General features: G+C 42.1%; 81 protein-coding genes, 2 tRNA genes and 1 pseudogene (1 of these 84 only partly in view). 60 read left to right on the forward strand and 24 right to left on the reverse strand.

Translation table 11 applies throughout. The features are described 5' to 3' along the window. Positions 1–806: 806 nt before the first annotated feature. Genes ACUNWA_RS00160 through ACUNWA_RS00170 form a run of 3 tightly spaced genes read right to left on the reverse strand, consistent with a single transcriptional unit; the run spans position 807 to position 4,226 of the window. Complete coding sequence (locus ACUNWA_RS00160; RefSeq protein WP_445589846.1) at positions 807–1,562, reverse strand: succinate dehydrogenase/fumarate reductase iron-sulfur subunit; 756 nt, start codon at positions 1,560–1,562, stop codon at positions 807–809. Between the two features lie 24 nt (positions 1,563–1,586). After that, a complete protein-coding gene (locus ACUNWA_RS00165) occupies positions 1,587–3,524 on the reverse strand; it encodes a fumarate reductase/succinate dehydrogenase flavoprotein subunit (RefSeq protein WP_445589847.1) in 1,938 nt (645 codons plus the stop codon). A gap of 18 nt (positions 3,525–3,542) precedes the next feature. Continuing rightward, positions 3,543–4,226 carry a succinate dehydrogenase cytochrome b subunit gene (locus ACUNWA_RS00170; RefSeq protein ID WP_445589848.1) on the reverse strand — a complete coding sequence of 228 codons (684 nt, stop codon included), beginning with the start codon at positions 4,224–4,226 and terminating at the stop codon, positions 3,543–3,545. A 371-nt stretch (positions 4,227–4,597) separates the two neighbouring features. Between ACUNWA_RS00170 and ACUNWA_RS00175 the strand changes: the two genes are divergently transcribed. The 4 genes from ACUNWA_RS00175 (at position 4,598) to ACUNWA_RS00190 (ending at position 9,310) form a co-directional block, all read left to right on the forward strand. Continuing rightward, positions 4,598–4,669: transfer RNA gene (locus ACUNWA_RS00175), tRNA-Arg, on the forward strand. 871 nt (positions 4,670–5,540) lie between these two features. After that, the gene (locus ACUNWA_RS00180) at positions 5,541–5,936 is read left to right on the forward strand and encodes a BT0820 family HAD-type phosphatase (RefSeq protein ID WP_445589849.1); all 396 of its coding nucleotides are present in this window, start codon (positions 5,541–5,543) and stop codon (positions 5,934–5,936) included. An 86-nt stretch (positions 5,937–6,022) separates the two neighbouring features. Next, entirely contained in the window at positions 6,023–6,814 is a 792-nt protein-coding gene (locus ACUNWA_RS00185) for a polysaccharide biosynthesis/export family protein (RefSeq protein WP_445589850.1), read from the forward strand. A 144-nt stretch (positions 6,815–6,958) separates the two neighbouring features. Continuing rightward, positions 6,959–9,310 (forward strand): polysaccharide biosynthesis tyrosine autokinase, encoded by a 2,352-nt coding sequence (locus tag ACUNWA_RS00190; protein ID WP_445589851.1) that lies wholly within the window; start codon positions 6,959–6,961, stop codon positions 9,308–9,310. 103 nt (positions 9,311–9,413) lie between these two features. Here ACUNWA_RS00190 and ACUNWA_RS00195 read toward each other — a convergent pair whose 3' ends face one another. Beyond that, complete coding sequence (locus ACUNWA_RS00195; RefSeq protein ID WP_445589852.1) at positions 9,414–11,051, reverse strand: ArnT family glycosyltransferase; 1,638 nt, start codon at positions 11,049–11,051, stop codon at positions 9,414–9,416. Positions 11,052–12,002: 951 nt separating this feature from the next. On the opposite strand from ACUNWA_RS00195, the gene ACUNWA_RS00200 reads away from it, so the two are divergent. The 10 genes from ACUNWA_RS00200 (at position 12,003) to ACUNWA_RS00245 (ending at position 24,324) form a co-directional block, all read left to right on the forward strand. After that, on the forward strand, positions 12,003–13,541 hold the full coding sequence (locus tag ACUNWA_RS00200; RefSeq protein ID WP_445589853.1) for an MATE family efflux transporter: 1,539 nt from the start codon (positions 12,003–12,005) through the stop codon (positions 13,539–13,541). A 78-nt stretch (positions 13,542–13,619) separates the two neighbouring features. Next, positions 13,620–14,792: a polysaccharide pyruvyl transferase family protein gene (locus ACUNWA_RS00205; RefSeq protein ID WP_445589854.1), complete on the forward strand. Its 1,173-nt coding sequence runs from the start codon at positions 13,620–13,622 to the stop codon at positions 14,790–14,792. 10 nt (positions 14,793–14,802) lie between these two features. Next, positions 14,803–15,744 carry a glycosyltransferase family 2 protein gene (locus tag ACUNWA_RS00210; RefSeq protein ID WP_445589855.1) on the forward strand — a complete coding sequence of 314 codons (942 nt, stop codon included), beginning with the start codon at positions 14,803–14,805 and terminating at the stop codon, positions 15,742–15,744. Positions 15,745–15,819: 75 nt separating this feature from the next. Beyond that, the gene (locus ACUNWA_RS00215; protein WP_445589856.1) at positions 15,820–17,181 is read left to right on the forward strand and encodes a lipopolysaccharide biosynthesis protein; all 1,362 of its coding nucleotides are present in this window, start codon (positions 15,820–15,822) and stop codon (positions 17,179–17,181) included. Between the two features lie 177 nt (positions 17,182–17,358). Continuing rightward, positions 17,359–18,615 (forward strand): glycosyltransferase family 4 protein, encoded by a 1,257-nt coding sequence (locus tag ACUNWA_RS00220; RefSeq protein WP_445589857.1) that lies wholly within the window; start codon positions 17,359–17,361, stop codon positions 18,613–18,615. 134 nt (positions 18,616–18,749) lie between these two features. Continuing rightward, positions 18,750–20,069, forward strand: a complete 1,320-nt coding sequence (locus ACUNWA_RS00225) for a hypothetical protein (protein WP_445589858.1) — start codon at positions 18,750–18,752, stop codon at positions 20,067–20,069. 4 nt (positions 20,070–20,073) lie between these two features. Further along, positions 20,074–20,931, forward strand: a complete 858-nt coding sequence (locus ACUNWA_RS00230) for a glycosyltransferase family 2 protein (protein ID WP_445589859.1) — start codon at positions 20,074–20,076, stop codon at positions 20,929–20,931. After that, entirely contained in the window at positions 20,928–22,031 is a 1,104-nt protein-coding gene (locus tag ACUNWA_RS00235) for a glycosyltransferase (protein WP_445589860.1), read from the forward strand. Before ACUNWA_RS00230 ends, ACUNWA_RS00235 begins: the two co-directional genes overlap by 4 nt. A 124-nt stretch (positions 22,032–22,155) precedes the next feature. After that, positions 22,156–23,388, forward strand: a complete 1,233-nt coding sequence (locus tag ACUNWA_RS00240; protein ID WP_445589861.1) for a glycosyltransferase family 4 protein — start codon at positions 22,156–22,158, stop codon at positions 23,386–23,388. Positions 23,389–23,544: 156 nt separating this feature from the next. Then, positions 23,545–24,324 carry a WecB/TagA/CpsF family glycosyltransferase gene (locus ACUNWA_RS00245; protein WP_445589862.1) on the forward strand — a complete coding sequence of 260 codons (780 nt, stop codon included), beginning with the start codon at positions 23,545–23,547 and terminating at the stop codon, positions 24,322–24,324. A gap of 350 nt (positions 24,325–24,674) precedes the next feature. Here the strand turns inward: ACUNWA_RS00245 and ACUNWA_RS00250 are convergent, their stop codons facing one another. Beyond that, positions 24,675–29,972: a cadherin domain-containing protein gene (locus tag ACUNWA_RS00250; RefSeq protein WP_445589863.1), complete on the reverse strand. Its 5,298-nt coding sequence runs from the start codon at positions 29,970–29,972 to the stop codon at positions 24,675–24,677. 1,278 nt (positions 29,973–31,250) lie between these two features. Between ACUNWA_RS00250 and ACUNWA_RS00255 the strand changes: the two genes are divergently transcribed. The 14 genes from ACUNWA_RS00255 (at position 31,251) to ACUNWA_RS00320 (ending at position 48,449) form a co-directional block, all read left to right on the forward strand. Next, a complete protein-coding gene (locus ACUNWA_RS00255; RefSeq protein ID WP_445589864.1) occupies positions 31,251–31,778 on the forward strand; it encodes a UpxY family transcription antiterminator in 528 nt (175 codons plus the stop codon). 289 nt (positions 31,779–32,067) lie between these two features. Beyond that, positions 32,068–33,144 (forward strand): NAD-dependent epimerase/dehydratase family protein, encoded by a 1,077-nt coding sequence (locus ACUNWA_RS00260; RefSeq protein ID WP_445589865.1) that lies wholly within the window; start codon positions 32,068–32,070, stop codon positions 33,142–33,144. A gap of 179 nt (positions 33,145–33,323) precedes the next feature. Then, positions 33,324–34,166, forward strand: coding sequence for a sugar phosphate nucleotidyltransferase (locus ACUNWA_RS00265; protein WP_445589866.1), 843 nt, complete (start codon positions 33,324–33,326; stop codon positions 34,164–34,166). Next, entirely contained in the window at positions 34,153–34,794 is a 642-nt protein-coding gene (locus ACUNWA_RS00270; protein ID WP_445589867.1) for a PIG-L deacetylase family protein, read from the forward strand. Before ACUNWA_RS00265 ends, ACUNWA_RS00270 begins: the two co-directional genes overlap by 14 nt. A gap of 101 nt (positions 34,795–34,895) precedes the next feature. After that, on the forward strand, positions 34,896–36,068 hold the full coding sequence (locus tag ACUNWA_RS00275; RefSeq protein WP_445589868.1) for a class I SAM-dependent methyltransferase: 1,173 nt from the start codon (positions 34,896–34,898) through the stop codon (positions 36,066–36,068). Between the two features lie 140 nt (positions 36,069–36,208). Continuing rightward, positions 36,209–37,366, forward strand: coding sequence for a GDP-mannose 4,6-dehydratase (gmd, locus tag ACUNWA_RS00280; protein ID WP_445589869.1), 1,158 nt, complete (start codon positions 36,209–36,211; stop codon positions 37,364–37,366). 167 nt (positions 37,367–37,533) lie between these two features. Further along, on the forward strand, positions 37,534–38,679 hold the full coding sequence (locus tag ACUNWA_RS00285; protein WP_445589870.1) for a GDP-L-fucose synthase family protein: 1,146 nt from the start codon (positions 37,534–37,536) through the stop codon (positions 38,677–38,679). A gap of 15 nt (positions 38,680–38,694) precedes the next feature. Next, the gene (locus ACUNWA_RS00290) at positions 38,695–39,756 is read left to right on the forward strand and encodes a mannose-1-phosphate guanylyltransferase (RefSeq protein WP_445589871.1); all 1,062 of its coding nucleotides are present in this window, start codon (positions 38,695–38,697) and stop codon (positions 39,754–39,756) included. Between the two features lie 204 nt (positions 39,757–39,960). Beyond that, positions 39,961–41,376, forward strand: a complete 1,416-nt coding sequence (locus ACUNWA_RS00295) for a sugar transferase (RefSeq protein WP_445589872.1) — start codon at positions 39,961–39,963, stop codon at positions 41,374–41,376. 75 nt (positions 41,377–41,451) lie between these two features. After that, positions 41,452–42,246 (forward strand): polysaccharide biosynthesis/export family protein, encoded by a 795-nt coding sequence (locus ACUNWA_RS00300; RefSeq protein ID WP_445589873.1) that lies wholly within the window; start codon positions 41,452–41,454, stop codon positions 42,244–42,246. A 55-nt stretch (positions 42,247–42,301) separates the two neighbouring features. Then, the gene (locus ACUNWA_RS00305; protein ID WP_445589874.1) at positions 42,302–44,683 is read left to right on the forward strand and encodes a GumC family protein; all 2,382 of its coding nucleotides are present in this window, start codon (positions 42,302–42,304) and stop codon (positions 44,681–44,683) included. Positions 44,684–44,803: 120 nt separating this feature from the next. Next, positions 44,804–45,151 (forward strand): BT0820 family HAD-type phosphatase, encoded by a 348-nt coding sequence (locus ACUNWA_RS00310; RefSeq protein WP_445589875.1) that lies wholly within the window; start codon positions 44,804–44,806, stop codon positions 45,149–45,151. A 284-nt stretch (positions 45,152–45,435) separates the two neighbouring features. Then, positions 45,436–46,209 (forward strand): 3-keto-disaccharide hydrolase, encoded by a 774-nt coding sequence (locus ACUNWA_RS00315; RefSeq protein ID WP_445589876.1) that lies wholly within the window; start codon positions 45,436–45,438, stop codon positions 46,207–46,209. Positions 46,210–46,469: 260 nt separating this feature from the next. Then, positions 46,470–48,449, forward strand: a complete 1,980-nt coding sequence (locus ACUNWA_RS00320) for a DUF2075 domain-containing protein (RefSeq protein ID WP_445589877.1) — start codon at positions 46,470–46,472, stop codon at positions 48,447–48,449. Positions 48,450–48,886: 437 nt separating this feature from the next. Here the strand turns inward: ACUNWA_RS00320 and ACUNWA_RS00325 are convergent, their stop codons facing one another. Both ACUNWA_RS00325 and ACUNWA_RS00330 read right to left on the reverse strand, forming a co-directional pair. Further along, positions 48,887–49,513, reverse strand: a complete 627-nt coding sequence (locus tag ACUNWA_RS00325) for a transposase (RefSeq protein ID WP_445589878.1) — start codon at positions 49,511–49,513, stop codon at positions 48,887–48,889. Positions 49,514–49,797: 284 nt separating this feature from the next. Next, positions 49,798–50,541: a hypothetical protein gene (locus ACUNWA_RS00330; protein ID WP_445589879.1), complete on the reverse strand. Its 744-nt coding sequence runs from the start codon at positions 50,539–50,541 to the stop codon at positions 49,798–49,800. A 922-nt stretch (positions 50,542–51,463) separates the two neighbouring features. On the opposite strand from ACUNWA_RS00330, the gene ACUNWA_RS00335 reads away from it, so the two are divergent. Together ACUNWA_RS00335 and ACUNWA_RS00340 are read left to right on the forward strand one after the other, a co-directional pair. After that, entirely contained in the window at positions 51,464–51,829 is a 366-nt protein-coding gene (locus ACUNWA_RS00335) for an endonuclease domain-containing protein (protein WP_445589880.1), read from the forward strand. A gap of 197 nt (positions 51,830–52,026) precedes the next feature. Beyond that, positions 52,027–52,392, forward strand: a complete 366-nt coding sequence (locus ACUNWA_RS00340; protein ID WP_445589881.1) for an endonuclease domain-containing protein — start codon at positions 52,027–52,029, stop codon at positions 52,390–52,392. 440 nt (positions 52,393–52,832) lie between these two features. Here the strand turns inward: ACUNWA_RS00340 and ACUNWA_RS00345 are convergent, their stop codons facing one another. Both ACUNWA_RS00345 and ACUNWA_RS00350 read right to left on the reverse strand, forming a co-directional pair. Further along, positions 52,833–53,072, reverse strand: coding sequence for a hypothetical protein (locus tag ACUNWA_RS00345; RefSeq protein WP_445589882.1), 240 nt, complete (start codon positions 53,070–53,072; stop codon positions 52,833–52,835). 120 nt (positions 53,073–53,192) lie between these two features. Beyond that, positions 53,193–53,870, reverse strand: a complete 678-nt coding sequence (locus tag ACUNWA_RS00350) for a hypothetical protein (protein ID WP_445589883.1) — start codon at positions 53,868–53,870, stop codon at positions 53,193–53,195. 38 nt (positions 53,871–53,908) lie between these two features. Between ACUNWA_RS00350 and ACUNWA_RS00355 the strand changes: the two genes are divergently transcribed. After that, a complete protein-coding gene (locus ACUNWA_RS00355; RefSeq protein ID WP_445590256.1) occupies positions 53,909–54,139 on the forward strand; it encodes a hypothetical protein in 231 nt (76 codons plus the stop codon). After that, entirely contained in the window at positions 54,102–54,233 is a 132-nt protein-coding gene (locus ACUNWA_RS00360) for a cytochrome c3 family protein (RefSeq protein WP_445590254.1), read from the forward strand. The genes ACUNWA_RS00355 and ACUNWA_RS00360 overlap by 38 nt, the downstream gene beginning before the upstream one ends. A 53-nt stretch (positions 54,234–54,286) precedes the next feature. Here the strand turns inward: ACUNWA_RS00360 and ACUNWA_RS00365 are convergent, their stop codons facing one another. After that, positions 54,287–55,465, reverse strand: a complete 1,179-nt coding sequence (locus tag ACUNWA_RS00365) for an aldo/keto reductase (protein WP_445589884.1) — start codon at positions 55,463–55,465, stop codon at positions 54,287–54,289. A 296-nt stretch (positions 55,466–55,761) separates the two neighbouring features. Between ACUNWA_RS00365 and ACUNWA_RS00370 the strand changes: the two genes are divergently transcribed. After that, positions 55,762–56,760: a bile acid:sodium symporter family protein gene (locus ACUNWA_RS00370; RefSeq protein WP_445589885.1), complete on the forward strand. Its 999-nt coding sequence runs from the start codon at positions 55,762–55,764 to the stop codon at positions 56,758–56,760. Between the two features lie 86 nt (positions 56,761–56,846). On the opposite strand, the gene ACUNWA_RS00375 is transcribed toward ACUNWA_RS00370, so the two are convergent. The 3 genes from ACUNWA_RS00375 to ACUNWA_RS00385 form a co-directional block, all read right to left on the reverse strand. Continuing rightward, on the reverse strand, positions 56,847–57,683 hold the full coding sequence (locus ACUNWA_RS00375; RefSeq protein ID WP_445589886.1) for a hypothetical protein: 837 nt from the start codon (positions 57,681–57,683) through the stop codon (positions 56,847–56,849). Beyond that, positions 57,670–58,422, reverse strand: a complete 753-nt coding sequence (locus tag ACUNWA_RS00380; protein ID WP_445589887.1) for a hypothetical protein — start codon at positions 58,420–58,422, stop codon at positions 57,670–57,672. The genes ACUNWA_RS00375 and ACUNWA_RS00380 overlap by 14 nt, the downstream gene beginning before the upstream one ends. Positions 58,423–58,508: 86 nt before the next feature. After that, positions 58,509–58,937, reverse strand: a complete 429-nt coding sequence (locus tag ACUNWA_RS00385; protein ID WP_445589888.1) for a hypothetical protein — start codon at positions 58,935–58,937, stop codon at positions 58,509–58,511. Between the two features lie 400 nt (positions 58,938–59,337). Between ACUNWA_RS00385 and ACUNWA_RS00390 the strand changes: the two genes are divergently transcribed. The 14 genes from ACUNWA_RS00390 to ACUNWA_RS00455 all read left to right on the forward strand — a co-directional run bounded on the left by ACUNWA_RS00390 (position 59,338) and on the right by ACUNWA_RS00455 (position 73,285). After that, positions 59,338–60,864, forward strand: a complete 1,527-nt coding sequence (locus ACUNWA_RS00390; RefSeq protein ID WP_445589889.1) for a sensor histidine kinase — start codon at positions 59,338–59,340, stop codon at positions 60,862–60,864. Positions 60,865–60,868: 4 nt separating this feature from the next. Continuing rightward, a complete protein-coding gene (locus tag ACUNWA_RS00395) occupies positions 60,869–61,549 on the forward strand; it encodes a response regulator transcription factor (protein WP_445589890.1) in 681 nt (226 codons plus the stop codon). Between the two features lie 313 nt (positions 61,550–61,862). Continuing rightward, complete coding sequence (locus tag ACUNWA_RS00400) at positions 61,863–62,240, forward strand: hypothetical protein (RefSeq protein WP_445589891.1); 378 nt, start codon at positions 61,863–61,865, stop codon at positions 62,238–62,240. 67 nt (positions 62,241–62,307) lie between these two features. Beyond that, a complete protein-coding gene (locus ACUNWA_RS00405; protein WP_445589892.1) occupies positions 62,308–63,372 on the forward strand; it encodes a sugar-binding domain-containing protein in 1,065 nt (354 codons plus the stop codon). An 11-nt stretch (positions 63,373–63,383) separates the two neighbouring features. Continuing rightward, a complete protein-coding gene (locus ACUNWA_RS00410) occupies positions 63,384–64,367 on the forward strand; it encodes a beta galactosidase jelly roll domain-containing protein (RefSeq protein ID WP_445589893.1) in 984 nt (327 codons plus the stop codon). A 254-nt stretch (positions 64,368–64,621) separates the two neighbouring features. After that, positions 64,622–65,533, forward strand: coding sequence for a sugar phosphate isomerase/epimerase family protein (locus tag ACUNWA_RS00415; protein WP_445589894.1), 912 nt, complete (start codon positions 64,622–64,624; stop codon positions 65,531–65,533). Between the two features lie 232 nt (positions 65,534–65,765). After that, complete coding sequence (locus tag ACUNWA_RS00420) at positions 65,766–68,081, forward strand: glycoside hydrolase family 95 protein (protein WP_445589895.1); 2,316 nt, start codon at positions 65,766–65,768, stop codon at positions 68,079–68,081. A gap of 317 nt (positions 68,082–68,398) precedes the next feature. Beyond that, positions 68,399–69,553 carry a tyrosine-type recombinase/integrase gene (locus tag ACUNWA_RS00425; RefSeq protein WP_445589896.1) on the forward strand — a complete coding sequence of 385 codons (1,155 nt, stop codon included), beginning with the start codon at positions 68,399–68,401 and terminating at the stop codon, positions 69,551–69,553. A gap of 23 nt (positions 69,554–69,576) precedes the next feature. After that, on the forward strand, positions 69,577–70,461 hold the full coding sequence (locus tag ACUNWA_RS00430) for a hypothetical protein (RefSeq protein WP_445589897.1): 885 nt from the start codon (positions 69,577–69,579) through the stop codon (positions 70,459–70,461). A 189-nt stretch (positions 70,462–70,650) separates the two neighbouring features. Next, positions 70,651–70,974 carry a helix-turn-helix domain-containing protein gene (locus ACUNWA_RS00435; RefSeq protein WP_445589898.1) on the forward strand — a complete coding sequence of 108 codons (324 nt, stop codon included), beginning with the start codon at positions 70,651–70,653 and terminating at the stop codon, positions 70,972–70,974. Continuing rightward, positions 70,971–71,183 carry a hypothetical protein gene (locus tag ACUNWA_RS00440; RefSeq protein WP_445589899.1) on the forward strand — a complete coding sequence of 71 codons (213 nt, stop codon included), beginning with the start codon at positions 70,971–70,973 and terminating at the stop codon, positions 71,181–71,183. The genes ACUNWA_RS00435 and ACUNWA_RS00440 overlap by 4 nt, the downstream gene beginning before the upstream one ends. After that, positions 71,180–71,659 (forward strand): hypothetical protein, encoded by a 480-nt coding sequence (locus ACUNWA_RS00445; protein ID WP_445589900.1) that lies wholly within the window; start codon positions 71,180–71,182, stop codon positions 71,657–71,659. The genes ACUNWA_RS00440 and ACUNWA_RS00445 overlap by 4 nt, the downstream gene beginning before the upstream one ends. A 96-nt stretch (positions 71,660–71,755) precedes the next feature. After that, positions 71,756–72,664 (forward strand): phage/plasmid replication domain-containing protein, encoded by a 909-nt coding sequence (locus ACUNWA_RS00450; protein ID WP_445590255.1) that lies wholly within the window; start codon positions 71,756–71,758, stop codon positions 72,662–72,664. Between the two features lie 351 nt (positions 72,665–73,015). After that, positions 73,016–73,285: a hypothetical protein gene (locus tag ACUNWA_RS00455; RefSeq protein ID WP_445589901.1), complete on the forward strand. Its 270-nt coding sequence runs from the start codon at positions 73,016–73,018 to the stop codon at positions 73,283–73,285. Positions 73,286–73,471: 186 nt separating this feature from the next. On the opposite strand, the pseudogene ACUNWA_RS00460 reads toward ACUNWA_RS00455, so the two are convergent. The 10 genes and pseudogenes from ACUNWA_RS00460 to ACUNWA_RS00505 form a co-directional block, all read right to left on the reverse strand. Continuing rightward, positions 73,472–74,639, reverse strand: a pseudogene (locus ACUNWA_RS00460) (IS256 family transposase); the annotation flags it as partial. A 161-nt stretch (positions 74,640–74,800) separates the two neighbouring features. Continuing rightward, entirely contained in the window at positions 74,801–77,053 is a 2,253-nt protein-coding gene (locus tag ACUNWA_RS00465) for a GH92 family glycosyl hydrolase (RefSeq protein WP_445589902.1), read from the reverse strand. Continuing rightward, positions 77,050–78,663 carry a CotH kinase family protein gene (locus tag ACUNWA_RS00470; RefSeq protein ID WP_445589903.1) on the reverse strand — a complete coding sequence of 538 codons (1,614 nt, stop codon included), beginning with the start codon at positions 78,661–78,663 and terminating at the stop codon, positions 77,050–77,052. Before ACUNWA_RS00470 ends, ACUNWA_RS00465 begins: the two co-directional genes overlap by 4 nt. Before the next feature lie 20 nt (positions 78,664–78,683). Further along, positions 78,684–80,804: a GH92 family glycosyl hydrolase gene (locus tag ACUNWA_RS00475; protein WP_445589904.1), complete on the reverse strand. Its 2,121-nt coding sequence runs from the start codon at positions 80,802–80,804 to the stop codon at positions 78,684–78,686. 2 nt (positions 80,805–80,806) lie between these two features. Further along, on the reverse strand, positions 80,807–82,510 hold the full coding sequence (locus ACUNWA_RS00480) for a hypothetical protein (protein ID WP_445589905.1): 1,704 nt from the start codon (positions 82,508–82,510) through the stop codon (positions 80,807–80,809). A gap of 83 nt (positions 82,511–82,593) precedes the next feature. Continuing rightward, positions 82,594–84,879 (reverse strand): GH92 family glycosyl hydrolase, encoded by a 2,286-nt coding sequence (locus ACUNWA_RS00485; RefSeq protein ID WP_445589906.1) that lies wholly within the window; start codon positions 84,877–84,879, stop codon positions 82,594–82,596. Positions 84,880–85,101: 222 nt separating this feature from the next. Beyond that, positions 85,102–86,724 (reverse strand): DUF4998 domain-containing protein, encoded by a 1,623-nt coding sequence (locus ACUNWA_RS00490; RefSeq protein WP_445589907.1) that lies wholly within the window; start codon positions 86,722–86,724, stop codon positions 85,102–85,104. Between the two features lie 18 nt (positions 86,725–86,742). Further along, the gene (locus ACUNWA_RS00495; RefSeq protein WP_445589908.1) at positions 86,743–87,951 is read right to left on the reverse strand and encodes a DUF5000 domain-containing lipoprotein; all 1,209 of its coding nucleotides are present in this window, start codon (positions 87,949–87,951) and stop codon (positions 86,743–86,745) included. Positions 87,952–87,999: 48 nt separating this feature from the next. Next, the gene (locus ACUNWA_RS00500) at positions 88,000–89,928 is read right to left on the reverse strand and encodes a RagB/SusD family nutrient uptake outer membrane protein (RefSeq protein ID WP_445589909.1); all 1,929 of its coding nucleotides are present in this window, start codon (positions 89,926–89,928) and stop codon (positions 88,000–88,002) included. Between the two features lie 9 nt (positions 89,929–89,937). Then, on the reverse strand, positions 89,938–93,159 hold the full coding sequence (locus ACUNWA_RS00505; protein WP_445589910.1) for a SusC/RagA family TonB-linked outer membrane protein: 3,222 nt from the start codon (positions 93,157–93,159) through the stop codon (positions 89,938–89,940). Positions 93,160–94,263: 1,104 nt separating this feature from the next. On the opposite strand from ACUNWA_RS00505, the gene ACUNWA_RS00510 reads away from it, so the two are divergent. The 12 genes from ACUNWA_RS00510 to ACUNWA_RS00565 all read left to right on the forward strand — a co-directional run bounded on the left by ACUNWA_RS00510 (position 94,264) and on the right by ACUNWA_RS00565 (position 113,356). Further along, positions 94,264–96,018: a Kelch repeat-containing protein gene (locus tag ACUNWA_RS00510; protein ID WP_445589911.1), complete on the forward strand. Its 1,755-nt coding sequence runs from the start codon at positions 94,264–94,266 to the stop codon at positions 96,016–96,018. 325 nt (positions 96,019–96,343) lie between these two features. Then, a complete protein-coding gene (locus tag ACUNWA_RS00515; protein WP_445589912.1) occupies positions 96,344–96,940 on the forward strand; it encodes an RNA polymerase sigma-70 factor in 597 nt (198 codons plus the stop codon). A 114-nt stretch (positions 96,941–97,054) separates the two neighbouring features. Beyond that, positions 97,055–98,047 carry a FecR family protein gene (locus ACUNWA_RS00520; protein ID WP_445589913.1) on the forward strand — a complete coding sequence of 331 codons (993 nt, stop codon included), beginning with the start codon at positions 97,055–97,057 and terminating at the stop codon, positions 98,045–98,047. 80 nt (positions 98,048–98,127) lie between these two features. Next, entirely contained in the window at positions 98,128–101,562 is a 3,435-nt protein-coding gene (locus tag ACUNWA_RS00525) for a TonB-dependent receptor (RefSeq protein WP_445589914.1), read from the forward strand. Between the two features lie 13 nt (positions 101,563–101,575). Next, entirely contained in the window at positions 101,576–103,624 is a 2,049-nt protein-coding gene (locus ACUNWA_RS00530) for a RagB/SusD family nutrient uptake outer membrane protein (RefSeq protein ID WP_445589915.1), read from the forward strand. A gap of 22 nt (positions 103,625–103,646) precedes the next feature. Next, positions 103,647–104,453, forward strand: coding sequence for a hypothetical protein (locus tag ACUNWA_RS00535; RefSeq protein WP_445589916.1), 807 nt, complete (start codon positions 103,647–103,649; stop codon positions 104,451–104,453). A gap of 79 nt (positions 104,454–104,532) precedes the next feature. Then, a complete protein-coding gene (locus ACUNWA_RS00540) occupies positions 104,533–106,740 on the forward strand; it encodes a hypothetical protein (RefSeq protein ID WP_445589917.1) in 2,208 nt (735 codons plus the stop codon). 322 nt (positions 106,741–107,062) lie between these two features. Further along, on the forward strand, positions 107,063–108,127 hold the full coding sequence (locus ACUNWA_RS00545) for a 3-keto-disaccharide hydrolase (RefSeq protein WP_445589918.1): 1,065 nt from the start codon (positions 107,063–107,065) through the stop codon (positions 108,125–108,127). 26 nt (positions 108,128–108,153) lie between these two features. Next, positions 108,154–109,512 carry a Gfo/Idh/MocA family protein gene (locus ACUNWA_RS00550; RefSeq protein ID WP_445589919.1) on the forward strand — a complete coding sequence of 453 codons (1,359 nt, stop codon included), beginning with the start codon at positions 108,154–108,156 and terminating at the stop codon, positions 109,510–109,512. 147 nt (positions 109,513–109,659) lie between these two features. Next, entirely contained in the window at positions 109,660–111,285 is a 1,626-nt protein-coding gene (locus tag ACUNWA_RS00555) for a GH92 family glycosyl hydrolase (RefSeq protein WP_445589920.1), read from the forward strand. Continuing rightward, positions 111,261–111,872 (forward strand): GH92 family glycosyl hydrolase, encoded by a 612-nt coding sequence (locus ACUNWA_RS00560; RefSeq protein WP_445589921.1) that lies wholly within the window; start codon positions 111,261–111,263, stop codon positions 111,870–111,872. The genes ACUNWA_RS00555 and ACUNWA_RS00560 overlap by 25 nt, the downstream gene beginning before the upstream one ends. A 137-nt stretch (positions 111,873–112,009) precedes the next feature. After that, on the forward strand, positions 112,010–113,356 hold the full coding sequence (locus ACUNWA_RS00565) for a hypothetical protein (RefSeq protein ID WP_445589922.1): 1,347 nt from the start codon (positions 112,010–112,012) through the stop codon (positions 113,354–113,356). Positions 113,357–114,112: 756 nt separating this feature from the next. Here ACUNWA_RS00565 and ACUNWA_RS00570 read toward each other — a convergent pair. Further along, positions 114,113–114,187, reverse strand: a tRNA-Val gene (locus ACUNWA_RS00570). 164 nt (positions 114,188–114,351) lie between these two features. Here ACUNWA_RS00570 and ACUNWA_RS00575 point away from each other — a divergent pair. Continuing rightward, positions 114,352–115,343 carry the 5' end (the start) of a LamG-like jellyroll fold domain-containing protein gene (locus ACUNWA_RS00575; RefSeq protein WP_445589923.1) on the forward strand. It continues 1,570 nt past the right edge of the window, so only the first 992 of its 2,562 coding nucleotides appear in the window; the start codon lies at positions 114,352–114,354; the stop codon falls past the right edge of the window.

Consider the following 115,343-nt stretch of genomic DNA (forward strand, 5'->3'; position numbering starts at 1 on the left):
GGCAACTCTCAACTGAAATAGCCTGAAAGGCTTAAATAATAATAGCCCGGGGCAGAGCGAAAGAAACAAGGTTAAAGGAGAAAGGAAGAAGGTTAAAGGAGAACGTACGAAGGCACGACGGCATGAACTTGAAAAATCCGACAATCCGACAATCCGTCAATCCGTCAATCCGAATATCTGAACATCTGAAAACAGATTGCTTCGCTGTGCTCGCAATGACGGAAGACAAGAATCAAGAAGACATTAGACAGGGAGAAGGCATAGAGCACTGGGCACTGAGCGCGTGAGAGAAGGGCTTTGTTCGAAGGCACGGCGGCATAAACTGATAACTGGCAACTCTCAACTGAAATAGCCTGAAAGGCTTAAATAATAATAGCCCGGGGCAGAGCGAAAGAAACAAGGTTAAAGGATAAAGGAAGAAGGTTAAAGGAGAACGTACGACGGCACGAAGGCACGACGGCACGAACTTGAAAAATCCGACAATCCGTCAATCCGAAAATCTGAACATCCGAAAATCCGAGCATCCGAGCATCTGAAAACAGATTGCTTCGCTGTGCTCGCAATGATGGAAGACAAGAATCAAGAAGACAATAGACAGGGAGAAGGCAAAGAGCATGGAGCACTGGGCACTGAGCGCGTGAGAGAAGGGTTTTGTCCGAAGGCACGGCGGCATGAACTGATAACTGGCAACTCTCAACTGAAATAGCCTGAAAGGCTTAAAAAAAAGAGGCTGTCCAATTTGGGCAGCCTCTTTAAGTTTATCTCAATTGATCAGATGGCTTGAGGTCATCCGATCAATAATTCGTTTATTCTGAAAAGCGCGCTTTCAGGTATTCGCGGTTCAAGCGAGAGATGTGCGCGATAGAAATGCTTTTAGGGCACTCTACTTCGCAGGCTCCTGTGTTGGTACAACCACCAAAGCCCAGTTCGTCCATCTTGCTGATCATCGCGTTGGCGCGACGTTTAGCTTCAATTTTCCCTTGTGGAAGTAAAGCTAGCTGGCTCACTTTGGCCGACACAAAAAGCATTGCCGATGAGTTTTTACAAGCAGCAACACAAGCTCCGCAACCGATACAAGCGGCTGCATCCATAGCTTCTTCAGCAGCAGGACGGGCAATAGGAATCGCGTTGGCATCAGGAATTCCACCCGTATTGACCGATACGTAACCACCGGCACCAATGATCTTGTCAAAAGCAGTACGATCTACAATCAAGTCTTTGATGATTGGGAACGCAGCAGCACGCCAAGGCTCGATGGTGATGGTTTCGCCATCTTTGAACTTACGCATGTGCAACTGGCAAGTGGTGATCTCTTCATCAGGTCCGTGTGGGCGACCGTTGATGTAAAGTGAACACATACCACAGATACCTTCGCGACAGTCGTGGTCAAAGGCAATGGGTTCCTGGTTTTCATTCACCAACTGCTCGTTCAAAATGTCCATCATTTCGAGGAATGAGCTGTCAGTTGAGATGTTTGATACCTGATAGGTTTCGAAACGGCCTTTCTCTTTGGGACCGTTCTGACGCCAAACCTTAAGCGTGAGATTTATTGTTTTTTCCATGATTGATCTCCTTTTTAAAAGCCGTTATTTGTAATTACGTTGAAGCATTTCTACGAACTCATAAACCAGTTCTTCTTTGAGAAGTTCAGGTTCTGCATCTTCGCCTTTGTATTCCCAGCAGGAAACGTAAGCAAATTTATCATCCTGACGTAGTGCCTCTCCTTCCGGTGTCTGGAATTCTTCGCGGAAGTGACCTCCGCAAGATTCTTCACGATCCAACGCATCACGTGCCATCAGTGCGCCTATTTCAATGAAGTCGGCTAAACGGCTGGCTTTTTCCAATTCAATATTCATTCCTTCTTTTGATCCAGGAATGCGGACGTTTGTCCAGAATTCTTTTTTAATCTCAGCAATGCGCTTCACGGCTTTTTTCAGTCCTTCAGCATTACGACCCATGCCAACAAAATCCCACATAACTAATCCCAGTTCTTTGTGGATGCTGTCAACCGAACGTTTTCCTTTGATGTTAAGCAGTTTTTCGAAGCGATCTTTCACCTCTTTTTCTGCTTCCACAAATTCTTTTTCTTCGGTCGTCATTCGTGGTGTACGGATATCGTCAGCCAGGTAGTTCTGAATGGTATATGGCAATACGAAATAGCCATCAGCCAATCCCTGCATCAGCGCCGAAGCTCCCAGGCGGTTTGCTCCGTGATCGGAGAAGTTGGCCTCACCAGCTGCGAACAAGCCAGGAATATTGGTTTGCAATTCATAATCAACCCAAATACCACCCATGGTGTAGTGGATAGCAGGGTAAATCATCATCGGTGTTTCGTATGGATTGTCGTCTACAATTTTCTCATACATCTGGAACAGGTTACCGTAGCGGGCTTCAATCACATCTTTACCTAAGCGGTCGATTGCTGATTTGAAATCCAGGTAAACAGCCAGTCCGGTACCAACACCAAATCCGGCATCGCAACGTTCTTTTGCAGCACGCGAAGCTACGTCACGAGGAACCAGGTTTCCGAAAGCAGGGTAACGACGCTCCAAATAGTAGTCACGATTTTCTTCTGCAATATCGGTTGGTTTCAATTTTCCGGCGCGAATGGCTTCCGCATCTTCTTTCTTGGCAGGTACCCAAATACGGCCATCATTCCGAAGCGATTCGGACATTAAGGTCAGCTTACTTTGGGATTCACCGTGAACAGGAATACAAGTCGGGTGAATCTGGGCCATACATGGATTAGCAAACATAGCCCCTTTGTGGAAGGCTTTTAGTGCTGCCGATCCGTTAGATCCCATGGCGTTGGTTGACAGGAAGAAGGTATTTCCATAACCTCCGGTTGCCAAAACAACGGCATGTCCGAAGTGACGTTCCAGCTTTCCGGTTACCAGGTCGCGGGTAATAATTCCGCGTGCCTTACCGTCAACAATAACAATCTCCACCAATTCGTTGCGGGTGTACATTTGTACCGATCCCTTGTTTACCTGACGCATCAAGGCTTGGTAAGCTCCCAACAGCAACTGCTGTCCGGTTTGCCCACGGGCGTAGAATGTCCGGCTAACCTGAGCACCACCAAACGAACGGTTGTCTAACAAACCGCCGTATTCGCGGGCAAAAGGAACACCTTGAGCCACACACTGGTCGATGATGCTGTTACTCACTTCAGCCAAACGGTAAACGTTGGCTTCGCGGGCACGGTAGTCACCACCTTTAATCGTATCGTAAAACAAACGGTAAACCGAGTCACCGTCGTTGGGGTAGTTTTTGGCTGCGTTGATTCCTCCTTGTGCAGCAATAGAGTGCGCACGACGTGGCGAATCCTGAATGGTAAAGTTTTTGACATTGAAGCCCATTTCGCCAAGCGAAGCGGCTGCCGATGCTCCGGCTAGTCCGGTACCAACAATGATCACATCCAGCTTACGTTTATTCGAGGGGTTCACCAGCTTTTGGTGATTTTTATAATTTGTCCACTTCTGAGCCAATGGCCCTTCGGGTGTTTTTGAATTTAGTACGCTCATAACTTCTTTTCTTTTCGATTAAAACTTGATCTGGAAATACAAAGGGATAACGGAAAATCCGATGGCAATAACGATCGCAAAGATTGTTCCCACAAATTGTAATCTTTTGAGCCAGATTGTATTGGCAAAACCAATAGTTTGGAAGGCTGACCAAAAGCCGTGAGCCAGGTGCAGTCCAAGCAGCACGCCTCCAACAACATAAATCAGGCTGTAAATCAGACTTTCTTTAAACAAGCCAGCAACCAGGGCATAGGTGTTTTCCATCTCTTCGCCGCCTACGCTGATATGCGCCAATAAGGGGTCGCCTGTGATTTTAATCTTCCAGAAAAACTGAATAATGTGCATCACCAGGAATACAAAAATTAAAGAGCCCAGGATGAACATGTTACGCGATGCCCAAGTACTCGACTTTGAATTGTTCAATTGTTTGTATCCGACTGGTCGAGCTTTCATGTTCTGAATGGTGACAACAAGTGACCAAATGATGTGTACTAAAAAACCCAAGGCAAGAACCGGTTCCATGATTTTAATCGCCGGGTTGGTAGCCATAAAGTGAGCCCCTTGGTTGAAAAGGTCGCCACTGTCATCAAAAATTAAAAGCATGTTGATGCCGAGGTGGACCATAATAAACATCATCAGGAAAAGCCCTGTGATACTCATTAAGAACTTTCTTCCAATCGAGGTAGTCAGAAAATTGCTCATAGGATAATAGTTTTATTAAAATTAATGATTCTCATAATGTGCAACAAAAGTAGACTTAACAGGGATGAACGACAATAAAGCACTCTCAAAAATAGGTAATTTAAAACGTTTCTAAGAAGAAAAGGCCTGGAATTGAGGTAAGATTCGTTAGATTAGTGCTTTGCGGAATTGCGACTTGTAAAATTAGTGTTAATAAATAGGGCTTGTAGATGATGCGATCGATTAAACGCCTGAACTTTTCCGCTTTGAATCCTAAGGCTTTTTCCTATTTTTGCAGAACTTTTAAGCTCGACCCTTTAAAAGTTAAGTAATAATTAGGTGAAAATGGCCCCGTAACTACCTCCGGTAGTCAGGGTTCAACAGATATTAATGGTCCCGTAGTTCAACGGATAGAATAGCAGTTTCCTAAACTGTAGATATGGGTTCGATTCCCGTCGGGACTACTTTAGTAAAGTCTAAGTAGATGTAGGTCAAGAGCACAAGGTCTTGGCCTTTTTTTTGGCAACATTTAGGAAATAGATCAGAAAAGTTTCTACCTATTGATCTGGCGATTGAAAGGAATCCGAGTGCCTGGCTTTAGCCGAATCGTAATTCGGACAGCTTCAGACTCTAATTCGATCGCACAACGTATACTCTTTTTTTATTCGTCCCCCAATCGATAAGCTCGATTTCCAGGTATGAATTATTTGCAATTTTTATGGGAAGAACTCCGACTTTAGGTAGAAAGTGGCTTTTCAGAGTATCTTTTTTCTGTTTTTTCAGGCTTTTTTAGTTGAAAGTTGACCGCCAAAAAGTGTCCTTCATGAGTTGAAACAGCCTATTTGGACGCTGAAATGGGCCGTTCGTGAAGTCGATTCGATTTTACTACCTCTTGCATTTCATTTTTTCTTTTTTTGCAGTCGCTGGCCGGCATTAATTTGACTGGCTTTTTATACTTGCCAAACTATGCCGACACTTAGACAAAATGGGACTGAGGAGGCGGAGCTGTGGAAAGCGGGCAGCAAAATAGTAAGTCTGAGCCCCATGTATAAGTTAATAGCCAAAAAAAACATAGGAATCGCACCAAATTCAAGATACACCTTCCAACACCCAGCTCGTTTCCTACGAGTCTTGATCGGGTATTTAAAAATCCTTTTAGCAATCGATGTTTTGAATTAACGGAGCTAATCATTCAGGACTTGAAAAAACGACATATGGAGGAGCATGATGAAGTTTTCTCTATTGATCTTTGAATGGAGTGCTCCGTACAGCGTCAAGTGACAACCACGTCAAATACGAAGAAAGAATACTAAAACATAGAAATGAAAGAATACAATGACTAGGCCCTTAACCATTGCCGTTGATTTTGATGGCACCATTGTCGAGCATAAATTTCCGGCTATCGGAAACGAGCTTCCCTTTGCCACACACACCTTAAAGACCTTGCAGGGCAAGGGTCATCGGCTGATTTTGTGGACCTACCGCAGTGGTCAGCAGCTCGATGAGGCCGTTAGCTTTTGCAAGGAGCGCGGACTGGAGTTTTATGCCATCAATAAGAACTACCCCGAAGAAAAGATGACCAATGACATCAGTCGTAAGATTCTGGCCGATGTGTATATCGACGACCGCAATATTGGAGGCATGCCCAGTTGGACGGAGATTTACCATCTGATTCACCCTGAAGAAGCCCCGATGCCTGAGAGAAAGAAGTCTAAAAGGTGGTGGGAGTAGCGACTTCTGCGTCTCATAAGAATTAAATCCTTACATCTTGTATTTGCCAAACAGGGCATCTCACCACATTAAAAATAGAGAACCAAATGAACTACCGCCAATTCGTACTCGGAATCAGTTTTCTGCTGAGTAGTATTTTATTTTCCTGCCGTAACAGTCAGGAGCTCGTCTATATGCAGGATACTTCCAATCTGGAGATTCTGGAGGCTCTATCAGATTCAGTTACCGAATACCAGGTAAAGCCCGGCGACATCCTTTATGTTAGCATCAAGTCGATGAATGCCGAGGTCAATGCCCTGTTCAACCCCGAAGCAGGCATGAGCACGCAGAGTTACAATTCCTTTCAAAAGTTCACCACACCCCAAGGAGCTTACCTCTACGGTTTTGAGGTGGATAAAAACGGTGACCTGCGTCTTCCCATCCTGGGATTGATTCCGGTAGCCGGAAACCCGCAGGCCGAAATTGAGTCGATTGTACAAGCTCAGGCCGACAAGTATATGAAAGATGCCATTGTGAAGGTGAAGTTGCTCAATTATATGGTGACTGTGCTGGGCGAAGTGAAGAGTCCCGGCGTGTATTACAATTACAACAATAATTTCACCTTGCTCAGTGCCTTGGGCATGGCTAACGGCAACACCGATTTTGCCGATATTAATAAAATCACCATCATCCGCCCCATGGAAAGTGGCAAGAAAGTGATCAAACTTGACCTGTCGAACAAAAGCTCCTGGATGTCGGAAGCCTTTTACCTGTATCCCAACGATTACGTCTTTGTGGAGCCCGATAAGCACAAGAACTTTCAGTTGAACAGTCAGGCGTATTCGCTGATGTTTTCATCGTTCAGCATTCTGTTGGCCGTTTTTGGATTTCTATTATAATAATACATCTGTTATCAATAACATCAAAGGTAGTTGCTTGATATTTGTCTCTTAGAAAGATAGGATAAGAAGACTTTGCTCGCAGCTATTTGATGACCATTTTAAAAATGTACCTAACTATACTCTCTACTAATTTTACAAAACATGACCAATGATTTTAACGACCGTTCGCGGTCGGTGGATGCTGAAGATGAAATTAATCTTAAACGCGTGATATTTATATTGTTACAGAAGTGGTGCTGGTTGCTTATTATCACATTCCTCGGTGCCGGTGGCGCATACCTGTATGGTAAGTTTACTCCTAAGACCTATAAGATCGATTCCAGTATTATTGTTCCGGAAGATAGAAATGCGCTGAACCTCGGTAGTTTGTTTGAGAATGAGATGCCAGGGGGCGGCAAAATAACTATTAATAATGAGGTCGAATTATTGAAATCCTATACCCTGAATCATCGGGTGGTGGATAACCTGAACTGGCGCACTGCCTGGTACGAAAAAGATTTTTTAATTTGGAAAGGTCTATATACCCGCGAGCCGTTTCAGGTGCAAGAGAACAGTAATGGTCTGAATGCTGAAGGAATTTTTCTATACATTACCTTGCTTGATGATAAGCAATACCAGGTTGAGGCCGATGGGACCGGGATGATCAACAACCGGGAAGTGGACATTAGCTTTTTGGGAAAAGCCACCTTGGGACAACCCTTTAAACATGACTATTTCAACTTTACGCTGCATGCCAAAGACGAGCTGGACGTTTTGCCTGATAAGGAGTTTCGTTTTGTTTTCCAAAATACCAACAAGCAAACCTTTAACTACCTGAAGCAGATTCAGGTGACTCAAGCCGATAAGCAGGGCGAAGTGATTCGTCTGATACTAGAGGGGAGCGAGCCACTGCGTAACATTCATTACCTGAATGAGCTCATCCGGGTGTACCTCGATCTGAAGCTGGGACAACAAACCCAAACCCAAAAGCGATCGCTGGCGTTTATCGATAAACAGCTGTCGGGCATTTCCGACTCGCTGCAAGTGGCCGGAACCACCTTTACCGAGTTTCGCTCGCAGAACCAGATCATCGACCTCAGTGCGCAGGGAACGATGGTTATGGAGCAGTTGGGAGAGATTGAACGGCAGAAATCGCAGCAGCAAATACAGCTCGAATATTTCCGCAACCTGCTCACCTACCTCGAGAAAGATGAAAACATCAACCAGATGTCAACCCCTTCGGTGGTGGGCATCGAAGATCCATCGCTGAATGCTCTGGTGCTGAAACTGGGCGACCTCTACAGTCGGCGCGAGATCCTGTCGTTCAGTGCCTACGAGAGTAACCCGACCCTGGTGCTGCTCAACAAGGAAATCAGGCAGGTGAACGAGCAGCTTCGCGAAAATTTGCTCAACCTCATTGACAATGCCCAAATCAGTATCACCAGTCTGGAAACCCGGCAAAACCGCATCAACAACGAGTTGAACAACCTGCCCGGACAGGAGCAGCAGATGATCAACATCCAGCGGAAATACCAGCTGACCAGTGAGATTTATACCTTCCTGCTACAAAAAAGAGCCGAGATTGAAATCGCCCTGGCCTCCGCTGTTGTCGATATTCAGATCATCGATCCGGCACGTATGGAACGCATCATTCCTACGGGAAGGTCAATCCTGATCCTGCTACTCTTTGGCGCCTTCCTGGGCTTCATTTTGCCGGTAGTGGTCATTCTGCTGTCGGACCAGCTGAATAGTAAAATACACCTGCAGGAAGATGTGGAGAAACTCACGCCACTCACCATCATCGGGAATGTGCTGCACAGCCGCGAGAAATCGGAGCTGGTGGTGATAGAACATCCTACCGCGCCCATCTCCGAGTCGTACCGGACCATCCGCACCAACCTGCAATACAAATTCAAGGAACCCGGCGAAAAGGTTATTGGTATTCACTCCATCAGTCCGGGCGAAGGAAAAACCTTTACTTCTACCAACCTGGCCTCTATTCTGGCCATGAATGAGAAAAAAACGCTATTGATTGGGGCTGATATGCGGAAACCGCGTCTACATCAGATCTTTAGTTTGGATAATCAGCACGGTTTAAGCAACTACTTGGTAGGGCAGGGCACCATTAAAGACATCGTGAAAGAAAGCCTGATCGACAACCTGTTTATTGTTCCTTCGGGACCCATACCGCCTAACCCGGCCGAGCTGTTGGAAAGAGGTCGACTAAAGGAGCTGATCGACTGGGCCAAAGGCGAATTCGACTACATCATTTTCGATAACGCGCCGGTGTCGATGGTGACCGACGGATTGATCACCAGCCAGCAGAGCGACTTGAACCTGTTCGTCCTGCGCTATGGGGTGAGCGATAAAGATCAGCTGAAGTTTATCAACGAAATGACCCAAAAAGGAACCATGCCCAATGCGGCCCTGGTGATTAACGACATCAAACTGAGTGGCTATGGCTACAGCTATTCCTATAAATATGCCTATGGAAAAGGGTATTATGCGGAGTAGGGGAGAGCGTTCGAAGACATGAACGTACGCTACCCCCTGAAGGGGATCATGCAGATCTACTTTCGGCGACTGCCATATTAAAACATCAACAAGGTCACGCCATTTATTTTTCCTTTAGCTGAACCAGGTAACGGGGCTTTAGTTTAGAAGCTCTGGTTTTCGGATTTAAAAACTTGAGGGGGAGGCTTGTCATACTTTTGTGCAGAAATACGCTAACGGTATCTACTGGAATATTCATTTTAGCTAACTGCTCCAGACCTTTAGGTCCGGTATACAACCAGTCGTTTTCGGGCGGGTTTATTTGCTTGAAATCTTCAGGAGTAACCATGTAGCGTCCATAATTCTTCGAGTACAAGAAGATCTCCCAATAACGGCTTTCCTCGGTGTATATATGTAGTTTTTCGTTGGGACCAGCTTGTTGGTTGAAGGCTTCGCAAGCTTTGAATGACGACTGGTAGTGACTCAGATTAGGCAGAATATGGGCGTTAAGTGTAAATAGTAAGGCCGAAATGGCCAGTAAAAGATACGTTAGTTGTTTGTTTAAACCAGCTTTCCAGCTGAGCACGTAACAAAATGCTGCGGTTATTAATCCAGTCACAAACCAGATCCATAATTTGTGGTTGGGAAATATATAGAATAAAAGCGCGGCGGCTAAAATAAACAGAACAATGGCAATGGTTAGGTGGATGGTGCCAAGAGCTCGTTTCAGCTTGATGAACTGAGGTTTTTCAAAGATCAGATAGGCCCAGCGGGCTGCTATTATGGATAGGAGTGGCAGAATCGCTAATTCGTAATGTGGGTTTTTGGCTTTAGCTGATGAGAGAATAATTAGGTAAATCAGGATGCCTCCCAGGGTGTAAAACTCATCGGTTGGTGTCGCTTTTAATTTCAGCGTTATTTTCTCACGGATTTGCAGGAAAATCCCCACAAAGCTGAAAGCAATCCATGGAGCAATCATGTATAAAGTTGTGTGGATGTAAAAGAAGGGGTCGGTGTTACTTCCGGCATAACTTCCACTGATACGTCCGGCGTTGTTCGTCCAGAAATAGAATTTGATGCCCTCTATCCCGAATTGCTGGTAAAGTCCCCACAAGGCAGGCAGGGTCGATAGCATCAAAATAACAATGGCAATGAAGGAACGGATATTCAGCAACATCTTAAAATTACGGGTGAGCAACAAGTGCAGTCCAACGGCCGATCCAACAATGACAATGGCTACCGGACCCTTACTAAGAAGAGCCAGTCCGAGAAAAAGCGTTCCCAGGTAAAAGGGAGCGTTTTTCTGGTGTTTAATCCAGGCTGCGTATTTCCATATGGCTAGAATTACCGGGACAACCAATAATGTATCGGTGTGGATATCGTTGTGGAAATGAACGTAGCCCAGGCAGCTTGCCCAAAAGAAAGCGGACAGAATTCCAGTTCTTTTATCGTATAGTAATTCGCCTAGTTTGAAGGTGCCATAAACTCCGATTAGTGAAATTAGTAAGATGCTTAACTTGTAAGCGAACACTGAGATTCCGGTTACTTGAAATACCGCAGCGGCAATCCAAAATAGTAAGGGAGGTTTCTGGTCATAGGCATCACCCCCGATGGTCAGGTCAGTCCAGTTATGGTTATCAAGAATCTCACGTCCTACTTGTGCATACTTGGCTGCATTGATAACGATAGGGATAAATAATCCGGTAATATTAATCAGTAAATACAGAATGATGCCCAATAAAAGCCATTTCTCTTTCTTCATTTTCGGTCTCAGGTTACTTTAATTTGTATCTGTTGCAGGCATTATCATGAACGATTAGCTGCTCAAAACGGTCAAAAGTACAAAATTGAACTATAGGATGAGAGTCGCAGATCGATCACTATGTAGTAGTCATTGATTAAAACAGAACAAATGATCAGAATAGCTTGTTGGTTATATCCAGTGACCATTGTAAGGTGTTGACTTTTTAGTTGAAAGTCTGTCTTCTACGAGTAACTAAAACTAATTGTCAGGATCAGATTCTGGATATGTTAACACAATAGCTGGTTGACTATTTCTTATTTCACGCGGGGACAATTAATTTGAATGGGATGTTGATCGGTTGACCTATTGTCCAGGTTCAGAACTGATGATATTCCTCTATTTTTTTGTTAAGGTGTTGTTTTGGAGACGATTCTCTATTTTTCTGAGCAATGTCCTTTTCGAGTTCGTGTAAATCAAGCCTATTGTAGAGCCAGAGCCTCTTTTACGTGAAATTACCTATTGTTTAAGAGCAGATCTCAATCGATATTTGAAGGTGTAAGAAAAATGCTAAAACGATCTCCTCATAAAATCAACTTGGGAGTCAATGGGCGAAGCTGTATGTTATTCTAAAAGATGACCACCTGGTTGATGAATGGTAAAATGCAGCTTGTGTATGAGCTTTTTATTTTGATGAGCAGAAACACAAATACATAGGCACCTGTGGTCAGCGTTTAGATATTCGATCGAAATAGACAGTTGATGTTATCCTCACACCGGATTAGCTATTATCAGCGGGTTTTCAAGCCATTATTGGGAGGCAGAAGGCGAAGCTGTAAGCATTCCTGAGTGAAGACAAGGTTTTTTAACCCTTAGAAACGTATTCAAAAATCGTTAGCTTCAAGACAGGTCTTTTTTGTTCAAATGCATTGGAGGCGATAAGAAGCAATACATTTCCATACCTAATGATATATGCAGGCAGCGAAGCGTGTAGCACTTAATACAGGCATTCTTTATGCCCGAATGGCAATAACGGTCTTTATCTCGCTCTATGCCACACGACTTATCTTGGCAGCCTTGGGAGCCGAAGATTACGGAATATTCAATGTCGTGGGTGGTGCCATTGCCATGTTGACGTTTTTAAATGGTGCCATGGCTTCAGCTACCCAGCGTTTTATGTCGTATGCGCAGGGGGAGGGGGATGAAAACAAACAGAAGCAGATCTTTAATGTCAGTATCATACTGCATCTGGTTATTGGATTCATTCTCGTAGGGGTACTTGAGATTGTCGGCTATTTTCTGTTTAGCAGCGTTTTGGTCATTGAGGCCGATAGGATGGATGTGGCCAAACTGATTTATCACTTTCTGGTCGTTAGTACTTTTGTTACCGTTATTTCAGTTCCTTATGATGCCGTTATTAATGCACACGAGAATATGCTCGTTGTGGCTATTGTTGGAATTGTTGAGGCTGTTCTTAAATTAAGTATTGCAATCTATGTAACCTATACGGGGCATGATAAATTAGCTAGCTATGGCTTGTTGATGGCTTTGTTGTCAATATTCGTATTGTTAGTCCTTCGAATATACTGTCATAAAAAGTATCCGGAAGTCATCATTAACATCCAGAAATACTTTCATAAAGGACTATTCAGGGAGATGACTGGCTTTGCTAGTTGGAGTTTACTTATCAGTGCGTCAGGCATTATCACCATGCAGGGGATGTCTATTATTTTAAATTCCTTCTTTGGGGTAATTGTCAATGCGGCACAAGGTGTTGCAAATCAAATATCGGGGCAACTCATGGCTTTTTCAAACACCATGCTCAAAGCGCTGAATCCCGTGATTGTTAAAAGCGAGGGGGAGAATAATCGGGAGCAGATGTTGATGGGGACAATAACAGGAAGTAAGATCTCGTTCTTTTTACTTTCATTTTTTGCGGTTCCAGTCGTCATTGAAATGCCATTTATTTTAGACTTGTGGCTAAAGGATGTTCCGGAGTTTGCCATTATTTTTTGCCGGTTGAACCTTATCCGATTGGTTATAAATCAATTTACTGTAACCTTTCCAACAGCAATAGGAGCAATGGGTGATTTGAAGCAATTCAGTATATGGATTGCCCTGGCTTATGCAACGCTATTGCCGGCAAGTTATCTCGCTTTTAAATTAGGAGCATCGCCTGAGATAATCTACATCAATCTTATCGTAGTAACTGTTGGCTTATCGATTATTAAGGTGTATTTCACGCACCGCCTATGTGGCTTAAGTTTGAAAGGTTTCTATCGGGATGTTTTGCTTCGCAGTCTCGCCACCTTGCTGGTGACATTTCTTTTGGCGTGTGTGCCTATGCTCTTTTTAAACTCCGGTTTCATTCGTTTGATAGCTGTTTTGTCGGCAAGCAGCGTCGCATTCTTACTGATGCTATTTTGGGTTGGTCTGAATAAACGAGAAGAGCAATTAATAATTGCTATTTCAAAAGTTATTTTTAACAAAATGGGGGGATTGATAAAATGAATCAGACATCCGTATTGGTGAATTTCTAAGTGAGTAATAATCTGGGGTCTAGCATTGTGGGGCTTTTAAGAAGAAGATATGAAGATAAAAACGATAACGTGTCATAACGTTTACAATTTCGGAGCTTCTCTACAGGCTTACGCCCTGATGAAGTATCTGGAAACTCTTGGTCATGATGTTGAAATTATTGACTACAGACCCGACTACTTAAGTCAGCGATATAACCTGTGGGGAATTAGTTCCAAGTGGGGAAATAGAGGATTCCTATTCAAGCTGCTGTATTACGGGTACAAGGTGCCGGAACGATTATTGACAAGAAAAGGGAAATACAATTTCGACTCATTTAGTCGTAAGTACCTGAGAGTAAGTGATAGGACCTATAGGAGTTATTCCGAATTGGAAAATTATCCTCCAGAGGCCGATGTTTATATTGCTGGCAGTGATCAAATATGGAATACGCATTCCCGAAATGGTAGAGATCCGGCTTTCTTTTTAGATTTTGTTCCACCGGGAAAAAGGAAGGTCTCTTATGCCGCCAGTTTTGCCACCCTGGAAGTCTTGCCTGAATACAGGAGCTTTGTTCAATCTAGGGTTGAAACCTTTGATTATGTTTCTGTGAGGGAACGAGAGGGGCTTGATATTTTAGAAAGACTTGGGGTTGAACATGGCAAACATGTGTTAGATCCGGTATTCCTTATTGGTAGGGATGAATGGGAACGACTAGCCAATGACCAAAATGATAGCCGTTATCTTTTGGTTTATGATTTTGATAATAATCCGGCTATCAAAAAATTTGTTCAGCATATTGCACGAGAAGAGGGTCTGCAAATAGTTGCGGTCAATAATTATACGAAGACACCCTATGCCGATCACGATTATTTTCATGCCGGGCCAGAAACATTTATTTCCTTGATAAAGAATGCGGAATATATTATAACAAATTCTTTTCATGCAACGGTCTTCTCTTTAATCTTTGAAAAGGAGTTTTTTGTCTATGATCGTATGGATGATAATGCCAACTCCCGGATGACAGGTTTGCTTGAACTTTGTGGTCTGGAAAAGCGCTTAATTCATTCCCAGAATGAAATTAAATCAGAGCAATCTCGGATTGACTATGATCAGGTCCGACTAAAGTTAGATTCCCATTTACGGAGCTCAAAAAAGTTTTTAGATCAATCACTGAATCGATTTAAAGACTCATCTAATACAGAGAAGAGAATAACCCAAACATTCGATAGATCAATCATTTAAAACTAGTCTTATGAATTATACAGATTTACTTACCATCTCGATGCCTGTTTATGAAAGGAAGGATTTTTTCCTGGAAGCGTTGGAGAGTGCCTTAAACCAGACGGTTAAGTGTAAGGTTATTGTGGTCGATAATTGTTCTTCGCATGATTATTTCGAAAAGATATGTAAAGAGAAGAACGTTCCTTATTATCGGAATGACCGTAATATTGGGATGGCAGGGAATTTCTACCGGGGCTTTGAGCTTTCCGATACCAAGTTTGTGATGAACCTTCAGGATGATGATCAGATATCGCCAATCTATGTGGAATCGTTTGTTGATGCCTATACCAAACATCCTGACATTGATATCTATTTCCCTGATTTCATTCGACTGACGTCCAATGGGAAATTGCCACACAAACATATTTTGCCATTTGGCTACATGAAAGATGGGCAAAAGATTATTGAATATGGCATTAAGTATAAATTGGGATTTCCTTATATGGCGAGTGCTATCAAGCGAACGATTGTTAATGGCTTTGAGGGCAATCTGGATGGAAGTGGCTGTTATGACTGGGTTTGGATTTATTCAGAAGCCGATAAGTTTTCATTTTTTGGAGACCCCCGGCAGTTATACATATTTCGGGATCATGACAATCAAGATACCAAGCGGAATCTGTTAAGGTATGCCATGACGCTACCCTATATTTATGATGAAATTTTGAGAGATAAGGTCTCCGATAAAGAGTTAAAAAGAACCGCAGATCAAGCTGCTTTCTGGGAATTGGTTCGTTTGAAATCACTGGCCGATAAAGGGATGATCAATGACTTTATGGAAAAGGATACCATTTTCAGTAATTATTTAAGAAAGAAGCTTAAAGGAAATGGAAAATTAAGATTGATTTTCCGTATGCCACAAGAAATGGTTCGATTAAATTACCGGGCGATACGCCGACTAAAGCTGGATGCGTAGGCTCTGTATTTACCCCATTCAATTGTTCTCCTGATCAAAGATGTTTAACCATTCACTAAACCATTCATATCGATAATGATTTTAAAGGAATTACTTTCCAAATTTACACTTAAAGGAGATAGTCGTGGGTCAAAAGCGAAGAGACAAATACTCTACTCTTTTCTACTTCAGGGATTGAGTGTATTAATAGGCTTGTTGTATATTCCATTGTTGCTCGACTATTTAACTCAGGAAAAATATGGTATTTGGTTGACGTTGACTTCGATCCTCGGATGGTTTAGTTTTTTTGATATTGGTTTAGGCAATGGCTTGCGAAATAAATTGGCTGAAGCCATTGCCCTTGACGATGTGGAATTAGGGCAAAAATATGTGAGTACAACTTATGCTTTGTTGATTGGTATTTTTGGTGCCGTGCTGGTTTTGTTTCACGGGTGTAATTTCTTTTTGAACTGGAATTCCATTTTAAATACAAAAGGGATCGCAAATGAGGAGTTGTATGTGCTGACATCGATCGTTTTTACCTTCTTTATTCTCCGCTTTATTGTGCAGTTAATCTCGGTTATTTATTTGGCAGACCAGCTTCCCTCGATTACAAAATTGATGACGACTTCAGGAAATCTGTTGTCTTTCATTCTTGTTATTATTTTAACAAAGTTTGCTGCAAAAGGAAACCTGATTCTTTTGGGGACGATTATCAGTGTTATTCCTGTCATCTTATTTGTTATTGTGTCTTTGTTCTCCTTTGGTGGCCGGTATAAGGCTTTTAGACCTACGATTAGTAAGATCGACTTTAAGCTAAGCAGTGAACTGATGAATCTTGGGGCTAAATTCTTCTTTTTACAAATTACGGCGATCATCATCTTTTCAACATCAAATATCTTTATCACACAATTTTATGGTCCCGAAGAAGTGGTTGTATACAATATTGCGTACAAGTATTTTCAGGTGCCTATTATGGTGTTCTCGATCGTAATGACTCCCATTTGGTCAGCGGTGACTGATGCCTATACGAAATCTGATTTTACCTGGTTGAAAAATACACTGAGACAACTGAATCTACTTGCCCTTGTTTTTGCATTGGGTGTTGTCGCTATGATCTTTATTAGTGACTGGGTGTATGAATTATGGGTTGGCGACCAGGTTAAAGTCCCATTTAGTCTTTCTGTTGTATTAGCAATTTATACCATCATGTATCTCGTGATGGCTCCTTATTCTCATTACATTAATGGAACCGGGAAAATTAAATTGACCATGACTTTGGCGTTTGCAGGGATACCCATCTATTTAATTTTGGTGTTTGTCTTTGGTGATCTCTTTTCGAACAGCACCGGCATTGTCCTGGCAATTACCTTGTCGAGTCTAATCGGTCTAGTCATTCAACCCATGCAGACTTATAAGATATTAAATAAAAAGGCAACAGGTATTTGGGACAAATAGTTTGTTCAGATAAGCAGGATGCGAGCATATTATTTCCTGTATTTCATTGAAGAGGGTAAATAGAATTTAGGATTTTGCTGGAACGGAACTGCCTGTTGGGATATAATGTTTTGTTATGCAGTAGGTTCGCATTTCTTGTGTTAGTCGTTTGATAAGAGCTAAATAAAAAAATATCGCGTGAAATTACTTTGGATAACAAACTCACTTTTCCCGGAAGTTTATGAAAAATTGAATAGGAAGGTGCCGGTCACGGTAGGATGGGTTCATTCTGCGGCTCAGGCTTTGTTGAGCCAGAATGAGGACATAAACTTAGCAGTTGCTTCTTTCTATGAAGGGGACGGTATTCGTGAGTTGCAGATAGGAAGGATCAAGCACTTCCTGGTGCCGGATGTTTTTAGAACCAAGCCACATGACGATAGCAAGGATTTTTTATGGCAGCAAGTGAAAGAGAAGTTTAAACCGGATGTTGTTCACATCCATGGCTCGGAATACCCGCACTCCTATTCTTATGTAAGAGCTTGTGGAGCCGCTCATGTTGTCTTGTCAATCCAGGGGCTGGTAAGTGTTATTGAGCGCTATTATTTCGGAAATATAAGAGAGCGAGAGATCTTAAAAGCGACCACGCTGCGCGACTTGGTTCGCTTTGATACGCTTTTTGAGCAGCGAGCCAATATGAGAAAAAGAGGCGAATATGAGCGACTGCTGATTCGTGAGGTCCATCATTTTATTGGACGGACCTCTTGGGATCGCGATCATATCTGGGCCATTAATCCAGACTCCAGCTATCACTATTGTAACGAAACCTTACGCCCGTCATTTTATAAAAATCAGTGGGACTTAGACGGCTGTGAGCCATACGGTATTTTTATCAGTCAGGCTCATTATCCAATCAAAGGTTTTCACCAGGTGTTGAAAGCTTTGCCAATTGTTTTGCGAAACTTTCCAAATACTAAAGTGTATGTTGCAGGGACTAATTTTTTTACGAATAGAGGAATGCGGATAAATGGCTTTGGTAATTACATCAACCGTTTAATTCGGAAGTACCGTCTGGCTGATAGAATCATATTTACCGGTTTATTGTCTGAAAGCGAAATGTGTCAGCATTTTCTTCGTTCGCATGTATTTGTTAGTGCTTCTGCCATTGAGAATAGTCCTAACGCAGTTGGAGAAGCCCAACTTCTGGGTGTGCCTTGTGTGGCTTCCTATGTTGGAGGTACTCCGGATTTGGTTGAACATGGAAAAACAGGTCTTCTTTATCGTTTTGAAGAAGTTGAAATGTTGGCCTCTAATATTTGTCGCTTATTTGCTGACCACGAGTTGGCTCAGGAGCTTTCAGAAAACGGACAGGTTGTTGCCAGAGAAAGGCATCATGAAGTTAGAAATGCCAAGGCGCTCAATGCAATTTATGCAAGGATCGCCTCACCTGAATACTAGTTGACCGTTCTATGAGGCTGAGTCTTAGTATGAAAGTCCAGGTTCGAATTGTTTCAGATTTTTGTCGGAATAACGCATTGATGGAATGTTTTTCATCGTTGAAATTGAAGAGAACGTTTTAAAGAACAAAACAAATGCTTGAGAAAAAGTTATCGAAGTTAATACCCTTGGCAGTTCTAATTATAGCCTTTTATTCGGTACAACGTTTTTCGTCTTTCCCAATTGGGAATACGTTTATTTGGTGGTCAATCAATATTCTTATCTTAATCATCTTCTTTTTGGTAGTACGATATAGTGAATTTAGCCGCGAAGATTTAAATGCCCTTCGGTTTGTGAAATGGTATTTGCTATGGAATGTTTTTAGTATCGTCCGGGGCGTCTTTGTTGCCGAGATTTATTGGGATTACAAAGGCTTGTTGAATATGGGGATGGCTTTGTTAATGCCTGTTGTTGCCTATCTGGCTTTTGATAAAAATAGGGTTCAGGATATCTTGTCGTTTTTTATACGATATGCTTTGCCATTTGCTGTTCTTGTTTTTCCTTTTCTGTCAGTAGGAGCATGGGGTTGGTACTTGTTTCCTATTAGCCTGTTGATGGTTTTTTTTCCGGCCTTATCTATTCGTGCGAAGATAATCGTGTTGTTCCTTACATTGATCGCAGGTTTTGGGGATCTTGGAACAAGAAGTCATGTGCTAAAATATAGTATGCCTATAGTGCTTATCTTATTTTTTTATACAATTCGTGGTTTTTCCTTATCAGTAAAAGTGATGAAGGCTGCGCAACGGATCATGATTATAATTCCTCTGCTTTTCTTTGTTTTGGCGTTTACCGGTACGTTTGAGGTTTTTAAAATGAACGAATACATAAGTGGAGAGTATGTCGAAAAAAGGAAAAATAGCGATGGCGAAGAGGTTCAGGAAGATTTGAAAGCCGATACACGCACTTTCCTGTATGTTGAGGTGCTGCAATCAGCTGAAAAATATAATTACTGGTTGATTGGAAGAACGCCTGCCCGCGGAAATGAGACTTTCCATTTTGCTAAATTTGAGGAAGAAATAACAGGCCGTCCAGAGCGCCTGCGCAATGAGGTCGGGATTTTAAATGCCTTTACCTGGACAGGGATTGTTGGTGTTGTTTTCTTTTTCCTGGTCTTTTATCAAGCTTCCTTTTTGGCCGTCTATCGGTCAAATAACATCTACATTAAGCTCGTAGGGCTCCTTATTGCTTTTCGATGGGTGAATGCCTGGATTGAGGATGCTCAGGCATTTGATATGAACAATTTTGTGATCTGGCTCATGGTGGGTATGTGTCTTTCTCCTTCATTTCGAGCAATGAAAAATGCTGAAGTAAAACTGTGGCTTTGGGGAATTTTCCAACGAAAATACTATCAAAAATATAAATATTATACCCAGAGGGAGCTTCACAGCTCTTCTCCGGAACTTGAATTAAACTAGATCAATGGAACATCATTTAAAGATTGCTGTTTTATTAACTTGCCATAACCGGCGCGAAAAAACATTGAGCTGCCTCAGGTCGTTGTATGGTGCTAACTCCGACTTAAAGTATGCCCTTGAGGTTTATTTGGTCGATGATGGATCAACGGATGGAACAAGAGAATCGGTAAAAAGACAGTTTCCTGAGGTGAATGTGATACCGGGTGATGGCAGTCTTTTCTGGAATCAAGGGATGCGCCTGGCCTGGGATACTGCGAGTGAGAAATGCGTGTATGATTTTTATTTGTGGTTAAATGATGATGTCATTCTCTCTGACTTTGCGCTTGAAGAGTTATTTGAAACTGATCAGGACGCATTTTGCATGAAGGAAGAGAAGGTAATTGTTGTTGGCGCTTTTCATTCAAGGATGGAGGATCAACAGTTTTCTTATGGAGGGAGAAATGAAAGCGGAGAACCTGTATTGCCAAATGGACAAATACAACAGTGTACAATCATCAATGGAAATGCCGTTCTGATTCCACAAGCTGTTTTTGAACGCTTAGGAAATTTATCGGCTGATTATACTCATGCTTTAGGTGATTTCGATTATTCGTTGCGGGCTCATAAAGTCGGCATTGCCTGCTATACAACGAAAAGGTACATTGGTGTTTGTCCCCGGAACAGTCAGACTCCTGCGTGGTGTGATCCAAAAATAGCATTAGCTAAACGAATTCGTTTACTTCATTCGCCCAGAGGACTTAATATTTCAGAATATTACAAATTTGTCCTTTATCATAAAGGACGGTTCAAGGCCTTTGTTTCAAAGCTTAAAGTTTACTTTAGGGTCTTCTTTCCTCAATTGTATATAAAATTGAAAAAATGAAGCAAGATAAAGCGCTCTTATTCTTACCCTATTTGGCTCCATACCGGATCAATGCTTTAAACGAGATCGGGAAATATTATGATCTGACAGTTGTTTTTCTTTTAGAAAACACAGTTGATATTAGGTACGATCAAAAAGAACTAAGAAGCAGGTTAGATGTTGATTTTGTCGTTTTAACCTCAGGGTTTAACTTTAAGAAAAGACAAATTCGGTATGGAATATTTAAGCTTATAAGAAAGTACAAGCCTAAAGTGATTTTTAGTAATGAGTATGGGCTAACCAGTCTCTTAATCTCATTTTATAAATACATGAAAATATTTCAGTTCAAACACATCTCAACAACTTCAGATAATTTGTCAATGGCACTTTCTACTTATTTGGTTAGAAGATTGGCAAGGTCTTTTGTGGTGAGCTCTTGTGAGGGAATGATCGTTTATAATAAGGAGACAAAAGATTGGTATCAAGAACATTATAGGAAGCTGAAGGTGGGGATATGTCCTAATATACAAGACCCCGACGACTTGTTGCCATATAATGATATATATAGAAAGTTATCTGAAAACTATATTCATCAGTATGCACTTGTAGGTAAGAAAGTTTATCTTTTTGTAGGTCGTTTTCAACCAATGAAAGGGTTGAGTCAATTGATTACAAATTTTAATAAAGTTCGAGAAAAAAATGAAGTTTTAATCTTAGTAGGCGATGGACCATTAAGACCAGATATTGAGAGACAAATAAAAGATTTAGGATTAGAAAGAGAAGTATTGCTTCCTGGGAAATTTGAAGGAGAGAGTTTATTTGCATGGTATAAACTTGCAAAGTTATTCATCTTGGCAAGTAATCACGAGCCTTTTGGTGCTGTTATCAATGAATCTCTAATTTTAGGAACTCCCGTTCTTTGCAGTTCTGTGGCTGGAGCCACGTATTTTGTGAAAGAGGGAATTAATGGATTGATATTTAATCCTTGGGACTCAAATGATTTTGTCGAAAAATTCAAACTTGCTAGAACGATGTTTGTGAATTTTAATTCTGAAGATAATAACCTAATGCGGATTGATTTTTATGATTCGTTAAGGGTTTACAAAACAATTTGTTCGTAAGGGGATGCCAATCGATACTGGCTTTGTGAAATTTGTTTGTAATTCTTTTTATAAAGGAATAGGTGAATTGGATTAAAACTAGTTAAAAGAAAGAGTGTGCTATTCTATTTTCAATGTGTAAATCATGCTAAATATATTAATCAATGCATACGCTTGTGCACCGCACAAGGGCTCGGAGCCCGGAATGGCATGGAATTGGATTATCAATCTAGCTAATCATTGTCAGCTTTATGTGATTACTGAAGGCGAATTTAAGGCTCAGATCGAAGAAGCAATGGCAGCATTGCCACAAGCCGCAAATATAAAGTTCTATTATAACCCGGTTAGCCCTAGGGTTAGGGGAATGTGCTGGAATCAGGGAGACTGGCGATTTTACTACTATTACCGATCGTGGCAAAAGAAAACCTTCTCAATTGCCAGTGAGATAGTTGCGAATCATTCAGTTGATGTTATTCATCAATTAAATATGGTTGGCTATCGCGAACCTGGTATGTTGTGGAAAGTTAATGGTATTCCTACCGTTTGGGGACCTATTGGTGGCTTTGGAGGAATTCCTTTTTCTTTTTTATCGCTGTATAAGTATGGTAAGGTGTTTCGGCAAGTGGTGAAAGATCTTATAAATCGACTTCAGGTTTTTAGTCCCTATATTGTTGATGCAATAAAAAATATGGATGTTTTGATTGCTTGTAATAGCATTGCTCAGCGGTCATTGCAGCGTTTTCGTGATGATGAAATATACCTAATACCAGAGGTTGGAACATCTTCACAATTGATTCATGCTGATGCGATCCAAAAGGACCCTAATAGGCTGCAGGTCTTGTGGATTGGTCGAAATTATCCAACGAAAGCATTAGGGCTGGCACTTGAAGTTTTTAACGGGTTATCTGACTATGATATTGTGCTGGAAGTGATTGGGGTTGATTTAGGTTCCATGGGTGATAACGAATGGCAAAAACAGAAAAACGTTATTTTTCATTCATGGTTGCCGCTTGCGCAAGTTTATAAAAAACTCTGCAATAGTCATTTGTTGCTTTTTACAAGTTTATTTGAAGCAACCGGAACCGTTGTGTTAGAGTCTCTCACAAATGGAGTGCCGGTTTTATGTCATGATATCTGCGGACAGGGGGATATTATCGATGATACATGTGGTATAAAAGTTCCGATGGTTAATCCTAAGCAGAGTGTATTTTCTTTTAGAAAAGCAATTCTAAAGCTTTATCATGATCGCGACTTATTAGATAAACTATCGCTGGGAGCGATCGAAAAGGCTCAAGAGCTGACTTGGGAAAAACAAGCACAACAAATGGTACAGTTGTATCATGAGGCCATCGCGAAAAGGGGAATAAACAATAACTAGTCTATAGAGAGCTCTTATTTTCTAGATTTTTCCTCCTGACTTCTGATAATATAGCACCTCTGGCTCTGAATTATCAGCGTGCATATACTTCTCTGACTCTACAACTTGTCGGCGTTATCAAATTCATTATTTGGTTCTAATTTTTACTTCTTTATCATGAAAACAGCTAGTTTCCAACTGTTGGGCTATCCGGTTTATTGTCAGGATTTATCGGCAATTCCACAAAACCGAAAATTGATTATCAATACCTTGAATGGGCATTCCTATACTGTTGCTAAAAAGGACAAAGTATTTAGTCATGCTTTGCGCACTTCTGATATTCTGCTACCGGATGGAATTAGCGTTGTTATGGGAGCTAAGATTCTTGTGGGTAGGCGTATCCAGAAGATTGCTGGCTATGATCTGTTCTTGCATTTGATGAATTCACTCGAGCGTGAAAATGGATCTTGTTTTTTTCTGGGGGCTATGCCCGATACCTTGGAGAAGATCAAGCATAAGTTGAGCGTAGAATTTCCGCATGTCCGGGTTGGGAGCTTTTCACCACCTTACAAATTGGCTTTCTCGGAAGACGATAGCCGGCTGATGTGCGATCAGGTCAACCAATTTTGTCCCGATGTCTTATTTGTGGGCATGACGGCACCGAAGCAAGAAAAGTGGGTGCATGAAAATAAGGAAAAGTTGGAGGCCCGGATTACCTGTGCCATAGGAGCTGTCTTTGACTTCTATGCCGGCACATCGGAACGCCCTCCACAGTGGATGATTGATTTGCGGTTGGAGTGGCTGGGGCGATTGCTTAAGGAGCCTAAACGGATGTGGAGACGCTACCTCTTGTCTACTCCCGTATTTTTCATCGATGTGTTTCGGTATAAGTATGGGCTTAAAAAGAGAGAAGAATTGAACTCGCTTAAGGATTATACCACGAAGAGACCCAATTAATCAATCCGACCTTACATGTGTCGCTGAGCTTGGGCGCATGCCCAAAATCGGTCCAATTCAAGAATTTGCCAAAACCGTTGTCCTGACATTGCTGGTTCAACTCCGGATCTTCCGGGTAGCTTCTGCGTTACTTCTGGATCTTTTCGGTGTTATCGAACTTAGAAGATACGGTAAAATACAGGGAAAGTACGTCTGAAGTCCAGGGTTGATTGGGAGCCATTTATTGTCTGTCGCGATACGAGGAGATTAGCCGTTCGCTTGAAGGCTATAAAAAGAACAAGTCCCGTTCCAATGTATGCTGGAGCGGGACTTGTATTGAAATTTCAAATCGAATTGCGGATCACTCAAATCTACATGATAACGATTTTATCTTGGAATGTTTGTCTTTTCGATACTAGTTTGATGATGTAGGTTCCCTTTTTTAGATGAGAAAGATTAAGCCTTTCCTGCAGGTTTCCAAAAGAGGAAGAAAGCAATTTCTTAATGACCAGGTTGCCGGTCATGCTAAAGAGAAAAACTTCACAATCATCACCTGACAAATTCTCGGCCTTGATATTGATTTGTCCGTCGGATGGGTTCGGATAGACCGATGCTTTTAACGCGTTAGCAGTCGGGTCAAGGTCACCGCCAATTCCGGAGTCCATCTGAAGGTTATTTTCAACAAGGTAATTGTCGAATGATTCCAGCTCGTTACCCGAGATGTCCAGAATTGGAGTTGAACTCTTGCTATAGCTTACGAAAATCTCATCACCGTATTGATAGTCCGAGTCAAGATCCAGGTAAATTTCATTGCCTTTGACGGTAATCTTTTGAATGCTTTTTTCATCACTCAATATGAAATCGGAATGGATTTGCTCGCTTTTTAGATTGTCAGATTTAAGCGTCTCGCTGTATGAAAGAATGACCCGATTGGGCTTGTTGGGGTTTACTTCTCCTCTTACAATCTTTCCGTTAATGACAATTTGAATGGTAATATTAGCGGTGGAAGTTAGCGGTGTGGCTGCATTATCTTTCACCGCAACAAGCAGATTGATCGTTTCGGAAGTGGATGCTTCAAAAGCACTTGAGATAAAGATCTCGCCTGTTTGAGGATTGATAGAGAATATACCTTCTTCGTTACCGGATAAGATAGCGTATGTTAGCTGTTGTCCTTGATCCGGATCGCTGGCAATCACCTGTCCGATCAAGTCTCCTACTTTGTCATTTTTGCGTACCTCAAAACTTTGGTCATGAATAACCGGGCTATTATTCAGCTGAACTCCGGTAATATGAATGTTTACTTGAGCCGTGGCTGAAAGTGGAGTCGAACCATTGTCCTTTACTTCAACTTGCAACTGGATGGTCTGATCTGTTGTTGTCAGAAGATCTGCCGCTGCAAGGAGCTTTCCGGTTGTTGGGTTAATCGAGAATAAACCATTCGCATTTCCCTGAGTGATGGTGTACGTGAGTTGTTGACCCGCATCAGGATCTGACGCAACAACCTGCCCGATGAAATCATTCAGTTGGATGTTGCCTTCAAGCTGCACGTTAAGGTCTTGTACTACCGGACTTTGATTGATGGCAGCAATTTTCAGACTGATAATGGTAATGGTAGCCTGTGCTGATAGCGAATTGCTTGCATCGTCGGTAACCTGAACGATAAGCGAAAAGGTCTGATCGCGGTCTTTATAAATTGTCGTATTCGCAAAGATTTCACCGCTTTTCGGGTCAATTTTGAATAGCCCGGCTTCATTGCCTTGGATAATGGAGTACGTAAGTTGGTCGCCAGCATCGGGATCTGTTGCAATGACTGGTAAAACCAAATCATTGTTCAGGATGTTGGAAGGTATTTCTACCATCTGATCTTCAATAACCGGGCTGTGATTCAGCTTAAGACCAAGAATGTTAATTGTTGCTGTAACGTTGGCTGAAAGAGGTTCAGTAGCATTGTCTTTTACTTCAATAGCCAATACAAATTTCTGGTCATTTGTTGTCAGGTAATCAGCAGCAGCAAAGATTTCACCAGTTTCCGGATTGATTGAGAATAAACCAACATCATTACCCTGTGTGATTCGATAGCTCAGTTGCTGACCGGCATTCGGGTCAGAGGCAACGATTTGTCCAAGCAAATCATTCACCGTAAGATTTCCTTCCAGATAGACGGTGAGGTTTTGTGCTACCGGTCTTTGATTGACTTGTGTTGCGTGAATCGTGATGGTAATAGTTGCTGTTGCTGAAAGCGGTTCCGCATGGTTGTCGGTTACTTTAACTTCCAGAATGTATGTTTGGTCCTCGTTTGCAGGAATCATGGTATTGGCAAAGATTTCGCCGGTTTCGGGCTGAACGGCAAACAAACCGTCAGCGTTTCCTGCTGTAATGGCATAGCTAATTGTTTGTTCCGTATTCGGATCGCTTGCTATGAGCTGTCCAATCAAATCGTTGGTGTTTTTAGGCTCTGTGATCTCCAATGACTGAGATTGGATCACCGGCTTCTGATTCAGTGTTGTATTATTTCGATTGTACAAGTCATTGACTTCATCACTTGTTAATGCTGAATTATAGATTCGAACTTCATCCATAAGTCCTTCATACAGCAGCGTCGGATTTTCTTCATCTCTTCCGGCTCCCACCAATAAATTGTATCCTTCGCCTGATTCAATGGTTCCTGTAGCATCTACTGAAAGCAAAATAGTGTCATCCAGATAAATAACCTTTTTCGTTCCATCATAGGTGGCTGTTATCAGGTGCCAGTTTCCATCCCACAACTCAGCAACATTATCGATGTTTGTCCATGCGTTTGTTGTTTCGGATGTTTTAAAGGAGATGCTCTGTAAACCGGGATGGATATACAGTGCATAAGAGTCGGTGTTTGGTCCCCCATGCATGATAACTCCCTGATACGTATTGGAGCTTGACTGAGGCAAGATCCAGGCACTTATGGTTAATTCGTCCTGAACGTTTGCACCAAAGCTGTTACCCATGCTGATGTAGCCTTTACCCGTGAGTTGTAATCCTCCTCCATTAACTCCATCCACCCGGAGTTCTTCATTTACAATAGTTCCATCATTGGAATCATGAGAGTCAATGGCTGTTTTTCCCGAAGTTTCTTCGAATAAGTACTCGGAGTAAGTGGGCGAAAGGTCAGGTAACTGAATGTTTACGGCTTGACTTTTTGACGATGAGACATTGCCGGCAGCATCCTTGGCCCAAGCGTAGAGTCTATGTGTTCCAACCGCTGAAAGGGTATATGCTTTTGGAGCAGAAGTCAGCCATCCGCCTGCGGTGGATGAGGGGGCTGTTGCTACTTCTGTAATCAGGTACCCAGCTACCGAGTTATTGTCAGTGGCGGTGAACTCGGAAACAGGAACTGTCAACGAACTATGGCTTGATGGGATAACAAATGAGGCAACTGTTGGCGCTGCAGTATCGGGTCCGGGGGCTATTTCCTGCGCATTGATTTGTATGGTAAGCTGTGCGCTGGCCGATAGAGGCGCTGAAGCATTATCCATTACCTGAACCGTAAGGATTATTGTTTGATCTGCGGTGGCTTCAATTGGGCTGCTGCTTGTTAGTTGCCCGGTCGACGGATCAAGTACAAACAAGTTGGCTGCATTTCCATCGACAATCGAATAAGTCAACTCCTGACCGGCATCAGGATCGGAAGCGATAAGTTGTCCTATGGTTTCATTCGCCCCTTTGGGACCGTTTATTTCAAACGACTGATCCTGAATTACAGGGCTTTGATTGTCTTTTCCAATTGCAGTTCCCTTCGTGCGAATAAGAATCTGTGACGTAAATGGCGCCAGGCTTATTGATCCGGAAACCTCTTTGCCATCCAGATCCCGGTAAAGAGAGGATCCTAAGCTAATCGCTTTGGTTTGTTTGGTGTCATTGTAAAACAGCTCTTCAATTTCGCCATCAGCAAGCGTTGAAAAGTCACCGGTTGAGTTGGTATCTACTCCTCTTAACTTTTTCCAGTCGGCAAGAGTCTTGTCCCCTTGATATCTGAATACATTTTGTCCATAATGCCCTACGTATCGGTTGTTGTCGAATAGTCCTGTTGCATTTTCTTCGAAAATGGTTCGTTGAAAAGTGTTTGAAAACCACACAAAAGAGCCTTGTCTGGCTGTTGTGTAGAATGTATTGTTGGTTATTGTGCTGTTTTCAACTTCATCTTGGTTTAACAAGAGCAGCGTTGCATCGATAATGGTATTGCCATCGACTGTTATTTTACCATTCTGGTGCAAGTATATTGCACAGTTCGTGTTGCTTACGGTGTTGTCTTCAATGAGAATATCATGGGTATTGTTGTCCATATAGATACCGTAGGCTGTATTGCTTTCTCCAATAACATTCAATACAATGTTACTTCTGACTTTTGTCCCGGAAGCACCTGGCTGACTGTAGTCGTAGCCGTTGTAGGTGTAAATTGCACCTCCGTCATCCAGAATCTGACAGGCTCCATTGATATAGTTGTATTCAACTAAATTGTTTTCACCACCAAACTCTATTCCGACATAGCCCATATCGATTAAGCGATTGTATCTAATAATATTGTTTGCTCCTTTTGATGCGATTCCTCTTCCGGGACCTCCATTTTCATTGCCTGTTTCCGCACCAAAGTCATTTTCTGATAGCACCTCAAAAAGCTGATTGTCTGTGATTATTGAGTTCGATGAAGCAATATGCATTCCTTCGTAGTAGGAGTTTCTTACAACATTGTTGGTGTAATTTCCATCGGAGCCATTCATGACATATATTCCGCGATTATGAGCATAAGAGACATCACAGCTGTTGATTGTCAAGCCTATGCCTCCAGTGGCGAGTATCCCGTTGCTTTTTTGTTGAAGAATATTGAGGTCTTGTATGGTGATATAGTTCTTGTTATCAATGTAGATACCATTATCCAGGTTTGAAACTTTTACCTGATGATTGGCAGGAGAGTCTCCGTTCGGGGTCCACAGATAAACCGTTTTTGTTGAAGCGTCATAATGCCATTCACCTGGTTGTGTCAACAAACTCAGACTGTTTACTAAAACGAATTCGTTCCCCACCCTTGTATTATAGGTTGGGGCAGCATTTAATGTCAAGCTCTGTCCGGAAGAGGCTATAACTTCTTTTCCATCGACGAACCAGGGCACCGTCTTTATTATGAGGTGTGATCCAGTGTAGTTTAAGCTGGAGCTTAAATTACTTGAAGTAAGTTGAGTGGCACTACCAGTACTGCTGACGGTGGCCCATCCATGCTTTGGGAACCGTGAGAATGGAACCTTTACACCATCCAGAAACAACTGATTAACCGGAGCACTAACTTTGGCTTTATAAACATTTCCCGAATGAACAGTCCATCCGGTTATTTCCTGAGAACCATATATTTTGGGCTTGTTGCCTGTTCCGTATGCACCATACGTAATTGGGCTGCCGGCACTTCCTGAAGTTGAAGGTGTTAACGTACCAACCCATTCATCCCCTCTTTTGAATAATATTTTGTCTCCTGCTGTTGGCCTAAAGCTGTTTACTTTGGCCAATGTTTTCCATGGCTGTCCTGTACTTGTACCAGCATTGGAATCGTTTCCTTCACTACTGCTTACGTAATAGCTGTTTTGTGCTATCAGGGAAGCTGGTAATAATAGGAATAGGATTAATATTAATTCTTTCATCTCTCTCATCGTATCTCTGCGGTTTAATATAATCTTATTCTGATTAATTTTGTTAATATTTTTGTACTAATTTGTGTAAGAGTTAATCACAGGTGCCCGATGGGCATCGCTAATGGGAAGTTCTTTTTTCCCTTGCTTCCCTGATTGGCATTAACTCTATTGATCTGGATTCGTACTTCATCGATTGTGAATACAACCAGTTCCAATTTCTGGACTAGCAGCTTCTCTCATTTGTTTTTAATTAATAGTATTGATGGGGCTCTTCAATTTGCCTGAAAGGCTTGTTCGCACAAAGTGCGTAAATTGAAGCATATGTCTCCCATGGGAAATAGGGGGCAAATTTCTATTTCGCTTTTCAATTAAAGGTGAAAGCCTTAATCGCAATAGTAAAACCCATTCGACATTAGCGATTAAACGCGATTCTGACTTTTCTGGATATTCAAACGGAAGTAGAGCTTGCGACCACAAACTCGTAATTAAGGGTAATTCTACATCAAGTGTTTTCAAGAGTCAATTTGATTACTGTTAATATTAATACCTATCTACACACTAATCCCACTTCACGATAATATAAACACGCTCAAATTTCGACTGCAATATTGGGAAAAAAAAAGTAAAAGGAAATAATCGACTTAACCATATCGCACAATTTATATCGAGTCTAAATAAGGATTTCAGTCCTGATAGCCTTGATTTTACAGGGGGTGTATTGCTTTTTGCAGCACTCGAAATTCCTTAAAGAATGGCAGGCGCTTTTTTTGATGAATTAAATTGCTTAAGGACGTAATTTTTAGGAATGACCATTATATGCTGGAGGCTATTTTAATCCAGGACTGCCTGTTCGTGCTGTTTGGCGTGCTTCTCTATTCGTTAATCGAACTGCTTGGGTCATAAGGGTCAGCTACTGAGGGGGCTGCTGTTTGTGGTGGACGAGCTTATTTCTGCTTTTTTGAATGATCAGGAGGTGCTGCATCAATGAGTTCATGCAGTTTTACGTGAAATTACCCATTGTTTTATAAGGGCTGTCGTTGGATATTTGAGAAAACAAACCAATCAGCTATTTATCAGTTGATGACAAGTATAAAAGTTGGTTTGTTCGAAGGTTTAGGAAAAACAAAAACGCGTGTTCGTTTTTGCCATTGTTCGATAATTCAAGATTTTCTAAAAAGATGTACCCAGAAGATAATGGGAGGCAAAGAGCGAAGCTGTACCAGCTTGGGAATGTTGGAGGATGAAATAGTAGAAAGTCAATTGGAATTCAGGATTAAGGAAATAAAATTTTAAAGTATGGTTCACATTAATTCTACCTATAACTGGTATGCTCTATATACTCGGTCAAGATATGAAAAGAAGTTGCACAATGATCTGTTGATGAGCGGTGTTGATGCTTATCTTCCATTGAAAACGGAGAAGCGCAAATGGAGTGATCGGGTGAAAGTTATTGAAGAACCGCTGTTAAGAGGGTATGTTTTTGTGAAAGTAAGCAACCGTGAATATTTCGATGTTGTTAATAACCCGGGAGCTGTTTGCTATGTGTCATTTAATGGCAAGCCTGCTGCCATTCCCGAGAAACAGATTCAGGATTTGAGGTTATTCGTTGATGCTTATAATGATAATCTGAATGTCACAAAAGAACGAATTGCTAAAGGCGATTTGGTAACTGTAAAAAGTGGATTGCTCAAAGGAGTTCAGGGCGAGGTGATTGAGATTCGTGGAGCTAAACGAATTGTTCTTCGATTTAGAAGTTTAGGATATTGTATCCATACGGATATTTCAATGGATGAAATTGAATTTGCGAAACCAGATAACGCATAAATAGAAAAGCTAAATAGTTGTTTTTTTCGTTTGAAAAAGGGACTTTTCTTTCGATATCAACTCTTCAGGATACGATTTCTTTACCAGCTTACCACATTTTATTCAAAAAAAAAAAAAACGGCTTTCGGGATGAGGCTAAAAATCTGCATACCCCTACTTGGAGTACTAAGAATGATTTTGGCCAGCTAAAACTGGAATTTGGAATCTCATACCCAAACCTCAGAATTATTCTATTGCTTGAGTGCCAGTGTATCAGATAAATAAATTCAAAAATTAAAACAAAATAGGTATGAAAATCTTAATTGTTGGTAACATGGGCTATGTTGGCCCTGGTGTTGTCAGTTTGCTACGAAGAAAGTATCCTGAGGCAGAATTGATTGGGTTTGATATTGGATATTTTGCCAGCTCGCTGACAAATGTGGCTTTTCAACCCGAAATAAGGCTTAATCAGCAGGTCTTTGGAGATGTGAGAGCGTTTCCTTTTGAACTATTGAATGGGGTTGATGCGGTGGTTTACCTGGCAGCGATCTCTAATGATCCGATGAGTGCCATTTATGAGGAAATGACTATGGATATTAACTACCGCTCATGTATCCGGATTGCTGAAAAAGCAAGGGAGTTGGGCGTTAAGTCTTTTGTGTATGCGTCAAGTTGTAGTATGTATGGAGAAGCCGATGACTATCCGAAAACGGAAAAGGATACCCTGAAGCCCTTGACTGCTTATGCACGCTCGAAAGTTGCTGCGGAGGCTGAATTAGAACCTTTGGCCAATAATGGTTTTACAATTACTTGCTTGCGGTTTGCAACAGCTTGCGGAAACAGTGACCGCTTACGCCTTGATTTGGTTTTAAACGATTTTGTTGCGGGAGCGATCATTTCAAAAGAAATCAACATTTTAAGTGATGGAACACCTTGGCGACCTTTGATTAATGTGAAGGATATGGCCTTAGCTCTTACATGGGGGGTTCAGCGTGCAGCTTCGAATGGCGGTGAATTTTTGGCGGTGAATACCGGAACCAGTAGTTGGAACTACCAAGTGAAGGACTTGGCTTATGCGGTGAGCAAAATTGTGCCGGGCTGTACGGTCACGGTTAACCCGGATGCCGCTCCTGATAAGCGTTCGTATAAAGTTAATTTCGATTTATATAAGAAACTGGCTCCTCACCATCAGCCAAGGCACGATTTATACGCCACCATTCAAGGGCTGTATGACTCCATATCGGCCATGCGCCTCACTGATCCAAATTTCCGGGATTCAAAGTTTATTCGTCTTCAGGTTCTGGCCGGGCTTCGTAAAGATGGCTTCCTGAGTGAAAACCTACAATGGATTCCGGAACAACAGTTCGAGATGGAACCTGTGCATTAGTTTTTTGCGCAGGTGTATAGTTTTCGAAGCTAAAGAGCTTGGTCGGGTTTCGGTGAAAGTGGATTGGCTCTGAAGAAGAAGGATTAATTTCCTTGACGAAACCATACTCTTGAATTTTATATTCAAATTATTAATTGATAAGCTGTTCGGTATATGAAATCATTTTACAAATAGACGTTATGAAAGTTGTGTTATTCTGCGGAGGGATGGGCATTCGTTTGCGTGAATACTCTGATCAAATCCCAAAACCAATGGTTCCAATCGGATATCGTCCGGTTCTTTGGAATATTATGAAGTACTATGCAAGCTTTGGACACAAAGATTTTATTTTATGCCTGGGGTATAAAGCGGATGTGATCAAGAATTATTTTATCAACTACGACGAAACGATCTCTAACGATTTTGTGTTTACCAAGGGAGGACGAAACATTGAGTTACTGAATTCGGATATTAGTGATTGGAAAATTACATTTGTTGATACCGGATTGAATGCCAATATTGGGATGCGTCTGATGCAGGTTAAAGAACATTTGAAAGGTGAAAAAATGTTTTTGGCGAACTACAGCGATGGCTTAACCGATATGCACCTTCCTACGATGGTGGATTGGTTCTCTAATTCCCCCAATCAAACAGCAGCTTTTATGGCCTACCAGCCAACCCAAAGCTTTCATATCGTTCAGCGACAGGATGACGGGATCGTAACCAAGATCAGTCATATCGGGTCTTCCGGGCTGCATATTAATGCGGGCTTCTTTCTTCTTCGGAATGAAATTTTTGACTACATGGAATATGGCGATGAATTGGTTGACCAGCCATTTGATCGGTTAATTGAAAAGAATAAACTAACATCGTGGGAGCACAACGGTTTTTGGGCAAGCATGGATACGTTTAAAGACAAGCAAGTGCTGGATGATATTTATGCACAAGGCAATGCCCCTTGGGAAGTTTGGACTAGAATGGATAATCAGCCGAAGAAGAGAACGCGGATGGAAAAAATATTTTTCAGCTATGCTGCCATTTAATCTTCAGAAGAAAGGTCCACTCAAGCTTCTTTTGTTAGGTGCTCATTGCGATGATATTGAAATTGGTGCTGGCGGAACCTTGTTGAGGCTTTTACAGGAGTATGACATCGAAAAAGTGAAGTGGGTAGTTTTTACTTCAGATGCCATCCGAAAGCAGGAAGCTCTTCAAAGTGCCGAACAATTTATGTCAGGCTTGAAGGATAAGGAAATTAAGGTGCTTGCCAATCGCGATGGTTTCCTTCCTACCCAGACTGTTCAGGTTAAAGAATATTTTGAGGAAATTAAAACGGATTTTGTGCCGGACGTTATTTTTACGCACTACCGAAACGACCGGCATCAGGATCACCGCTTGATCAGCGATCTGACCTGGAACACCTGGCGCAATCATTTGATTCTGGAATACGAAATCCCCAAATATGATGGGGACTTGGGTATTCCCAATTTTTATGTCTCGTTGGACGAATCCATCTTGAAAAAACGAAATCGAATTTTGATGGAGACCTTTGTTTCTCAGCAATCGAAACATTGGTTTGACGAAAATACCTTCAATGCCTTACCTCGCCTGCGGGGATTGGAATCTGCAAGTTTTTTTGCCGAAGCATTTTATGCCCGGAAGATCATCTTCTAAAGCGAACTACAAACAACATATCTGACCATCGATTACAGCGGGATTTTCTGAACCCAGAGGTCCAGTCAGCTTCGGTGGTGGTTTTAATACAATTACTTTTTATGAAACATTTGAAATGCCCCAGTTGCCTGAGCGATGATCTGAACAATTTTTTTGTGGTAAAAAATGCGCCGGTACAAAGCCTGGTTACCATTAAGAGCTATCAGGAAGCCATGTCGATACCACGGAATGACATCACATTGACTTTTTGCAATCATTGTGGATTTATCTTTAACAGCACTTTTGATACATCCATCGATTATTATACCGGAGGTTATGAAGATCAGCAGGGGTTTTCGCCCACTTTTAAGGTTTTTATTACTGAATTGACCAATCGGTTTATTGAGAAGTACGATGTGCGTCAAAAAGATGTGATCGAAATTGGTTGTGGGAAAGGAGATTTTATCAACCTGATGTGCGAACTGGGTAATAACAGAGGGGTTGGAATTGATCCGGCTTATGTGCCTGGCAGGTCTCAACCTGGTCCCAAGGTGTCATTTATAAAAGAGTTTTACTCGCAGGAGCATGGCAATCTTCCCAATGATGTGATTACTTGTCGTCATACCTTGGAGCACATTCATGCGACAAACGAGTTCTTTCGTACAATCAGAGAATCTATTAAGGACGGAGATGAAGTAACTCTTCTTTTTGAAGTTCCCAGTATCGTCCGGATATTGAACATACAGGCTTTTTGGGATATTTTTAATGAGCATTGCTCGTACTTCAGTCCCGGTTCTCTAGGCCGGCTTTTTCGGAACAACAAGTTTGAGGTGCTGGATGAATATCTTGAATACGATGACCAATACCTGTTTGTTGAGGCCCGGCCAGTAGCTGAAGTTTCTGAAAAGGCGCACCCCTTGGAGGAAAGCGTAGCCGATTTGAAAAAAATGGTTGATGAGTTTGTCGTTCAAATCAATGCACAGTTAACGGATTGGCGCAAGCGTTTGATGGAAATGAAGGAACAGGGGAAAAGGGTGGTCGTTTGGGGAGGCGGTTCAAAATCGGTTGGTTTTTTGACACAGTTTGATGATTTGAAACTCATAAACCACGTTGTGGATATTAACCCTCATATGCAAGGCAACTTCATTCCGGGGATTGGAATTCAATACCAGACCCCCGATGATTTAAAAGCGATTCAGCCTGATGTTGTTATTATTATGAACGGGGTGTATAGAAATGAGATTGCTGCGATGTTGAACGAACGAGGTCTTCAGCCGGAACTCATTTGTTTGTAGGCGCCATTAAGATTCCGGTTCCAAAAGGCATTACCACTAAAAATATCTTTTCAGAATAGCTCAACCATAGAGCATGAAGGATGTGCTTGAGGTAAGAAGTCTCAAAATCATGAAGTAGTCATTTGTAAAAAAGAGAGAATATGTCAAAAGTTGCATTAATAACCGGGGTTACCGGGCAGGATGGGGCGTACCTGTCGGAGTTCTTATTGAAGAAAGGATACATCGTTCACGGTGTAAAGCGACGCTCATCTATGTTTAATACTGATCGGATTGATCACCTGTATCAAGATCCACATATGACCAACCGTAATTTTATTTTGCATTACGGTGATTTAACGGACAGCATGAACCTGACCCGAATTATACAGGAGGTTCAGCCGGATGAAATTTACAACCTGGCGGCAATGAGTCACGTGAAGGTGAGTTTTGATACGCCTGAATATACCGCGAATGCCGATGGTATTGGTACGTTGAGAATATTGGAAGCTGTGCGTTTATTGGGCTTGACGAAGGCTCGAATCTATCAGGCCTCCACTTCCGAGTTGTACGGTTTAGTTCAGGAGATTCCGCAAACCGAAAGAACTCCTTTCTATCCCAGAAGTCCCTATGCCGTTGCTAAAATGTATGCTTACTGGATTACCGTTAATTATCGGGAAGCTTATGGCATGCATGCCAGTAATGGGATTTTATTTAATCATGAATCGCCTATTCGCGGGGAGACTTTTGTTACGCGTAAAGTAACACGGGCTATTTCTAAGATAGCGCTGGGAATGCTCGATAAAGTTTATCTGGGCAATTTAAGCTCGAAGCGCGACTGGGGACATGCCAAAGACTATGTGCGTGCCATGTATCTCATTCTGCAACAGGATAAGCCCGATGACTATGTGATTGCCACTGGAATCACAACATCGATTCGCGACTTTATCATCATGGCTTGTGAAGAGGTCGGCTTGGAAGTCGTCTTTAAAGGAAAAGGGGCTGAAGAGGTTGGTTACCTGGTTGGTGTCAATGAGTCCCGGTTTAAAGAGCTGGTTGGCGACGAGTTTCTGGAAGATATCCGGATGCGAATCTTGTCGGATGATAACGTGATTGTAAAAGTAGATCCGATGTATTTCCGCCCCACAGAAGTTGACTTGTTGATTGGTGATCCTGCTAAGTCGCAGGACGTTTTGGGCTGGATACCAAAGTATGACTTGAAAGGGTTGATTGCAGATATGATGGCTTCCGATGTCAAGCTTTTTCAGAAAGAATCTTACCTCCGGAACGGGGGATACCGAATCCTGAATTTCTTCGAATAAAGATAGTCCACGCTGAGTAAAAAAGCTGAAAGAATGAGCTGCATCTGCAGAGGCTGATGCAGGCTTTTCTTTCAGCTACTCAACGAAACCTGAATGATCAAGAACAACTAGCAGATAGGGTGGAAGCTAAAATGAACCTGCACTCCTGGATAAAATTAACGTAATTGATGAACCGAGATAGTAAACTATATATTGCCGGACACCGAGGGCTGGTAGGATCAGCGCTTCTGGAAAAATTGAAGGAAAAAGGATATCACAATTTTATTTTACGTTCACATGCTGAATTGGACTTGACAAACCAACAGGCAGTAGCCTCTTTTTTTAAAGCTGAGAAGCCGGACTATGTTTTTCTGGCTGCAGCCAAGGTAGGAGGCATTATGGCTAACAACACCTATCGCGGAGAGTTTATTTATGAGAACCTGATGATTCAGAATAATGTCATTCATCAGTCTTTTCTTCACGGAGTTAAAAAGCTCTTGTTTTTAGGGAGCACCTGCATCTATCCGCGCGAAGCTCCACAGCCCATGAAGGAGAACTGTCTCTTGAGCTCTGCGCTTGAATATACCAATGAGCCCTACGCTATTGCTAAAATTGCCGGAATAAAACTTTGTGAAAACTACAACATCCAGTATGGTACCAACTTCATCTCGGTGATGCCAACAAACCTGTATGGGCCCAGTGATAATTTTGACCTTGAGAAGTCGCATGTGCTGCCGGCCTTAGTGCGAAAGCTGTTGTTGGGAAAATACCTGGACGAAAATAATTGGGAGGCTATTCGAACCGACCTTGAAAGGCGACCTGTTAAGGCGACTACCGAATTTGACTCCAGTGATGACCTGGAACGGTTGCTGGAATCGGTTGGAATTAAGAAAGACCGAAGTGATGGAAAGGTATCGGTCGAGATCTGGGGAAGTGGAAAGCCCATGCGGGAATTTCTTTGGAGTGAGGACATGGCCGATGCTTGTGTGTTTATCATGGAAAGAAAAGATTTTACTGAAATTATAGAAATAGACCCTGCTTTTGCCGATTCCTCAGAGATTCGCAATACCCATATCAACATTGGAACCGGAGAAGAAATTAGTATTGGGCATCTGGCCCAGTTGATTAGAGCCGAAGTTCAGTTTCGGGGCGAGCTGACTTTTAATGCCAATAAGCCTGACGGAGCTATGCGGAAATTAACCGATCCTTCTAAACTTCATCAATTAGGCTGGAAACACCAGATTTCGATTGATGAAGGTATCTCGAAAGTTTGCCAATGGTACATCAGAGAAAACCAACTCAGTCACATGAGTAATAGAAAAATTAAAGAATAACATAAGAAGAGAGAAATGAAAAGCGACACCTTTGTAATCATTATGGCGGGAGGTATAGGAAGTCGGTTTTGGCCTGTTAGTACAGAACGAAAGCCAAAGCAATTTCTGGATATGCTGGGAACCGGTAAAACACTCTTTCAACATACGATTGACCGGGTTCGTGATATCTGTTCCGTTAGGAATATTTTCGTAGTTACTTCAGCACAGTATATTCATATTGCGCTGGAGCAGGGGCCTGAAATTCCGGAATCGAATGTTTTGGCCGAGCCTGTCATGCGAAATACGGCGCCTTGCATTGCCTATGCAAGTTATAAGATTCGAAAGTTGAACCCGAATGCCAATATTATTGTCACACCTTCCGATCATTTGATCGAGCAAAAACAACTGTTTCAGCGTACCTTGCAAAAAGGGCTAACCTTTGTGAAAGATCGTGATGCAATACTGACAATTGGAGTTCATCCACACCGGCCTGAAACGGGCTATGGCTATATTCAGTTGGAGCGACCTGAAAAGGAAATAGCCAAGGTTAAAGCGTTTAAGGAAAAGCCAGATCTGGAAACAGCTAAGGCTTACCTCGAAAACGGAGGATACCTTTGGAACTCCGGGATTTTTCTTTGGTCTGTAAAAACAATCATTCAAGCTTTTGAAACCTACATGCCTGCCATGGCAAGGGTTTTTGAGAATGGGAGTGACGTTTTTTTTACCGAAAAAGAGCAAAACTTTATCGACTTGGTCTATCCAACGTTTGAAAATATCTCGATTGATTACAGCATGCTCGAAAAATCGGATAAGCTCTACGTTCAAAAGGCTCACTTTGATTGGTCTGATCTTGGAACCTGGACCGCTTTGTGGGAGAAATCGACGCGAAGCTATAGGGGAGATACCGTTTCTTCGGAAAATGCGTACTTATATGAAACATCGAACAATATTATTCACGTTCCGGAAGATAAGGTGGTTGTCGTGCAGGGCTTGAGTGAGTATATCGTTGTTGAATCAAACAATGTTTTGCTGATATGCAGCAAGGGTGAGGAGCAACGGATAAAGGCCTTTCGGCATAAAGCATCCAATTCGAAATAAACGATCTGTTCTGTTTTACCACCCGTAAAGTTCAATAGCCACTAAAAGGTAATCTGTCGTGGCGAATATGCCTTCTGGTTATCGTGATCACAATAAAATTAAGTGAGCATCTGTCTGCGCTTCACTTAATCATTATGGAGGCCTTTCCTTCGATTAATTAGGAAGGTTTTTATCCCTTATTCATACCCTAAATATTTCACTATTATGCTTAAAGAACGTGAATATACACTGGAAAAAATCAGTATTATCTTCCAGGTAATCATCACTCTGGTTTGTTTTACTGCTGTTTGGTGGTTCGGGAAGCTCTCGGAAGAGCTCCGGATTGAATCGATTAATGAACTCAAGAATGTCTTGATTTTTATTGCCCTCCTATGGTTTTTGTTATTGGAACAGTTCGGCTTAGGTAAGATGAACCGTACGGCTAGTTATCTGCAGTTGTTCATTAGCTATTTCAAACTGATTTCCATTGGTATTGCCATTTTGTTCGTTATTAACATCATTTCGGGTTACGAGGTTCTTAGCATAAAGAATTTGTTTTTGTTTAGTTCGCTGAACTTGGGGATACTGACTGCCTATAAGAATTTCTTTTTCCTTATTATGCGTTTTTTTCGCCGACGTGGCTATAGCACCCGGCAGATTCTGGTTATTGCTGATAAAGGCTCTGAAGATTATATCGAAAAAATTATTCATACCAAAGATTGGGGCTATAATATCCGGGGAATTATGACCGGATGTGAAGGGATTATTTCAAACTACCATGATCGGTTCAAGATTATTCCTGTGCGGAAAAATCTGAAGGAAGTATTGGATCGGGAAACGATTGATGAAGTAATCTATTGTAAGACTGATTATAATCATGATGAAATCAGTCGGTTTATTTTGGAGTGTGCTGAGGTGGGCATCAGTTTTCATCATTATACGGGCATGATCTCCAAAGTGCATGGAAAACGCATTAGGCGCTCTAGCTTTTCCTTGATAAATCAGCTGCCCTTTGTAACGTATATGACTACTCCTGATAACTATGCAGGCTTAAAGCTCAAAAGTATTTTTGATTTCTTCTTTAGTCTGTTGGCTCTTATCCTTGTTTCACCGGTTCTTATTTTGGTTGCCATTGCCATTAAAATTGAGGATGGAGGTCCCGTATTTTTTAAGCAGGAACGGGTTGGGCTCAATGGGCGTCGGTTTGGTTGTTATAAGTTCCGAACCATGGTTGCCAATGCCGAAGCCTTGAAGGCATCGCTGATGGGGCAGAATGAACAGGATGGACCGGTATTTAAAATCACGATGGATCCTCGGGTCACCCGGGTTGGACGCTTGCTCAGAAAAACGTCACTGGATGAATTGCCTCAGTTTTACAATGTCTTACGCGGAGAAATGTCTGTTGTTGGTCCACGGCCCCCAATTCCTTCTGAAGTCGAAAAATACAAACGCTGGCAAATCCGACGTCTAAGTATGAAGCCTGGAATCACTTGCATATGGCAAGTTTCGGGGCGTAATGATATTCCTTTTGAAGAGTGGATGCGCTTGGATATGCAATACATTGACACCTGGTCGCTTGGGCGGGATATGATATTGATTTTAAAAACGGTTAAAGTCATTTTGCTCGGAACAGGCAAATAGTATCCGGCAATCTTGTTGATAATCAATCAATAACTCTAAATAAGTCTTAAAGAAATCAAAATTAACATCACAAATATGATATTTCAAGCTAAAAACAAGCGAAGTCTTTTAATGATTTTAGCCTTAACGGTTATCCTATCTTCGTGTGTCTCTAAACGGAATTCCTATTTCATGCGCGATTTCAAGAAGGAAATTGCAACAGCAAAAGTTCAGCAAGCGGATAAGGATTATACGATAAAAACCAATGACAACCTTTATGTCAGTGTTAAAACCATCAATCCGGAGGTGAATGCCATGTTTTCGCAAGATGATGGCGGTGGTCTTGGGGCTGGCAATATGTACAATTCGCAATCTGGTCAACATATTTACGGGTACCAGGTCGATAACCGGGGCGAAATATCCCTGCCGGTTATTGGGGGGGTGAATGTGGCCGGACGTACTTTGAAAGAGGCCAAGGAGCAGATTCAGTTGCGTGCTGATGAGTACTTGAAAGATGCGGACATCCAGGTGCGGTTGCTGAACTTTAAGGTAAGTGTGTTGGGCGAAGTCAGATCTCCGGGAGTATATTATAACTACAACAATACCATGACGGTGCTTGAGGCCATTGGTATGGCACAGGGGACGACCGATTACGCTAAAATAAAAGATGTTCTGGTAGTGCGTCGTGGTGAAACAGCCGTACAGCCTTTTATGCTTAACCTTACGAAGAGGGACATCATGGCGTCAGAGGCTTTCTATTTACAACCCAATGATGTAATCTTTGTACGACCTCAGAAATTGAAGAATGTCAGACTCAATGCATCGTATTATACCATTGGATTATCCTCGCTAACAACAATTATGCTGATTGTTAATTTCTTCTGGGGCTAGGGCAGTAGAATTAATAAGGCATGAATTATTTATTTTTTAAGTAAAGATTTGATCTATGAAAACGATGGAAGAATTCTCCAATTCATTGGAGCGGGAGGACATGCTTGCAGTAAAGAAGTTCTTTCATAAACTGAAACGCAATTGGTATTGGTTTATGTTTGTAGGCTTTATTGGGGCAGGACTGGGGTATTTGTTTACCCAGGTAACATCTCCTTCATATCAGCTGCAAAGCTTATTCTTGATTAAGAATAAAGACAATACTCAGCTAAAAATGGATCTGCCATTTGCAGGTTCTATGGGAGGAAATATCAATCTTCAAAACCACATTGGTATTTTGACTTCTTATTCAATTAACCGGCGGGTAATCGAGAATCTCGATTGGTCTACATCCTGGTATCAGGAGTTGACGTTTCGTGATGCTGAATTGTACGGCTACGAGCCTTTTGATGTGTTGTATGATCGGAATGCAACTAATTTGGAAGGGGTTCCATTGCATGTACACATGCTCGATTCGACCACTTATCAGGTGAAGGTAGACGCCAAGACAATGCTTTATGGACGGGAAATAGAAGTTGAATTCGAACAAAAAGGAAACTACGGGGAGCTCTTTTCCAACGATTATTTCAATTTTACCCTCTATCCAAAAACGGCTAGTCGGGATGAACAATACTTCTTTACGTTCAACAACATCGATGGCTTGGTGCGAGATTATATGGGCCGGATGGAGATTGAAGAACTGGTTGAAAAGGCCGATCTCATTAGTCTGACTCTTGAAGATAATGTTCCGGAGAAGGGGGCTGACTACCTTAACGAGTTGAGTGCAGTGTACCTGGCTTATGAGTTGAGGGAAAAAAACCACACCTCGGAGACAACCGTTAACTTTATTGATTCGCAACTTAAAGATGTGATTGATACGCTTAAAGTGGCGGGGAATAATTTTACCTCTTTCCGGTCGCGGAATCAGATTGTTGACATGAGCCAGGAAGGTGGAATTATTGTGCAGAAGTTAGTAGACCTGGACACCGAACGCTCGATGGTCCAATCACACTTGGATTATTACCGGAACCTTCAAAAGTATCTGAATGATACTGAGAAAATGAAAGAGGTGGTAGCGCCTTCGGTAGTCGGAATTGTGGATGAGTCGCTCAACAGTTTGGTGGTTCAGCTTAGTGATTTGTATCGTTCGCTTGAAGTGATTTCTTATACAGCTCAGGAAAAAAATCCGAAGTTGATTTTAATAAGAAACCAGATTGAAATGGTGAAACGAAATCTTCAGGAAAACCTGAAGAACTTAATTAACAATGCCATCATTCAGGTTCAGGGCATCGATCGGCGAATTGATAAAGTGAACCAGCAGTTGACCGCTTACCCGAAAACGGAGCAGCAAATGATGAACATGCAGCGCATGTACGATTTGAACAACGAGCTTTATACCTTCTTGCTTAAGAAACGGGCTGAGGCGGCAATCACCCATGCTTCTAACGTGTCGGATACCGAAGTGCTGGATCGGGCACGGCCGGAACTGGCGGTACGGCTTGGACCGAATCTAGTCATTAATGTGGCTGGAGGAATGTTCGGCGGACTATTTGTGCCCTTTGTTGTTTTGATGCTGGCTACTTATTTCTACGACCGGATCAAATCAGCTGAGGATGTAGTCGAATACAGCGATATTCCGGTTATTGGAAATATTGTTAACTCCAATGTGAGCAGTGAATATCTGCCAGCGATTGATAATCCGCGATCTGCTATTGCTGAGTCTTTCCGGGAGTTGCGAACCAACCTGCAATTTATTGCCCCTAAGCGAAAAGACCGGTCGACGATTATCGGGGTGAATTCTGTGATTTCCGGCGAAGGAAAATCATTCACGGCAGCCAACCTGGCATCAATGATTGCCCTGAACAACAAAAGGGTACTGCTGGTCGATTGTGACTTGCGTAAACCAAGTCTGCATAACCGACTTAAGTACAAAAATAAAGAAGGACTTAGTACCTATTTAACCGACTTCAGTTCGTTTGACGATATTTTCCGGCAAACCCGGGTGGAAAACCTGCAGTTTATCTCCGCAGGACCTATCCCGCCAAACCCGTCAGAGCTTCTGGAAAACGGGAAGTTTGAGGAGTTGATCAGTCGGTGTCGTGAACTGTTTGACTACATCGTTTTTGATAATCCACCTTTGTCCATTGTTTCTGATGGAATCATTATCGGACAAAAAGTAGACATCAATCTGTTTGTAACACGACAGGACTACAGTAAGAAAAATGAAATCAAATTTATTGATCATGTGCATAAGAAGAAATCCATGAAGAATGCCGGAATCATTCTGAATGATATTCATCTTTCAAAACATGCGCATGTTGGAGCTTATGGAGCTGATTACAGCTATAAAAGAAAAAGTAGTTATTACTACTTTGATTCCAGCCCTAGTTACACTGGATGATTTCTTTACTTAAAAAGACAAGGTAGCCTTCGGGCTGCCTTGTCTTGGCGATGAGCAAGATGAATTACGAATGAACTAAGAAGCCATCCATAGGATGCTTTTTACAGAAAAAAACAATTTATGGTTATTGCGGTTGACTTTGACGGCACCATTGTAGAGCATCGGTTTCCAAAAATTGGGAGGGAATTACCGTTTGCGACCCTGACACTTAAGAAACTTCACGAAAGAGGACACCGGCTGATTCTGTGGACTTACCGACATGGAAGGCCATTGGAAGAGGCCATTAAGTTTTGCGAATCGAAAGGCGTACAGTTCTATGCCGTCAATAAAAATTACCCGGAGGAAGAGTATGATGAAAACTTTTCGCGTAAAATAAATGCAGATATCTACATCGATGACCGAAACCTGGGTGGATTGCCCGAATGGGGCATCATCTTTCAGATAATTAATAAAATAGCTGATGAATAACTTCTATTAGGTGCGCGTTAGTCTTGGACCAGACTAGCCAAATTGCGCCAAAAAGCCTGCACCCTTCGTGCAGGCTTTTTTTATGCCCGTGCGGCATGTGTTCGTGTCCAGTATCGGGTGTTCGATGCCCTTCTTTTTAGCGATGCAGCCTTACGAGGCTGACTCCTTCGGCATTATTCCGGAAGGCTTTGTGGATTTACGAATGCGTTTGCTTTTATGTCGAGGTCGATAATCGTTTAAAGTTTGCTAACTTGGGAAGCGCTAACCCAATTAAAACGAATAGGATGAAACGAACGATTCAACCTTTACTTTTTGCAGTGTGTCTTGTCGCAGTAGCGGTCTCATGTGCCCAACAGCCCATCGGAGTGGGAGCGAAGGCTCCTGCTGGTGCCGAAGTTCTTTTTGATGGCTCCCGTCAGATGCTTGATGAGCAGTGGACCTATTGGGAGGGACCCCGTTTTTCGGCTGAATTGCCAATCAAATGGGAGGTTGTGGATGACCCCGCAGGCACAGGTACGGCTGTCAACAGCAACGACCCCACCGCAGCAGGCGGACAATACGGAACCGCGGATATTGTGACCAAAAAGAAGTTTCGTGATTTTCGTTTGCATGTGGAATTTCTCATTCAGCAGGAAAAAGGAAACAGCGGCGTGTACCTGCAAAACCGTTATGAAATTCAGGTGCTTGATGGCGATTCAACCCGACATGGGATGGGGACGGTGATTAATGAAACCGAATCGCCTTATTTTGCCTACAAAGGCCTTGGACAATGGAATGCATACGATATTCAATTTCGTGCGGCCCGCTTTGAAAATGGAGAACTCACCGAAAAACCCCTGGTAACGGTTTACTTCAACGGGCAAAAAGTGCACTCCAATGTTGCGATCAATAAAGTTTGGGGTGGTCCCTATTCCGGTCTTGACGGAGGTAACGACGATGGCTATGGCATTACCGACCGCCCGGGAGGAATCAAGCTGCAAGCCGAAGGACATCCGGTGCTTTACCGAAACATATGGATTAAGGAGCTGGACCTGGCTGAAGCCAATACTGATTTTTAGAGCCCCATAAGTCAGCTTGAAGTAGTTGAGGGCATGGGGGGAGGGCGCGACAGTACGTAACGCTCAACAGAGATCTCTGTTCCGATGCGGCGCATGCCCGTTTTTACTCCTTGCCACTCCAGTACCTCCAGAAGGCATGAACCCCAAAAACGTTTGCTAATTTTAGTCCCATGGATGTACATGAGCCGAAAAAGAACTGAGTTTGGCTATTAAATATTGTTTACTACATTTAGTCAAACAAAACAACTAAGCTTTCTGCTATGAACCGGGCTTACTATTCGAACTCAATTTCTAGCTTTCTTGAGGATTCTTCGACTGAAATTATTGGTGTATTAACAAATAGTAATGAGTTTTCACTTGAGCAAACTCAAAGAGAAGCATGGAATGTCCAAATAACAATATTAAAGAGTTATTTGAAAGAGTATTCGGGTTCGATTTATTTCGAATATGGGATACCAAGAATGGGAAAGCGAATAGATGTTTTAATCATTATTCGGTCTATTATTTTTGTTTTGGAATTTAAAGTAGGAGAAAAGGAATTTCATGGTTATAATATCGATCAAGTTTGGGATTATGCGCTTGATTTGAAGAATTTTCACGAAACTAGTCACAGCAGGCTAATTGCACCAATACTCATTGCAACCAACGCAAAATCTTCTGATCTTTCAATCTCTCTTTCACCTAAAAATGATAAAGTTTTAACACCAATTCGGAGTAATGTTGAATCTCTTGAAAGTATAATCAAAACAACTATTGACTTCTTTAGTGATGAAGAAGTCATTGATGTTGATAAATGGGAGAGCGGTCGCTATTATCCTACCCCTACAATTATTGAGGCTGCCACCGCATTATACAACAATCATTCAGTAACTGATATTTCCCGAAGTGACGCGAGTGCCATTAACTTAAGTCAAACATCCAATGCGGTTTCTGAGATTATAGGCCTATCTAAAGAAAGATCTGAGAAAGCGATTTGTTTTGTAACAGGAGTGCCGGGAGCAGGAAAAACTCTAGTTGGGTTGAATGTTGCAACCAATCATTTTGATAAGAAGAGTGAATTGTATAGTGTTTTTTTATCGGGGAATGGACCTTTAGTAAAAATACTGCAGGAGGCTCTAGCGAGGGACAGAGTTCAAAGAGCAAATGGAAAAGGGGAGAAGTTGAAAAAAGGAGAGGCGAGAAGTGAAGTTAAAGCCTTTATTCAAAACGTTCACCATTTTAGAGACGAGAGTTTACAGGATATGGGAAAACCTCCAATTGAGCACGTAGCACTTTTTGATGAGGCACAGCGAGCATGGACACTGGAGCAAACATCGTCTTTTATGCGCCAAAAGAAGGGAAGGCCAAATTTTGATATGTCGGAACCAGAGTTTCTCATATCTTGTTTAGATCGGCATCCAGACTGGGCTGTTGTTGTTTGTTTAGTTGGGGGAGGACAAGAAATTAATACAGGAGAGGCCGGAATAACAGAATGGATAGAGGCTCTTGAACGTTCCTTCCCACAGTGGAAAATTTTCATCTCCAATCGACTTACTGATAGCGAATATAATGCTGATGAGATTTTGGAACGAATAAAAAATCGACCTCATGTTGAATATTCAGAATCTTTGCACTTGGCTGTTTCAATGCGTTCTTTCCGAGCAGAGAATGTTTCATTGTTGATCAAACAAATTCTAGATGTCAAGATGGACGAGGCTAAGCTCACACGCCAACAATTAAATTCAAAATATCCAATTGCTATAACACGTGATCTTTTGAAAGCTAAGAAATGGCTGAAAGAAAAAGCTAGAGGGAGCGAGCGATATGGTATTGTTGTTTCATCGCAAGCTCAGCGCTTAAAGCCGTATGCAATTGATGTAAAATCACCCATTGATCCGGTCCATTGGTTTTTGGATGGAAAAGAGGATGTTCGATCTTCTTATTACCTGGAAGATGTTGCCACTGAATTTCATGTCCAAGGGTTGGAATTGGATTGGGCTTGTGTCGTATGGGATGGTGACTTTAGGTATAGTCCGGATGGTTGGATTTATAAGTCGTTTAAAGGAAGTAAATGGCAAAATATCAATAAATCAGCCCGACGATTATATTTGAAAAACGCCTACAGAGTTTTATTAACTCGTGCTCGTCAAGGGATGGTTATTGTCATTCCTACTGGTGACCCGGATGATCCGACCAGATTACCGGAATTCTACGATGACACTTTTGAATATCTAAAGACAATAGGATTTAAAGTGATATAATCTATCAAAATATTCTCTATCCATTAAGTTGATGAATCTTTAGAGTTCTTTATTCTGAAAGGTGATATAGAATCGGATAATAGTCAACACTGCTGGTGCAGATCTGTGACCCGCTCTTTATTTTGCAAAAACAAGAAGATTTAATTTTCCCTGGAGCCTCAAAATATTGGATATGCGCTATCGGTTGGAGTACGTGTTTAACTCACTCCAGAGTCATGCTCAATCCTGTCGGATTGCTCGGACTCTTTCCCTCTCTTCTGGCAGAGCGGGGCAAAGCGAGAGCAACGAGCTTGGGGAGAGTAGAAATACCGATAAGTGAAAGGGCATATCCCAAATTTTCAGGCAACCTTCATATTCCAGTCTAATTAGGCTCCGCCATCTCAAATCTACTATCTGTCCCCTTCCGAAATCTGATAGCGTTGTTGAAAAACTGCAGGCTATCCTTTTCCGGTATTTTGGGTGAATGGGTTGAATTGATCGTCTTTCCAGTTGGCAGGGTTGTTACGAATATAATTTGAAATTCGTTGGAGCGATTGATCGTTGCGAATGATGTGGTCATGAAACCGGGATTGCCAGGCAAAATCCGAATTGATTTTACGGGCGTTGATGGTGACGGCCCGTTTGTATTGATTGATGATTACCCCCAGTGTGTCTGGTTTCCATTTTTCCGATGCGGCGGCGGTTTGGCCGGTGGTAGAGACGCCCAAATTGGGCGTCTCTACCAGGCCGCCATCAATATCATTGGGGGCATTCATCCCAGAATTTTTATGATCGGGTGTTTGACCGTTTTCCGGTTTATTGAAAATCAATATGCCGTGTACATGGTTGGGCATGATAACAAAGGCGCCCAATTCAATAAATGCAAAATGGTTGGGTATAGCCAACCAATAGTGCCGCGCAATGTCGCCTGTTTCCGACAAGACCATTTTCTGATCAGCGGTATGTCCGAAATAGCATGCCCTATTGTGTGTGCAAATGCTTACAAAATAGGAGGCATTCGAACCATAATCCCAATTTTGCAAGCGAGCTGATGGTATGCGATATTTATGCTGAAATTTATCCATTCCTATGGGGTATTGTTAAATTTAGAAATAAAATGAATTCCCCTGTTTCAATCTTACCCTTTCCTGTAAGCTCTTTTATCGTCCTGTTGGGTTTTTGGGTGGTCTAGTAGGTTTTTTCGGTTTCCTGTTAAGTTTTTTGCTGCCCTGTTGGTTTTTTTCTGGCCCTGGTACTAAATTTTTGAACCCTGTTTAACAGGGAGGGGTAAAAGTGTAACAGGAAGGCTTAAAAAGGAACAGGGCGCCCTATCATGCAACAGGACGCCCTGAAAGGTAACAGGGAGTTGTTAGTCAGTTACTTCGCTGTAGTCATCTTGTTTCTTCCGGTTTTGCTTCCGCCAGTATTGACTGGAATAGCCTTTTAAGCGGTGTTTGTCATTGCGGAAGGCATACTTTCCGGCTTCGCGGATTTCATCCACCAGCTCTTTCAGGTGTGTATAAGCCTTGTCGCGAATGATTTTTGATTCGTTCGGGTCGGCTTTATCTCCATTGGCTTCGGCTAACAGATCGGCCATTTCATCGGCACGGGTGGCAGACAGGGTAAGCTTTTCAAGGTCGAACCCGATGGCTGTAAGTGGATCTGGATTTTCGCGGCCCAGTACAGCAATGTCGTTCAAGTCCTGAATCATATCAGCATGGCCCGAGCCATCGGTAATGGCGCTTACCCGGCTAAGCAGTGCATCATCTTTGCGATAGGCAAAGCGCATGGTTTGGAGCAGATCAGTGTGCATGGCATAGGCCAGCGGAGCTTGTTCGGCCCATTCTTTTTGGGCTTCCTGTTGCGAACGATAATCTTTATTCCAGATGGATTGAGCTTCGCGAGCAGCCCCGGCACGTACGGGGAGGTCATCAATCATGGCTTGGGTAATGCCGACTACCTGTAAGGCTTCGGCATCATCTAAACTCCAGTGATAGAGGTTTTCAGCTTCCTGCAAGGCGACATCTACAGGAATTGCGGGTTCTTTTACTTCTTCGTTTGGGATTGCCTGAATGTCGGCTAATTTGGCATTGTAGTCCTCAGTGTTTGCCATTTTTCTTAAGTTTACCTTGTTAATACATCTTGTAATTGACATTTGGGCCGCCTGAAGCTTTGCACGGCAAGGGGGGCCCTTTTTTATGCATCGGTTTTAATAAACCGGAGGACACACTTCCGCAGAAGTGTGTGGGCAGATCAATCTTTTTTATCGCGCGGAATAATCCATTTGTATTGACATAAGAGTTTGTGGTGTATTCAGCAGTGTTAGCCTTTGTGACACCTTTGTTTTTTCGCTTTTAGCTGGTATCCAGGGTGTATGTTTTTATTTGCTTGTGGGGTGCTTGACCTGAATTGGATAACAAGTTAACACTATTGAACTAAAGAAACAATAATATCGAATAAAATAATGAGCAAAAGATCGCTTTTATTTATTGCGATGGCTGGTTCAAGAGCGGTTTACCTTGGTTGATTGTGGAGATGACCTCGATGGTTATTAGATCATAAATGTTGCGGGCTTCCCTTCTGCTGAAACCTGAACTCACCCCTGAGTGGCTCACAATCCTGTCGGATTGCTCTGACTCTTCCCCTCTCTTCTGGAAGATCGGGGTAAAGCGAGTGTAGTGAGCTAGGGGAGAGTCTAGAATATCAGCAACATGGAGCGTGCTTGAATTATTTATCAAATCGATTTTCTATTAATAGTCTTTTGTTTTAATTAACTCACCCCAGAGTCTCGTTCAATCCTTTCGGATTTCACTGACTCTTCCCCTCTCTACTGGTAGAGAGGGGCAAAGTGAGTGCAACGAGCTTGGGGAGAGTTTATAATATCCGGAACTTGGAACGCGCTTGAATCGTTTAGCAAATTTTATTATCGTTCATTTTAGTTGCCTACTCCTGAGAGCCAGCGAGCTTGGGGAGAGTCAGGAAAACCTTCGGATATTCTTCAAGTTGTTGTAAATTAGTGCATCAGCCTAAATGCTATGAGTGACCAGTCACCAATAGGAAGAGCACGGCGCTTGCGTCAAAATATGACCCGTGAAGAAACCAAACTATGGGGACGGCTTCGTGCCCGTAAGTTTCACGGGTATAAGTTTCTTCGGCAACATCCCATTATTTACCAACAGCACAACAATCATCCACAATTCTTCATTGCTGATTTCTATTGTGCATCGCAAAAGCTGGTCATTGAAGTTGATGGAAAAATTCATGACTTTCAGAAGGAGGATGACCAACACCGAGATACGATTCTGGAAGGTCTTGGGATGCGGGTTTTAAGGATTAAGAATGATGAATTGAAAGATCTGCATAAGGTTCTTGACAGAATAAAGGTGGCGCTTAATCAATGAGCCGGGTTTAGTTATGACTGGCTTAAGTTGAAAATAACTCACCCCTGAGTCGATCCCAATCCTGTCGGATTGCCCGGACTCTTCCCCTCTCTCTTGGAAGATCGGGGTAAAGCGAGTGTAGTGAGCTTGGGGAGAGTAAAATAAAACCTTCGAATATTCTTCAAGTTGTTGTAAATTAGTGCATCAGCCTAAATGCTATGAGTGACCAGTCACCAATAGGAAGAGCACGGCGCTTGCGTCAAAATATGACCCGTGAAGAAACCAAACTATGGGGACGGCTTCGTGCCCGTAAGTTTCACGGGTATAAGTTTCTTCGGCAACATCCCATTATTTACCAACAGCACAACAATCATCCACAATTCTTCATTGCTGATTTCTATTGTGCATCGCAAAAGCTGGTCATTGAAGTTGATGGAAAAATTCATGACTTTCAGAAGGAGGATGACCAACACCGAGATACGATTCTGGAAGGTCTTGGGATGCGGGTTCTAAGGATTAAGAATGAAGAATTGAAAGATCTGCATAAGGTTCTTGACAGAATAAAGGCGGCGCTTAATCAATGAGCCGGGTTTAGTTATGACTGGCTTAAGTTGAAAATAACTCACCCCTGAGTCGCTCACAATCCAGTCGGATTGCTCTGACTCTTCCCCTCTCTTCTGGAAGAGAGGGGCGAAGCGAGTTTTACGAGCTTGGGGAGAGTAGAAAATGCCAATAAATGAAAGAGCCTGAGCTGTTTTGAGGTAGTCTTCATATTTATAATTTTTTATTTCACGCTAGTTAACTCACCCCTGAGTCGATCCCAATCCTGTCGGATTGCCCGGACTCTTCCCCTCTCTCTTGGAAGATCGGGGTAAAGCTTCATTTCTGCCTTATCTGGGCCGCGGGGAAGCTGTCGGTTGTTTCTAACGGCCAAAGCGGTTGAAGCTTAAAGCCTTCTGCTCCTCGTTTCCAAACGAGGAGCAGAAGGGAAGGAGAAGCAGCAGCACAGGATTATTGGTTTGTGCTATTTTTTATCTTTGTTTTTAAAATAATGCTCCGATTTCGCCCACCATTTTCCGGCTTTGTGGAATACCTTTTGGGTTACTTTTTCAATCGATTGGTCGGCTTTGCGGTAGGTTTCGCTCTCATGTATTTTGTCTGCCGCATCGGCTATAAATTCTTCCGTTTTATCGATCCATTGGTCTGCTTTATCCTGAATCGTTTCCTTTTTCTTTTCAGCGTCTTTATTTTTATCCAGTTCCATCGTTTATTTTTTTATCAGCTATTCTGCCCCACTGTTGCGCCGGAGCAGTTGGTCTAATGACCTCGTTTTTTGCCTGTGCACCCTGCTGTTCAAGCTGTTTTTCACCAGGCGCCCGTTGGCTTAGTCTTCTTCATCCTGGTCTTCAAACGGCTGCACGGTACATTCATATTCCAGGTTGGTAAAGTCCGTTTTGGTCAGCCATTTTTCTGAAGTGGTCATCGAATAGAGGTGCCCTCCCTTGTTTTGCAAGTCCCACACAATTCCTTCGGCCTCCGGAAACGATGTTTTGCCCTCGAGCTGGTCGCTTAACAGCCGGTTGAGTAAGTTATTGTCTGAAAGGCCCTGGCTCAGCGCTTTCAACGCGATCTCCTTGTCGATTTCTTCCGGAGCATTGTTTTCGCCCGTGATTTCGAATTGTACGATATTCACCTTGGTTAGGGGGAACTTTCCGTTATAGGCTTTGTAAAGCAACTGATTGATGTTGAACAGATCCTGGTGAAGGTCGATCTCGGTATAGTTTTCAGAGACTTTTTCGCGTAACATTTCGTGCGAAAGATTATCAATCTGTCCTTCGTTTAAAACATCCGAAAGTTTGTAGTCGAGCAAAATAGCCGCTGCCTCGTTGGGTTCAAAGTCGGAAATGGCCATAAAAAGGTATTCCTTCAATTCGGTTGGCTTTAACTGCTCCGCACCGGGGTATTCAAATCTTGCCAGTAACTCCTTAAAGTCTTCGTTATTCCAGGCTCCTTCAAGTTCATCAGTCGTTGATACGTCGTGTATTTTTACTAAATACTTCATTCAATTTGTTTTTGGTTTCTACTTAACTAACTCCCGGGATGGCTAATTGTTTTATTTTTATTGAACCCAAACAACAAGGAGCAACTAATGAGCGTGTTGGCTGCGTTGGACTGTTCGAGTCCGGCGAATGGTTAAGAAAAATCGCAAGGTTCGTGGCGATAAACAAAAATGCAGGCTGTAAAAATAGCCTGGGGCCGCGTTGGCGGGAGCTGTTATTGCCGGTGTTCAACGATTGCTTTCCGTGGTGGGCGATCAGTAGCTTGCCATAACCGGACAGCATCCGCAGGTCCTGTCAGCCTTTGGAGGGATGGAGCCGCGTTATGTTACAGTTGTACGCTTACGATCGATGGTGGCCACACGTAGGTGCCAAATCGGCGGTTCGGAAACTGCCGCACTCAAAGTCAACGAGCAGCGTTTTATTTTTTTGGGTGATAGAGGCCGGCGTGTGTTTCCTGAATGAGTTCAACAAGTGGGATCTCATCGGGACATTGGCTCAGATCGATTTGTTGCAGGTTTTCCGGCGTGGGAAACCTGCCCGGAAACCAGTGGTCTTTTTCCTGGAACATGTTGTAGCGGTAGAGCCCAAAGTCCAGCATGTCGTAACATTTCCAGAGCTTGCGAAAGCGCAGGATCTCGGGGATGTTGAGGCCGGAGGGATCGTTCTCCAGGGCATAGCCGTCGAAATCGGCATAGGGCACCTGATTGACTTGCTCATCCAGCTGTTGTTTAATGCGTTCATCGGTCTCAGACAGGGGAGCCGGAGCTGGAAAGATCCCGTTGATGGGATCGAAATGGGCCGGTTCGGTTAAGCCAAAGCTTAAGGTATGCACGGCAGGATGACTGAGGCAGAAGCGGGCGTTCCATTGCATGGGTTGAAGTGGAGCCGTCAGGTCGATCAGCTTTTGTGGCGGGTTAAACAGTTGTCCGCCTTTGTCGTTGGGCGAAATAATAAAGACGCCCATGTCTTTGCTGGCCGCCAGCTCAATGGCTGCTTTATTGCGCTGGAAAAAATAATAGAAGTGCAGGTTGACAAAATCGAACAGGTCGGTTTCAATGGCTTTCAGAATCACATCGAGTGGGCCATGGGTGCTGAATCCGACATGCTTGATGATGCCTTCTTCTTTCATCTTCAGCAGCTCTTCTACCGGCCCTCTTGGGGCACAGGCTGTTTCGAGCAGTTCCATGGTGTTGATGCCATGCCAGCCATAGAAATCGAAGAAATCGGTTTGCAGGTCATTCAGCTGTTGCTGAACCAACTCACGGGCGGCTTCGGCCGTGCTCGGATTGCCTTTGGTCATGAGGTAATAACTGTCCCGTTTCAGTTTTAACTCTTCGTTGAGCACCTTGCCAAAAATCGTTTCGCTTTTAGTATAGCCGTAAGCCGTTTCAATCAGGTTGATGCCTTGGTCAAGCGCCATGCGGACTGTTTGGGTGGCTTGAGTCAGTGTGTCCTGTGGAATTTCGTGACGCGGCTGGCTGTGCCCATGCTTAAAACGCATGCCTCCCAGGGTGATGACACTGACTTGTTTGTTGGTCTTTCCAAACCGACGGTATTCCATTTGAGGCCGAAACAGGCTGACGTTCGAATAATCCATAAAACGAATAAGTTAAAGGGGCACAAAAGTAAACAATCAAACAAGAATACCAGAAGGAAGGTTTAGGTTTTGGGCGAATGAACGCTTTTGCTTCTTAGCTCGAAGGGCTTTTTCAGGTGTTGATGAAGCTGGGCTTATTGTGCTGATGGGCGGTGATACTTGGTTTTTCCATTGTTGAAATTGTGCCCACCAACTAGCTCTTGAGCAGCTTTTGATCCGGAATAATTTGAATGCTGGTTAATGCTTTCCGGAAAATTACCCCATCTTTACCATACGATAACAACAAGATTAGCTTCATGATAAATACGTTTTTTAAGTCGCTCAAACGGTTTCTGCCCGACGGCTTTATCTCCGGAATTCTGTTGATGATTCTGATTGCATATCTGGTGCCGGGGATCGGCAAAGCCGGAAGTACTGTTGAGCTGAGTGATCTGATTCACTATGGGATCTCCTTGCTTTTCTTTTTCTATGGCTTACGACTTAGCCCCGAAAAGCTAAAAAATGACCTGAGCAACTGGCGACTTCACCTGGCAATCCAGTCCATTACCTTTTTGATTTTTCCACTGATCGTGTTGGCTTTTCGTCCGTTGTTTGTTGGCACCGAAAATGAAATCCTCTGGCTGTCGGTATTCTTTCTGGCAGCCTTGCCTTCAACGGTTTCATCGTCGGTGGTAATGGTTTCCATTGCCGAAGGGAATATCTCCAGCGCCATTTTCAATGCCAGCATCTCGGGGGTGATCGGTATTTTGATCACGCCGCTGTGGATGAGCATCTTCCTGGAAAAGCAAAGCGAGGCATTTGCTTTTGGCGAGGTGCTGCACGACTTGGTGGTTCAGATTCTGATTCCGGTTTTTATCGGGCTTGTCCTGCATCGTTGGTGGGGGAAATGGGCTAATCGCAACAAGCGTTACCTGAGCTTATTCGATAAAGCGGTGATCCTGACGGTGGTGTATCGTAGTTTCAGTGATTCTTTTATGAACGGTATTTTTAGCAGCATAGCCTTGCATGAGATGCTGCTTTTGGGCGGCAGTGTTATTGCTTTGTTCTTCTTTGTTTTTGAAGGCATAAAGCGGTTGACCAAGCTGATGCATTTCAATCGGGAGGACCGTATCACCGTGCTTTTTGCTGGTTCAAAAAAATCACTGGTGCATGGTTCCGTGATGGTGATGGTGCTGTTTGGAGATACGACCATCGGCAGTCTTTTCCTGGTTCCGGTAATGATCTACCATGCTTTTCAGCTGTTCTACATCAGCATTGTGGCTCGACGCTATGCCAAGGAGCTGAATCACTTGTAAAGCGATCTCGTTGGCAGAGGAAAACCCAACTTCAATTTTGGGGGTTGAAGTTGGGTTGGGAGTCTACCTAAGGGAATATAGGGAGATTATTTAAGATAATAGGTATAGCTTCGTTTGCACACGACCTGGGGGTTGCCATCCTTGTATCCGGTATAGCTGGTCCAGTTTCCTTTGTCGTCGTAGGTGTACTCGTAAACATACACTTCGGTGGTGCTGTCGCGTGCGCTGTAAACTTCCTGCGATTGAAAGAACCCATGGTCGTTGGTCACAAAGTTCATTTGTACCTGTAAGGTATCGGAGTTGGTTATTGTGTAATTATCCAGTTTTCCTGCCAGGTTGTAGTTAAAACGGATATAGCCTCTGGGTTCTTCCATGGCATTGTACCATTGGATAGACGTTTTCAGCCCTTGATCGTTAAGGGTAATCACCGCATAGTTGATTAGCGTGTCCGTTTGGGCATGAAATCGCTCCATTATTTTTTCGTTCTCCTGGGGGTAGCTGACCTGGACGTAGTTGCGAGTTGTGTCCTGCCTAATCCAACTGGCCTTGCTGATTTTTCCCTCGCTACTTTCCACCGACCAGTGTCCGAAAGAATTGTCGTTTTCATCCAGAAAAATGGTTTGGGTGACGTTTCCGCTTTCATCAAACGACACTTCCATGTCATTGGTCCATTGGATCAAGCTGTCGCGGTCGGCCATGCTGATGCGTTCGCCGGCGGTAATACCACCGTCTTCTTTTTTTGCCCAGTAGTTCACTTCTTTGAGGGTCTGAATGTTGCCATTCAAGGTTTCAGGGAAATAGAAGTACGGCGTAAAGATGCTGAGAACCGTTTTTTCTGCCGGCTTCATTTCCTGGGCGGCGCAGGAGAACAGCAAGCCGAACAGTAGGCCGAGGTTGATGAGCTGGCGTTTATTCTTTTTCATAGCTAAATGTTTTCTTATAAAATACTTCGCCCGATTTAACGCTGGCCAGGCAGTTGATGAAACGCTTGTTGAGCGGTTTGAAAGCCTCTCCCAGTTCTTCCTGAAATTTTTTGTCTTGCGTGTAAAAGTCCTGAGCATCTTTGCCATAGGACCAGGCAATCAGGCTTGGCATCTGCATGCCAATACCCGCTTTCGCAATGTACCAGGCATCATTGTAGTTGTGTTCGGCCAATAACTTGTTGGCATCCTGAATGATGGCTTCCATTTCTTTCTGCTTACCCGGAATCAGATGGAATTCCTGGTATTGAAGGTATCCGGCTTCTTCAATTTCGGGCCGTGGGTTTGTCGGTTGGTAGGAGAGTTCGTACAGCGTGGTCATGGTAAACGAGTTGTTTTTGGTTTTTGTTTTACCAAAGGCCATTGCTTTTTCCTGTCCCCACTGATCGATAATTTCATTCCAGCTTTCGTCAATGGCATTAATATCATCTAACGAGTTGATGGGGTACCAGACTTCAAATTCCAGGTCGCGCGATGACCAGACATAAAAGCTAAAGGGGAAATCATGTTCTTTGGCTAGAGCAACCAGTTCAACACTCATTTCCTGATACTCAAAAAGAGCTTCAGGGGCTACTGTTTCTACATAGCAGTACCATAGTTGTTCTTTCTTGTTTTCCTGCGCATCGGTCAATAACGAAACGAGCATAAGCGCAAGAATAGGGAGAAAATAGAATTTTTTCATCGAATTAGAATTTTTGATAAGAATCAAATCAAACATAAAGGATCATGAAATTCAAGACGTTTACAGACGCCTTGATAAGTAGATGTTTAGAGCTCTTTTCGGGTGATGTAACTTGTTGCCTTCTGAATCAGGCTGGTGTATTCCTTCTGCAGGACCTTGGCGGCTTCTTTTGAGCCTTGCTGTCTGATAAATTCGCTCCACCATTTTACACCATCGGGCGAACGACGCCATTCCATATCGGCAGGTCCGCCTTTCATTGTCCAAATAAGCATCATGTTGTATTCGCCGGTCATAAACCAGTGCGTTTCAGGTCCAGGAACCTGGGCGGCTGCTCCTGCAGCTTTGTATAGTTCAATGATTTCTTTGGCGCGTTCTATCGTGCCGGGTTTGAAGTCGATCAGTACAACTTCGTGCCAGCTTACGTTTTCAAACTTGGCCGGCTTAATCTCGTTTTGCGCGAAAAGGCCGGAGGCTACAAACAGTAGCAGAATAACGAATAAATTGACTTTTTTCATACACCTTGTATTTGTTAGAATTATGTAGAACTTTTCCGAAAGCCTGTGCTCAATCGGCTTGAATTTGGTGTATGTAAAGGTTGCAGATTACCTGCTGATAAGTTGTTTTGCTTTTGCAATAAGCAAGTTACGTCTTATTTAGACTAATTCAAAATAACTATGTTTAGCTGTCTTTTATCAATGGTTGTTGAGGTGCGAAATGTCGGTCAATAAAGGAAAACAGGGTCGACTATTTCTTGCTGTTATCACTCATTGAAGCGTTTATGAACAGGATTTAGGGAATTTGTAACAAAGCCCAGAGAGGTCGCGTCTTATTTGGTAGCATGCTCCAAAAGAAGGGGCGGAAATTTGACGTCGATTTAATACCTTTATCAGGTTGCAGAAAATGTATACTGGCACTATGGGGCGAACGCTTGCTAAAATAAGTCTTGTATTACTGCTGATTGTTGCTTTGCCAATGGGCTTTTTCCTGGTTCGCGAATTTTCAGCCTTGACTAAAAATGAACAGATGGTGGAACGGGTGTTCAGTACCCAGCTCGAATCGATTTTATATTCCATCAATCAATATTCAGAAAATGTTGTCCAGCAATGGAGTCAGAGTCTTGATCAGGCGGGAGATCCTAAGGATGAACTCATGCAGGGCATGGTTGAGAACTTGTTTCAGAATAATGCTGCCATTCGTGCGGTTCGTTTTTTGAACCTGGAGACTTCGCATGAGGAGGCTATTTACTTTAACGATTCTGTTTTTACGATGGATGTTTGGCCGGAAGAGGCGGAGGTAGAGCAACTTCAGACTTACCTGGAAGCCAATTATCAGCGGATGAAGGAAAGCCGCTGGCACGATGATCTGTTGCTTTACTTTTTGCCCAAAAGTAAAAAGGGAGAGCAACTTTGTCAATTGGTGGTGGAGCCCCGGACTTTTATTCAGCAAAATCTGAGTCCCATGATTCAGCAGGTGGCACAGGACCTTTTTTACATCACTATTTCCGACTCTATAACGGGGAGCGTGGTTTATGTCAATGAAGCTGAGCGCGGAGAAGTGAAGACTATGAAACGGGCGGCTATGTGGTACTTGCCCGAACATGAGCTGGGTATCCGCTTAAAGTCGAAAACCTTGGAGGAACTGGCCTCGGAACGGACCCAGCGTGATAATTATGCGTTGTTGGGCATGAGCTTGCTGGTGGTGCTTGGCTTTGTATTTGTGCTGGTCAACATTCGAAAGGAGATCAAGCTGGCAGCCATTAAATCCGAATTTGTATCTAATGTTTCGCACGAAATACGAACCCCCTTGGCTTTAATTAGCATGTATGCTGAGACGCTCTTGCTGAAACGAGTAAAAACCGAGGAGAAACAAACGGAATATCTCAGAACCATTCAGCAGGAAAGTGTGCGGCTGACGGATATTGTGAATCGTATTTTGAATTTTTCGCGCATCGAGAAAAACCGGATCAAGTATCATTTTAAGAAGATTGATCTGAAGCAGGCTGTTCCTGAATTGATCGCTTCGTTTGATTCTCATTTTTCGGCAGCGAATGTGGACTGTTGCTTCAGCTCAGAAGTTGACGAGGCCTGGATTGAAGCTGACGGGGAGGCGCTTAAAACCATGCTGAATAACCTGTTGGATAATGCCATTAAGTATAGCGATAAAGCGGCTAAGGAGATTAAAGTTCGTGTGGTGAAGAAAAACAAACAGACATGGATTGAAGTGCAGGACAATGGCATTGGTATTTCAGCAAAAAATCAAAAATATATTTTCGATCAGTTTTATCGGGTAACCGAAGGCGATCTGGCGCATCAAGCCAAAGGGTCGGGGCTGGGGCTCAACCTGGTAAAGCGCATCATGAAGGTGCATGGAGGAAAGGTTTCGGTGCACAGCAAGTTGGGCGAGGGGAGTACTTTTATTCTGAAATTTCCGATAAAAATGTAAATGCATGTCAAAAATCTTAATTGTTGAAGATGAACAAGCCATGTTGGTTGGCCTCCGTGATAACCTCGAGTTTGAAGGTTATGAGGTCGATACGGCCGATCGTGGCGATGATGGGTTGAAGAAATTGCAGTCTGCAGACTTCGACCTGGTTTTGCTGGATGTGATGCTGCCGGGAATGTCGGGTTTTGATGTGTGTAAAAAGGCTCGAGCAGCCGGCATCAACACGCCGATTATCCTGTTGACCGCTCGTGGCGAAGAGCTGGACAAGGTGCTGGGACTGGAGCTGGGGGCCGACGATTATGTGACCAAGCCTTTTAGCCTGCGCGAACTGTTGGCTCGTATCAAGGTGATCCTGCGCCGGGTGGGCCATGCCAGCGAGTCGACCAATGAATTCATTTCCATTGGTAATTTGCGGGTCTCGTTTGAAGCTTACGAGGCTTTTGATTTGGGCAACCAGCCCTTGAAGATGTCACACAAAGAGTTTGAGATTTTGCATTACCTTTTTCGTCATGCAGGCAAAATCGTTAGTCGCGACGATATTCTCGACCAGGTTTGGGGGATGGATTATCAACCCACTACGCGTACGGTTGACAACTTTATTGTTCGGCTTCGGAATAAGATTGACACTCCCGAAAGCCAGCATATTGTTACAGTGCATGGCGTGGGCTACAAGTTGGTGCTGTGAGTTTCAGGTTTTAAGTTCTAAATTCTAAGTTCCAGGGTTCAAGTTCAGCTTTCTCCCTTGTTTGTTTTCCGGTCTTCTTAAATAGTCCCTTGTAAATAGTTCAATGGGCAATCTCTGTGCCTTGCCCTGAGTCTGTTCCTCTCTCTCAGGATTACTTGTTATGAATAGGTGTTTCGAGTTGGTTTTCTTATTTGTGACATTGCTGTGACATCTTGTGGCATCATATGACTTGCATTTGACAGCGGGGTTACATCTGTGGCTTTACTTTGTATCAGAAACTAGTACAAATAGAAACACTTAAAGTCCAAAAGCAATGAAAACAAGAAGAACAATTCCGATGATGGTTGTCGCTTTGATGATGATGACCGGCCTGGCATTCGCTGGGGAAACAGCAATGAACATGGCAAAAAAAGAACTGTACCACGAAATTACAGACTGCTTTAAAGAAGAAATTAAGGACTGGAACAATTACTTCTATCAACACGACATTAATAAATTCGATGAGAAAGTCCAGGTTTGCTTTATCGTCAATGGCGACCAGTCCTTGAGCCTGATCCGGCTTCGCAGCGACGACAATGCGGCCAAAGACTATGTGAAGCATATTTTTAAAACCAAAAAACTGAAAGCAGACAAAGTGCTTGTGGGGGAAGCCTATGTCTTTAATCTGTCGGTGCGTTACAACACGAACTAAGTCAAAAAAAAGCAGCATTTCGAATTGATTTTGTTTTTAAATATCTTGTAGGAAACTTAATACAATCATGACCAATAAAGTTTTTATCGTTTATCTGACTATTCTGGCGGCTTTTAGTTCTTCGGAGCTGAAAGCTTCGGATTGGAAAACGCTGGTGAATTTGAAAGGAAGATGGCAGTTCACCGTAGGCGATAACCCCGACTGGGCCAGTCCGGCAGCTGATACGCGTGATTGGGATGTTATTGAGGCTCCCCGAGACTGGGAGCATTATTACGAAGGTTATAATGGGTATGCGTGGTATCGCAAGAATTTTGGATTGACGGAACTTCCAAAAACGGAAATGGTCGACTTATTTTTAGGTTATATTGATGATGTGGACGAAGTTTTCATTAACGGTCATAAGGTGGGACAGACGGGGCAATTTTTTCCCAATTATGAATCGGCTTACGATCAGGAACGCCACTACCTGGTTCCTGTTTCTATCCTGAATACCTCCAAAAATGTAATTGCTATTCGCGTGTTTGATGAAGGCCTTGAAGGCGGGATATTACGAGCCGATAAGTTTGGATTCTATTTCGATCGTGACCAGGAGGGCATGGCTGTTGACCTGACAGGAATGTGGAAATTCAGTATCGATAACTTTGGCGATATGAACAGTCCGCAAACCAGCGACGAGCAGTGGGATGAAATTTATGTTCCGATGAACTGGGAAAGTCAGGGTTATCCTGATTTTAACGGAACAGCCTGGTATCGGAAGCGATTTACGCTTCCCGAATCGCTCAAAGGCGAAGAATTGTATCTGGTATTAGGGAAGATTGATGATTACGATGACGTTTACTTGAATGGTTATAAGATTGGAGAGGTGGAAGAGCTGGATAGCTATTCGCGCTTTCAGCGAAGCAATGCCTGGGCGCTTTACCGCATTTATAAAATCCCCTCCAATTTTTTGAGAAGTAAAAACCTGCTATCGGTTGAGGTGGAGGATGAGTCCCAGTTCGGAGGTATTTACGAAGGGCCGATAGGAATTATGAAAGCTCAGGATGTTCGCGATTTTCGTGAGAAAGTCCGCTGGCAGGAACAAAATAGTGGTTGGAATTCTTTTTTTCAGGATTTGATCCGATTATTTGATTAACTATGAGAGGAATGAATGCAATACGATGGTTTGGAAGCCTGGTCCTGATTTTTGTGCTGGCTCATGTGTGTGTGGCCTTCGAGCCGGATGAAAAGGATTTGCGTGGTCTTTGGAAATTCCGCATTGGCGACCAGCGCGAGTGGGCTTCTGTGGGCTATGACGATTCGGCCTGGGATCAGATCCGGGTGCCTGCCCGATGGGAAAATGAAGGATTCAGAGGTTACGACGGCTATGCCTGGTACCGAACGCAGGTGGTTTTAGACGAAACCATCGCTGATAAAAAATTGGTGCTGGAATTGGGCTATATCGATGATGTGGACGAAGTCTTTATTAATGGAGTTAAAATCGGGCAAACAGGCTCGTTTCCGCCCCGGTTTTCTACCGCATACAATGCTTCGCGCAAATATCAGGTGCCTTCTAATCTCATTCGTATAGGAGAGCAAAACCTTATTGCTGTTCGGGTTTACGATAGTCAGCTCGAAGGAGGCATTGTTTCAGGAAACCTACGAATTTATTCTACGGGCGTGTTGCCTCCCTTTCTCGTTGATTTGACGGGAAGCTGGTTGTTCAACAAGGGAAAGGCATATAACCAACGCGATCAACGTGAGATTCAGGTGCCCGGTGCCTGGGAGAACCAGGGCTACAATAACTACGATGGGTATGCTGTTTATACCCGAAAAATTGAACTGCCGGCGACTGCTACTTCGCAGCGTTTGGTGCTGCTGGCTGGTAAGATTGACGATGCCGACCAGCTGTATCTTAATGGCCTTAAGATAGGGCAGACGGGTGATCTTGAGCGTTGGTCGAACCGCGATTTTTACGGCGAATTCCGGAATTATTTTTTCCCACCGGATGCGTTTAAAGCTGGCGAGGAGAATATTTTGGAAATCAGGGTTTATGATCGCGCTGGTTTAGGCGGGATTTACGAAGGTCCGGTTGGGATTATGACCCAGGATCAGTTTCGGAAGTACTGGAAATCAAAACGAAGAAATTAGTTTTTTGCGAATAGTTTTTCACAATTGGATTTAACGTGGATTGAGGTAGCAGGCTGGAAACGGCCTGCTATTCTTTTTTTAGCGAAATTTGCTTTTGATTGTGTTCGAGCTGTTGTTTGTTCCAGGCTCTGTTAGCAGCTTGTCCTATTTGTGCCAACCAAGGGTGAGTTGTCGGGTATCTAAATGATTTATTGTATATTTAGCCTTTGTGTAAAACACAACATTTAACCTATATCCAACAAAAAGAATAGATCATGACAAAGTTTAACAACAGAAGAGAGTTTTTAAAGATTTCAGCAGCGGGAGCCCTTGGTCTTACTGTGCTTGGGCCACTTGCATGTACCCCACAGCCGGTTGACCGGAAAAGTTTTGGCGTTGGTTTGCAGTTGTATACCATCCGCGATGCGATGGCTGCCGATGTGCTTGGTTCGTTGAAAAGGATATCAGATCTCGGGTATAAAAATCTGGAGTTGGCAAATTATGCCGATGGTAAGTTCTACGGCTATGCTCCGAAAGAATTTAAGAAGATTGTGAGTGATATGGGGATGACAATTTTGAGTAGTCATACCCAGGTTGAGGCAGCCGGAATTACGATTGATAATGCTCAGAAAATGGCAGACGATCATGCCGAATTGGGGGTGAAATATTGTGTGCAGCCATGGGTGAACGAAGAAGACCGAAACATTGAGACCTACAAGAAAATGGTTGGCGACTGGAATGAAGTAGGCAAGATTATGAATGGTGTGGGTATTCAGTTTGGCTATCACAACCATAATTTCGAATTTAAGAATATTGATGGTGTCGTGCCTTATTTCGACATCTTTATGCCGGAAATGGATCCTGAGTATATCACGATGGAGCTTGATCTCTTTTGGGCCAATAAAGCCGGACAAGATCCTGTGGAGTTGTTTAAGAAGTATCCCGGAAGATTCCAGTTATTCCACATGAAAGATATGAAGAAACAAGAAGCACCGTTTTTTGATGTGAATAAAGACGATGTTACTTCTGTAGGTGCAGGGGTGATTGATTTTAAAGCGATTCTGGCTGCAAAGGAAGTTGCTGGTATGAAATATATGTTTGTTGAAGATGATAATCAAGGTAACGGAAAACCTTTTGAAGAGTTGGAAGTAAGTATTAAGAATCTGACAACAGATATCCTGGTATAACAACCATAAGATTTTGAATGCGATGAACCCGGTGCTTTTGAGTTCCGGGTTTTTTATTGCTCCTCTGCAGGATTAATTGCTTGTGCTCAATCTCTAGATCATTGGCATCAAGATGATTCCCTAAACAATCGTTCGAAGGTGAAAGTGAGAATGAACAAAATAATTAACTTTACGAACGGTGAGTTGCAAATCAAGTTTGGCACTCCTTCGCATTAACCTAAACTAAATAGACATGACCAATCGACTACGCTTAACGAGTTTTTTGTTCTTATTGGTGCTATGCTCATCAGCTCTAGCCTGCACGAACCAGCCACTCAAATTATGGTATAACACACCTGCCGAGCAATGGACCGATGCTTTGCCTATCGGAAATGGGGGCCTGGGCGCCATGGTTTTTGGTGGCGTAACTCGCGATCGCATTCAATTCAATGAGGAAACGCTTTGGCAGGGTGCTCCCCATAGTTATGCACACCAGGGAGCTTGGAAGCATTTGGGTGAAATACGGCAATTGCTTTTTGACGGAAAGCAGAAAGAAGCTGAAGAACTGGCGATGGCCGAATTCATGAGTGTCCCGCTTGGTCAAAAGGCTTATCAGGCTTTTGGTGACTTGTACTTGCATTTTCCCGGTCATACCGATTTCACCGATTATCGTCGTGAGCTGGATCTGGAGGAGGCTGTTCAGCGGGTGACTTATCAATCGAAGGGAGTAAATTACTCCCGCGAATACCTGGCATCCTATCCTGATCAGGTGATCGCCATTGAGCTGAAAGCCGATCAGCAAAAAGCGCTGAATTTTGAGTTGGCATTTGATGCCCTTCATGAATCAAAAGAAATTAAAGCTGATGGGAACAGGCTTTCGCTGAAGGTACAGGTGAAAGAGGGTGCCCTCTATGGCGTGGCTGAGTTAACTATTTTTTCCGATGGAGTGCTTGCTGTCGATGGCAATAAATTGACGGTGAACGATGCGGGTACGGCAACTATTTATTTGGCGGCGGCAACCAACTATGTCAATTATAGCGACGTGAGCGGGAAGCCGGAGCAGGAAGTCCGGCAAACATTGGCCCGGCTGGCTGGCCAGAAAATGGCAGATGTCCGTCAGGCACATCAGACCGACTACCAGCGTTTGTTTCAGCGGTTTAAAGTAAGTTTTGGTGGTGGTGAGCAGTCAATGCTACCAACCAACAAACGCATTGTCGCATTTCATGAGAATCCGGATGATCCTCAGCTGCTGGCGTTATACATTCAGTATGGTCGTTATCTGCTCATTTCCAGTAGTCGGCCGGGGACACAGCCAGCCAATCTGCAGGGCATTTGGAATCATCAGCTCGACCCTGCATGGGATAGCAAGTGGACGGTCAATATTAATACGGAGATGAATTATTGGCCAGCAGAACTGACTAACCTTTCAGAGTGTCACCAGCCGCTTTTTGACATGATTGTAGATTGCGCAGAGACCGGCACGGAGGTTGCCCGCGAACATTACCAGGCTCCTGGCTGGGTGTTGCATCACAACACTGATATTTGGCGGGGAACGGCGCCCATTAATCATTCCAATCATGGTATTTGGGTAACCGGTGGCGCCTGGTTGAGCTGGCATTTGTGGGAGCATTTCCTGTTTTCTCAGGATCAGGAGTTTCTGGCTCAGACAGCTTATCCAATCATGAAAGGAGCAGCCGAGTTTTTTACTGAATTTCTGATTAAAGATCCTGTGACGGGCTACCTGATTGCCACCCCATCCAACTCGCCGGAGAATGGCGGCTTGGTGGCTGGACCAACGATGGATCATCAAATCATCCGCGCCTTATTCCGTTCGTGTATCGAAGCGTCTTCTATTTTAAATACAGATGAAGCATTTGCCCGGAAACTGAGCAAAATGCTTCCGGAAATTGCTCCTAACCAAATTGGGCAATACGGACAGTTACAGGAATGGCTGACCGACCTGGATAACCCGAAGAATAAACATCGCCACGTGTCTCATTTATGGGCCGTGCATCCGGGCAATGAAATCAATTGGAACGACAATCCTGAATTGATGCGCGCTGCCCGTCAATCCCTCCTCTTTCGGGGTGACGAAGGAACAGGTTGGAGTCTGGCATGGAAAATTAACTTTTGGGCTCGGTTCCTGGACGGTAATCATGCTTACGACATGGTTAAACTACTTTTTCGTCCTGTTGAGATTGATGATGTAGCTTATTCAGGTGGTGGTGGCTCATACGCCAACCTATTCGATGCACATCCTCCATTTCAGATTGATGGTAATTTTGGTGCGCCTGCCGGCATGGTCGAAATGTTGGTACAGAGTCATTTGGATGAAATTGCCATTCTTCCGGCTTTGCCCGACGCCTTGCCTGAGGGCAATATTTCTGGTGTTTGTGCACGTGGCGGCTTTGAGCTGGCCTTCAGCTGGAGTGGAGGCAGACTTGAGAGAGTGGAAGTTTGGTCCAAAGCCGGTAAGTCCTGCAAATTGAAGTATGGAGAGCATGAAGTGGAGTTGCAGACCGAAGTGGGCAAGAAATATGCATTCGATGGGAAATTGAGGGTGCAGTAGGATTCCAACTCTATTGGCCAACGTTTTGTTAAGCATCAAAGCGTCAGAAAAAAAGGCCAGTAAGTGAGAAACTTACTGGCCTTTTTGTGGGCTGTACTGGATTCGAACCAGTGACCCCTACCCTGTCAAGGTAATTACCATGCTGAAAACAGTAAATAAGAGAAAGATAAAAGGCCTGATATGCTGGCATTTGGAATATTTAAGATTTGTTTATTTTCTTTTGCTTTACTCTTTTTTTGTTACTTTTTGTTACTCGTTTGTTACTCGTGTTGTTTTTGTTATTATATTTGAAAACAACAACTTAACAACGGAAGATAATGGGAGCAAAGCCACAAAAGAAGGTCAAAAAAGGCACAAAAAAGAACAATGTTGTGCTTAGGGAAAAAATATTAGTCTCTGGAAACATCAGTTTATATCTTGATATTTACCGCGATGGACAACGTTCTTATGAATTTCTGAAATTATACATTAACCCCAAAGCTAGGAATCCTATTGACAAGGAGCAAAACAGGGCAAATTATGAATTGGCGAACCGGATCAGAACTGACCGGGAAAATGAACTCAATAACCTTGCTTTTGATTATATCCCTGTCGCAAAGCAGAAAGTTTTGTTCTTTGAGTTTGCCCAAAACTATCTGGATAACTATACAAAAAAGGATAAGGCCATGATAAATGGTGCTATTGAAGACTTCAGGAGATTTATAAAAGAAGATTATCCCGGGATTAAACTTGAAACCCTTAAAATAAGCCAGATTGATAGACTTATGATTATCCATTTTATTGATTTTTTGCAAGACAATCATAAAGGAGAGGGGGCAAATTCATATTATAGCAGGTTTAAGAAAATCCTCAACTATGCAGTAGCTAGAAATATTATATCCAAAAGTCCGGCACAAAAGAAGGAGCCGGGAGACAAGGAGCTAACCTGCAGAAAGCCATCTGGATTAAGAAAACAGATACTGACAAACGATGAAATACAGCTGATAGCAAAAACCAACAGTTCAAGGCCTGAGATCAAGAGAGCCTTTTTGTTTTGTTTATGCACAGGGCTTAGATTTGTTGATGTTAAAGCCTTGAGATATTCTAATATTGACTTTTCAGCGGCCCAACTCAAAATTGACCAGCAAAAAACAGGAAACTCAGTAATAATTGACCTTAACCAAACAGCTCTGAAATTAATTGGCAAACCTGCAACTGAAGATAGCGTGGTTTTTGATTTGCCCGGCAGAAAGTGGGCGACGAAGACAATCAGCAATTTGGTTAAGAAAGCTGGAATAAATAAACACATTACCTGGCATTGTGCCCGTCACAGTTTAGCGGTAAACCTGTTGACCAGCGATGAAAAGCCGGATATTAAAACAGTAAGTAGTATCTTGGGCCATACCTCGACCAGAACGACAGAGGTGTATATGCACGTGGTTGATGATCTCAAAAAGAAAGCCGTTAACTCTTTGCCAGAATATGAATTATGAAATTGAACTCATTTTGATTAAATATGAAAAACATAAGGCTTTTTTTTGATGGATTAATCAAGGTGATAATGGACGAAAAAAATCACCATTTGTTACCTGAACATCCGTATAAATGTACTGGCAATATTTGGTACCCTGAAATTCAAGATTGTACTGATGATATTTTCTACAGATTGTCTACAATGACAGAAGATGCGAGAAAAATTTATGCTCTTGAAGTCTTACGGACACTTGAAATTCAACTTGAGTATGACTATGTTGATAAAAAGGAGGTGATTGAAGTGGTTAAATTATTTGACTGCGATTCAACTTCATATAGAACTATTTCAAAGGACGAAGCTGATCAAAAAGGAATAACTGGAGAAGTCTATACCGAAGAAATTCCCCTTCACGAACATAACAATAAATACATAGACATAAGTGCTTTGCATTCTGATATTGATTTATTTATTGAAGAGGTGCGAAGAATTTTTCAATTGTTTTCAATAAATTTAAGAACCTTGGCGATTGACAATAGTATTGAAATTAAGTATCTTACAGATGAAGCTGTCAGTTTTTTCCATACAAGACTTAACAATACTCAGAGAAACTTATTATGTGAATTATTGGTAGACAGTGGATTTATACCAGAAGATACCGACAAAGACGATTTTGTTTGGGCCTTTGGTGGATTGAATGGGAATAATCTGAAATCTAAAATAACATGGCTTAAAAACAAACAGCTTTTACGTGAATTGCTCATGCCGCTAAGACCCCTAGATATTAAATCGACTGTTTATGAGCGGTTTGTTCCCTTGGTTTTCATTAATGATAAAGGCAATCCCATTGCACTAGCAAAAAATAAACCTGTACCAAGCTCTGACAGTGACCTGATTGCTGAGATACACAAAAAAATAGCGAGCTGCTAAAGCATTGATTTACAGTATTGGCGACTAAAAGCGACCACTTAGCGACCTGCTGAGTAGTCGCTTTATTGTTTGTATGTCAATGCTTTATGTTTTTTCTCTTGCTTACATTTGAACCGTCGATCGACAAGAAAACCGGGCAAGGGAGTGCACGCCTAGGCCTGTTTTATTCACAATAAAAAATGAAATAAAATGGACAAGCGAGAAATTTCAATCGCTGAGCTTTTAAAGCGAATCGAAGAGAGGCAACTGAACATGGAAAGAATGATCCTCTCACAAAAAGATGTTCTAACATTTGAAGAGGCCGCCACTTACATGGGTATAAGTAAGAGTCACTTATACAAAATGACTATGCTTGGAAGCCTAGAATTTTATAAGCCCCGAGGAAAGATGATATATTTTGAACTAGAAAGCATTAATCGGTTCTTGCTTCAAAATCGCATAACCCCGGCTGATGAGATCCAAGCCAAGGCAAGTACCTATGTGTCACTTAACAATAGGAGAGCTGCAAAATGAAACTGAGAAAACATAAATCAATTCAGTTTTTAGTGGATCAGTATGATCTGGAAAGTGTAGAGGAATATGTCTTTATGTTCTCCTTTATCCTTGGGCTATCAGATTCCTTTGATGAAGGCAAAAAAGAAGGGATGCAAATATTTTTGAGTGATCTCAGAGATTTCAGGGCCATTCTCGAATCGGAACTTAGTGAGGAGGATGCATCATGATTCTATCTGACTATTATCGGGCCGAAAAACGCCAAGAGATACAGGCCAAATATCGCTTTGAAATTTCCAAATCAACTATGGAGTATGATCGGTTTCAATTGCTTCTTATTAATAAGCGAAATCCAAATCCAGGAGGCTGGTCCTTTAATTTTGTACCCCGGCCCAAGCGTTGGGAAGGTGAAGAAAGCCCGGATATGGCCATCACGAAAGGCTCTGAGAATATCAGTAGTGTTTACATTCCCGAACCTGGTCTCCCATATGGATACTGCGACATCAAAGGGACTAATGATGCTTGCTTAGTCGTTTTCAATGAGAACTTCAGAGAATCCGGGATCACTGATATCGAGCTGTTTATTGGCAGAGGTCAAAAACACAACCGGAAGAACCTTTGGTACGAGCTAGTTGATGGAGAATTAGACCATGAACTCGAATTTCTTAGGACCCACTCTTCATTTATTCAACTGAACTTTGCATAGATAAAATGAGGGGTTTAAACCCCTCGTTTTTTTCATCTCCTTGTTAAGCGGGACGAGTACCCAAATCTTGTAACCATGAATTACGATAGTCTCACCATGATACTTACCAATGAATATGATCTGTCAATCAATTTCCTCAGTCAGATCCCTCATGAACTAGAAATCACATCGAAAGGCATTGAATATGGAATACCATTCATCAGAGGTAAAATTAGAAATCTAAAAATCAGGATCACCAAAAGTAAAATCAAGATTGAAGGCAGTATCCATGTATTTTACAAAGGGAATAACCTGGATGCTATGACTTTCAAGGAATATATTGAGGCCATGGAGCTTTTAAAAGAATGTCTGGAACTTCCCCTGGAAATGGCACGTGTTTCACGCTTAGATTTTTCCGGGAACATGAAAGTCAAACATGATCCGGCTGCCTATTTCAATTATTTTGGACAGAAATCCCGGTTTAGAAAATCTGTATTAGACAATGGTGTTATCTATGGTTCTGAAGAAAAGGGTTTGATTTTTTATGACAAAATCAGAGAAATGAAGAGAAAACGAGAAGTAATACCTGAATACTTTAAGGGTAAAAATATTATGCGCTTTGAAATACGTTTTACCCGGAAACTTGGGAAAACATTCCATGTTCCTGAATTACAAGTCATGCATTTAATGGATCGATCATTTTTCAATAAGCTATGTTTGATGTGGAGACAAGAATTTAAAAGTCTTATCATGGAAATGGAAAGCCCATTGGAACTTCAACCAATAGGCAGCAAAACCAAATTGATTGAATCATTAGCGTTACAACAAATACACAAGATCGGAATTGATCAATTTCTTGATGAGATTTCAAGCTGGCAGCTCGCCGGAGAAATCACCAAAAAGGACGCGTATGAAATAAGGAAGTTCATCAAAGAAAAAGCGGCTGAAAAATATCCATTGGCCGAGAATGAATTAATCCGGGAGCTTAATCAAAAGATTAAAGTAGCTGCAAGGTTTGAAGTTTGAGGTGTGATTGTCTGCTTATGCATTGGTGTATCCGGATGATTCGATTGATTCAGTAAAAGGTGCTTTTCATGGTGAAAGGAGTGAATCTGCAGAAACGAGAGAGTCCAAAAAATATCCGTGCTCGCTCATCAAATTAAGGCTCCCTCTAAACACGACTGATATGAGGAGTTGGCAAATGGAGATTTGCAGCAAGCTATTAGCTTTTATCGAATCTTGATTGTACGTTTTCTTTATTTCATATTTTCTGTTAGTGGCTCTTTGTTTTCCTGTTAAGATATTGTTGGCTAAATGTTTGATATTTATATATCAAGATGATATTTTTATCTAAAATAGATAAAAATAGACGACAAAATGGCTAAAGGAATAAAAACAGGTGGGCGGCAAAAAGGTACTTCAAATAAGTTGACAGGTACGGTGAAGGAAATGATAGGCCAACTCGTCGCCAAGGAAATTGAACACTTACCAACTATTTTGAATAAGTTAGAACCTAAAGAGAAGGCTGAATTCATCATTAAGCTACTGCCTTACATTCTTCCCAAAAAAGCTCCTGTTGAAGAACCCAAAGAAAACCCCACCAATAGAAATAGATTCATTCATAGTATGTTTAAGGCCCAAGTCTAAATATGGGAGTGTAATCTAAACTCTGTCTGATTTTTTTCTTTCATGCAAATTTAATTCAATTTTCCAATCGTAAGAGCTTTTTTGATTGGGATTTGAGTTCTGTCAAGGGCGGCGCAGGCACGAAGCCGCTTGTATTACTCTTGGCAGGTTTTAAATCCTGGCTTTTCTTTTAAAGATTAAAAAAGGTCAGAAGTCTATTTTCATCCGGTCACCAAATTTGATGCAAAGTTGCTGGACGGTAAGACTCCAGTTCTGAGGCGGTTGGGTCCACTTTTTGCAATGTTTTCGGTAGGCAGGTAGATCAGTTTCAAAAGGGCCATGTCATTGGGGAAAGCCCCTTTTGTTTTGGTTACTTTTCTGACCTGACGGTGAAAACCTTCCACAGGATTAGTGGTGTAAATCAGCTTACGGATCCGTTCATCGTACTGAAAATAATTTGATAGCTTTTCCCAGTTTGTATTCCAGGATTTGATAACTACCGGGTATTTGTGCCCCCACTTTTCTTCCAGGTTGATCAGTTGTGTTTCTGTCTGGCTTTTATTGACCGCCTGGTATACCTTCTTCAGGTACTTCATAAAAAGCTTCGGGTCTTTTGAGGCCACATATTTAAGCGAATTCCGGATCTGGTGAACGATGCAGGACTGGATTTCAACCTTGGGGAAGGTACTGGCAATGGCTTCTGCAAAACCATTCAGGTTATCAATGCAGGCAATCAGGATATCCTGAACCCCGCGGGCTTTCAGGTCGGTTAGAACACTCAGCCAGAAGTTGGCCCCTTCGCTCTCGGAAACATACATCCCGATCAGTTCTTTCCGGCCTTCACGATTGATGGCCAAAACATTATAAACCGCACGGCTCACAACACGCCCTTCGTCGCGGACCTTGTAATGCATGGCATCCAGCCAGACAATGGTGTACAGCGATTCCAACGGGCTGCACTGCCAGGCTACAAAATCGTTGGTAATGGTATCGGTAATCCTTGATATGGTAGATGTGGAAACCTCAAAGCCATAAAGCTCACGGATTTGTTCTTCAATATCACTATTGCTCATTCCTTTACCATAGAACGAAACAATGATGTTCTCCAAGTCATCACCATATTCCCTCTTTTAGGGATAATCATTGGATTAAACGAAGCATCACGGTCGTGCGGAACCTGGATGTTGGATTTGCCTATCGAGGTGCAGACTTTCTTCTCAGAACAACCATTGCGGGCATTGGAATTATCCGACTTTTGGTTTTTGTCATAACCTAAATGGTCGCTGAGTTCGCCTTCAAGCATCTTCTCACTGCCTCGCTTCTGGAGTTGTTTTAAAAAATCATTGAGTTCTTTCCCTGACTTAAACTGCTCAAGGAAATCACCGTTTGGTTAATAAATCTTCTTTCTTCATTACTGTGTAAAATTTAAAATTAAACAAAAAAATACCGGGGGTTACAACCCCCGGTATTTTCGTTTACACAGTTTATGAGATAGTGCTTGCGTGGACCTGGGAAATTTCAGATTCTAAACCCGCGTCACTCCGATAGGGGAAAAGGTGCCGAACTCTGTTCAACCCCCCATTGTTTATTTGCTTTATCTCCCATTTTCAAAACCAGTTTTCCGCCGTTCATTATTGCATTGTGCGAAAACCAGGTTTTGTTGTATGGTTTTCCGTTTAGTTCTGCCGATTGTATGTATTTGTTTTCCCTGGAGCAGTTGTTGGCAACTACCCAAAATGTTTTTCCATTTTCCAAGGTAATTTCAATCTCTGAAAATATGGGGCTGCCAATGTTGTAGGTGGGATTTCCGGGAGTAACGGGATAAAATCCCATAGCGGAGAAGACGACAAATGCCGACATTCCGCCACCGTCTTCATCGCCAGGAACACCCATAAGGTCGTTACGAAACCACTGGTCGAGTAGGGTGCGGACTCGTTTTTGGGTTTCCCATGGACGCCCTGCATAGTTGTACAAATAAGGGATGTGGAAAGATGGTTCGTTACCCATGGAGAATTGGCCAACATTACCGGTTTGATCAGGAAGCAAGCCCACAAAATCCCACTTTATCATTCCAAGATCTTCGTTAAAAAGTTGATCGAGATTATTGCAAAACTTGTCATTGCCCCCCATTAGATCAATAAGGTCTTTCACATTGTGTTTCACGTCCCAGCGAAATGTCCAGCCATTATTCTCATCATAATAGTCGCGTGCGCCCAAGCCGCCCGAATGTTTATAATTAAACGGTTCGATAAATTTACCGTTGCTGTCTTTGGGGTGAAAAAAGCTGGTTTCCCTATTGAAAAGGTTGCGGTAGTTGAACGAGCGGTCCCTGAAGTAATTGTAATCATCATTCTTTCCAAGTTTTTGAGCTAATACCGCCATGCAATAATCATCGTAACTTGCACCAAGCGTTACGGCAACCGATTGTCTTTTCTCACCACCATGAATACCATCGAGCGTTTCCTTTTCGCCTTCGTGCAAGGCAGGGAAATAACCGTGGTCCTTATAATACTGGTCGAATTCTCCTGCTGGTCGGCGTGTCCACGGGGCGTGGGTTTCTTCCAAAATCGATCGTTTGCAGGCCTCGTAGGCGGCTTCCATGTCGAAATAGATCCCTTTGTTGGCAGCATCGGCAAAAAGCGCTACTCCATGATTTCCGTTCATTCGGTGGCTGTCGTGGGTAACTTCAGGGAAGGTGGGCATCCACCCTTCCTTGTTTTGCTGTGACATACGAATGTAAGAACTAAGAATGTTTGCCTGCATGTTTGTCTCAATAATTGTCCGTAGGGGATGGGTTGCCAAATACGTGTCCCACACCCAGTCATCAACGTAAAAAGGTTCGCCGTTATCGTTGTGTATCTGCTTGTCGGCTCCGCTCCAGTATTTTCCGTCTTCAGAAATATTTATCATACGTTCATAGGTGCGGTAGAGCGAAGTATAAAAAACCGTTTTTTGGTCTTCACTGCCACCTTTCACCATAATTTTGCCCAAGGAATTATTCCAAATTTCACGTCCTTTTTTTGCAAGGTTTTGCAAATCGTAGTCTGTTATTTCTCGTTGTAGGTTTCTTTTTGCCTGTTCAACACTAATAAACGAAATACCGTAGCGGGCTTTAATTTTTTTATTCCCTGTACCAAAACCAAGGACAATATTGGCTTTGTTTTCAATTGTATTTTGTTCGAAAACAGTCTTGTCACCTGACAAATAACCCTTTTTTATTGGTTTTTCGTCTGTTTCAAGATACCAGTAAACATTTGTTTGGTGCCCCAAATACTGCATGCCGGAGATGGCTTCACCATCATAATTTAAACTTCCTCTTCCTGAATGAAAAACGATAAAACTTTCGTCATTCCCTTCAAATGACAATTCGTAGATGGCTGATTGGCTCGATGGAGCAAATTCAACGCCAACACCCAGTTGGTCTAAATAAACCGAATAGTGATAGGGTTTTACCTGTTCGTTATCGAAGGTAGAGCTGATAATTGGATGCAGCCCGTTAATATTGCCCTGAAAGGGGCTAATACGAAAAACCGAACCTCCGCGATGTGTTGGTGTAAACACCTGTAATCCATGGATATTACTTTCGGTATAACTTCCGCGCTCGGGCCTAATGCGCAACATGCTGTTTGGCAAATGTACCATAGGGAAGGTAGGTACCAGCATGTGGCTTATGTTGCCCATATAAGGGTTTACATAATCTACCGGAGTTTTTTGTGCATTTGCTTTTTGATTGCCGCCAATAATAAGCAAACAGACTAAGATAAAAAGTTGTGTTTTAAATTGTTTCATTTTATTAATTTTTTTGATAGGATAGTTTGGTCTCGGTACTCCACTTTAACAATGTAAATCCCGCTGGGCAGCGAAGCAAGCACTGCTCCCGAAACCGTGTTTTGCGAGCCGTTAATTTCTTTTCGGAGAATGTTAACGCCCAATGTGTTGTATATGTACACCGTTAAATTACCATTAATTGTCGGGTTTATTGTAAAACTAATTTTGTTGGTAAACGGGTTGGGATAAGCTGAAACTACGTTTGTTGCAAAAGGCGTTTCAACACCCACCGGGAAATCGTTAATCTCGCCATCGAGCCAGTTTATCCGGCTGCTGAGCCAATTTTTCATCCAATTTACTTCTGACATGTAACTGTGCCCAACATAAGCATTGGGCCACACGTGTTGACCAATAACCGGCCATTTGTTAAAGTTCCGGGTTTGGGCTTGTGCCAATAGCCCAACAAGGCTGTCGGTTACAAATTCAATACGTTGGTCCGAGAAATGGGTTGCACGAAGTTCGTCCCAACGGCCTTTAACTTTGCTTTTGAACCCGTCGTTTTCGAGTAAAACCCGCCACCAAAATGGTACTTGGTTGGCGTCTCCACCCAGGTCGGACAGGTATTGGTATCCGCTGTGTGCTGCACCATTGTAGTAATTTGCATTTCCGTAAGCGAGATTGTAATCCCACAGCGGACCAATGTTTAGCCGTTCGTTTTTGTCTTTGTACAAGAATGTGCTTAAGCGGTAGCCATCAACATTTTTCGACAGTTCGGTCATGATAAAATAATCGATAAAACTTTGCTCGTTGGCCAATTCCAGAAAACCATTGGCGGCATCGAAGTTTTTTTCGCGCAGCGATTTTTCAAAAAGCTGCACATATTCCTGTATATATTCTTTTTGTACCTGGTTTATGTTTTCTTGTTTTGGATATTCGTACTGATAATACGTTTTTCCCGAATTGTAGTAGTTGTAATAATCCGAATGCCAACCTTCTCCGCCACTGCCTGTTGTTTTGTCTATTTTAATAATATACCCGCCTGATATGTCTTCAGCAGCTACCTCGGCGGGTTCCAGCTTTGCTATGTCAACCCGGTTTCTATCGCGTTTTATTTTTTCCATCAGTACATAAACCCCTTTGTACTGGATGTCGATAAACAGCTCTACAAACCTGCAACGGGGCGTGTAGTGCACCATTGATGCACCGAGGGTAAAGGTTAAAACGTTTCTTATAAGGGTTTTATCGGAATAGGGGGCATATAAAATCCAATCTTCTTCGCTTGGCATTCCTAATAATGAACTGCTGACTCCCTGACCCATTTGGTCTTGCAACTCGAGACCATATGATTTTTTAGGAAACATTTGCGAAGAAGAACCTCTTTTTTCAATGGAAATATCACCATCGAAATCATTAAAAGTATCGCTGCTCGAATTTGTTTTGCCATCTCCATTCCAAATAATACCCATCTTCCCTTTGATTTTTGGATCGTCAGGTATTTCAACACCACTTACATTAATTACCACTATCGGTAAATTTGATGTGCCGAATTCGTGCAACGTTTGCGCCTGACCATTGAAATTAAATGCAATAGACACAAGTATCAGCAGTATTGTAAAAATCTTATTGTGCACGACGTGTATTTTTAGAAGAATCAATTTAATAAGCCCCAATTTTTTTGAACTTTTTTTGAGGTTTTAAAGTCCAACATTGCTCCATTTTTTAGATCCTTCCAATCTATCCAACTCGATTTATAATTTTCTCCGTTTAACTTTAACGTTTGTATATAATGCTTCTCTACACTACCTCCCGTAATTACTAACTCTCCTTCGGGGAAGTCAATTTTAACCTCTTTGAATTGTGGAGCATTAATTGAAAAAACTCCAACCCCGGGAATCATCGGGTAAATTCCAATTGACGCAAATACATACCATGCGCCCATTGTCCCCAAATCATCGTTTCCAGGTAAACCAAAAGGTTTACTACTGTACATTTCAGTTAATATTCGATGAATTACTTCCGATGTTTTATAGGGAGAATTTGTCCAGTTGTAAATCCAAGGCACCTGGAAGTCGGGCTCGTTGCCTGCTGCAAACCAATCGTCATCGTATCCGGCATCGAGGCGTTTAAAAAGTATGTCGAGGCGTTGTTCAGCCGCATCTTTCCCGCCCATGGTATCTATTAAACATTCGAGGTTAAACGGGACCATCCAAAAGTAATTTTTGTAGGTGCTTTCGCGCCAATCGTCGTGAATTTTTTTCCACTTTCCGTTGGCATGTCTCGATTGCAGCCAATTTTGCTCGGGGTTATACAGGTTTTTCCAGTTTTGCGCGCGGTCCGTAAAAAACAACGCATCGTCGGTATTTCCCAGGGCTTTTTTGGCAAATTGCCCAATGGCGTAATCCGAGCTTGCATATTCCAGAAGCATCGATGCTGGAGCCAGCCCCACTTTAATGTATTCGGCGAGGTGCGGACGGATTTCGTGTTCCTGCGAGCGGAGCAGGGGAATTGTTGCTCCCCGTTTCATGTATTTATAGGCTTTTTCTACATCAAAATTCGTTGCCCCAAAGGCGTACGAATTAGAAATTAAGGTTGGTGTTGCATCTCCTTGCATAATCCCCGTTTCAATATTTGCAAGAATCCATCGCCCGTAGCCACCACATTGGTCGGCAAAATCAATCAGGGATTGCATCATGTCGCTACTTTCTTTTGGGTACAACATGGCAAGCAATTGCGCCTGGGTACGGTAAGTGTCCCAAACACTAAACGAACTGTAAAAATCGCGTCCCTCTTCGGTTTTGTGTACTTTATAATCGGCGCCCATGTATTCGCCATTTACATCGCTTACAATATTTGGATGAATTAAGGAGTGGTACAGGTGCGTGTAAAACTGTACTTTCCGGTCTTCATTGTCAGTTGTTACCGCAATTTTACCCAGGTTTTCGTTCCAGCTCTTTTCTGCTGCAGCGCGGTATTCCTCAAAAGTATCGTGCAACCCGGCTGCTTCGAGGTTTTGTTTTGCATTTTCAACAGAAACAAAAGATATGGCAATGCGGTAAGTTACTTCTTCGTTTTCTTTGGTGTCGAAAGTAAAATAGGCACCGGAGTTTTCGCCGTAGGCATAATCAACCGACTCTAAAAGGGCATGTTTTATCCAAGTACCGCGTTTTTTTGCCGGGCGGTTAAATTCGGCGGCAAAATAAATGCGGTAATTTGTATCGGTTCCACAAAATTCGCCCCCTTCCGAAAAACCTTCGCAGCTATAATCGGAGGTAATTTGCACGCGGGCATTGGTAACAAAAGTTGAATTCACCCCCGCGCCAATTATCACGGTCCCTTCATTGTCATCAAAACAAAACTTTGCTATTCCCGACCGCTCGTTTACGGTAAGTTCCGCCTTGCTTTTGTCTTTCATTTCAACCGAAAGATAACCGGCGTGTGCGTCGTTAATGTTTTCGAATTTGGGGTACCGGTCCATGTTGTTTGGCGAGTGTTTTAAACTGCCGGCAAGGGGAAGAACCGGGAAATTTCCCATGTTTGAGCACCCGGCACCACTTAGCTGTGTAATAACAAAGCCCCTTTGTGGAGAGAAAAAACTGGGTGTAAACTGAACCATCCCAAACGGATAACTTGCACCAATATAATTGTATCCGCAGCCTAAACCACTTCCTTCGCTCCCAATTTTTGTATCAACCAGCTTTGCATAATTTTGAGAAGTGGCGGATACACATGAAAATACGAGCAGTGCTAAAATGCCAAAAAATATTTTTTTCATGTTTATTTATTTTGATTGATTATTTGAAGGGTTTCAGTTTTGTTGTGTTTCATCCTAATTCGCCACAACAGCTCTTCAGGCGAAACCACCTTTATTTCTTTGTTGAGCCGGTTGATGCTCCAGCTCACTGGTTTCACGCCACGTGCAAATTCGCCCGAACTTTCAGGGTTTTCAAATCTAGACCAGGCATGAACAACTGTCCAATCCATTGTTTCTTCATTTTCAGAAGCATGGTTGTTAATGCAGTCGGATACCTTTTCAATATCGCCGCCACCTTCGTATTGCAATCCCTGCCACAGTGAATATTTGGCTGTGACTACCGGTATTTCAATGCCATTTCTGTTTTTTTGCCAAAATACTTCTCCATTTCCTCCGTGGTATGGGGCATATTGTACGGCAATAATTCCAACAATATCTTCCAATTCTTCGGCATATATTTTATAGGCTTTTAAAGCTTCGCGAGAATTTACGTCCATACAGATAAATCCAAATACCTTTACACCGGTGCGTTTTAAATGAATGTTAATTTTCCGGGCAAATTCACGCTGTATTTGTTCCTGCTCCCTGCCTTTTTTGCTGGCAAAATGATCGGGGTATTGATAGCCGCCACCATATTCGATCACCGTAGTATGCGGGGCTTGTGTTTTTGCCATTTCATCGAGCACATCAGGTGCCATCATCGATAAATTTATCGGGCACGATGTAAAACCGATTGGGAATTCACCATGTAAGGGGCTCCCCCAATAATCCTTATTTTTTATAAAAGCCCCAATGCTCCACTGCATATTGTCGCCATCGCTCATTATGAAGCTGTGAAAATGATTGCCTTCGTCGAAGTTAATTGTTCGAGGATCAAGTGTTTTAATCTTTGTAAAACTTGCTGTTTCAGCCCCGGCAGACAGTGTTATTAAATTGGAACACCAATCGCTGGCCGTATTGAACAGGGCGTATTTGGTTGGCAGCCCGGTAAAATCATCTTCGTTTCCATGGTTCCAGCCGACAACCGGCGAAACAGGGTTTGCCCATTCCATTATTTTTTCGGTTGTACGATCAGTTCCATAGGTAACTATTGCCTTGTTTGCTATGGCCAAGTCTGTATTGTTATGGAAGTGGGGGGACATGGTTACTACCATTTTGTTATCCAAATCGTCTTTTAAGTCATCGAAATAATGCTTTCTTGAAATCGGTCTTGCATCAAGCAGCATTGGGATCCCCAGTGCATCCAACTTGCTTTTTTGTTTTTCTTCAACAGCAAGAGCTTGTTTTACCCCTGCATAAGAAACGGCAATATTGTACGAAAAATCCATGTCGGGGGACCAGTTTTCCCGGGGCTCTTCCTTGTAAAGAATATACCCTTTAATAATCCCGCTATTTTTGTAGCGGTCAAGTAATTCCCAAACATCCAACTGTCCCCTTTCCTCAGTGTTCAAACGCACGACCGCTTTTTTATACCAGTTAGCATATTCTCCTCCGGATTCCATCCAGATTAGCTCGTCTGTCAAACCTCTTTTTTGAGCTTGTGCCACAAGACCGGAGAGAGAATGAGCAAGGGCCAGTTCTCCATGTGAAGTACCTTTTTCACACACAATAATTCCTTTTGGCGAAGGTTGTTTTGGCCACCAATAGTCGCTTGTGTTTTTATTTTGGAAGGCTGCAGGTTTGTTGTTTTGGCATGCACAAACTAGCCAAAACAGGACAAAAAACATGAAATACTTATTTGAAAGAATCATTGACTTTAACATTGGTAGGACAGCTAATGGAACTATACTGGTAGCCTATATCCTGTTATTTACTTTTCGTTTGAAAATGAATAGGGGAAGTCAGCTTCGCTGGTTCCACGTTTTTTGTTGGCTTTTTCACCCATCTCAAAATTGATTGTGGCTCCGTTCATCAATTCATCGTAATTAAAATAGTTCTTGCTGTACGATTTTCCGTTCAGCTTGATGGATTGAATGTATCGGTTATCGGCACTATTTTCGGGAGCACTTATTTCAATTGTCTTTCCGTTTTCAAGGCTCACCGTAATCTTCTTAAATAGCGGTGCTCCAATTACATATTCCGGAGTTGCCGGTGCCACCGGGTAAAAGCCCATCGCACTAAACACATACCAGGCCGATGTTTGCCCATTGTCCTCATCACCGCAATAGCCATCCGCCTGAGGCGTATACAGACGATCCATCACCTCGCGCACCCAGTGCTGCGTTTTCCAAGGCTGTCCGGCATAGTTGTACAGGTAAATCATATGCTGAATGGGCTGATTGCCATGCGCGTAGTTGCCCATATTCATGATCTGCATCTCGCGGATTTCATGAATCACCTGACCATAATACGAATCATCAAAGATTGGAGGAACCACAAAAACAGAATCGAGCATGGTGGTAAATTCCTTTTTACCACCCATCAGATCAATCAATCCTTGCATGTCGTGGAAAACCGACCAGGTGTAGTGCCAGCTATTTCCTTCGGTAAAGGCGTCGCCCCATTTAAATGGACTAAATGGTGACTGAAACGAACCATCCTCGTTGCGTCCACGCATCAGGCTACTTTCCTTATCGAATACATTTTTATAGTTCATGGAGCGTTTAGCAAAAATCTCAATCTCGCTTTCCGGTTTGCCTAGTGCTTTACCGAGTTTGTACACACAAAAGTCTGCAAAAGCATATTCGAGTGTGCGGGCAACATTCTCATTGATACCAGCATCATATGGTACATATCCCAATTCATTGTAGTAATCAACGCCATAGCGGCCAACAGAATGAAGTGGCCCCTCATGCGTGGTGTTCTTAACCACCGCGTCCCACAAGGCATCGATGTCGTAGCCACGGGCACCTTTCAAATAAGCATCTGCCACAATGGTAGCCGAGTTGGAACCAATCATGCAATCGCGATGACCGGGGCTTGCCCACTCAGGCAAAAAGCCACTTTCCTTGTAGGTATTGGCCAGACCTTCCTGTATCTTTTCATTCAACGAAGGATACATCAGGTTGAAAAAAGGAAATACAGCCCGGAAAGTATCCCAAAAACCATTGTCGGTGAACATATATCCTGGCAACACTTCGCCATTGTAAGGACTATAGTGTACCACCTCGCCATTGGCATCGTACTCGTAAAACTTGCGGGGGAAAAGCAACACCCGGTATAAAGCAGAATAAAACGTTTTGATTTGGTCATCCGTGCCGCCCTCAACTTTAATGCGCGAAAGCTCCTTGTTCCAAATTGATTCGCCTTTCGCTTTTACTTCATCAAAAGAGTCGTTGCCCAGTTCCTTCAGGTTGCGTTCAGCTTGCTCGTAGCTGATAAACGAAGAGGCCACACGGGCATGAACCTTCTCCCCTTTCCGGGTCTCAAACTGAACGGCTGCACCAGCATGCTCATCTTCCAACTCACTTTTTCCCTTAACCACTTTGTCTTTGCTCCAAACATCGCTGGTAACAAAGGGCTTGTCAAAAACCACCACAAAGTAGTTTTTAAAGTTATCCGGCACACCGCCGCTGTTACGGGTGGTATAGCCTATAATTTTATTTTCAGAAGGAATTAGTTTCACGTACGATCCCTGATCAAATGCATCAACCAAAACGTAGGCATCTCCTGTTTCCGGAAAGGTAAAACGAAACATCGCTGCCCGCTCTGTAGGAGTAATTTCCGTCACCACGTCGTAGTCGGCCAGGTATACTTTATAGTAATGTGGTTTGGCGGTTTCCGCCTTGTGCGAGAACCAACTTCCGCGTTCATGCTCATCAACAACCAACTTGCCGGTCATCGGGAAAAGTGAAAACTGGCCATAATCGTTAATCCACGGGCTGGGTTGGTGTGTTTGTTTGAAGCCGCGTATTTTATTGGCATCGTAGCCATAAACCCATCCATCGCCCATTTTATTGGTTTGTGGGGTCCAAAAATTCATTCCCCAGGGCAAAGCGATGGCCGGGTAGGTATTTCCGTTGGAGAGTTTGAATTCTGAGTCGGTCCCCATCAGCGTATTCACATAGTCAACCGGCTGTCGTTTTTGAGCGTTAACTTCAACTATTAAATAGCTTATAAAAAAAGCAGCCCAAAAAATCACAATTTGTCTCTTCATTATTATTTCATTATTTCATCGATACAAAGCTCAAAATACATCGGTCGGAAGCGACACAATGCAATAATATATTCTGCAATATTTATTCAGCAAGGAAATAATTTATGCTTTTCTTTTTGCTGAAGGTAATCCATGAGGGTTGCCAAATTCGAGCAAAAAGGAGAAAGTAAAAAAGTGATTTCGCGGGATTGCCCCGCAAAATCACTTCAATGAATTTATATCTTATTTATACAGTGTCCATTCCGATAATTGAAACAGACCTCCGCCATTGTTGGCAGTTACTGCTAAAACATAGTATTTGTAAGCAGTGTCAGACTGAATATCAAAGGATAAGGTTTGATTTCTATCTGTGAAGGCATGATCATTTCTCGTATCTAAAACAGTCCAGTCTTGTGCATCATTCGATCCTAATATCATCCAATTTTTTGGATCCCTGTCCGGTGCATCATTAGCAGAAGTTAATGTATACCTGGTTGCAATTTCTGCTTGAGGCAGTTCTTGTTGGATATGTAAAGGAGCTTTATCAGGATAGTCGAAAATTAAGTACTTCGAGTTTAGGTCCCCATCAATAAGCTTCAATGATCCTTCTCCGGCATCGGGCCCGTCAGGGTTCTCGTGGTTTACTGTTAATATGGCGTTTTCAGATAAAGGAATTTGCTGGATGTCCTGCCCCCAGAAAGTCATTTCAGTTAACTGATGTGCGCGTTCGTTGCCTGATTCTGTTCCGAGGCAACGGTACCTGATGTAACGTACACTTGGTCCCACCGGTAGTTCTACTTTTACTCCGGGTAGCTTCGGATCGACAGGGGAGTGGTATAATTTCACCCATCCTTTGTCGAGGAACTCGTTTTCGTCGCTGCCGTTTGTTTCGGCATTTGTAATGTTGTCAATTCCCCACAATTCGAATTCAACCGGGTTGTTTCCGGTAAAGCCTTCTCTAAACCCGAGCTCCACCTGGCGTACTATTGCTTTAACACCTAAATCAACGGTAATGTGTGCAGGTGTCCCACCGGAATTATCTCCAGAGTGATAACTTTCGAAATCACCGATCCAACCCCTTCCGTCGAATAAAAATTGGTTGGGTTCGTTGTTGGTTGTTCCCGGCAGGTCGCTTGGCATCCACACCAAAGAATGCAGACTTTTGTCGAGCAAGCTGAAAGGCGGTGGTGGGAGTTGACTTTCAACAGGATCGAGATAAATGGTGTCGAAACCTAACTCTCCCGAAATAGCAGCAGAAAGAGTTTCGACTTTCCCTAAAGGTTTCCAATTTTCCAATGGTGTTTTCATCTCTTGGTCAGAAACCAATACGCTTGTCATTTCATCGTTGTTGTTCTCGTACTTCAATTGGGTAAAGAGTACAAATTCCGATTCGGTCTGATCTGCCCAGTTTACATAGGTATTTTCATCTTCAAAGGTGATTTCTGTAATCCTCCTTGTTGATTGGGTTGACTTAAAAATATCACCAACAGCCCTTCCGGTAGCCGCTTGGGAAACTGATTGGTTCCCCATGTCGTCGGTTGTATGCAAGGTAAACTCATAGCTTCTCTCTTCTAGGCTATCGACAATTATTTCAAAAGTGTTGCCCACTTCTGCGCCGATAGGAAAAACCCTCGAGTTGCCTTCCCAGGTAACGGTACATTCGTTTGAATTTCCGAGAAAATTGGTTAGGCCTATAATTTTCACCCTTTTGTAACCGGTTAGTACTTCTAAGGAATCTAATTTGCCGGCGTATATTTTTTCGCCCTGCAGGTATTGTTCATGGATCGTTTCCATATCGCTACAACCAAATGTGGTTACAATAAGGAGAACTGCCAATAAGTATATATTTGAAAATCTTGTTTTCATATCTTATAATTTGAAAATTTAATTATTCTGTGTACTGGTTATTTCTCCCCAAAACGAGAGCTCGCCAATAACAGTAACTTGTTGTTCGCCCCAGGTTTCAAGATTCTCAATCCTGATATATCGTACTTCAACCAGGTTTTCAACATCAAATTCAAAATCCTCGCCTTTGTTCTGGAATTCGATATCTTCAGAATTTACCTGCCCGATTGGCAAGCCCGAAGGTTTAAACGACTGGCACTCTTTAAGCAAAGTCCACCCTGCATTAGGATTAGCCGGGTCGTATGGCGGAAGTTCATTAATGTCTAATGTGCCATAAATTTTAAAGCGTTTTGGGTTTCCGTGTTTGTACAATTCGGATCCACCACGTTGGTACAGTTTAAAGCGGCTTAATTTGGCAGTTGTTCCCAGGTCGATTGTTAAGCGGTGGGGTAGTGGCTCGAAGTTAGTGTGCCCGCAATTCCATTGGTCGCTCCAACGGCCATCCCACATTTGCCTTGTATTAAAACCATATTCGTTGAAACTTTTGTCTCCCGAAATTTTAAACACCGAAAACAAACTTTTCTCCAAAAACTCATCAGGAATAGGGATTACTTCAAAATTCACCGTCTCCGACTGGTTGCCCCAACGGTCTTCAACATATACCCCAAAGCGTGTTTTCTCGCTCTTGTACCCACGAAAGCTATAAAAACCAGATGGCTGGCTTGTGAAAAACGATTCTCTGTACACCATTTGATCCTGGATAGAATCGTAAGCCACGAGGTTTAATGAAACCTCAGCCTGCAGGAGATTTTCATAATGAATTTTAATGCCGCCATAATCTACCTCTCCAACAATTGTCGGCAGTATTAATTGTACCGGGGGCTCCAATGGAGATATGCTAATATTAACAGCTGATGAAACATTTTCACCACGGTCAACAGCATAAACTGATACTGGATATTCCCCCATTTCTCCATAGCCTTCAATATTTAGAGAGTCCATAACGGCTGAAGTTTTAACTTCACGTTTGTTGCCTAGATTGTCTTCAAAAGTGGCTTTTACATACAAAACATCGTTGTCGGTAGGGGCAGTAAAGTATATAACTGCGCCCCCGGGTGTATTTATTACTTTGTCGATTGTTACCGGCCCGGGTGCTATACCATCAGATCCGTAGGGTTTATGTTCATCTTCTTCGCAGCCGAAGAACAATGTAATCCCCAACAAGAATATAATAATATGATATTTCATTTTTGTTTTATTAAAGTTATTAAAACAGTTTATTTCTGATTTATTAGCTTACCAGCCCGGGCTTTGTACCAGGTTTGGGTTGCGTAGCATTTCGTTTTGGCTTATTGGCCACAGGTAATCTTTTACGAGAAAATCGCGGTAAAAGATGTTTTTCACCTGATAAAAATCTTTTGTTGCAGCAGCGTAAATATTCCACCCGCGAATAGGTTTATTAAAATATTCGCCCGCCAATTTCCATCGGCGCAAATCCCAGTAGCGATGACCTTCAAAAGCAAGTTCCACCATTCTTTCTTGTCTTATAATGTCGCGCATCCCTTCTTTGGTGGTTGGTTTATTGGGGAATTTCGAGTGTTGTGTCCAAGTGCTTACAAGGTCTGTGCCCTGGTCGAGCCCTGCTTTGTGGCGTACTCGTTGAATGTATTCATATACATCTGCATCGGGGCTGCTTTTCACTTCATTTAAGGCCTCTGCGTACATTAAATACAAATCGCTCATACGGATGATAGGAAAGGTATAGCCTTCTACGGTAATGGTATTTTGCGTGATAATGTTTTCGTAATTAACCAGCTTTTTTGTGAAATACCCGGTAATTGAATAAATCTCAAAACCACTTTTTCCTGAAGGTTGACCTGCTTTAGCATTTAAATATGGAATATCTTCTGGATCTGCCGTCTCCATCGAAAACCATTTCCCCCCATCGAAGCCAACATAGGCATAAAATCGTGGTTCGCGGTAGGTGTGAAGTTTTGCGGTGGTATAGAAATTTTGAATTTTGTATTTATGATCTTCGGCCATTTCATCTTGTACAGTCACCGTATTGTACCTTTGTGCGTAATCCCAGTTAAGGTCTTCATCAATTGGCACTCCATTGGCGGTATAAAAATCTTCGACCATGTTTAGTGTTGGAGCGTGCGATTTTTTAGTTGAACCAAACTGGGCATTGTGGTCGCCTGTCCAACGTGGCTGGCACCAATCTTGCAGTTCGCGGGTCCAATTTGGGCCAACGCCAAAAATCAGTTCTTCGTTAAACCTGTCGGTTATGGTAGCGCGCAGGGTAAGTTCCTGGCGTACTTCATCGCTTATGGTTCCAATAGGCAACAAATCGGTAAAAGCATACAAGCCTTTGCCGGCAGTTTCAGCAGTTTGAATGGCATCTAAACAAGCATCCTTGGCAGCTACCCACTTTTCGGGACTGTATGTTGTGCTTATCAGCTCGTTGCCTTCGTCGTCGGTAAACCCGGCATAATCGGAGTTGCCGTTAAACAAAGGACTGGCTGCCAGCATTAATACTTTTGCTTTTATCGCTTTGGCCGCCGGAAGTGTAAGCCTTCCATTTTCGGTGTGGATAAAAGTAATTTTTTCGGGTAGTGCTTCGCTGTTAATGGCTTCGTCAAGAAGTCCAACTATGTAGTTGGTCACCTCGTCAACCGATTTACGTTTTACATAGGTTTCTTCTGAACTTGCCCCAACATCGATGTTTTTATCCATAATTGGGATGGGACCATACATTCGCATTAACCAGAAATGATAGAAGGCTTTTAAGGTTTTAACTTCAGCAAGCCACTTGTTTTTTTCATTTAAGGCCAGGCCTGGAATATCTTTCAGGCTTTCAAGAAAAATATTACAATCGCGGATGCTTACAAACATATTGTACGCACCTCGTCCGCCTTCCCAATAATTTAAATATGGGTTAAGGCTGTTTTGCATGCCTTTTGCCAATCTCAGACTGGTTTCGTTGTTCATGTAAAAATCCTGTTCGCCGTAGTACCAAATTTCGTCACCTGCAACCAGGGCAAAATTTTGTTCGGGGTGCGCGTGTTCGGGAATATAACTATAGCAGGTAGCCAAAAATTGTTCGGCTGAAGCCCTAGTGTTAAAGGCTATTTCGATTGTTGCTACATTGTCGGGGACAATATCGAGATAGGAGTCGCACCCGACAAAGAAAAATACGATTAGAATAGAAATATATCTTTTCATAGCTTTGTTTTAAAAGTTTACATTTACACCTAGGTTAAATACTTTCTGTATTGGATAGCCTAACCCATTTCCGCCCATCTCAATGTCCCACAATTTAAAACTACTGAACGTTAGCAGGTTGGTTCCACTTAAATAAAACCGCATTGAAGATATTCCAGTCTTACTTATGAGATTAAGCTGAGGAACAGTATAACCAAGTTCTACTGATTTTAGCCTGAGGAAAGCGCCATTTTTCAGGAACCAAGTGCTGAGTTGTTGGTTGTTTTCTACCACTTGGTCCGACAATCTTGGCCAGGCAGCATAAATATTCCTGTTGTCTTCGGACCAATGGTCGTCGGCCCAGACATTTAATAGTGCGTTGTTTCCAATATCGCCACCCCCGCGAACATTTATAAAAGGTGCTGTATTATAGGTATCAATAAAGAAGGAGGAGCGTGCTGATCCCTGGAAGAAAAACGAGAAGTCGAAGCCTTTGTAACCGGCTGATGCTCCAAAACCGTAAATTATTTCAGGATCGGTTGGGTAACCAATTGGCACTATGTCGTTTTCATCTATCCGCCCATCGTCGTTTATATCTTTGTATTTAATATCGCCGGCCATGTATTCTCCAAATGTTTGTAAGGGCGAGTTTGCAATGTCGGCTTCATCAACAAAAAGCCTTTCGGCAATATATCCGTAAGGTTGGTTTAGTGATTGTCCAACCCTGGATCTCCACGGTAAACCTGCGCCTACATAATCGAGTTCTTCATAAACTTCAAATTGACTGGTAGCATAAGTAATATTGCCACGGGCCATAACCCAAAGGTCCTTATTAAAGTTGTGCTTAAGATCGATTGATGCTTCGAACCCTTGAGATGAAGCTTCGCCGATATTTGCTCTTAAAGGAACCTGCAGCCCCATTGAAGATGGTACTTGTGAGCGATCCATTAAGATATTTGACCGGTATTCATGGAAATAATCTGCCTGGATGTCAATTTTATCAAACAGGCCAATTTCAATTCCAATATCAGTCATTTTTGCTTTTTCCCACGAAATCTGTCCGTTACTGTATCTCGAAATGCTTATTCCCGGGATATATTCCAGGTAATTTTGTCCGAAAGTAGTTCCCCTGTTCCCATCGTTCATATTCACTTGCGAGATATAGAAGAAACGGTCGTCTTCGCTGCCAATGGCATCGTTACCCACTAAGCCATAAGTGGCTTTTAGCTTAAATTTGGTTACTACACTGCTTAAAGGCTCCCAGAAATTTTCGTTGGATAAAATCCACCCAAGTCCCATTGAAGGGAAAAAACCAAAGCGTTCTTTCTCTGCAAATCGTTCCGAGCCATTGTACCCGAAATTCATTTCGGCAAAATAGCGGCTATCGTATGCATAGGTAAAACGGCCTGATAGGCCAAGGTTCCGGTATGGTAATGATCGCTGCAAATTACCAGCGTTTGCCAGTTTCAATTCGCGCATAATTCCAACCAACATACCCGTAACAGTATGTTTATCGGCAAAAGTACGGTTGTAGTTTGCTGCACCTTCAAAATAAAACGATGTTGTTATTGTTTTGTCGCCTTCATTGTATTCAAGATACTCGGTGCCTTCGTTTGGGTTTAGTTCAAACAATGAATATTCATCGGTTCCGGCATCGTAATTGGCGATGGAGTAATAAAACGGGTTATATGATCTGTTAACATTAAAAAATGATTCGCGGGTTGTGTTTCCTAAAGCGCGTACAGATAACCCTTTGGTAATAAATTCCAGATCTTGTTTTAATTCAACTACAGCCAGTATGTTGCTCCGGCTTTCATCCTTGTACCCTCTTACCATATCAGCATAGGGATTTAGGTAATCGCCATTTTGGCCTGCATTTCCAAAAAGTATGTGTTGGGTATGCCGGTACCCTGCATCAGGTTCGAAATATTTTGGATATAAAACCGGGTTTGTTTGCAGGGCTTTCTGAAACAATGTTTCACCTCCATCCAAAGGCCCCTCATAGTCATCGAAATTTGCATTGAACCTAACGATAACTTCAGTGGTGGGCGTTACGTTTATGTTTACGTTTGAACGTAACGATATCCGGTTAAATTCCACATTGTTGTTGAAATCATTTTTTTTGTCAACTTTTAAAATCCCTTTGTCGGTGTTTATTGTACTTGCCAAATAGTAGCGTGCAACTTTTCCACCACCGCTGAGGCTAAAGTTGAGCCGGTCGTTAATTGTTTGTTCATCAAACATTTCATCGAACCAGTCAACGGCAGGATAAACAAACTCATTTCTATTGGGTTGCTGGGTCATTCTTATCTTTTCTAATGAATATGCACGCCCTCCCAGCGGATCTCTTGTCAGAATTGCCTCGTTGTGCATTTTCATATAAGTTACGGGGTCGGCAATGTCCACCATTCGAGTAGGGGATGACATCGACTTTTCGTATCGGATATTTAATTTTGCTGGGCCTTCTTTACCTTCTTTGGTAGTAACAAGTATAACTCCATTTGCACCACGTGCACCATATAAAGCGGTAGCGGTTGCATCTTTCATTATCGAGAAGCTGGCGATATCGTCGGGTTGGAGGCGGGCAAGATCGGTCGTTGACAGCTCAATCCCATCAATTAAAATAAGTGGTGATTTTTTATAACCGAAAGTGGTTACTCCACGCACAAAAAATTCAGCGTTATCCTTCCCTGGTTCACCACTTCGCTGGTAAGAGATAATTCCCGGCATTCGTCCAGCTATTGCTGTCGTAAGGTTACTGGCCGGAATCTTTAGCTCTGAGGGGCGTATCGTTGATATGGATGCGATTACACTTTCTTTTTTCTGCTTTCCAAATGCGACAACTGTAACTTCATCAAGCTCATCTGTCTTTTCCGATAAGATGATTTTTAAATCTTGCTGTCCGGTGTAATCAATTACTTGGGGTTCCATACCGATAAACGACACCAAAATTTTGTCGCCTCTACGTACGTCAATAGAGAATTCCCCTTCCACATTGCTTATAGCTCCTCCTGAAGAACCTTCAATTACAATCGTAGCCCCTGGAAGCGGACTGCCTGATTCATCAACTACCCTTCCAGTTAATTTTTCTTTTTGGGCCTGAACATTTTCTCCCGTTACAGTAGTGGGGGCAATTCCTGCTGCACTTAAATGTGTTACCAAAACAATATTGACTACCCAAATTGTTGTGAAAACAGCAAAATGCTTTAACTGCATTCTTCGAAAAGAATTTTTCAAGATGTTTTTTTTCATGAATTTGTATGGTTTGTTTTAAGATAAAAAAGTTTAGCCTGGCACGCTAAAAATTACAATAAGCCAAAAAATCCAGATTTTGATTAGTAGATGCTAAAGGTAAGGCAATGTGGTTAATACTTGAATTAATATGCAGTTAATCCGGGGTTAATGTTTACAATAAAATGCTAACTATGATCGTTTACGCTCAACGCTGTGTTTATATAGCCCAATAAAGCCCCAAAAGTATTTCCCGTAGGTTCAACATGGATATAATCACGTTTGAGATCTATTTTTATCTATATTTACAGGTCGCAAAACTGAATCAGTAAATTAATGAAAACTATCTTCTATTTTGCCTCTATTTTTTTGTGTGTGGTTTCCCTGCAGGTAAAGTCTCAGGGGCTGGGTTTTCTGTCGACACAGAAAAGTACTATTGCAAACAGGACGTCCTACACCGTTTTTGCCAACAGCGCCCCTAGAATCTATAGCGAGTTTACTCTATCTTTCGAACTATCGATACTTGACCCGCAGTCATTTGGGTTTATATGCACCATGGGCGGGGATTCAAAAGCCTTATACTCATTGTCGTATATGAATTCGGAAGATGATGTTTCGTATTTAAAATTAAATCGCGAGGGGGAGAAAAACCTATTGTCCATACCTTTAAATGCTTCTGGATTAGGGAAAGGGAAATGGTTAGGCATACAACTCCAATGTAATGTTGAAGACGATGCTATTCACCTTTTAATTAACAATGAGCTTTATCGGTGCAAAGGAGAAGGTCTAAGAGAATTATTGCTTGATAAACTATTTTTTGGAAAGCATGAGAATATTATCGATATACCATCTTTCGCCATCCGTAATTTAATTGTAAACAACAACAGGCAGAAATATCATTTTACCTTTCATGAAAATACAGGGAATATTGTATCGGAACAGAAAGGAAAACCAATGGGGTGGGTTGATAACCCAAACTGGCTAATAAACGATGCCTTTCATTGGAAACACCGATTTACCTGCACTTATAACGAAATTGTTGTAGTTAATTACGACAATAACAATACCCGCATACTGATCGCCGAAAAAGATTCTATTGCGTTTTTTGACATGGTTAACAATGTGATGGAAAAAGAACCCTATTTGAATAGGATGCCGGTTCCTGTGCGACTTGGCATGAGCTTTCTATTAAACGATCAACTATTTGTATATGAAGTAAATGATGTTTTTGAAGGGTTCCCGTCCATTGCATCAATGGATTTTACTAATTATTTATGGAAATCAAACAGTTCGCTTACACTTGAGAAACAGAGGCATCACCACAATGCATACTTAGATACAGAAAACCAACAATTTTATATTTTCGGTGGATTTGGGAACAAAAGGTTAAGCAGCTCATTCAATCGCTACAACATTGTTAAGGATACTTGGGATACCGTTGACTTTAAAGGTGATGAAGTTAGTCCTCGTTATTTTTCGGGGATGGCAGAGCTAGATAATAATAAACTCCTGCTATTTGGCGGGATTGGGAACGAAACCGGGGATCAAAGTATTGGTAGGAAGTACTACTACGATTGCTACCAAATAGATATTAGAAGCCGCCATATTAAGAAATTATGGGATGTTGACAGGCCCGATATGAACCTTGTATCATCAAGGAACATGATTATTTCCGACGATTCTGCTTCATTTTATACACTTTGCTACCCTGAATATATCCCAAAAACCCATGTAAAACTGCACCAATACAACATTAAAACCGGGGCATTTTCTGTTTTAGGCGATTCGATACCTATCACTTCGGAACGTATACGAACTTACGCAAATTTATACAGTAATACACAGTCGAAAGAATTGTATTGCGTGGTGATGGAAATCTTGGGAGAAAATGATTCAAAGGTTAGTGTGTACTCTATCGATAACCCGCCAGTGCCAGCTGAGGTACTATTTGAACAACCCCAAAAAGAGGAGGGAGGGAGAAGTTTATTTTGGTGGATTATGTATGCCGTTTTGCTTATTTCTACTTTGATAATTTTACGAATTTGGTTTTTAATCAAGCGTAAGAATCAACTGATTGCAAAAAGGCCTGTAAAAAAAGATACGCATCAGCCCATTATTGGTGGCCACATTGACGGTCCACTAAAGAATTCAATGTATATTTTTGGGGTTTTCACCGTTTTCGATAGGCAAGGCACAGACATAACCCACTTGTTTAGCCCGCAAGTGAAGCAACTTTTTTTGTTTATTTTGCTTAAAAGCAGGACAGATGGAGAAGGTGTTACTTCGGAGCATATTTACAACTCTGTTTGGCCAGAAAAGCCCATGAAAAATGCCAAAAACCTGAAAGGGGTTACTTTAAATAAACTACGAAATATATTAGCCGATATTGATGGGATTGAGCTTTTATATGAAAACCAGAGCTTTAGAGTGCAATCCACTACTCCCTTTTATTGCGATTACCTGGAATATAAATTGGCGTACTATGAGCTTAGTAATGAGATAAATGATTTGAATATCGGGCGAATTATAGAAATAACCTCAACAGGTCAATTTTTAAAATCGGTTAACAATGATTATTTTGATCCATTTAAAAAGGAGGTTTCAGATCAAATTATGGGAATTGTACCGATTATTTTAAAGCGGAATTTCGCACAAAGAAACTACTCCAGGACCATTTCAATTGCCTCAATTTTATATCTTGCCGAGGAGCTAAATGAATGCGCCTTTTACTACATTTTGAAGTCGTACCTTCGGCTGGGCGACAAAACGGCCGCGAGAAAACACTATGTTGACTATGCTATTCGCTATGAAAGAATCATGGGAGAGAATTACAACATACCCTACCAGGAAGCAATTTCCAATGCAAAAAAATTTAGATGACGTGAACTTCAGTTAATCTTTTTGAAGCCACACATCATCAATTACAGTTTTTATAGTGTGACTAATGTCCATTCAAATATAGTCTCTCTAGTTTTTCATTGTTTTTCTGCTCGCGTGGCTGATTAAAGATACTTCTTCAAAGACTTTTGCTTCCATTAAGATATTTGATTTGGATGAAGCTCGAAGTGTCCCACTAACTTTAATATGTTTTCCCTTTCTTTTTCATATAATTCCCAATCAGCCCTTGTTTTATTTTCTTAGGGTATTCAAATATTAATTTGTAAACTTGTTCTAATCATTCCTAATAAATCATCAAAGGAGAATCTTGGAAAGTAGAGGGAAACATATTTTTAATCGATTCAGGAAGGAATTAACTCAAGAATCTTTCACGGAATTCTTTGATTATTACTACTCTAGAATGATCCAGTTTGCGGCATTAATTGCCAGATCTGAGATTCTGGCAGAGGAAGTTGTCCTTGATGTTTTTCTTAAGCTATGGGAACAAAAAAGGACAATAGCCTCAATCAGTAATATTGAAACTTATCTATTTGTTTCAGTTAGGAATACTGCAATTAATACACTCAAGAAAGACCAAAAGTTTGTTGTTGATATGCTGGATGATGCCTATATTCAGTTAGCAGATTATAAAGCCTCAGCCGAGAATTTGCTTATAGAGAGTGAAATGTTGGAAGCATTGAGTGTTGCCGTTAACAATTTGCCATCAAAATGCAAGATTATTTTTAAGTTGATTCGTGAAGATGGATTTAACCGCAATGAGGTGGCTCGAATTCTTAATATATCAGTCAAAACCGTAGATAATCAAGTTGTAATAGCGGTTAGGAAAATTGCAGAACAGCTGAATATCGATTTGGCTAATCCTCAAAATTCAAAAGGCTTAACGGCCTTTCTTCTTGCGCTATAGTCGCGCCAGGGACCGCAATATTGTTTCTGTTGTCTTTTTTCAAGAAAAAAAATCAAAATTCTTTAGGGAAATGCGAAGGAAGTTTTGTCCTTACATTAAAATTCATCATTTGTAATGAAAGATATTGCCTTAATCGTTGCGAATTACTTATTGAAAAATGCTAGTAAGGATGAAATAGAAAGTCTTGCTGAGTGGAAAAGCAGATCCAACAGAAATTTGACTTTTGTGAAGCTCATGGAGCAGTATTGGAACCATGTCTGTGAAGAAAAAACGAATGATAGAATAGACACAGCTCGTCAGCGTTTATTAACGCGCATAGATGCAACAAGTCAGTATAAAGGGCAAAGATTGAAGCCTGTTTCGTATTTGATCAAAATTGCAGCTGCAATTATTCTCATTGTGTCTATCGCAGGACTATCCGTTTATATTGCATCTGAAACAGGACTTTTTACTCAAAAAAATTTGGTGGTTGTATCAACAGAGGCGGGACAGCAAAGTAAGGTTACACTTCCAGATGGTACGAAGGTCTGGCTTAATGCGGGCACTGAAGTTAAATATTCTACAACCAAGGATGAGCGTATGGTCAAACTATCAGGAGAAGCTTACTTTGAAGTGGAGCATGCTCCAGATTTGCCTTTTGTTGTTGATATGAGAAATGTGTCCATAAGAGTGCTTGGGACAAAGTTTAGTGCTTCTCATTACCCTGATTCCAAGATAACTGAGGCTACTCTGCTAACCGGTAGGATTTCCATGACTATTCCGGAAATTAATCAAGATATAGAACTTCAACCCGGTCAGAAAGTAGCATATAATTCAAAAAAAACAGGTTTCATTAAAACAAGCGTAAGAGCAAAGGATCATGTGCTGTGGCGATATGGTATTCTCGTTTTTGAAAATGAGTCATTTACTGATTTAGTTCAAAAACTAGAACGCTATTATGCGGTGGACTTTATTTATGAACCTGAGGATTTCTCGGATATCCATTATACAGGAACTCTTGATAACTTGAGCATCGGGAAAGTACTTGAATTTATTAATCTCACGATACCTGTAAATTATGAAATAGAAAACAAAACGATCAAGTTAAATTCGTCTAAAAAAAGTTAGAATAAAAAAGGTGATACCCGCGCCAACGAATAATCACCTTTCTGTGAGTCGATTTAATAATTATAAATCTTTACAAAACTATGAAAAAAAAACGATTGTGTGGCTATCCTGCGAGAGTTGGATGGACTGAAATTCTACGAATTATGAAGCTAACATCTTTCTTGATTTTGCTTTTTGTAATCGATGCATCGGCGTCTCTCTATTCCCAAAATACCAAAGTTTCGGTGAAAATTGAGAATGGAACTTTAAGCGAAATCTTTCAAAAAATTGAGGAGCAATCTGAATTTAGGTTTTTCTATCAGAATGAACAAATTCAGGATATTGATAGAAAGACTGTCAATGTCAATGACCAGAACATTGAGTCAATATTGATCGATCTCCTTAGTGGAAGTGAGGTAGCTTATAAGATTGTCGACAGGCATGTTATTATTTTCTCCAAATCAGAAGAAGATAATAGAAACAGGGCCCAGCAAGTTAAAACGGTTGATGGGAGAGTGACTGATTATAAAGGATCTCCGTTGCCGGGGGTAACTGTATTAATTAAAGGAACAACCCAAGGAACGATTTCTGATTTTGACGGGAATTATACTTTATCAGGGGTTCCTGCTAATGCGACACTTGTGTTCTCATTTGTTGGAATGCGAACGCAGGAAATACAGGTTGCAAACCAATCCAATATCAATATTACAATGAATGAAGATGCAATTGGTATTGAGGAGGTTGTTGCTGTTGGATATGGAACGCAAAAGAAAGCGACCTTGACTGGAGCTGTTTCTGCAGTTAAAGGTGACGATATGGTGGCTACAAAAAACGAGAATGCTCAGAACATGTTAACGGGTAAAATTTCAGGTGTTCGTGTAACGCAGAAAACATCTGAGCCCGGTTCGTTCAACAACAACTTTGATATTCGGGCGATGGGAAACCCTTTGATAATCATTGATGGGATTCCACGAACAAATGATGATTTTCAACGTCTAGACCCAAATGATATTGATAATATTTCCGTATTGAAAGATGCCTCAGCTGCAATTTATGGAGTTCGTGCTGCAAACGGAGTTGTTTTGGTTACGACCAAAAGAGGGTTTAATAATAAAATCGAGTTAAATTACACTGGCTCATTCACTTGGCAGATTCCTTCAGGATTGCCCGCAACGGTCGATGCCATGGAGTATATGACTCTTCGTAACGAAAGAGCCATGCATAACATCAATGGAGGCTCTCCAATTTTTAATGATGAACAGTTTGAAGATTACAGATCCGGAAGATTGCAAAGCACCGATTGGTATCCATTGGTATTTAGCAATTTTGCTCCCCAAACTATGCATAACTTAAATGCTACTGGAGGAAATGAGAAAACAACTTATTATGTTGGACTTGGTTACCAGTATCAGGAAGGCTTTTTTAAATCTAGTGATCTTACTTACAATAAATATAATGTTCGTTCAAATATTACGACCGAAATCACTGATCGGTTGACGCTTGATTTAAATTTGAATTTGGTTATGGATCAACAAGATCGACCATATCAAGATTCCTGGTGGATTATTCGCGGTTTTTGGAGACAAGGCGCTCACATTCCAGCCTATGCTAATGATGATCCCACTAAGCCTTACCATGGATTGATTGAAGGAGATAATCCAATTTCATTTATGGACAAAGATATTGTTGGTTATAGACAGTACAATAAGAAATGGATTCAATCATCAGCCAGCTTGCAATATGATATTCCTGGAATGAAAGGCTTGTATTTGAAAGGTTTATTCAGTTATGACTACTATGTCTCTAACTCAAATATTTTTCAAAAGGAGTATGATCAGTATCGCTATGATGAGGCCTCGGATACTTATTCAACTTTTACTCGTCAGTCTCCTAACCGAGTAAGAAGAGAAGCATACTTCAGAACACAAACATTAGGTCAGGTTTCATTGAATTATGAGGCGACTTTCAATCAACATCGGGTAAATGCCTTGGTTTTGGGAGAAGGACAAAAAAGAGAAAGTGATAACTTTTATGGGCAGCGTGATTTGGTGCTCCAGTTACCTTATCTATTTGCAGGAATTGCAGAAGGACAATTAGCGTCGATGAATTCAGGAGCAGGTGATCTTTATGAAAATTCGAATCTAGCCTTGGCAGGGAGGTTTAATTATTCATATAGCGATAAATATTTGGCGGAATTTCTATTCCGCTATGACGGATCATCCAAATTTGGAGCAGGTTCACAGTGGGGATTCTTTCCCGCAGCCTCATTAGGATGGCGAATGTCAGAAGAAAACTTTTTTAGGAACTCGGGAACTTTTGCATTTGTAAATCAATTGAAGCTTCGAGCGTCTTATGGTAAAACCGGAGATGATAATGCGTCAAGTTATCAATTTATTTCAGGTTATAATTATCCTACTGGTACCAGCAGAAGAAATTTTACTGGGGGTTATGTGTTTGATGGAAGCTTCAATGCTAGTGCTGATAATAAGGGGATTCCAAACCAGTTTATAACTTGGTATACTGCTAAAACATTTGATGTTGGAGTTGATTTTGAAGGATGGGACGGTTTATTGGGCGTTACCGCCGATTATTTCAGCAGACATCGTGATGGATTGTTAGCCACTCGAAGTGGAGGAATTCCAACCGTAGTCGGTGCTGGACTTCCTCAGGAAAACTTAAATAGTGATCGCACTTATGGTTTTGAACTTGAACTTTCACACAGAAATAAGGTACGAGATTTTTACTATAACATGAAGGGGATGTTCTCAATTGCGCGTATTCAACGTTTATATGTGGAACGTGGGAATATCGGAAGTTCCTGGAGTAACTGGAAAAATAATCAAAATGATCGCTTGCAAGGAGTTCATTGGGGATTGCAAGGTGACGGCCAATACCAATCGTGGGAGGAAATTTGGTCACAAGCAACCTATACTGGACGTTCAACAATTATTGGAGATTATAAATATGAAGATTGGAATGGTGATGGGGAAATTAATGGGAATGATGTTCATCCGATTCGTTACAACCAATATCCATGGATGAACTTTAGTTATAGTTTTGATGCGAACTACAAGAATTTCGATTTAAATTTTTTGCTGCAAGGGTCGGCAATGAGCTCTTTGATATATGGAGAACAACTTCGTGAACCCATGTGGGGAAGCGGAAATTCGGGCGCCATGGAGCAATTTATGGACAGGTGGCATCCTTTGGATCCAAAGGATGATCCTTATGACCCTGCTACAGAATGGGTAGAAGGTCATTATGCTTATACTGGTACGTTGCCTGATGTTAACTCTACTTTTAATGTGGAAAATGGAGCTTATCTTCGTTTAAAAAGTGTTGAGTTGGGCTATTCTCTTCCTTCCCAGTGGTTAATGAAAACGGGTATCAAAAACTTACGTGTGTATGTGAACACTTATAACCTTTTTACAATAACTAAAGTTAATTATGTCGATCCAGAACACCCCAACGACACTTACGGTTATTTGTATCCCTTAAATAAAACTGTTTCTGCAGGATTAAATGTTAAATTCTAAACGATAACTAGCTATGAAATTTAAATATTTAATATTAACATTATTGGCCTTTAGCAGCGCGGTTATTTCTTGTAATGATTACTTGGATATCCCACCGATGAACGTTGTACAAGATAAAGATCTCTTTTCAGATGCGACAGGTATGACTGTTTATATGTCACGAATGTACAGTCAAATGCCTTTTGAGGATTTTAAATATTCTCCCGCGCGTCAATTTTTTGACGATTGGTTAGTAACTCCTGGAGCAAACTCCGGTGAATCATTGGGACGTGATGCTGGTACGGCAATGACACGAGAAGGCTGGGCCCGTAATGGAGCATACTGGGGCAGGGCATTTAGTCTTCTTCGTGATGCCAATCGTTTAATCGAGACATTACCTGAATACCAGTCAAACTTTAGTGAATCTGATTATAACCATTTCATTGGAGAAGCCTACTTTGCGCGTGCTATGGTTTTTTATGCTTTGGCTAAACGCTACGGAGGAGTCCCCTTGGTTACAGAAGTGTTAAAATATCCCGACAATCCAGCGGAGGAACTTGAAGTTCCACGTTCAACAGAGGAGGAGACTTGGAATCAAGTGTTGGCCGATTTTGACTTAGCCATTGCCAATCTTTCTGGATCAAGTCCAAAACGTGGCTATGCAAATAAGTATGTAGCTTATGGATTTAAATCTGAAGCGATGTTATTTGCCGGTTCCGTTGCTAAATACAATAATATCACTGGTTTTGGACAGAAGACGAATGTGCGTGTTATTGGTTTCGATCCTGATGTATCAGCAGCAGCTTCAAAGAAATATTTTAGAGAAGCCTACAATGCTTCTCGTGAAGTAATGAAGTCGGGAAAATATTCATTGTACAAGAAAAAATGGTCTCCCAACGACAAAGAAGCTCAATACCAAAATATGGTTGATATGTTCTTTGATGTTTCAAGTCCAGAAAACATCTATATCAAAGAATATAGCTATCCCGATTTGGCCCATGGCTATGATGCTTATAACATTCCACGCCAGCTGATGGGAGGTAATGGTTATTCTGCCGGGAACTGTCCTACACTCGATTTTGTAGAGTTATTTGATGGTTTTGAAAAGAATGAAGATGGAACGATTAAAGTTTTTGATGATAATGGTAAATACCTCATGTACGATCAGGTGACTGGCATATTTGCTAATGCAGAGCCGCGCCTGAGGGCGTATGTAATTTTGCCAGGTGATGTTTTTAAAGGAGAAGTTATTGAAATCCGGCGAGGTATTTTTACTGGTGATGCTTCAAATGGGATTGATCCATTGAGAGTTGTTAATGGTGGATCTCCAGATTATTCCATATCCGGACCAAGGAATTACAACCAGGTTGATGCTTATAGGGCGGTTGGTGATTTTTCGGGGCAGAAGTCACTTTTCTTGTCCCAAAATGGGAATACACACGAGACGGTTGAACTACCCGATGGTACCGTTATGAATGCCGGAGGGAAAAGTGGCCCCTTTACTTCTGATGGAACGGCTGCAATGACAGGATTTGCCGTTCGTAAATGGTTAAATCCTAATATGCCTCAAAGTTTGGTATTGGAGGCTCGTTCAGAGCAGCATTTTATATTAATGCGTTATGCTGAAATCTTGTTAAACGCAGCTGAAGCAGCAGAGGAGTTATTACTTGCTGGAGAAACAGCCCCTGCTGGAGATGATTTTAAGCAGATTGCCTTTGACGCAATTCAGGAAATCCGAGAAAGAGCCGGAGCAGATCCATTGACAAATGCCACTGAACTTGATCTTGAAGTTATCCGAAAAGAACGCAAGAAGGAACTTGCATTTGAACACAAAACGCTTTGGGACATCAGGCGTTGGAGAACCCAACATTCGGAAATGCTTAATGGGTCTACGCAGACAGATGGTGCTTATTACAAAGGATTGTATCCATTTTATTCATCAACAACTGGAAAATACTTTTTCGATGCTGGATTGGATGAAGGCAGGCGTCGCTTCCGTTTAACTGAGCAGGAATATTACTTCGTAATTCCGGGAGGGGAAGTATCTAAGAGCCCAGTAATTGATCAGCAACCAGGGCGTTAATCTAATCTAAAATTTAAAGGAGATGAAAAAAATATTTTATAGTATATTATTTTGCTTAGCTGCTGTTTCTTTCAGCTCATGTGAAATTGACAACTTTGATTTGCCTGGGGAAACTCTAAAAGGCAGAGTGGTCGACCAAGCTACCGGAGAACTTGTCTTGACAGACCAAGGTGGTGAAGGAACGCGGATTCGACTTCGAGAACTTAGTTGGACCGAGACTGAGGTGCCGGACAATTTTGATTTCTGGTGTATGAAGGAGGGAATATTCCAAAATACAAAAATCTTTAAAGGGTATTATAATGTCCGGATTGATGGAGCCTTTATTCCATTAGTAAGAACCAATAACTCCGGTGATACTATTGCAGATGAGTCGAAATACATAGACATAGAAGGTATTACAGAAGTAGAGTTTGAGGTTCAACCCTTTCTTAAACTAGAATGGGTTGGCCAACCTACTGTGAGTAATGGAAAAATAACTGCTAGTGTAAGAGTAACGAGAGGAGTTAGTCCCGCAGATTTCAGAGCTAAAATTGAGCCCATGGGAGGATATAGCGATGATATGTTAAATGTCACTGATATTCGTTTGTTTGTTAGCCAAGTTCCTTTTGTAGGATACAGGGAATGGGATAACAGGTATACGACTGAAATTAACTATAGTGGCAATTCTTTTGACAATCTTCTGGGGCAGCCTGTCACAATTACGACGACAGGAGAGATTCCCGCAGGCAGAACAGTCTTTATTCGGGCTGCTGCTCGAATAAACTATGCTACGGAGAACATTAGACGGCATAATTACAACGAAGCCATCAAGGTGGAAATTCCCAATTAGTTATTATTAATTATGAGAGGAAGTTATTTCGTCTATTGGATAGATCGGAATGACTTCTTTTTTTAACAACCAATAAACGATGAAATTTAAGCCAATAGTATATATTGCATTAGGAGTATCGTTTTTCGCATCTTGTTCAACTCCTAAGGTAACAGAAAAAGAGGTTCCTGAAAGAACAGAAAAGACTGCATTTCAAACGTCCAATCCTTGGAAGCCAGTTACAGATGTTAGAGCCGATGTCGCTATTGTATACAGCGTTCGGGATCATCACCGTAATAATGGGATGACCTTTGAAGAGCGCGTTCAAACCTGGCGAGATAAAGGGTATGTTACGCATTTTATGACCGGTATTGCCTGGGGTGAATATCAGGATTATTTTACCGGAAAATGGGATGGTGAACCACATCTGGATGAAGGCCAAGTGACGCAGCATGGAGATACCATTTGGCATGGACGGATGGTCCCCTATATTGTCCCATCAAACAATTTCATTAAGTATGTCAAAGAGACTCAGATAAAGCGAGTTATTGATGCCGGTATTGATGCGATTTATCTTGAAGAACCTGAGTTTTGGGCACGCGCTGGCTATAGTGAGGCGTTCAAAAGAGAGTGGAAAGCATACTATGGATTTGAATGGCGTCCACAGCATGAGTCCCCAGAGAATACATACTTGTCAAATAAGTTGAAATACCACCTATATTATCGAGCATTAGATGAATGTTTTACCTATGCAAAAGAATATGGTAAGAGCAAAGGTATGGATGTGCGGTGTTATGTGCCAACCCATTCATTGGTGAATTATTCACAATGGCAGATTGTAAGCCCAGAAGCCAGCCTAGCTTCCTTGCCATCAGTCGATGGATATATTGCACAGGTATGGACTGGGACTTCTCGTTCACCAAATTATTTTGATGGAAGTCGGAGAGAAAGGGTTTTTGAAACAGCCTATCTAGAATACGGCTCGATGGAATCAATGACAGCCCCAACAGGCAGAAAAATGTTCTTTTTGACTGATCCTATTGAAGATTGGCCGCGGGACTGGGTTGATTATAAAAAGAATTATCAGGCAACGTTTACCGCACAATTGCTTTATCCTAATATTGCTGACTATGAGGTAATGCCTTGGCCAGACCGGATATATGAAGGACTCTACAAGACAAGTGCCGATAGTGATAAGAAGGAGAACATTCCTCGTTTTTATTCTACTCAGATGCAGGTCATGGTTAATTCCTTGAACAATATGCCATTGTCTGATAATAAATTGTCTGGTTCTGAGGGGATAAGTGTGTTGATGGCAAATTCATTAATGTTTCAACGTTTGCCAACTCATCAAGGATATGAAGATCCCAGTTTCTCCAATTTTTATGGTCAGACATTACCGTTCTTGAAGCGTGGTATTCCTGTTAAAACACTTCACCTTGAGAATGTGGCTTTCCCAGAGACATGGAAAAATACAAAGATCTTAATTATGTCTTACTCAAATATGAAGCCGGCAGATCCGAAAGGCCACGGGTATATTGCTGATTGGGTAAAGGGCGGAGGTGTACTTGTTTATTGTGGGCGGGATATAGATCCATTTCAGTCAGTTCAGGAGTGGTGGAACACCGGAGAAAATCATTACAAAGCGGCTTCAGAACATCTATTTGAGAAACTGGGCATTGAATCTACGAGTGAAAGCGGTGAATATAGGTATGGGGAAGGTACTGTATACGTTATTCGTCAAGATCCTAAAGAGTTTGTATTGGAAACTGGTAATGACAAGGAGTTTGTCGATGTAGTTAAACAGCTTTATGAAGAGACTGCTGATGCAGGGGAATTGATATTCAAAAATAACTTTTATCTGGAGCGTGGGGCTTATGATTTGATTTCAGTGTTAGACGAAAGTGTAAGTGATGAGCCATATGTGCAGAAAGGGCGGCTAATTGATCTTTTTGATCCCAAATTGCCCGTTCTGAAAGAAAAAATAGTTCTGCCGGGAGAACAAGCTTACCTTTTTAATGTGGATAGAGTTGAACATCAGGATACCCCACAGGTTCTAGCTGCTGCCTCTCGTGTTTATGATGAAGTAATAACTCGAGAGAGCTATTCTTTTATCGCAAAAAGCCCTTTGAATACGACTAATGTTATGCGTATCCTGTTGCCTGAAAATCCAATAAAATGCCTTGTTTTTGACCATGAAGGAAAAGATCTGAGCAATATCTCATGGGAATGGAATGAGGAAAGTAAAACGGGTCTGCTTAGTTTTGAAAACGATCCGGATGGAATTAAGGTTGATATAAAATGGTGAGTAGTTTCAATAGTATATTCTACATATAGAAATGGAAAGTGTTCTAGTTTAATTTGAAGAAAATGAGTTTTCATGGATTTAATCTATGGAACCTTTTCCAGAGGAACGGGTAATCCCAGATTTATGATGTTGTATCAATGGAAGGCCTATTAGATATGAGTTCGATTGGTGTCTGAATTGATGTCAAGAGAGCCATGGGTATCAGTTTTTTCTTCAAAATAAGTATAGAATTAAAATGGATTGAGCTAGTCTAACCAACTAAAACCAATAACACGTTAAGGGATATTTTCGTATGAACTAAATCCAACTAAATCGTAACATTATGAAATCATCAGCAATTTTAATTTTCGTAGTATTAGTTGCATGTATTGGTATCTCTGCATTGTGTAATGCTAATGATGCAAAATCTATGACTGAAGGGTCGCAAGATCAAATAGACGGATTCTTGGGGCAATGGACCTTTGATTTTGGGAGTAATGCCGTTGGTTGGCTTCAAGTGCGGCAGGAAGATGGTTATTTAGATGCGGATCTAATGTGGGGTGGAGGAGGCGTTTTTTACGGTTTGCCTTATGTCTATGTTGCTGGAGATGTGTTATATCTTGGTCGGAATCCTCGCAAAGCGATTTTGGGCAAGGACACTCATGGAAATGCGACACTTACAAGAGATTATCCAACATGGGTCGAACTTAAGAGGGATGGTGAGAAGATTACGGGATTTTATCTCAGCCCTAGGAGTTCTGGATTTGGGATGGATTCTGTTTTTATTAAAGGGATTAGGCTGCCTGATGTCCCTCCTGCGCCGGACTTGAAAAAACTCAAGTATGGAAAGCCAACTCAATTGATTGAAACCCAAAATGACCTCAAAGGTTGGCGGCTGATTGAGGATCATCTGGCAAATGGCTGGTCGGTTAAAGATGGTGTTTTAACTAATAATCCGGTTCAGAAGGATGGAGCGCCTCCAATTCGTTATGGGAATCTTAGAACTGAAAAGGTGTTTGAGGATTTTAATTTAAAGCTTGAAGTTAATGCCCCTCCGCGCAGCAATAGTGGAGTTTATTTACGTGGGATGTATGAGGTTCAAGTGGCAGATTCTTATGAGCGTCCTCTAAACTGGGGTGGAAGCATGGGAGCTATTTTTACCAGAATTCTTCCTGTCGTCAAAGCCGAGAAACCAGCTGGTGAATGGCAAAGCTTAGATATTACTTTGTGTGATCGCCATGTCACCGTGATCCTCAATGGTACTAAGATTATAAATAATCAACCTGTTCATGGAGCAACTGGTGGCGCCATTCAATCCGACGTTTTTGCTCCCGGGCCTATTTATCTTCAAGGGGATCATACCGGAATATCATTTCGTAATTTGGTACTCACTCCAATCATTCATTAAGTGACAGTTACTTAAATTGCTTATTTATGAAGTTGAAAAAATCAAAAACGATGAGTCGGAGAGGTTTTATTGGCACCTCCTCCGTGGTGCTGGGCGGATTTACTATTATTCCCTCGCACGCTGTTTCTGGGCTAGGTCATGTTGCACCAAGCGATAAACTCAATATTGCAGGCATTGGTATTGGTGGAATGGGGCGGGTAGATCTGGAGGACGTTGCCAAGACTGAGAATATTGTTGCTCTTTGTGATGTTGACTGGAATGAATCTGTTAATAATGTATTTAACATATATCCAAGAGCGAAAAGGCACAAGGATTTTCGAATTATGCTGGATGAGCAGAAGGATATTGATGCAGTGATAGTTGCTACTCCGGATCATAATCATGCTGTTATAAGTATGGAAGCAATGAGACAGGGAAAACATGTTTACACTGAAAAACCACTTACTCATACAGTCTATGAGGCCAGGATGTTAACAGAAGCTGCTCAAAAGTACAAAGTGGCAACACAGATGGGAAACCAAGGGCAGGCCACTGATGCATCACGTCGAATGCAGGAAATGATTTGGGATGGCGTGATTGGGCCGATTCATGAGGTACATGTATGGACTGATCGTCCTAATCGAGGTCTTGCGGATACTTATTGGCCTCAAGGAGTAGGCCGCCCTGCAGATAACCCTCCCGTACCTGAAAGCCTTGATTGGGATCTTTTCACTGGGCCTGCGCCATTGCGTCCATATCATTCTTCTTATCATCCATTTCGATGGCGTGGTTGGCTTGATTTTGGTACCGGTGCTCTTGGAGATATTGGCTGTCATTCATTTGATACGGTGTTTCGGGCATTGAAGCTAAAATATCCAACAAGCATTCAGGCAGTTTCAACTCTTGTAAATGATGAAACTTATCCGCTTGGATCCATCGTAACTTATGATTTTCCTGCACGACTTGAAATGCCACCTTTGAGGCTTACCTGGTATGATGGTGGATTACGTCCTCCACGTTTGCTGGACATGGGGAATGATGTTCAATTAGGAGCTAGTGGAGTTCTATATATGGGAAGTAAAGGTAAGATATTGGGAGATCGGATTCTGCCGGATTCTTTGCAAGGATCTTATCAAAGACCGGATCCATATCTGCCATCCTCTCCTGGGCATCGGATGGAGTGGATACTAGCTTGTAAAGGAGGTGATCCAGCAGGATCCAATTATGAGTGGGCAGGGCCGCTGACAGAAACCGTTTTGTTGGGAAACATTTCATTGAGGCCAGAATTAAGAGAAAAACTTAGTTTTCAAAGTCTCAAGTTTGATTCTGAAAAACTCACTTTCCCGAATATGCCTGAAGCGGAGCAATTTCTGCATTATAAATACAGGGAAGGATGGCATTTGTAACCGAAGATAAAGGGCTTTTAATGTCGGTTGGTCTGAGGGGTATTAAGAGCCTGTTGTTTAATTTACTCATATTGTTAAAATGAAAAATCAATTGTTTTTTCTTTCTTTCTTTGTAGTGTCATTTTTCTTGATGCTCACGCACAAAAGTTGCAACCTGTTGACTATGTGAATACCCTGATGGGTACCGACTCAGAATTCAAATTATCCAACGGAAATACCTACCCGGCCATAGCTTTGCCTTGGGGGATGAATTTCTGGACCCCACAAACCAATAAGATGGGAGACGGATGGGTTTATGGCTACGATGCCAACAAAATTCGTGGCTTTAAACAAACACACCAGCCCAGCCCGTGGATTAACGATTATGGACAGTTTTCGCTTTTCCCGATGACCGGTAAATTGGTTATTGATGAGTATGAACGCGGAAGTTGGTTTTCGCACAAGGCAGAAACCGCCAAACCACATTACTATAAAGTATACCTGGCCGACTACGACGTGGTGACGGAAATTACTCCTACAGAGCGGGCAGCGATGTTTCGTTTTACCTTCCCCGAAACGGAAGATGCCTACGTTTTGGTTGATGCATTTGACCAGGGATCGTACGTGAAACTGATTCCTTCAGAGAATAAAATTATTGGCTATACAACCCGTAACAGTGGCGGGGTGCCAGATAACTTTAAAAACTACTTCGTGGTGGTTTTTGACAAGCCCTTTGTTACCAGCGATGTTTGGAGCAAAGACAAAGTGGTTGAAGGAAAAAGCGAGTTGGAAGATGAGCATGCTGGTGCAGCCGTTCAGTTTAAGACCCGGAAAGGGGAGAAGGTTCATGCCCGTGTGGCCTCATCGTTTATCAGCTACGAGCAAGCTGAACGCAACCTGAAGGAACTGGGCAACGACTCTTTTGATGAAGTAAAAGCGAAAGGCGAATCAATTTGGAACAAGGAGCTTTCGCGCATTAAAGTTGAGGGCGGCACGGATGACCAAATCAAAACGTTTTATTCTGCTTTATACCGGGTGTTGCTTTTCCCCCGCAAGTTTTACGAGTACGATGCCAATGGCGAGGTGGTACACTATAGTCCTTACAATGGCGAAGTGTTGCCAGGATATATGTTCACCGACAATGGTTTTTGGGATACTTTCCGGGCTGTATTTCCTTTTTTCAACCTGATGTATCCGGAGTTGAATGAGAAAATCCAGGAAGGCCTGGCCAATACCTACAAGGAAAGTGGCTTTTTGCCTGAGTGGGCCAGTCCCGGTCATCGCGATTGCATGATTGGCTCCAACTCGGCTACCATTGTGGCTGATGCTTATTTGAAAGGCGCCCGTGGTTACGACATCGATGCTTTGTGGGATGCGGTGGTTAAGAACACCACGCATGAAGGTCCGCTGAATTCGGTTGGCCGTTATGGCGTTGATTACTACAATGAGTTGGGTTATGTGCCTTACGACGTTGGTGTCAACGAGAATGTTGCCCGTACCCTGGAGTATGCTTTTGCCGATTTCTGTGTTTACAAGCTTGGAAAAGCATTGGGAAAACCGGAAAGCGAAATTGAAATTTTTGCCAAACGCTCCATGAACTATAAGAATGTGTTCGATAAGGAAAGCAGCCTGATGCGTGGACGCAACGAGGATGGTTCGTTTCAGTCACCGTTCAGCCCATTTAAATGGGGCGATGCCTTTACCGAAGGAAACAGCTGGCACTACACTTGGTCGGTCTTTCATGATGTGCAGGGGTTGATTGACCTGATATGGGGGGTAAGCAAGAATTTGTGACCATGCTAGACTCTGTTTTTGTGGTTCCTCCAATTTTCGATGATTCGTACTACGGACAAGTGATTCATGAAATTCGCGAAATGCAGATTATGAATATGGGTAACTACGCGCATGGTAACCAACCTATTCAGCATATGATTTACCTGTACAACTACGCCGGACAGCCATGGAAAACGCAGCACTGGGTGCGCGAAGTGATGGATCGTCTGTACACGCCTCAGGCGGATGGTTATTGCGGTGATGAGGACAACGGGCAAACATCGGCCTGGTATGTGTTTAGTGCGATGGGCTTTTACCCGGTGGCACCGGCGACTCCGGAATATGTGATTGGAGCACCATTGTTCAAGAAGATTACGGTGAGCCTTGAAAATGGGAAGACCATTGAGATTAATGCGCCTGAAAATAGTGCCGATAACCGATACATTCAGTCCATCAAACTAAACGGAAAATCGTACAGCAAGAATTATTTTAATTACGATGAATTGATGAATGGAGCCACAATCAATTTTGAAATGGGTGAAAAACCCAACAAAGAACGTGGAACCAAGGAAGCTGACTTCCCTTATTCATTTTCAAATGAAAAATAGGGAATAAATAGATGGATAGTGGCTTGTAATGTATATTACCTGGAGGTCATAAGATCTAGTCCAACGGAGGACTAAAACCTCCGTTGGGTAATGTTTTCTTATAGCATCATCCTATTTATAATAGAACAATTGTTACAATGAAGAATTTTATCTGCATATTATTCGTTTTCTTTCTTGGTTTTGTTGGCTGTTCTAAACAGAACGATGATCGATTGCCAGAGCAGACTCCTCTTGAGAATGAAAATATCTTAGCGAAAACCTTGCTTTACACAGAATGGGCTTCAGCGCCAACAGTTATGTCAATGGACTACATAGATATGCGGACTACTTTGATTTCAAGTCTTGACAATCGATGTGGAGACGCGCTTTCTTTTTTGCAAGGAAAGGATGATGTTGATTTGTGTTGGGGGGCTATGATGCATAAGTTCCTTTTTGAAGCAAATATATTTAGTGCTCAGCAGTTGGCAGACATGACATTGGAGGATTATCGGACTTCCATCGTCGATCTAAATGCAGCTAAGACTGTTTTTCCCATATCTGAACTTCAGAAAAAGAGCAGCATCAGAAATTTGAGTATTGCGTATGGTTGGTGGTTTTTTCAGAATATATCTACTAGGCAGAAAATAGAAAAGTTGAATAACGTGGAGAGCACCCAGCCATCTTTTGATATGAACGATGATAATGGGCGGGTAATGGATGTCCTGCGAATAGTAAAGGCAGATGAATCGTACATCTATCTTGGGGTATATCATGCCATGGCGAACACAAACCAATTCATACTTTACCTTGCTGGAAGTGATGATCTTAGAAATTGGACCAATATTACGGAGTTGGGAGATCGGTCGCACCAAGGAGATATTAAGAAATGGGGTGATGGATATCTTATTGCTAACGAGCAAGATCCTATTGAGGTATCTAATAATATCCGTGTCAGATATTTTGCATCCTATGCCGACTTAGTTGAGAACAAGCCATCCAATGATAAGACAATATCTCAAACCTTTTCCAACCTTGCAGAAGGAACCCCGGATATTAGAAAAGTTGAAGGTTCTAGTCCAGGCTCATCCCATATTCTAATTGGGTATCATTATTATGACAATGGGATCCGCGATCAACAGGCGTTTGGTATTTTGCATAACTTCTCAGAGTGGAGAACTTGGAAAGACGAAGTGTCAAATCTCACTATTCAGGAGATGGGATATACGGGTAATATTGGAGGTAGGAGTGCTTTTAATCATGGGGGCAATTATGTGCTTCAGGAGGCCCAAATAACCTCTGGCGATTGGAGTAGTTGGCGACTTTTATTTGGCAATGGGGCATTTTATTATACCTTGCAGCCACAGACGCTACTTGGATCAACGTCCTTCGCCAATCCCGGGATTACTTCAGTTGGTGCTGATAAGTTCGTAGTTACCAGCTTTTTGCCTACGGAAGGAAATGCGAGTGGAGAAATAGGGGAACTTTTATATACTGTACAGTTCTAAAATCTGTGGGCTTATTGTCTAGTATTATGTAGAAAATATAGGTGGTTTTGATTTTTAATAACTATTTGACTTAAATATCCCAAAACCGTATTTCCTATCTTTGCCTATCTCTTAGTGTAGGGAGGTTGCACGATTTTGAACTCGTTGATCTGGTTCAGTATGTGAATGTCTAACAGTTCACTAGCTTTGGGAAGCATCTATCCGATGGCAGCATTGTCTTTTGGGGTGCATACTTGGATGTCGCAAACCAGAGTGAATGGTGATGGATGTAAGTTCCAGTTTTTTTAAGACACGATCCGTGGTTTTCAGTAGGCTCACTAACAGAGTTCATGGACCAACGGCGATTGTGTTTGTTTGTTGATTTCGGTTACCGGATTGCTTGTTTTGAACTAATTTGACCAAGCCGCTAGGTCAATCCGGATTTTGCAACTCTACCAATGTAGCGGGTGAATCTTTCAATGCAAAAATAAAGGAGTTAAGAAGATAATTCAGAAGTGTATCGGGTGTGAAATTTTTCCTCTATAGATTAATATTTATACATAGACCAAGATATTGGTCCTGATTGCATTAATGAATAATCTACCCACTTAGTTTTTAGTTAGTTTGTCCCAATTCAGTTTAAGATTTACAAAACAAATTTCTGAAAAGAATAAGGAGAGAGGTAAATGTTGAAGTTGAATAGCTTTCACTTGTGTAACAATGTCGAAATTTGTTACTATTTTGTTACTCGCCATCCAATTAATCGTTGTAACTATGTGGGCTGTACTGGATTCGAACCAGTGACCCCTACCCTGTCAAGGTAATGCTCTAAACCAACTGAGCTAACAGCCCTTCGAAGGCACAAAAATAGAAAAATTATCATTCCTTTTTTCACTTTCCTGAAAAAATGGACCGATTTATGATACCTTGCAATCCTACTTGAAACCTATCGTGATGAATCAAGCCTTTTTATATCTTTGTTTGATTAAATCTGAATCGTGTTTGTTTCTAAATTTATGAAAAGACAGCAACTGATAAGATATATCTTCCTATTTTATTCATTATGGCTCTCCTCATGGCCTGTAATGGCTGCTGAAGACGTTGTCTTTAAGCATTATGATGAAAGTATCTTTGTCATTTCAAACTTCTCAGGAACCGATGCGACTTTAAAAGAGACTCAATCTGTTCAGCAATTGCTGGACTCGAACATTGGAGGCTTTCGGTTTTATCTGGAATGGGAGCGGCAGCAGAGCCAGTTGATGCTTCGGAATGCGCGTGGGCAATCAAGCCCATTTATTGAGCAGCTGATCTTAATTCGGAAACATCTGGAAAGCCGACCGGATAAGATCCTGACTTTGTTCCTTGACTTTAATGTTAATGCCAATGAGTTAACTAAGATTGTTGAGGAGTCTGGCATTCACCCTTACCTCTATATTCATGATGATGACGATGAATGGCCAACATTGAAAAACATGGTTGAAACCGGCAAACGGGTTGTTATTTTTATGATGCAAGAACATCGGAATAGCCCGGATTGGTTGCATTATGTATGGGACTATTCTGTTGAGCCGTACTTTTCTATTTTAGAAGCTCCCGATTTTATTGGTGAATTTCTTAAAGGTGACCCCAAAAATAACCTGCTGATTTATAATGACTATAATTTCCCCAAGCGAGCCGGCCGTCCGGACGATTCGTTTTTCAATACAACCCAAAATCCTTACCTCATAGAGCACGTTAAAAACGTTTGGAAAAGTACGGGTAAAACACCTAACTTCATTATGCTTGATCGATATCAGAGCTGGATTATTCAGGTTTTGTATCAGTTGCGAAGCTTTCATACGATAAAGGGAACGGTGACTTTTAATGCACAGACTCTGAACTATGTGAGTTGGGAAGGAACGAACAGTTTGACCAGTGGGAAGTATTGTTTCCCGGTAGGACCTGGCGAAACGTTAAGCTTAACGCCTAAGAGCCCGGGCTATCAGTTTAAACCCGAAACCGTAGTTTT

It is taken from the genome of Sunxiuqinia sp. sy24, from assembly GCF_052677165.1.

Excerpts from the sequence above, each read along its gene's own strand:
- ACUNWA_RS00350 (WP_445589883.1), bottom strand. The coding sequence starts at position 53,870 with ATGAAGTATTTAGTAAAAATACACGACGTATCAACGACTGATGAACTT.
- ACUNWA_RS00450 (WP_445590255.1), top strand. The coding sequence starts at position 71,756 with ATGATACTTACCAATGAATATGATCTGTCAATCAATTTCCTCAGTCAG.
- ACUNWA_RS00490 (WP_445589907.1), bottom strand. The coding sequence starts at position 86,724 with ATGAAAACAAGATTTTCAAATATATACTTATTGGCAGTTCTCCTTATT.
- ACUNWA_RS00410 (WP_445589893.1), top strand. The coding sequence starts at position 63,384 with ATGAATGCAATACGATGGTTTGGAAGCCTGGTCCTGATTTTTGTGCTG.
- ACUNWA_RS00405 (WP_445589892.1), top strand. The coding sequence starts at position 62,308 with ATGACCAATAAAGTTTTTATCGTTTATCTGACTATTCTGGCGGCTTTT.
- ACUNWA_RS00385 (WP_445589888.1), bottom strand. The coding sequence starts at position 58,937 with ATGAAAAAAGTCAATTTATTCGTTATTCTGCTACTGTTTGTAGCCTCC.
- ACUNWA_RS00185 (WP_445589850.1), top strand. The coding sequence starts at position 6,023 with ATGAACTACCGCCAATTCGTACTCGGAATCAGTTTTCTGCTGAGTAGT.
- ACUNWA_RS00255 (WP_445589864.1), top strand. The coding sequence starts at position 31,251 with ATGGTTCACATTAATTCTACCTATAACTGGTATGCTCTATATACTCGG.
- ACUNWA_RS00170 (WP_445589848.1), bottom strand. The coding sequence starts at position 4,226 with ATGAGCAATTTTCTGACTACCTCGATTGGAAGAAAGTTCTTAATGAGT.
- ACUNWA_RS00475 (WP_445589904.1), bottom strand. The coding sequence starts at position 80,804 with ATGAAAAAAATATTTTTTGGCATTTTAGCACTGCTCGTATTTTCATGT.
- ACUNWA_RS00210 (WP_445589855.1), top strand. The coding sequence starts at position 14,803 with ATGAATTATACAGATTTACTTACCATCTCGATGCCTGTTTATGAAAGG.
- ACUNWA_RS00200 (WP_445589853.1), top strand. The coding sequence starts at position 12,003 with ATGCAGGCAGCGAAGCGTGTAGCACTTAATACAGGCATTCTTTATGCC.
- ACUNWA_RS00435 (WP_445589898.1), top strand. The coding sequence starts at position 70,651 with ATGGACAAGCGAGAAATTTCAATCGCTGAGCTTTTAAAGCGAATCGAA.
- ACUNWA_RS00325 (WP_445589878.1), bottom strand. The coding sequence starts at position 49,513 with ATGGATAAATTTCAGCATAAATATCGCATACCATCAGCTCGCTTGCAA.
- ACUNWA_RS00320 (WP_445589877.1), top strand. The coding sequence starts at position 46,470 with ATGAACCGGGCTTACTATTCGAACTCAATTTCTAGCTTTCTTGAGGAT.
- ACUNWA_RS00465 (WP_445589902.1), bottom strand. The coding sequence starts at position 77,053 with ATGAAACAATTTAAAACACAACTTTTTATCTTAGTCTGTTTGCTTATT.
- ACUNWA_RS00265 (WP_445589866.1), top strand. The coding sequence starts at position 33,324 with ATGAAAGTTGTGTTATTCTGCGGAGGGATGGGCATTCGTTTGCGTGAA.
- ACUNWA_RS00160 (WP_445589846.1), bottom strand. The coding sequence starts at position 1,562 with ATGGAAAAAACAATAAATCTCACGCTTAAGGTTTGGCGTCAGAACGGT.
- ACUNWA_RS00510 (WP_445589911.1), top strand. The coding sequence starts at position 94,264 with ATGGAAAAAGAACCCTATTTGAATAGGATGCCGGTTCCTGTGCGACTT.
- ACUNWA_RS00525 (WP_445589914.1), top strand. The coding sequence starts at position 98,128 with ATGAAAAAAAAACGATTGTGTGGCTATCCTGCGAGAGTTGGATGGACT.
- ACUNWA_RS00380 (WP_445589887.1), bottom strand. The coding sequence starts at position 58,422 with ATGAAAAAATTCTATTTTCTCCCTATTCTTGCGCTTATGCTCGTTTCG.
- ACUNWA_RS00395 (WP_445589890.1), top strand. The coding sequence starts at position 60,869 with ATGTCAAAAATCTTAATTGTTGAAGATGAACAAGCCATGTTGGTTGGC.
- ACUNWA_RS00415 (WP_445589894.1), top strand. The coding sequence starts at position 64,622 with ATGACAAAGTTTAACAACAGAAGAGAGTTTTTAAAGATTTCAGCAGCG.
- ACUNWA_RS00520 (WP_445589913.1), top strand. The coding sequence starts at position 97,055 with ATGAAAGATATTGCCTTAATCGTTGCGAATTACTTATTGAAAAATGCT.
- ACUNWA_RS00535 (WP_445589916.1), top strand. The coding sequence starts at position 103,647 with ATGAAAAAAATATTTTATAGTATATTATTTTGCTTAGCTGCTGTTTCT.
- ACUNWA_RS00275 (WP_445589868.1), top strand. The coding sequence starts at position 34,896 with ATGAAACATTTGAAATGCCCCAGTTGCCTGAGCGATGATCTGAACAAT.
- ACUNWA_RS00290 (WP_445589871.1), top strand. The coding sequence starts at position 38,695 with ATGAAAAGCGACACCTTTGTAATCATTATGGCGGGAGGTATAGGAAGT.
- ACUNWA_RS00345 (WP_445589882.1), bottom strand. The coding sequence starts at position 53,072 with ATGGAACTGGATAAAAATAAAGACGCTGAAAAGAAAAAGGAAACGATT.
- ACUNWA_RS00245 (WP_445589862.1), top strand. The coding sequence starts at position 23,545 with ATGAAAACAGCTAGTTTCCAACTGTTGGGCTATCCGGTTTATTGTCAG.
- ACUNWA_RS00390 (WP_445589889.1), top strand. The coding sequence starts at position 59,338 with ATGGGGCGAACGCTTGCTAAAATAAGTCTTGTATTACTGCTGATTGTT.
- ACUNWA_RS00260 (WP_445589865.1), top strand. The coding sequence starts at position 32,068 with ATGAAAATCTTAATTGTTGGTAACATGGGCTATGTTGGCCCTGGTGTT.
- ACUNWA_RS00330 (WP_445589879.1), bottom strand. The coding sequence starts at position 50,541 with ATGGCAAACACTGAGGACTACAATGCCAAATTAGCCGACATTCAGGCA.
- ACUNWA_RS00565 (WP_445589922.1), top strand. The coding sequence starts at position 112,010 with ATGAAGAATTTTATCTGCATATTATTCGTTTTCTTTCTTGGTTTTGTT.
- ACUNWA_RS00480 (WP_445589905.1), bottom strand. The coding sequence starts at position 82,510 with ATGTTTTTTGTCCTGTTTTGGCTAGTTTGTGCATGCCAAAACAACAAA.
- ACUNWA_RS00310 (WP_445589875.1), top strand. The coding sequence starts at position 44,804 with ATGGTTATTGCGGTTGACTTTGACGGCACCATTGTAGAGCATCGGTTT.
- ACUNWA_RS00375 (WP_445589886.1), bottom strand. The coding sequence starts at position 57,683 with ATGAAAAAGAATAAACGCCAGCTCATCAACCTCGGCCTACTGTTCGGC.
- ACUNWA_RS00250 (WP_445589863.1), bottom strand. The coding sequence starts at position 29,972 with ATGAGAGAGATGAAAGAATTAATATTAATCCTATTCCTATTATTACCA.
- ACUNWA_RS00230 (WP_445589859.1), top strand. The coding sequence starts at position 20,074 with ATGGAACATCATTTAAAGATTGCTGTTTTATTAACTTGCCATAACCGG.
- ACUNWA_RS00550 (WP_445589919.1), top strand. The coding sequence starts at position 108,154 with ATGAAGTTGAAAAAATCAAAAACGATGAGTCGGAGAGGTTTTATTGGC.
- ACUNWA_RS00215 (WP_445589856.1), top strand. The coding sequence starts at position 15,820 with ATGATTTTAAAGGAATTACTTTCCAAATTTACACTTAAAGGAGATAGT.
- ACUNWA_RS00505 (WP_445589910.1), bottom strand. The coding sequence starts at position 93,159 with ATGAAAAAAAACATCTTGAAAAATTCTTTTCGAAGAATGCAGTTAAAG.
- ACUNWA_RS00305 (WP_445589874.1), top strand. The coding sequence starts at position 42,302 with ATGAAAACGATGGAAGAATTCTCCAATTCATTGGAGCGGGAGGACATG.
- ACUNWA_RS00530 (WP_445589915.1), top strand. The coding sequence starts at position 101,576 with ATGAAATTTAAATATTTAATATTAACATTATTGGCCTTTAGCAGCGCG.
- ACUNWA_RS00335 (WP_445589880.1), top strand. The coding sequence starts at position 51,464 with ATGAGTGACCAGTCACCAATAGGAAGAGCACGGCGCTTGCGTCAAAAT.
- ACUNWA_RS00315 (WP_445589876.1), top strand. The coding sequence starts at position 45,436 with ATGAAACGAACGATTCAACCTTTACTTTTTGCAGTGTGTCTTGTCGCA.
- ACUNWA_RS00180 (WP_445589849.1), top strand. The coding sequence starts at position 5,541 with ATGACTAGGCCCTTAACCATTGCCGTTGATTTTGATGGCACCATTGTC.
- ACUNWA_RS00240 (WP_445589861.1), top strand. The coding sequence starts at position 22,156 with ATGCTAAATATATTAATCAATGCATACGCTTGTGCACCGCACAAGGGC.
- ACUNWA_RS00430 (WP_445589897.1), top strand. The coding sequence starts at position 69,577 with ATGAAAAACATAAGGCTTTTTTTTGATGGATTAATCAAGGTGATAATG.
- ACUNWA_RS00190 (WP_445589851.1), top strand. The coding sequence starts at position 6,959 with ATGACCAATGATTTTAACGACCGTTCGCGGTCGGTGGATGCTGAAGAT.
- ACUNWA_RS00560 (WP_445589921.1), top strand. The coding sequence starts at position 111,261 with ATGGGGGGTAAGCAAGAATTTGTGACCATGCTAGACTCTGTTTTTGTG.
- ACUNWA_RS00225 (WP_445589858.1), top strand. The coding sequence starts at position 18,750 with ATGCTTGAGAAAAAGTTATCGAAGTTAATACCCTTGGCAGTTCTAATT.
- ACUNWA_RS00205 (WP_445589854.1), top strand. The coding sequence starts at position 13,620 with ATGAAGATAAAAACGATAACGTGTCATAACGTTTACAATTTCGGAGCT.
- ACUNWA_RS00285 (WP_445589870.1), top strand. The coding sequence starts at position 37,534 with ATGAACCGAGATAGTAAACTATATATTGCCGGACACCGAGGGCTGGTA.
- ACUNWA_RS00400 (WP_445589891.1), top strand. The coding sequence starts at position 61,863 with ATGAAAACAAGAAGAACAATTCCGATGATGGTTGTCGCTTTGATGATG.
- ACUNWA_RS00300 (WP_445589873.1), top strand. The coding sequence starts at position 41,452 with ATGATATTTCAAGCTAAAAACAAGCGAAGTCTTTTAATGATTTTAGCC.
- ACUNWA_RS00195 (WP_445589852.1), bottom strand. The coding sequence starts at position 11,051 with ATGAAGAAAGAGAAATGGCTTTTATTGGGCATCATTCTGTATTTACTG.
- ACUNWA_RS00485 (WP_445589906.1), bottom strand. The coding sequence starts at position 84,879 with ATGAAGAGACAAATTGTGATTTTTTGGGCTGCTTTTTTTATAAGCTAT.
- ACUNWA_RS00355 (WP_445590256.1), top strand. The coding sequence starts at position 53,909 with ATGGCTAATTGTTTTATTTTTATTGAACCCAAACAACAAGGAGCAACT.
- ACUNWA_RS00455 (WP_445589901.1), top strand. The coding sequence starts at position 73,016 with ATGGCTAAAGGAATAAAAACAGGTGGGCGGCAAAAAGGTACTTCAAAT.
- ACUNWA_RS00440 (WP_445589899.1), top strand. The coding sequence starts at position 70,971 with ATGAAACTGAGAAAACATAAATCAATTCAGTTTTTAGTGGATCAGTAT.
- ACUNWA_RS00270 (WP_445589867.1), top strand. The coding sequence starts at position 34,153 with ATGCTGCCATTTAATCTTCAGAAGAAAGGTCCACTCAAGCTTCTTTTG.
- ACUNWA_RS00295 (WP_445589872.1), top strand. The coding sequence starts at position 39,961 with ATGCTTAAAGAACGTGAATATACACTGGAAAAAATCAGTATTATCTTC.
- ACUNWA_RS00445 (WP_445589900.1), top strand. The coding sequence starts at position 71,180 with ATGATTCTATCTGACTATTATCGGGCCGAAAAACGCCAAGAGATACAG.
- ACUNWA_RS00500 (WP_445589909.1), bottom strand. The coding sequence starts at position 89,928 with ATGAAAAGATATATTTCTATTCTAATCGTATTTTTCTTTGTCGGGTGC.
- ACUNWA_RS00365 (WP_445589884.1), bottom strand. The coding sequence starts at position 55,465 with ATGGATTATTCGAACGTCAGCCTGTTTCGGCCTCAAATGGAATACCGT.
- ACUNWA_RS00165 (WP_445589847.1), bottom strand. The coding sequence starts at position 3,524 with ATGAGCGTACTAAATTCAAAAACACCCGAAGGGCCATTGGCTCAGAAG.
- gmd (WP_445589869.1), top strand. The coding sequence starts at position 36,209 with ATGTCAAAAGTTGCATTAATAACCGGGGTTACCGGGCAGGATGGGGCG.
- ACUNWA_RS00420 (WP_445589895.1), top strand. The coding sequence starts at position 65,766 with ATGACCAATCGACTACGCTTAACGAGTTTTTTGTTCTTATTGGTGCTA.
- ACUNWA_RS00235 (WP_445589860.1), top strand. The coding sequence starts at position 20,928 with ATGAAGCAAGATAAAGCGCTCTTATTCTTACCCTATTTGGCTCCATAC.
- ACUNWA_RS00540 (WP_445589917.1), top strand. The coding sequence starts at position 104,533 with ATGAAATTTAAGCCAATAGTATATATTGCATTAGGAGTATCGTTTTTC.
- ACUNWA_RS00545 (WP_445589918.1), top strand. The coding sequence starts at position 107,063 with ATGAAATCATCAGCAATTTTAATTTTCGTAGTATTAGTTGCATGTATT.
- ACUNWA_RS00425 (WP_445589896.1), top strand. The coding sequence starts at position 68,399 with ATGGGAGCAAAGCCACAAAAGAAGGTCAAAAAAGGCACAAAAAAGAAC.
- ACUNWA_RS00340 (WP_445589881.1), top strand. The coding sequence starts at position 52,027 with ATGAGTGACCAGTCACCAATAGGAAGAGCACGGCGCTTGCGTCAAAAT.
- ACUNWA_RS00370 (WP_445589885.1), top strand. The coding sequence starts at position 55,762 with ATGATAAATACGTTTTTTAAGTCGCTCAAACGGTTTCTGCCCGACGGC.
- ACUNWA_RS00495 (WP_445589908.1), bottom strand. The coding sequence starts at position 87,951 with ATGAAATATCATATTATTATATTCTTGTTGGGGATTACATTGTTCTTC.